General features: G+C 42.7%; 118 protein-coding genes, 1 tRNA gene, 1 other RNA gene and 3 pseudogenes (1 of these 123 running past the window's edge). 73 read left to right on the top strand and 50 right to left on the bottom strand.

Going from position 1 to position 115,343, the window contains the following annotated elements:
• The 3 genes from FTU72_RS01140 to FTU72_RS01150 all read left to right on the top strand — a co-directional run.
• Positions 1 to 275: IS30 family transposase (locus FTU72_RS01140; RefSeq protein WP_180031404.1), on the top strand; the 275-nt coding region annotated here is incomplete at its 5' end.
• Between the two features lie 551 nt (positions 276 to 826).
• Positions 827 to 1,222, top strand: coding sequence for a transposase family protein (locus FTU72_RS01145; RefSeq protein ID WP_071851480.1), 396 nt, complete (start codon positions 827 to 829; stop codon positions 1,220 to 1,222).
• Positions 1,170 to 1,640, top strand: coding sequence for a transposase family protein (locus tag FTU72_RS01150; protein ID WP_180012239.1), 471 nt, complete (start codon positions 1,170 to 1,172; stop codon positions 1,638 to 1,640). The genes FTU72_RS01145 and FTU72_RS01150 overlap by 53 nt, the downstream gene beginning before the upstream one ends.
• A gap of 176 nt (positions 1,641 to 1,816) precedes the next feature.
• On the opposite strand, the pseudogene FTU72_RS16500 reads toward FTU72_RS01150, so the two are convergent.
• Positions 1,817 to 2,161: pseudogene (locus tag FTU72_RS16500) on the bottom strand (site-specific integrase); the annotation flags it as partial.
• Between the two features lie 102 nt (positions 2,162 to 2,263).
• Between FTU72_RS16500 and dusB the strand changes: the two are divergent.
• Together dusB and FTU72_RS01160 are read left to right on the top strand one after the other, a co-directional pair.
• On the top strand, positions 2,264 to 3,310 hold the full coding sequence (dusB, locus tag FTU72_RS01155; protein ID WP_179993370.1) for a tRNA dihydrouridine synthase DusB: 1,047 nt from the start codon (positions 2,264 to 2,266) through the stop codon (positions 3,308 to 3,310).
• Between the two features lie 245 nt (positions 3,311 to 3,555).
• Entirely contained in the window at positions 3,556 to 4,233 is a 678-nt protein-coding gene (locus FTU72_RS01160; protein ID WP_125279326.1) for a hypothetical protein, read from the top strand.
• A gap of 65 nt (positions 4,234 to 4,298) precedes the next feature.
• On the opposite strand, the gene FTU72_RS01165 is transcribed toward FTU72_RS01160, so the two are convergent.
• On the bottom strand, positions 4,299 to 5,342 hold the full coding sequence (locus FTU72_RS01165) for a nitronate monooxygenase family protein (RefSeq protein ID WP_180012237.1): 1,044 nt from the start codon (positions 5,340 to 5,342) through the stop codon (positions 4,299 to 4,301).
• Positions 5,343 to 5,550: 208 nt separating this feature from the next.
• On the opposite strand from FTU72_RS01165, the gene FTU72_RS01170 reads away from it, so the two are divergent.
• The 3 genes from FTU72_RS01170 (at position 5,551) to FTU72_RS01180 (ending at position 8,161) form a co-directional block, all read left to right on the top strand.
• Positions 5,551 to 6,810, top strand: coding sequence for a putative DNA modification/repair radical SAM protein (locus FTU72_RS01170; protein ID WP_179993373.1), 1,260 nt, complete (start codon positions 5,551 to 5,553; stop codon positions 6,808 to 6,810).
• Positions 6,810 to 7,589 carry a TIGR03915 family putative DNA repair protein gene (locus FTU72_RS01175; protein WP_179993374.1) on the top strand — a complete coding sequence of 260 codons (780 nt, stop codon included), beginning with the start codon at positions 6,810 to 6,812 and terminating at the stop codon, positions 7,587 to 7,589. Before FTU72_RS01170 ends, FTU72_RS01175 begins: the two co-directional genes overlap by 1 nt.
• A 62-nt stretch (positions 7,590 to 7,651) precedes the next feature.
• Positions 7,652 to 8,161: a hypothetical protein gene (locus tag FTU72_RS01180; protein WP_179993375.1), complete on the top strand. Its 510-nt coding sequence runs from the start codon at positions 7,652 to 7,654 to the stop codon at positions 8,159 to 8,161.
• A 45-nt stretch (positions 8,162 to 8,206) separates the two neighbouring features.
• Here the strand turns inward: FTU72_RS01180 and FTU72_RS01185 are convergent, their stop codons facing one another.
• The 3 genes from FTU72_RS01185 to metK all read right to left on the bottom strand — a co-directional run bounded on the left by FTU72_RS01185 (position 8,207) and on the right by metK (position 11,516).
• Entirely contained in the window at positions 8,207 to 9,418 is a 1,212-nt protein-coding gene (locus tag FTU72_RS01185; RefSeq protein ID WP_034169960.1) for a YeeE/YedE family protein, read from the bottom strand.
• A 251-nt stretch (positions 9,419 to 9,669) separates the two neighbouring features.
• Positions 9,670 to 10,014, bottom strand: a complete 345-nt coding sequence (locus FTU72_RS01190) for a hypothetical protein (RefSeq protein ID WP_004786283.1) — start codon at positions 10,012 to 10,014, stop codon at positions 9,670 to 9,672.
• A gap of 335 nt (positions 10,015 to 10,349) precedes the next feature.
• Positions 10,350 to 11,516 (bottom strand): methionine adenosyltransferase, encoded by a 1,167-nt coding sequence (metK, locus tag FTU72_RS01195; RefSeq protein WP_004786281.1) that lies wholly within the window; start codon positions 11,514 to 11,516, stop codon positions 10,350 to 10,352.
• A 472-nt stretch (positions 11,517 to 11,988) separates the two neighbouring features.
• Here metK and FTU72_RS01200 point away from each other — a divergent pair, with 472 nt between their 5' ends.
• From FTU72_RS01200 to FTU72_RS01220, 5 genes are all read left to right on the top strand, one after another.
• On the top strand, positions 11,989 to 12,372 hold the full coding sequence (locus FTU72_RS01200; protein ID WP_179993376.1) for a prepilin-type N-terminal cleavage/methylation domain-containing protein: 384 nt from the start codon (positions 11,989 to 11,991) through the stop codon (positions 12,370 to 12,372).
• 442 nt (positions 12,373 to 12,814) lie between these two features.
• On the top strand, positions 12,815 to 14,803 hold the full coding sequence (gene tkt / locus FTU72_RS01205) for a transketolase (RefSeq protein ID WP_179993377.1): 1,989 nt from the start codon (positions 12,815 to 12,817) through the stop codon (positions 14,801 to 14,803).
• A gap of 135 nt (positions 14,804 to 14,938) precedes the next feature.
• A complete protein-coding gene (locus FTU72_RS01210; protein WP_004786275.1) occupies positions 14,939 to 15,154 on the top strand; it encodes a hypothetical protein in 216 nt (71 codons plus the stop codon).
• Between the two features lie 182 nt (positions 15,155 to 15,336).
• Positions 15,337 to 15,792, top strand: coding sequence for a GNAT family N-acetyltransferase (locus FTU72_RS01215; RefSeq protein ID WP_179993378.1), 456 nt, complete (start codon positions 15,337 to 15,339; stop codon positions 15,790 to 15,792).
• A gap of 127 nt (positions 15,793 to 15,919) precedes the next feature.
• A complete protein-coding gene (locus FTU72_RS01220) occupies positions 15,920 to 16,513 on the top strand; it encodes a YceI family protein (RefSeq protein WP_179993379.1) in 594 nt (197 codons plus the stop codon).
• A 179-nt stretch (positions 16,514 to 16,692) separates the two neighbouring features.
• Here the strand turns inward: FTU72_RS01220 and FTU72_RS01225 are convergent, their stop codons facing one another.
• A complete protein-coding gene (locus FTU72_RS01225) occupies positions 16,693 to 17,412 on the bottom strand; it encodes a glutamine amidotransferase (protein ID WP_179993380.1) in 720 nt (239 codons plus the stop codon).
• Positions 17,413 to 17,637: 225 nt separating this feature from the next.
• Here FTU72_RS01225 and yfcF point away from each other — a divergent pair, with 225 nt between their 5' ends.
• Both yfcF and FTU72_RS01235 read left to right on the top strand, forming a co-directional pair.
• Positions 17,638 to 18,285, top strand: coding sequence for a glutathione transferase (yfcF, locus tag FTU72_RS01230; RefSeq protein WP_179993381.1), 648 nt, complete (start codon positions 17,638 to 17,640; stop codon positions 18,283 to 18,285).
• Positions 18,286 to 18,482: 197 nt separating this feature from the next.
• Positions 18,483 to 19,439 carry a cation diffusion facilitator family transporter gene (locus FTU72_RS01235; protein WP_180012235.1) on the top strand — a complete coding sequence of 319 codons (957 nt, stop codon included), beginning with the start codon at positions 18,483 to 18,485 and terminating at the stop codon, positions 19,437 to 19,439.
• A 50-nt stretch (positions 19,440 to 19,489) separates the two neighbouring features.
• Here the strand turns inward: FTU72_RS01235 and FTU72_RS01240 are convergent, their stop codons facing one another.
• The 5 genes from FTU72_RS01240 to FTU72_RS01260 all read right to left on the bottom strand — a co-directional run bounded on the left by FTU72_RS01240 (position 19,490) and on the right by FTU72_RS01260 (position 26,012).
• Positions 19,490 to 20,467: a fatty acid desaturase family protein gene (locus FTU72_RS01240; protein ID WP_180012233.1), complete on the bottom strand. Its 978-nt coding sequence runs from the start codon at positions 20,465 to 20,467 to the stop codon at positions 19,490 to 19,492.
• Positions 20,468 to 20,561: 94 nt separating this feature from the next.
• On the bottom strand, positions 20,562 to 21,350 hold the full coding sequence (locus FTU72_RS01245) for a PaaX family transcriptional regulator C-terminal domain-containing protein (protein WP_005235191.1): 789 nt from the start codon (positions 21,348 to 21,350) through the stop codon (positions 20,562 to 20,564).
• A gap of 381 nt (positions 21,351 to 21,731) precedes the next feature.
• Complete coding sequence (locus tag FTU72_RS01250; RefSeq protein WP_180012231.1) at positions 21,732 to 23,444, bottom strand: electron transfer flavoprotein-ubiquinone oxidoreductase; 1,713 nt, start codon at positions 23,442 to 23,444, stop codon at positions 21,732 to 21,734.
• A 114-nt stretch (positions 23,445 to 23,558) separates the two neighbouring features.
• Positions 23,559 to 24,800, bottom strand: a complete 1,242-nt coding sequence (locus FTU72_RS01255) for an MFS transporter (protein WP_004786258.1) — start codon at positions 24,798 to 24,800, stop codon at positions 23,559 to 23,561.
• A 57-nt stretch (positions 24,801 to 24,857) separates the two neighbouring features.
• Positions 24,858 to 26,012, bottom strand: a complete 1,155-nt coding sequence (locus FTU72_RS01260) for an acyl-CoA dehydrogenase family protein (protein ID WP_166135179.1) — start codon at positions 26,010 to 26,012, stop codon at positions 24,858 to 24,860.
• A gap of 307 nt (positions 26,013 to 26,319) precedes the next feature.
• Between FTU72_RS01260 and FTU72_RS01265 the strand changes: the two genes are divergently transcribed.
• From FTU72_RS01265 to FTU72_RS01365, 21 genes and pseudogenes are all read left to right on the top strand, one after another.
• On the top strand, positions 26,320 to 27,099 hold the full coding sequence (locus FTU72_RS01265) for an enoyl-CoA hydratase (protein WP_004786253.1): 780 nt from the start codon (positions 26,320 to 26,322) through the stop codon (positions 27,097 to 27,099).
• A 3-nt stretch (positions 27,100 to 27,102) separates the two neighbouring features.
• Entirely contained in the window at positions 27,103 to 28,620 is a 1,518-nt protein-coding gene (locus FTU72_RS01270; RefSeq protein WP_179993441.1) for a 3-hydroxyacyl-CoA dehydrogenase, read from the top strand.
• 12 nt (positions 28,621 to 28,632) lie between these two features.
• Complete coding sequence (locus tag FTU72_RS01275; RefSeq protein WP_179993440.1) at positions 28,633 to 29,835, top strand: 3-oxoadipyl-CoA thiolase; 1,203 nt, start codon at positions 28,633 to 28,635, stop codon at positions 29,833 to 29,835.
• Between the two features lie 14 nt (positions 29,836 to 29,849).
• Entirely contained in the window at positions 29,850 to 31,067 is a 1,218-nt protein-coding gene (locus FTU72_RS01280) for a CaiB/BaiF CoA-transferase family protein (protein WP_179993439.1), read from the top strand.
• Between the two features lie 130 nt (positions 31,068 to 31,197).
• Positions 31,198 to 32,049 carry an IclR family transcriptional regulator gene (locus FTU72_RS01285; RefSeq protein ID WP_004786244.1) on the top strand — a complete coding sequence of 284 codons (852 nt, stop codon included), beginning with the start codon at positions 31,198 to 31,200 and terminating at the stop codon, positions 32,047 to 32,049.
• A 243-nt stretch (positions 32,050 to 32,292) separates the two neighbouring features.
• Positions 32,293 to 32,673: a hypothetical protein gene (locus tag FTU72_RS01290; RefSeq protein WP_125278366.1), complete on the top strand. Its 381-nt coding sequence runs from the start codon at positions 32,293 to 32,295 to the stop codon at positions 32,671 to 32,673.
• Entirely contained in the window at positions 32,643 to 32,915 is a 273-nt protein-coding gene (locus FTU72_RS01295) for an autotransporter outer membrane beta-barrel domain-containing protein (protein WP_180012229.1), read from the top strand. The genes FTU72_RS01290 and FTU72_RS01295 overlap by 31 nt, the downstream gene beginning before the upstream one ends.
• 40 nt (positions 32,916 to 32,955) lie before the next feature.
• Positions 32,956 to 34,031 (top strand): IS3 family transposase gene (locus tag FTU72_RS01300; RefSeq protein WP_180025437.1). Its coding sequence is split into 2 segments (ribosomal slippage): positions 32,956 to 33,208 and positions 33,208 to 34,031, totalling 1,077 coding nucleotides; the frame shifts between segments, so codons are not numbered across the junction.
• Positions 34,032 to 34,208: 177 nt separating this feature from the next.
• Positions 34,209 to 35,630 carry a cysteine--tRNA ligase gene (cysS, locus tag FTU72_RS01305; protein ID WP_179992291.1) on the top strand — a complete coding sequence of 474 codons (1,422 nt, stop codon included), beginning with the start codon at positions 34,209 to 34,211 and terminating at the stop codon, positions 35,628 to 35,630.
• Between the two features lie 65 nt (positions 35,631 to 35,695).
• A tRNA-Gly gene (locus FTU72_RS01310) sits at positions 35,696 to 35,771 on the top strand.
• Positions 35,772 to 36,044: 273 nt separating this feature from the next.
• Positions 36,045 to 37,022 carry a KpsF/GutQ family sugar-phosphate isomerase gene (locus tag FTU72_RS01315; RefSeq protein WP_004786235.1) on the top strand — a complete coding sequence of 326 codons (978 nt, stop codon included), beginning with the start codon at positions 36,045 to 36,047 and terminating at the stop codon, positions 37,020 to 37,022.
• A 3-nt stretch (positions 37,023 to 37,025) separates the two neighbouring features.
• The gene (locus tag FTU72_RS01320; protein WP_034170294.1) at positions 37,026 to 37,565 is read left to right on the top strand and encodes an HAD family hydrolase; all 540 of its coding nucleotides are present in this window, start codon (positions 37,026 to 37,028) and stop codon (positions 37,563 to 37,565) included.
• A gap of 33 nt (positions 37,566 to 37,598) precedes the next feature.
• Positions 37,599 to 38,147 (top strand): LPS export ABC transporter periplasmic protein LptC, encoded by a 549-nt coding sequence (lptC, locus tag FTU72_RS01325; RefSeq protein WP_034705852.1) that lies wholly within the window; start codon positions 37,599 to 37,601, stop codon positions 38,145 to 38,147.
• Entirely contained in the window at positions 38,131 to 38,697 is a 567-nt protein-coding gene (gene lptA / locus FTU72_RS01330; RefSeq protein ID WP_159122791.1) for a lipopolysaccharide transport periplasmic protein LptA, read from the top strand. The genes lptC and lptA overlap by 17 nt, the downstream gene beginning before the upstream one ends.
• The gene (lptB, locus tag FTU72_RS01335; RefSeq protein ID WP_004786227.1) at positions 38,697 to 39,440 is read left to right on the top strand and encodes an LPS export ABC transporter ATP-binding protein; all 744 of its coding nucleotides are present in this window, start codon (positions 38,697 to 38,699) and stop codon (positions 39,438 to 39,440) included. Before lptA ends, lptB begins: the two co-directional genes overlap by 1 nt.
• 140 nt (positions 39,441 to 39,580) lie before the next feature.
• A pseudogene (locus FTU72_RS01340) lies at positions 39,581 to 41,125 on the top strand (TolC family outer membrane protein).
• Positions 41,122 to 43,260 carry a type I secretion system permease/ATPase gene (locus FTU72_RS01345; RefSeq protein ID WP_180011849.1) on the top strand — a complete coding sequence of 713 codons (2,139 nt, stop codon included), beginning with the start codon at positions 41,122 to 41,124 and terminating at the stop codon, positions 43,258 to 43,260. The pseudogene FTU72_RS01340 and the gene FTU72_RS01345 overlap by 4 nt, the downstream one beginning before the upstream one ends.
• Positions 43,257 to 44,444, top strand: a complete 1,188-nt coding sequence (locus FTU72_RS01350) for an HlyD family efflux transporter periplasmic adaptor subunit (protein WP_004786223.1) — start codon at positions 43,257 to 43,259, stop codon at positions 44,442 to 44,444. The genes FTU72_RS01345 and FTU72_RS01350 overlap by 4 nt, the downstream gene beginning before the upstream one ends.
• Before the next feature lie 114 nt (positions 44,445 to 44,558).
• The gene (locus FTU72_RS01355; RefSeq protein ID WP_159122803.1) at positions 44,559 to 45,158 is read left to right on the top strand and encodes a YigZ family protein; all 600 of its coding nucleotides are present in this window, start codon (positions 44,559 to 44,561) and stop codon (positions 45,156 to 45,158) included.
• On the top strand, positions 45,151 to 45,768 hold the full coding sequence (locus tag FTU72_RS01360; protein WP_004786220.1) for a DapH/DapD/GlmU-related protein: 618 nt from the start codon (positions 45,151 to 45,153) through the stop codon (positions 45,766 to 45,768). Before FTU72_RS01355 ends, FTU72_RS01360 begins: the two co-directional genes overlap by 8 nt.
• Before the next feature lie 187 nt (positions 45,769 to 45,955).
• Positions 45,956 to 46,798, top strand: a complete 843-nt coding sequence (locus FTU72_RS01365; protein ID WP_034703837.1) for a universal stress protein — start codon at positions 45,956 to 45,958, stop codon at positions 46,796 to 46,798.
• A gap of 170 nt (positions 46,799 to 46,968) precedes the next feature.
• Here the strand turns inward: FTU72_RS01365 and FTU72_RS01370 are convergent, their stop codons facing one another.
• The 13 genes from FTU72_RS01370 to FTU72_RS01430 all read right to left on the bottom strand — a co-directional run bounded on the left by FTU72_RS01370 (position 46,969) and on the right by FTU72_RS01430 (position 64,872).
• Positions 46,969 to 47,634 carry an O-methyltransferase gene (locus FTU72_RS01370; RefSeq protein WP_179992294.1) on the bottom strand — a complete coding sequence of 222 codons (666 nt, stop codon included), beginning with the start codon at positions 47,632 to 47,634 and terminating at the stop codon, positions 46,969 to 46,971.
• A 132-nt stretch (positions 47,635 to 47,766) separates the two neighbouring features.
• Positions 47,767 to 48,480: a D-Ala-D-Ala carboxypeptidase family metallohydrolase gene (locus FTU72_RS01375; RefSeq protein WP_004786214.1), complete on the bottom strand. Its 714-nt coding sequence runs from the start codon at positions 48,478 to 48,480 to the stop codon at positions 47,767 to 47,769.
• 140 nt (positions 48,481 to 48,620) lie between these two features.
• Positions 48,621 to 48,944: a ferredoxin FdxA gene (gene fdxA, locus FTU72_RS01380; protein WP_004786212.1), complete on the bottom strand. Its 324-nt coding sequence runs from the start codon at positions 48,942 to 48,944 to the stop codon at positions 48,621 to 48,623.
• Between the two features lie 204 nt (positions 48,945 to 49,148).
• A complete protein-coding gene (mutS, locus tag FTU72_RS01385) occupies positions 49,149 to 51,773 on the bottom strand; it encodes a DNA mismatch repair protein MutS (protein WP_179992295.1) in 2,625 nt (874 codons plus the stop codon).
• A gap of 289 nt (positions 51,774 to 52,062) precedes the next feature.
• A complete protein-coding gene (locus tag FTU72_RS01390; protein ID WP_179992296.1) occupies positions 52,063 to 54,069 on the bottom strand; it encodes a triacylglycerol lipase in 2,007 nt (668 codons plus the stop codon).
• A gap of 124 nt (positions 54,070 to 54,193) precedes the next feature.
• The gene (locus FTU72_RS01395) at positions 54,194 to 55,144 is read right to left on the bottom strand and encodes an ABUW_2363 family tetratricopeptide repeat lipoprotein (RefSeq protein ID WP_004786208.1); all 951 of its coding nucleotides are present in this window, start codon (positions 55,142 to 55,144) and stop codon (positions 54,194 to 54,196) included.
• Positions 55,145 to 55,266: 122 nt separating this feature from the next.
• Entirely contained in the window at positions 55,267 to 56,076 is an 810-nt protein-coding gene (gene cysE / locus FTU72_RS01400; protein ID WP_179992297.1) for a serine O-acetyltransferase, read from the bottom strand.
• The gene (locus tag FTU72_RS01405; protein ID WP_179992298.1) at positions 56,076 to 56,924 is read right to left on the bottom strand and encodes an RNA methyltransferase; all 849 of its coding nucleotides are present in this window, start codon (positions 56,922 to 56,924) and stop codon (positions 56,076 to 56,078) included. Before FTU72_RS01405 ends, cysE begins: the two co-directional genes overlap by 1 nt.
• A 35-nt stretch (positions 56,925 to 56,959) precedes the next feature.
• Entirely contained in the window at positions 56,960 to 60,532 is a 3,573-nt protein-coding gene (dnaE, locus tag FTU72_RS01410) for a DNA polymerase III subunit alpha (RefSeq protein ID WP_179992299.1), read from the bottom strand.
• Between the two features lie 596 nt (positions 60,533 to 61,128).
• A complete protein-coding gene (locus FTU72_RS01415; RefSeq protein WP_004786199.1) occupies positions 61,129 to 61,824 on the bottom strand; it encodes a methionine ABC transporter permease in 696 nt (231 codons plus the stop codon).
• Positions 61,821 to 62,846 (bottom strand): methionine ABC transporter ATP-binding protein, encoded by a 1,026-nt coding sequence (locus FTU72_RS01420; protein ID WP_179992300.1) that lies wholly within the window; start codon positions 62,844 to 62,846, stop codon positions 61,821 to 61,823. The genes FTU72_RS01415 and FTU72_RS01420 overlap by 4 nt, the downstream gene beginning before the upstream one ends.
• A gap of 72 nt (positions 62,847 to 62,918) precedes the next feature.
• Positions 62,919 to 63,794: a MetQ/NlpA family ABC transporter substrate-binding protein gene (locus FTU72_RS01425; protein WP_179992301.1), complete on the bottom strand. Its 876-nt coding sequence runs from the start codon at positions 63,792 to 63,794 to the stop codon at positions 62,919 to 62,921.
• A 538-nt stretch (positions 63,795 to 64,332) separates the two neighbouring features.
• Positions 64,333 to 64,872: a GNAT family N-acetyltransferase gene (locus tag FTU72_RS01430; RefSeq protein WP_179992350.1), complete on the bottom strand. Its 540-nt coding sequence runs from the start codon at positions 64,870 to 64,872 to the stop codon at positions 64,333 to 64,335.
• A gap of 72 nt (positions 64,873 to 64,944) precedes the next feature.
• Here FTU72_RS01430 and FTU72_RS01435 point away from each other — a divergent pair, with 72 nt between their 5' ends.
• Positions 64,945 to 65,220, top strand: a complete 276-nt coding sequence (locus FTU72_RS01435; protein WP_159122780.1) for a hypothetical protein — start codon at positions 64,945 to 64,947, stop codon at positions 65,218 to 65,220.
• Between the two features lie 271 nt (positions 65,221 to 65,491).
• Here FTU72_RS01435 and purD read toward each other — a convergent pair whose 3' ends face one another.
• From purD to FTU72_RS01475, 8 genes are all read right to left on the bottom strand, one after another.
• Complete coding sequence (purD, locus tag FTU72_RS01440) at positions 65,492 to 66,775, bottom strand: phosphoribosylamine--glycine ligase (RefSeq protein ID WP_180011844.1); 1,284 nt, start codon at positions 66,773 to 66,775, stop codon at positions 65,492 to 65,494.
• 147 nt (positions 66,776 to 66,922) lie between these two features.
• Positions 66,923 to 68,497: a bifunctional phosphoribosylaminoimidazolecarboxamide formyltransferase/IMP cyclohydrolase gene (purH, locus tag FTU72_RS01445; protein ID WP_004786185.1), complete on the bottom strand. Its 1,575-nt coding sequence runs from the start codon at positions 68,495 to 68,497 to the stop codon at positions 66,923 to 66,925.
• Positions 68,498 to 68,591: 94 nt separating this feature from the next.
• Entirely contained in the window at positions 68,592 to 68,861 is a 270-nt protein-coding gene (gene fis / locus FTU72_RS01450; protein ID WP_001086304.1) for a DNA-binding transcriptional regulator Fis, read from the bottom strand.
• Between the two features lie 401 nt (positions 68,862 to 69,262).
• On the bottom strand, positions 69,263 to 70,123 hold the full coding sequence (locus tag FTU72_RS01455) for a DUF3426 domain-containing protein (RefSeq protein ID WP_104426212.1): 861 nt from the start codon (positions 70,121 to 70,123) through the stop codon (positions 69,263 to 69,265).
• A gap of 17 nt (positions 70,124 to 70,140) precedes the next feature.
• Positions 70,141 to 71,046 (bottom strand): 50S ribosomal protein L11 methyltransferase, encoded by a 906-nt coding sequence (gene prmA, locus FTU72_RS01460; protein ID WP_179992303.1) that lies wholly within the window; start codon positions 71,044 to 71,046, stop codon positions 70,141 to 70,143.
• A 123-nt stretch (positions 71,047 to 71,169) separates the two neighbouring features.
• Positions 71,170 to 72,069 carry a bile acid:sodium symporter family protein gene (locus FTU72_RS01465; protein ID WP_125278346.1) on the bottom strand — a complete coding sequence of 300 codons (900 nt, stop codon included), beginning with the start codon at positions 72,067 to 72,069 and terminating at the stop codon, positions 71,170 to 71,172.
• Between the two features lie 87 nt (positions 72,070 to 72,156).
• A complete protein-coding gene (locus tag FTU72_RS01470; RefSeq protein WP_179992304.1) occupies positions 72,157 to 73,044 on the bottom strand; it encodes a bile acid:sodium symporter family protein in 888 nt (295 codons plus the stop codon).
• A 146-nt stretch (positions 73,045 to 73,190) separates the two neighbouring features.
• On the bottom strand, positions 73,191 to 73,580 hold the full coding sequence (locus tag FTU72_RS01475; RefSeq protein ID WP_051065385.1) for a hypothetical protein: 390 nt from the start codon (positions 73,578 to 73,580) through the stop codon (positions 73,191 to 73,193).
• A gap of 249 nt (positions 73,581 to 73,829) precedes the next feature.
• Between FTU72_RS01475 and mnmG the strand changes: the two genes are divergently transcribed.
• The 3 genes from mnmG to FTU72_RS01490 all read left to right on the top strand — a co-directional run bounded on the left by mnmG (position 73,830) and on the right by FTU72_RS01490 (position 77,178).
• Complete coding sequence (gene mnmG, locus FTU72_RS01480) at positions 73,830 to 75,710, top strand: tRNA uridine-5-carboxymethylaminomethyl(34) synthesis enzyme MnmG (protein WP_179992351.1); 1,881 nt, start codon at positions 73,830 to 73,832, stop codon at positions 75,708 to 75,710.
• Positions 75,711 to 75,851: 141 nt separating this feature from the next.
• A complete protein-coding gene (locus FTU72_RS01485) occupies positions 75,852 to 76,775 on the top strand; it encodes an ADP-ribosylglycohydrolase family protein (protein ID WP_179992305.1) in 924 nt (307 codons plus the stop codon).
• Between the two features lie 76 nt (positions 76,776 to 76,851).
• Positions 76,852 to 77,178 carry a hypothetical protein gene (locus FTU72_RS01490; RefSeq protein WP_179992306.1) on the top strand — a complete coding sequence of 109 codons (327 nt, stop codon included), beginning with the start codon at positions 76,852 to 76,854 and terminating at the stop codon, positions 77,176 to 77,178.
• A gap of 56 nt (positions 77,179 to 77,234) precedes the next feature.
• Here FTU72_RS01490 and glnG read toward each other — a convergent pair whose 3' ends face one another.
• Positions 77,235 to 78,716, bottom strand: a complete 1,482-nt coding sequence (gene glnG, locus FTU72_RS01495; protein ID WP_034702648.1) for a nitrogen regulation protein NR(I) — start codon at positions 78,714 to 78,716, stop codon at positions 77,235 to 77,237.
• Positions 78,703 to 79,812 carry a nitrogen regulation protein NR(II) gene (gene glnL, locus FTU72_RS01500; RefSeq protein ID WP_125278343.1) on the bottom strand — a complete coding sequence of 370 codons (1,110 nt, stop codon included), beginning with the start codon at positions 79,810 to 79,812 and terminating at the stop codon, positions 78,703 to 78,705. The genes glnG and glnL overlap by 14 nt, the downstream gene beginning before the upstream one ends.
• 350 nt (positions 79,813 to 80,162) lie before the next feature.
• On the opposite strand from glnL, the gene rimO reads away from it, so the two are divergent.
• The 12 genes from rimO (at position 80,163) to lpxA (ending at position 92,525) form a co-directional block, all read left to right on the top strand.
• Positions 80,163 to 81,506: a 30S ribosomal protein S12 methylthiotransferase RimO gene (gene rimO / locus FTU72_RS01505; protein WP_004786172.1), complete on the top strand. Its 1,344-nt coding sequence runs from the start codon at positions 80,163 to 80,165 to the stop codon at positions 81,504 to 81,506.
• 45 nt (positions 81,507 to 81,551) lie between these two features.
• Positions 81,552 to 82,280: a UMP kinase gene (gene pyrH / locus FTU72_RS01510; protein ID WP_004786170.1), complete on the top strand. Its 729-nt coding sequence runs from the start codon at positions 81,552 to 81,554 to the stop codon at positions 82,278 to 82,280.
• A gap of 79 nt (positions 82,281 to 82,359) precedes the next feature.
• Positions 82,360 to 82,914 carry a ribosome recycling factor gene (gene frr / locus FTU72_RS01515; protein ID WP_005235283.1) on the top strand — a complete coding sequence of 185 codons (555 nt, stop codon included), beginning with the start codon at positions 82,360 to 82,362 and terminating at the stop codon, positions 82,912 to 82,914.
• A gap of 7 nt (positions 82,915 to 82,921) precedes the next feature.
• Positions 82,922 to 83,674 carry a polyprenyl diphosphate synthase gene (gene uppS / locus FTU72_RS01520; protein ID WP_179992307.1) on the top strand — a complete coding sequence of 251 codons (753 nt, stop codon included), beginning with the start codon at positions 82,922 to 82,924 and terminating at the stop codon, positions 83,672 to 83,674.
• Positions 83,675 to 83,679: 5 nt separating this feature from the next.
• Entirely contained in the window at positions 83,680 to 84,504 is an 825-nt protein-coding gene (locus FTU72_RS01525; protein ID WP_179992308.1) for a phosphatidate cytidylyltransferase, read from the top strand.
• A complete protein-coding gene (gene ispC, locus FTU72_RS01530) occupies positions 84,505 to 85,701 on the top strand; it encodes a 1-deoxy-D-xylulose-5-phosphate reductoisomerase (protein ID WP_179992309.1) in 1,197 nt (398 codons plus the stop codon). It begins immediately after the preceding gene.
• Positions 85,702 to 85,704: 3 nt separating this feature from the next.
• Positions 85,705 to 87,060: an RIP metalloprotease RseP gene (gene rseP / locus FTU72_RS01535; RefSeq protein ID WP_179992310.1), complete on the top strand. Its 1,356-nt coding sequence runs from the start codon at positions 85,705 to 85,707 to the stop codon at positions 87,058 to 87,060.
• Between the two features lie 83 nt (positions 87,061 to 87,143).
• Positions 87,144 to 89,603: an outer membrane protein assembly factor BamA gene (gene bamA / locus FTU72_RS01540; RefSeq protein ID WP_373683626.1), complete on the top strand. Its 2,460-nt coding sequence runs from the start codon at positions 87,144 to 87,146 to the stop codon at positions 89,601 to 89,603.
• Between the two features lie 80 nt (positions 89,604 to 89,683).
• Complete coding sequence (locus FTU72_RS01545) at positions 89,684 to 90,175, top strand: OmpH family outer membrane protein (protein WP_213064459.1); 492 nt, start codon at positions 89,684 to 89,686, stop codon at positions 90,173 to 90,175.
• A 3-nt stretch (positions 90,176 to 90,178) separates the two neighbouring features.
• Positions 90,179 to 91,249 (top strand): UDP-3-O-(3-hydroxymyristoyl)glucosamine N-acyltransferase, encoded by a 1,071-nt coding sequence (gene lpxD, locus FTU72_RS01550; protein WP_179992312.1) that lies wholly within the window; start codon positions 90,179 to 90,181, stop codon positions 91,247 to 91,249.
• A gap of 5 nt (positions 91,250 to 91,254) precedes the next feature.
• Positions 91,255 to 91,740, top strand: coding sequence for a 3-hydroxyacyl-ACP dehydratase FabZ (fabZ, locus tag FTU72_RS01555; protein WP_171064833.1), 486 nt, complete (start codon positions 91,255 to 91,257; stop codon positions 91,738 to 91,740).
• The gene (gene lpxA, locus FTU72_RS01560) at positions 91,737 to 92,525 is read left to right on the top strand and encodes an acyl-ACP--UDP-N-acetylglucosamine O-acyltransferase (RefSeq protein ID WP_004786156.1); all 789 of its coding nucleotides are present in this window, start codon (positions 91,737 to 91,739) and stop codon (positions 92,523 to 92,525) included. Before fabZ ends, lpxA begins: the two co-directional genes overlap by 4 nt.
• 66 nt (positions 92,526 to 92,591) lie before the next feature.
• Here the strand turns inward: lpxA and FTU72_RS01565 are convergent, their stop codons facing one another.
• Positions 92,592 to 93,395 carry a YbgF trimerization domain-containing protein gene (locus tag FTU72_RS01565; RefSeq protein ID WP_179992313.1) on the bottom strand — a complete coding sequence of 268 codons (804 nt, stop codon included), beginning with the start codon at positions 93,393 to 93,395 and terminating at the stop codon, positions 92,592 to 92,594.
• A gap of 295 nt (positions 93,396 to 93,690) precedes the next feature.
• Between FTU72_RS01565 and ffs the strand changes: the two genes are divergently transcribed.
• Positions 93,691 to 93,787: signal recognition particle sRNA small type (ffs, locus tag FTU72_RS01570), an RNA gene on the top strand.
• 307 nt (positions 93,788 to 94,094) lie between these two features.
• On the opposite strand, the gene FTU72_RS01575 is transcribed toward ffs, so the two are convergent.
• From FTU72_RS01575 to FTU72_RS01590, 4 genes are all read right to left on the bottom strand, one after another.
• On the bottom strand, positions 94,095 to 94,709 hold the full coding sequence (locus tag FTU72_RS01575) for a regulatory protein RecX (RefSeq protein WP_179992314.1): 615 nt from the start codon (positions 94,707 to 94,709) through the stop codon (positions 94,095 to 94,097).
• Between the two features lie 75 nt (positions 94,710 to 94,784).
• Complete coding sequence (gene recA, locus FTU72_RS01580; RefSeq protein WP_004786150.1) at positions 94,785 to 95,828, bottom strand: recombinase RecA; 1,044 nt, start codon at positions 95,826 to 95,828, stop codon at positions 94,785 to 94,787.
• A gap of 145 nt (positions 95,829 to 95,973) precedes the next feature.
• Positions 95,974 to 96,414, bottom strand: coding sequence for an RNA-binding S4 domain-containing protein (locus tag FTU72_RS01585; RefSeq protein WP_180052379.1), 441 nt, complete (start codon positions 96,412 to 96,414; stop codon positions 95,974 to 95,976).
• A complete protein-coding gene (locus FTU72_RS01590) occupies positions 96,407 to 97,081 on the bottom strand; it encodes an HAD-IA family hydrolase (protein WP_218947487.1) in 675 nt (224 codons plus the stop codon). The genes FTU72_RS01585 and FTU72_RS01590 overlap by 8 nt, the downstream gene beginning before the upstream one ends.
• Before the next feature lie 222 nt (positions 97,082 to 97,303).
• Here FTU72_RS01590 and FTU72_RS01595 point away from each other — a divergent pair, with 222 nt between their 5' ends.
• Positions 97,304 to 98,605, top strand: a complete 1,302-nt coding sequence (locus FTU72_RS01595; protein ID WP_180052378.1) for a site-specific integrase — start codon at positions 97,304 to 97,306, stop codon at positions 98,603 to 98,605.
• Here the strand turns inward: FTU72_RS01595 and FTU72_RS16315 are convergent.
• From FTU72_RS16315 to FTU72_RS01640, 11 genes are all read right to left on the bottom strand, one after another.
• The gene (locus FTU72_RS16315) at positions 98,515 to 98,736 is read right to left on the bottom strand and encodes a hypothetical protein (RefSeq protein WP_257220232.1); all 222 of its coding nucleotides are present in this window, start codon (positions 98,734 to 98,736) and stop codon (positions 98,515 to 98,517) included. The genes FTU72_RS01595 and FTU72_RS16315 overlap by 91 nt on opposite strands.
• Positions 98,737 to 98,871: 135 nt before the next feature.
• A complete protein-coding gene (locus FTU72_RS01600; protein ID WP_180052377.1) occupies positions 98,872 to 99,063 on the bottom strand; it encodes a hypothetical protein in 192 nt (63 codons plus the stop codon).
• Positions 99,056 to 99,619 (bottom strand): DUF551 domain-containing protein, encoded by a 564-nt coding sequence (locus FTU72_RS16320; RefSeq protein WP_257220231.1) that lies wholly within the window; start codon positions 99,617 to 99,619, stop codon positions 99,056 to 99,058. The genes FTU72_RS01600 and FTU72_RS16320 overlap by 8 nt, the downstream gene beginning before the upstream one ends.
• On the bottom strand, positions 99,619 to 99,963 hold the full coding sequence (locus FTU72_RS01610) for a hypothetical protein (protein WP_180052376.1): 345 nt from the start codon (positions 99,961 to 99,963) through the stop codon (positions 99,619 to 99,621). Before FTU72_RS01610 ends, FTU72_RS16320 begins: the two co-directional genes overlap by 1 nt.
• A complete protein-coding gene (locus FTU72_RS01615; protein ID WP_180052375.1) occupies positions 99,963 to 100,187 on the bottom strand; it encodes a hypothetical protein in 225 nt (74 codons plus the stop codon). The genes FTU72_RS01610 and FTU72_RS01615 overlap by 1 nt, the downstream gene beginning before the upstream one ends.
• Positions 100,188 to 100,313: a hypothetical protein gene (locus FTU72_RS16325; protein WP_257220230.1), complete on the bottom strand. Its 126-nt coding sequence runs from the start codon at positions 100,311 to 100,313 to the stop codon at positions 100,188 to 100,190.
• A gap of 7 nt (positions 100,314 to 100,320) precedes the next feature.
• Positions 100,321 to 101,844: a recombinase RecT gene (locus tag FTU72_RS01620; RefSeq protein WP_180052374.1), complete on the bottom strand. Its 1,524-nt coding sequence runs from the start codon at positions 101,842 to 101,844 to the stop codon at positions 100,321 to 100,323.
• A 29-nt stretch (positions 101,845 to 101,873) separates the two neighbouring features.
• Positions 101,874 to 102,692 (bottom strand): PD-(D/E)XK nuclease family protein, encoded by an 819-nt coding sequence (locus FTU72_RS01625; protein WP_180052373.1) that lies wholly within the window; start codon positions 102,690 to 102,692, stop codon positions 101,874 to 101,876.
• Positions 102,689 to 102,967, bottom strand: a complete 279-nt coding sequence (locus tag FTU72_RS01630) for a hypothetical protein (protein WP_180052372.1) — start codon at positions 102,965 to 102,967, stop codon at positions 102,689 to 102,691. Before FTU72_RS01630 ends, FTU72_RS01625 begins: the two co-directional genes overlap by 4 nt.
• Complete coding sequence (locus tag FTU72_RS01635) at positions 102,964 to 103,206, bottom strand: hypothetical protein (RefSeq protein ID WP_180052371.1); 243 nt, start codon at positions 103,204 to 103,206, stop codon at positions 102,964 to 102,966. Before FTU72_RS01635 ends, FTU72_RS01630 begins: the two co-directional genes overlap by 4 nt.
• Before the next feature lie 491 nt (positions 103,207 to 103,697).
• A complete protein-coding gene (locus FTU72_RS01640; protein WP_180052370.1) occupies positions 103,698 to 104,393 on the bottom strand; it encodes a S24 family peptidase in 696 nt (231 codons plus the stop codon).
• Between the two features lie 112 nt (positions 104,394 to 104,505).
• On the opposite strand from FTU72_RS01640, the gene FTU72_RS01645 reads away from it, so the two are divergent.
• From FTU72_RS01645 to FTU72_RS01735, 19 genes and pseudogenes are all read left to right on the top strand, one after another.
• A complete protein-coding gene (locus tag FTU72_RS01645; RefSeq protein ID WP_180052369.1) occupies positions 104,506 to 104,697 on the top strand; it encodes a Cro/CI family transcriptional regulator in 192 nt (63 codons plus the stop codon).
• Positions 104,698 to 104,709: 12 nt separating this feature from the next.
• Positions 104,710 to 105,027, top strand: coding sequence for a hypothetical protein (locus FTU72_RS01650; protein WP_180052368.1), 318 nt, complete (start codon positions 104,710 to 104,712; stop codon positions 105,025 to 105,027).
• 16 nt (positions 105,028 to 105,043) lie between these two features.
• Positions 105,044 to 106,021: a hypothetical protein gene (locus FTU72_RS01655; RefSeq protein ID WP_257220229.1), complete on the top strand. Its 978-nt coding sequence runs from the start codon at positions 105,044 to 105,046 to the stop codon at positions 106,019 to 106,021.
• Entirely contained in the window at positions 106,018 to 106,761 is a 744-nt protein-coding gene (locus FTU72_RS01660; protein ID WP_180052367.1) for an ATP-binding protein, read from the top strand. The genes FTU72_RS01655 and FTU72_RS01660 overlap by 4 nt, the downstream gene beginning before the upstream one ends.
• 26 nt (positions 106,762 to 106,787) lie before the next feature.
• A complete protein-coding gene (locus FTU72_RS01665) occupies positions 106,788 to 107,135 on the top strand; it encodes a hypothetical protein (protein WP_180052366.1) in 348 nt (115 codons plus the stop codon).
• Positions 107,132 to 107,644, top strand: coding sequence for a RusA family crossover junction endodeoxyribonuclease (locus tag FTU72_RS01670; RefSeq protein ID WP_180052365.1), 513 nt, complete (start codon positions 107,132 to 107,134; stop codon positions 107,642 to 107,644). Before FTU72_RS01665 ends, FTU72_RS01670 begins: the two co-directional genes overlap by 4 nt.
• Positions 107,645 to 107,673: 29 nt before the next feature.
• Positions 107,674 to 108,105: pseudogene (locus FTU72_RS01675) on the top strand (hypothetical protein); the annotation flags it as partial.
• Between the two features lie 330 nt (positions 108,106 to 108,435).
• The gene (locus FTU72_RS01680; RefSeq protein ID WP_180052364.1) at positions 108,436 to 108,642 is read left to right on the top strand and encodes a hypothetical protein; all 207 of its coding nucleotides are present in this window, start codon (positions 108,436 to 108,438) and stop codon (positions 108,640 to 108,642) included.
• 11 nt (positions 108,643 to 108,653) lie between these two features.
• Positions 108,654 to 109,160 (top strand): hypothetical protein, encoded by a 507-nt coding sequence (locus FTU72_RS01685; RefSeq protein ID WP_180052363.1) that lies wholly within the window; start codon positions 108,654 to 108,656, stop codon positions 109,158 to 109,160.
• A gap of 72 nt (positions 109,161 to 109,232) precedes the next feature.
• Positions 109,233 to 109,574: a hypothetical protein gene (locus FTU72_RS16330; protein ID WP_257220228.1), complete on the top strand. Its 342-nt coding sequence runs from the start codon at positions 109,233 to 109,235 to the stop codon at positions 109,572 to 109,574.
• 2 nt (positions 109,575 to 109,576) lie between these two features.
• Positions 109,577 to 109,810, top strand: coding sequence for a hypothetical protein (locus FTU72_RS01695; protein WP_180052362.1), 234 nt, complete (start codon positions 109,577 to 109,579; stop codon positions 109,808 to 109,810).
• Between the two features lies 1 nt (position 109,811).
• Entirely contained in the window at positions 109,812 to 110,033 is a 222-nt protein-coding gene (locus FTU72_RS01700; RefSeq protein ID WP_180050334.1) for a hypothetical protein, read from the top strand.
• Positions 110,034 to 110,036: 3 nt separating this feature from the next.
• Positions 110,037 to 111,704 carry a portal protein gene (locus FTU72_RS01705; protein WP_180052361.1) on the top strand — a complete coding sequence of 556 codons (1,668 nt, stop codon included), beginning with the start codon at positions 110,037 to 110,039 and terminating at the stop codon, positions 111,702 to 111,704.
• Positions 111,701 to 112,246, top strand: a complete 546-nt coding sequence (locus FTU72_RS01710) for a hypothetical protein (protein ID WP_180052360.1) — start codon at positions 111,701 to 111,703, stop codon at positions 112,244 to 112,246. Before FTU72_RS01705 ends, FTU72_RS01710 begins: the two co-directional genes overlap by 4 nt.
• Entirely contained in the window at positions 112,239 to 112,880 is a 642-nt protein-coding gene (locus FTU72_RS01715; RefSeq protein ID WP_180052359.1) for a hypothetical protein, read from the top strand. Before FTU72_RS01710 ends, FTU72_RS01715 begins: the two co-directional genes overlap by 8 nt.
• Positions 112,881 to 112,893: 13 nt before the next feature.
• Positions 112,894 to 113,793: a phage capsid protein gene (locus tag FTU72_RS01720; protein WP_180052358.1), complete on the top strand. Its 900-nt coding sequence runs from the start codon at positions 112,894 to 112,896 to the stop codon at positions 113,791 to 113,793.
• Between the two features lie 177 nt (positions 113,794 to 113,970).
• A complete protein-coding gene (locus tag FTU72_RS01725) occupies positions 113,971 to 114,210 on the top strand; it encodes a hypothetical protein (protein ID WP_180052357.1) in 240 nt (79 codons plus the stop codon).
• Between the two features lie 67 nt (positions 114,211 to 114,277).
• Positions 114,278 to 114,556: a hypothetical protein gene (locus tag FTU72_RS01730; RefSeq protein ID WP_180052356.1), complete on the top strand. Its 279-nt coding sequence runs from the start codon at positions 114,278 to 114,280 to the stop codon at positions 114,554 to 114,556.
• Positions 114,553 to 115,343, top strand: the 5' portion of a protein-coding gene (locus tag FTU72_RS01735) for a hypothetical protein (RefSeq protein ID WP_180052355.1). The gene runs 112 nt beyond the window's last position; only the first 791 of its 903 coding nucleotides appear in the window; its start codon is at positions 114,553 to 114,555; the stop codon falls past the right edge of the window. The genes FTU72_RS01730 and FTU72_RS01735 overlap by 4 nt, the downstream gene beginning before the upstream one ends.

Consider the following 115,343-nt stretch of genomic DNA (forward strand, 5'->3'; position numbering starts at 1 on the left):
ATGGCAAAGAATTTTCCGAACACAAAAGAATTACTGATGCTGGCATAGAGACGTATTTTGCTGATCCTTACAAGTCTATTCAGCGAGCTAGAAATGAAAATACGAATGGTTTAATCCGTCAATATCTACCAAAATCATCATCGTTTGATGGCGTGTCAAACGAACAAATAGAGCAGATAGAATTTGCACTCAACCATCGTCCTAGAAAAACACTAGGTTGGTATACACCGAGTGAAGTTATGGCTGGTTTTTATACTGTTGCACTTGCCGCTTGAATCCGCCATTTAATAAATAAATTTATTGTAAAAAAAAGCCCACTAAATATGGGCCTATCTCTAATTTTAATGTTACTCCCTGAAAGGGTCACTTTTCCATGACCTAATCTCAGCAAAAACTAGAAGGGTAATGATGGTAAATAAGACACCAATTCCCAGAAAAAAAACATCTTTAGCTAAACCAGCTAGACTAAACGTGATTAAACTAGTAATAGAAGATATAAATAGCAAAAAAAACATAAAAATACGTTTCATTTAACAATAACCTGTTAAAATGGATGATAAATCACATAAATATTATATGTTATAAATGCTGTGATAGATAATAATAAAATTCATTTAATTATTTTATGTGAACTATAAGTTTAAGTAATAATTTTTTAATCTAAATAATTTATATTTGTGATCTTTTATTTCAGTAAAAGTATATATTTATGCTTTTGAATTTATGTATTTAATTTCATTAGATCTCTTTCATAAATCAAAAAACGATCTTCTTTTTGGTTAATATTTGCACTCCGGATTTCTTAGCATTCGTGCATAATCTGCGGATGAAATACATCGATTCAAACAAGCTTTCTGATCCTCAGTTCAAGCGATACACAGGCATCTCATGGTCAACTTTCTATTTGATGGTTGAGCAATTGAAGAAACATGTCCCTGCCAAAGGCAGACCGCCCAAGTTAAGCCTGGAGGATCAGGTTCTGCTCTGTCTGAGCTATTGGCGGGAATACCGAACCTTATTTCACGTTGCGACGAGTTACGGGGTTTCAGAGCCCACAGCCTCAAGAATTGTCCGTCATGTTGAAGACTGCCTGATTCGGTCCAATCTGTTTAATTTACCCAAAGATTTACCCGAGGGCGAAGGCATCGACTGGAATGTTGTAATCGTGGATGCCACGGAAATTCCAATCCAAAGGCCTAAAAAAACAGAAGAAAAGCTATAGCGGCAAGAAAAAGACCCACACTTTCAAAGTACAGGCCATCATTCATTATCAAACTCAAAAAATCCTGAGTTTATGTACGAGTCGTGGTGCCGTACATGATTTCGAACTCTTCAAACGTAACTTGAATCAGATTCCTGCAGGTGCATTTATCCTTGCGGATAAGGGTTATCAGGGAATTTATACAGTGTATCCAAATAGCTTGTTGCCATTAAAAGCAAAGAAGCGCTGTAAACTGGATTCCGAACTAAAAATCTATAATCAGGAAATCAATAAAAGAAGAATTGGAATTGAGCATGTATTTGGCAGTTTGAAAACCTTCAAAATTCTTGCTGAGCGATATCGCAATCGAGGCAAAAGACTAGCATTAAGATTCAATCTAATTGCTGGAATTTATAACTTGGAGCTGAGTGAAAAATGACTTATGAAAGAAATCTAATGTAAACAAGTTTTCCATCATGTTAGGTTTTTTAAATTAATAAAAATATAATTTGTACTTTTGACATACTTATAATTACTGGTGGTGAATGAGTATTAGTAACTCCCTAAGAATAATCCTTTAATCCCATCATTTTTCTTTCAAAATCCCATCATTTAGAAGTACTCATAGGTTAAGGAATAGATATCCTTGTTAGAAATATCTAAACTAGCGATATGCTGTAGTGCTCCTGTTTTTGTCCTAGCAAAACTGTCCGCTTCATCCAAATACTGAAATATGAGTTCTCTAAGGGTTTTGTGCTTAAGTTGCATCTCAGGGTTCAATATTTTTTCAGGGTGCAATTCAATCTCGGCTTCCGTGCGTTTGATTCATTCCTCAGCCAATGATTTTTTGCTGAACGTTTTGGATTGCTTAAATTCAGGGTAGCCTTGACGTTATATACGGATCTGAGCTCTATACCGAGTTGTACCGTCTTTTGTTTGTCGCTTAGTGACCATGCCCATGAATTTGCACCATAAAAATGTAGTGGTGCAAATAGGTTGCAAATAAAGAGCGTTAAAAGTCAATACGGAGCGACTAAACGAAGTTAAATGAGGTTAAAGATTTTGAGTAAAAATAATGTAATTTCAGAATTGTTTGATAGGTCAATAGATAAGAAACTTTGGGTCGCTCCCATGGCAGGTGTCACCGATCGTCCATTTAGAACCTTATGCAAGTACTTCGGTGCGGGTCATGCAGTCAGTGAAATGATGACTTCTGACAAGACCTTGCGCATGAGTAAAAAAAGCTTATATCGGGCGAATTTTGATGGTGAGCTGGCACCAATTTCAGCGCAGATTGCCGGTTCTGATCCGCATGACTTAGCTGAGGCAGCGCGTTATCAGGTTGCAAATGGGGCACAAATTGTTGATATTAATATGGGTTGTCCAGCAAAGAAAGTCTGTAATAAGCTGGCCGGTTCTGCCTTGTTAAAGGATGAAGATCTGGTTGCACGTATTTTAGATGCAGTCATTGCTGCAGTTGATGTTCCTGTGACTTTAAAAACCCGTTTGGGCTATCTCAACGGTCATGAAAATATTCTGCGAGTTGCAAAACGTGCTGAAGACGCGGGGATTGCAGCGCTGGCATTACATGGCCGTACTCGTGAAGACATGTACCTCAATACGGCACGCTATTCTTTAATTAAGGAAGTGAAAGGAATGCTGAATATTCCCGTGATTGCGAACGGAGATATTGATAGCCCTGAGAAAGCTAAATATGTACTGGACTATACAGGTGCGGATGCCATTATGATCGGCCGTGCAGCACAAGGTCGCCCCTGGATTTTTCGTGAAATTGCACACTATTTAAAAACCGGAGAGCATCTGGCTGCGCCAAGTATTGCTGAAGTGAAAGATGTGCTACTAGGGCATTTATCCGAGCTTTATGAGTTTTATGGTGAATATTCAGGTTGCCGTATTTCGCGTAAGCATATTGCCTGGTATACCAAAGGTCTACGTTCCAGTAATGAATTCCGTCAAAATATGTATCAGGTAGAAAACACTGCCGATCAATATAAAGTGGTGGAAAACTATTTTAATGGATTACTGGAACATGGACATATCATGAGCGATGTACAGGTGAATCAGGTGAATCTGCTAGAAACCAAATAAAAAGAGAGATTTCCTAGTTCTTCTAAAAGGTACTGTAGTAAATACAGTACCTTTTTTATCTTATAGCTAAAATTTTATATGCTTCCGTTACATTAAAGACTGTAGTGAACATAGCCGCATATTAAGTTCACTGAAACTGGACAGGATATGGACATTGTTTACGTGAAATTGCTCTAAGCTGAATTTCTAGCATGGCAAGATGTTTATTCAATCTTGTTCATTCTCATGATCAAGGGAGATCTATAATGACAAATACCAATCGTCCAGTTACAGACTTTGGCAATAAAACCTCGACTGAATTACCAGAGGAACGTAGTGACGCATTAAATCAAGATGCAACAGATGCCAGTGCTCGACCAGATTTGAATTCACCTCAAAAAGATAATCCTCGTGTGCCAGATATGAATGAAGGTGAGGATAATGTACTTGCTACCAGTGCAGGTACTTTAGGCGGGGCAGCAGTTGGAGCGACTGCCGGTCTGGTAGGTGGTCCTCCAGGGGCAGTAGTAGGCGGTATCATTGGCGGTGTTGTAGGCGGTATTGCAGGGAATGATATTGCTTCACCTGATCATCCGAAACAGACGGATAACTACGAGCATCCAGAAAATCATCCAGAGGCAGATAATTATCAGCATCCGGACACGATTAAGCAGGAAGATGATTACTGGAGAACTGAGCATACCAACCGTCCGTATTATACGGAATCACGCACTACTTACAGCGATCTCGACTATGATCGTGACTATCGTGGTGCTTATCGGGTTGGTTATGAAAACCGTCCGCTATATGACCGTCAAACTGACTTCGAACATGCCGAACCTGAATTACGAACCAAATGGGAACAGGTAAAAGGTGAATCTCGTTTGAATTGGGAAGAAGCAAAATTTGCGATCAAAGATGCTTGGCATCGTATGACTCGTTAAAAGAACGATATAAAAAAAACCTCTCTTTGGAGAGGTTTTTTTATATTCTAAAATTAAATTTTGCTTTATTTTTGTTTCATTTCCAGCACTAACTGATTAATTAAATCAGAAGCTTCCATCTCACGAATTTGCGCCACATTTGAACCTGCCCAAAACGCGCCATAACCCTGATCACCATGTTTGGACGCTGCTGCATGTAACTGCTTGGCCAGATCATAAGTATATGGATAGGCAGGAACATCCAGACGATTAGGCGTGTCTACGTCTATGTGCCAGTGATTAATGATGCCACGCGCTGGGCGGCCGGAAATGCTGGCACTAACTTGAGTCAGCGGCTTGGACAGTAGCGCTTTACGATAGGCGTCATTGGCATTGGAAGATTTGCATTGAACAAATGCCGTGCCTAATTGTACTGCTTCAGCGCCAAAGTCCATCATCTGACGGGCTTGTTCACCATTCATAATTCCGCCTGCAGCAACCACTGGCAGTGAAAAATGCTGTTTTATTAACTTCACTAGATTAGAGGTTTTGACTGAGGCATCAAACTTGGTACTAAAGATACCCCGGTGACCTCCAGCCTCAATGCCTTGAGCAATGATGATATCAATCCCTGCCGCTTGAATGGCTTTGGCCTCAGCAAAATTGGTGGCAGATACCATCGTCAGAATACCGGCATCTTTTAAGGCCTGAACCTGATGCGGGAGAGGAATGCCAAAATGAAAGCTGACCGCACATGGTCTGGTTTCTAGAACCAGATTCAAGAAATCATCATTGTCTTTAAAACTTGGGTAAATACAGTTCAATTGAGTGGGTGGATTAATTCCGTATTCAGCAAATTTATCTTTAAACTGGTCAATCCAGGCTTGGGCTACGTTTTCATCAAGAGGCTGACTGTCATGACAGAAAAAGTTAACCTGAAACGGACAATCTGTAAGTTCCTGAGTTTTTAAAATCTGCTGGCGCGCAGACTCTACGCTGCTGGCTCCCAAGCCCAGCGAACCCAGACCACCCTGATTTGAAACTTCCGCTGCCAGTTCAGGTGTCGAAACGCCTGCCATAGGGGCCAAGAAAATAGGATGTTTTATTCCGAGTTTTTCTAATAAAGACATAGATTTGCTCCCTGTTACTCTATCTACTTTGCCTATAGCCGCAAAATTAAGCAAATCATATTGGTTATTTTATTTTGAAATAATGCTGTATGGATAACGGTTTAATTACATTTCTTACGACATGAGATGTCGCCACAAAGACTGGAAAGCTATAGTGTATAGCGGGGAAAATTTATAATAGGTTTTTAGCCAACAACTTGCTGAAATCATGTCTGAACGTATCCGAGAAAAACTACAAATTTTAGCTGATGCTGCCAAATATGATGTGTCCTGTTCATCGAGTGGCAGTAACCGTAAAAATAAAGACAAAGGCTTGGGCAATACCGGAAATGGAATCTGTCATAGCTATACCGAAGATGGTCGCTGTGTCTCATTACTGAAAATACTGTTTTCAAATGTCTGCATTTTTGACTGTGCCTATTGTGTCTCTCGTCGTTCCAATGACGTAAAACGTGCTGCATTTACCGTGCAGGAAGTGGTCGATCTGACCATGAATTTTTATCGCCGTAATTATATTGAAGGGCTGTTTTTAAGTTCGGGAATTTTTAAATCAGCAGATTACACCATGGAGCGGATGTTGCAGGTGGTGAAAAAGCTGCGTCTTGAAGAAAATTTTAATGGTTATATTCATCTCAAAACCATTCCCGGAGCATCGCAGGAGATCATTACTGAAGCGGGTTTATATGTCGACCGGATGAGTATCAACCTGGAAATGCCAACCGAAGCAGGCTTGCAAAAGTTTGCTCCAGAGAAAACCCATACAGAAGTGCAAAAAGATCTGGGAATTGTACGGGATCGCTTAATCCAGTTGAAAGATGAACGTAAGATCATCAAATCCGTTCCCAAATTTGTTCCCGCAGGACAGACCACGCAAATGGTGGTCGGTGCGCATAGTGAAACGGACAAAGATATTATTTTGATGGCTGATCGGCACTACAAGGAATTTAAGCTGAAACGCGTGTATTTTTCTGGCTATATTCCGATTAATCCCGAAGAAAAAGCCTTACCTGCAATCGGCTCAGCGCCACCCTTATTAAGAGAAAATCGTCTATATCAGTCTGACTGGCTGATGCGCTTTTATGGTTTTGAAGCAGATGAAATTGTGAATGACCAGCATCCAAATCTGGATCTGGATATTGATCCAAAACTGAGCTGGGCTTTACGCCATCCGGAGGCCTTCCCGGTTGATATTAACCGAGCCGACTACAAGATAATATTACGCGTGCCTGGCATTGGAGTACGTTCTGCCAAAAAGATTGTACAGGCACGCCGTTTTGGTCAGATTCATATCGATCAACTAAAACGGATGGGCGTGGCGTATAACCGGGCGCAGCATTTTATTCGCTGTGCAGATACACCGAAATTTAAAAAGGAGCAGCAATCCCAGCAGATTCGCCAGCAGATTTTACAAGCCGGTCAATCCAAATATCAGCAGCAACTGTCACCTCAACTGGGATTCGGTTTCTGATGGCACAGTACTGTTTTGATGGCACCATGACCGGTTTATTAAGCTGTGTATTTCGGGCTTTTGAGTTTAAAGAGTTTGATGTCAAAGTGACGGCCAATCCGCAGGCACAAAATGGCTTATTCGATGATTTTATTCATGTAGCTCCGAATGAAAGTCAGGGACAGCGGGTCTGGCAAGGCTTAAAACAGAAAGTATCATCCAGTAGTTTAAAAGCCTTTTATTATGCTTTTCTTTCTGAAAAAGAACAGGCATTTCAGAACCTGTTCGATTTTGCAGTTTATGTATTTCAAAATCAGCGGCCGGTTGATAAAGATTATGGCCATCATGCAGTCATCGGAATGTCACAATGGATGAAACAGGTCGGGCGTGAAAAGCATCGTATGGAAGCTTTTGTCCGCTTCAAAAAGGCCAAAGATGGATTGTTTCTCAGTCTGGTCAAACCGGATTTTAATGTACTGCCGATTATTTCCCGACATTTTAAGGAACGTTACCAAGACCAGCGTTGGCTAATTTATGATGAGCAGCGCCAGTACGGCATCTATTACGATTTAAATGATGTGCACCAGATAGAGATGAATGCAGAAATAGTTGATCCACAAATCCGGATTGGACATAGTCAGTCTTTTAGCATTGAACTGGATGATGAAGAAGTACTCTATGATCAGCTTTGGAAAGATTATTTTAAAAGCGTGAATATTCAGGCACGACAAAATATGAAGCTGCATATCCAGTATGTACCTAAACGCTACTGGCGTTATATGAATGAGAAAGTACTTTAAATAAAATCTTCGCCCAAGTTTAAGGCATAATGACAGCTAATATTTAGATCGAGTGTATAGATATGAAGGTATGGCTGGCATCATTAGCTATGGTAACTGGATTGGCTGCATGTTCAGCAGAGCAACAGAAAATAGCAGTAGATCCGGGTAAATATCAGGTTAAAAGTGCACAGGAATTACAGCAACGTTTTGATGATCTAAACAGTAAGTTGGCACAGGACTTTCAGCAATTTAAAAAAGTAGAAAGCATTGCCTTTTCTCATCAGTTGCCTTTGGATGTGAATAACCTGCAAACCTTGAATCAGCATCCTGTCAGCCGGACTGCGCTAAAATCCAGTAAAGTGGCCTATTGTGACATGATGAATGGTTATTTTGCTGAGATGTATCGCTTGGGGCATTATAATCTGAATCTGGTCGACGAAATTCAATTGCCTAAAGCCGAGAATGAAGACCTGAAATCCAATTTTGCATCTAGCGATCAGTTCTATACTTTTATTCTGGACCGTTATACGGCTTATCGTCAGGTTCAACAAACCATGAATTATGGTTGTAATCTAAAAGCTGCGTTGTAAGTATTAAGCTATAAAAAAGCCCATCGCAAAGATGGGCTTTTTTATTTAGCAACCAGTCAGTTTTTCTGGTTGAGGTTTCTCACCGGGGAAGAAAATTGGACGAAGTTTTACACCCAGACCATTTCCAAGGAATGCGAAGACCAGCCATAACCAGCCATGTACGCTGCCCGAAGCAATACCACTAAAATAGGCACCAATATTACAGCCATAAGCCAGACGAGCGCCGTAGCCAAGCATCAAACCGCCAATAACCGCAGCAACCAATGAACGTTTTGGAATATTGAAGTTCGGAGCAAATTTACCTGCCAGACTGGCAGCCAATAATGCACCAAGCATGATGCCAAAGTTCATCATAGACGTAATATCGAACCAGAGCGATTCAGATAAGGCTTTGGCATTGGCTGGTTGCTGCCAATACGCCCAAGAGGCTACATCAATTCCAACAAAACTTGCAGATTTCGCGGCCCAGACAGCAAGGGCAGAAGTAACTCCCCATGGACGACCAGCCAGCGCCAAAGTAGCAAAGTTAAGCAGGGTTAAAATGATTCCACCCCAGATTAATGGCCATGGACCACGCAAAAAGCGTTTCCAGCCCTGATGCTGGCTTTGAGGTTCAACTTCTAAATTGCCATGACGTTTCTTTTCAAAAAAGATAGTTGCAGTAGCAATAACAGCAAAAATGACAAAGCTCAAAACAAGTGCAGGAATGACACCAAAACTTTCTACAATGGAGATGGGTGCGAAATGGGGTAGGTTAAACCACCAGTCAATATGCGAAGTCGCAATCAGTGAGCCAGCACAGAAGAAGAACAGGGTTACCAGCATACGGGCACTACCACCACCAACGGTATAAAGTGTGCCTGATGCACAACCGCCACCGAGCTGCATGCCAATCCCGAAAATAAATGCCCCGATTACCACAGAAAGCGAAACTGGACTGACAAAGCCTTGAACTGGATTACCGAACAGTTCACCTGCGCCTAAAGCAGGAAAAAATAGCAAGACAGCAAGACCCAGCATGATCATTTGGGCACGTAAGCCACGACCACGACGTTCTTTAATAAAGACGCGCCAGCTGGAGGTGAAACCAAACGAGGCATGATACAAGGTCATACCCAGTGCACCACCCACCAGAAATAATAGAGCCTGGTTCAGGCCCACGATGTGATAGGCACCGACAGTTCCTAATACAAGTAAAATAAAAGCCACCCAGACCGAGAGATTCGATCGCTGGGAAGACGCAGCAATAACAAACATGGGAGATCAAGCTTTAAAAAATAAAGTCGCGTATATTACGCAATTTCTCACTAAAATGGGCTGATCTAGAATTTCTAAGAGCCAATTAAACATCCTGATAACTGATAATAATTATGAATTTAAATGATATAAGGTCGTGATTATTTCAAAAGATATCAGCTTAATTAGAACAATCACCTGCCTAATAGTGAAATGTATAAAAAGTTTAAAAGCCTGCAAAGCAGGCTTTTAAAGATCTAAAGCTTTAAAAATTAATTTTCAGCTTTCTCGCGTACTTTGCCTGCACCTTCTTCAATAGCACCGGCAGTTGCAGCAGTCGCGTTTTTAGCGGCTTCAGCAGTTGCATCTGCTGCTCGAGAAGTCGCAGCGGCGGCTTCATCAGCGGCACGGGAAGCATTTGCAGCCGCATTATCCATGGCTTGGTCAGTTTCCTGAGAAGCCTCATGAGTGGCATCTTCCATATCATGGCCTGCTTGAGTAGCAGCATTTTCTAAATGTTCGCCAGTTGTCGCACCTGTTTCAGGATTTTCTTTCTTATTACAACCCACTAAAGCAACGGTTGCAGCTAAACCCAAAGCAACAAGTAATTTATTCATCGTGTCATATCCTTTGTAGTTGTAAGGTCGAAAACAGTCTAGCGAGTATTTATTTGAATTTATGCTAATAATTAGATCAGAATTTGTTCGCTAAATGTAATTTTTATAAAGGCTTATACAATTTTTGCCAAATATAAATCGTCTGATTATTTGAATGTATTTTCTTACAACCCTTATATGGATTGCTTCTCACTGCTTATAAAGAATAAGTTTATCCGTTTTAATATGAGTTTTAGATGTAACAAAACACAACTATTTCCAGCTCAATTTTTGTCAGGCTAAAAGTAGAAGCCATAAAAAAGCCCGCATAAAGCGAGCTTTTAAAACTTGAAAACTTATAGACCAGCAGATGCTTTAAGTGCTTCGACTTTGTCAGTTTTTTCCCAAGTAAATGCAGTATCTGAACCTTCACGACCAAAGTGACCATAAGCCGCAGTCTGTTTATACATTGGCTGGATCAGGTTCAACATACGGGTAATACCATATGGACGCAGGTCAAAGTGCTCACGAACCAATTGAACGATCAATTCATCAGACACTTTGCCTGTATTGAAAGTATTGATTGAAATTGAAGTTGGCTCGGCAACACCAATTGCATAAGACACCTGAATTTCACATTTATCAGCAAGACCCGCAGCGACAATGTTTTTCGCAACATAACGGCCTGCATAAGCAGCAGAACGGTCAACTTTTGATGGATCTTTACCAGAGAATGCACCACCGCCGTGACGTGCCATACCGCCGTAAGTATCTACAATGATTTTACGGCCAGTCAGACCACAGTCACCTACAGGACCACCGATCACAAACATCCCGGTCGGATTGATGTGGAATTTGGTGTCTGCATGGAACATGTCGGCAGGAATGATTTTTTTCACGATTTCTTCAATCACAGCTTCTTTTAAATGAGCTTGTGAAATTTCAGGATCGTGTTGAGTTGAAAGCACAACAGCATCTAGACGAACAGGCACGCCATTTTCATAAGCGAAAGTCACCTGGCTTTTTGCGTCTGGACGTAACCAAGGCAATGTACCGTTACGGCGTAATTCAGCCTGTTTTTCCATTAAGCGGTGCGCATAAGAAATTGGCGCAGGCATGAGTACATCAGTTTCACGGCTGGCATAACCAAACATCAAGCCCTGGTCGCCAGCACCTTGATCTTCAGGTTTCTGACGGTCTACACCCTGAGCAATTTCAGGAGACTGCTTACCGATCATGTTGATGATCGCACAGGTCGAACCATCAAAACCTAGGTCAGAATGATGATAACCAATACTGTTAACGGTATGGCGGACAACCGCTTCAAAATCGATGTTCGCAGTTGTTGTGATTTCACCGGCAAGTACAACCGCACCTGTTTTTACAAGCGTTTCACAAGCAACCCGTGCGTATGGGTCTTCTTTTAAGATTGCATCCAAGATAGCATCACTGATTTGGTCAGCCATTTTATCTGGATGGCCTTCGCTTACAGATTCCGAAGTAAATACAGCGTACTCGCGCATAGTCCTATCACAGTTAAATTTAAAGACCCGATATGTTACATCGACTTGTGCTCTAGGACTAGCGCAACTCGACAAAATTGCACGAAATTGTTTCAAATTATTGTGCTTTTATTTGATTATTGGAATTAAAAAAACTGATATGCCTAATTAAACAGCAGGCTAGATTCATTTAATAAACTTAATAAATAGTCTGTGAATTGATAAGAGACGCTAATTAAGCAGTGATATTTCCAAACAAATTTGCAGAACTAAATACTAAGAAAAATATAAAAATTAGAGTGTTTAAAATATTAAGGAAAGTGATCATTCTATTAATAACTTAAGGCGGGTGTATTGATCATACGACAGACAGCCTTGCTGCAAATAGTACGACTCTGCATAGTAGCTTCAAGCCTTCAGAAACCGCCTGTCAGGAAGTGGCGAAATCTTTTGGTATGGACTTGTTTAAAAGACTGTACGGAGATGGAAAAGCATGTATCAAAAGGCGTTTACCTTGATTGAAGTCATGATTGTATTCACAATTATTGCCATTCTGGCGACAGTAGCAGGCATGAGTTATCACAGTTATGTCGTGCGAAGCCAACTAGCAGAGGTTTTTGAGCAGGCAGGTAGCTATCGAACTCAATTTATTGCCTCTGATGGTCACTGTGATGCAGGCCGTCAAATTGGCAGCGGAACCCAATATATTGAAAAAGTCGTGATCAATGCAGCTTGCCGGATTGAATTTAAGCTACGGCAGGATGGGATAGATACGGCAATCCGTGGCAAATCCATCGCCTTTGATGTCTATGGCGGCAGTTGTTCTTCGAGCGATATCAGTCAGCGTTATTTACCTAAAGATTGCCGAGGACAATGATTTTCGTGGTATCGACTAGCCTGATTGAACTTCAACCTTTATCTTTTCATGTCTGATGATCTTGGGCAGACATTAGATATTCACATATGCATTTTTATGGACTGGAAAAAGATCACTTATTTAAGTCTGGATCTTCTGTTTTGACTCCTAGCTGGAGGTATCCTGAAGAGGAATTCAACATATTGTAAAAGTTTAATTTATAAAAAATAGTTAAGAATAATCCCAGATTTATCATCTTATTAGAATTTAACTTAGACTCTAGTCAATCAATGCACCTTAAAAGTGCAGAATATTTATCCGATAGGTAAATACAAGATCAATAAATTGATAAATATTGTAGGCTAGTCTTTACCCCTCGCTGTTTTTTTAAGACAATAGACGGCAGTTTTGAAAGTCTTTTCATCATTTCCTATTTCTTCTGAATTTATTTGGACGCTGATTTATGACAACCCCGCTTAATGAACGTCGTATTGCAAACGCAATTCGTGTATTGGCAATGGATGCTGTGCAAAAAGCAAACTCAGGACATCCAGGTGCTCCAATGGGGATGGCAGATATCGCTGATGTGGTTTGGCGCGAATTCTTAAACCATAACCCAACAAATCCGAATTGGGCTAACCGTGACCGTTTCGTATTGTCGAATGGCCATGGCTCTATGCTTCAATACGCACTTCTTCATTTAACGGGCTATGATCTTTCAATTGAAGATCTTAAAGCATTCCGTCAACTTCATTCTAAAACTCCAGGTCACCCAGAATTGGGCTATGCACCGGGTATTGAAACAACCACTGGCCCATTAGGCCAAGGTATCGCAAATGCTGTTGGTTTTGCACTGGCTGAAAAAACTTTAGCAGCGCAATTCAACAAGGAAGATATCAAAGTTGTAGATCACTACACTTACTGCTTCCTGGGCGATGGCTGCTTGATGGAAGGTGTTTCTCACGAAGCATGTTCTTTGGCAGGTACTTTAGGTCTGGGTAAGCTGATTGCTTACTATGATGACAACGGTATTTCGATTGACGGTGAAGTTGAAGGCTGGTTCTCTGACGATACAGAACAACGCTTCAAGTCTTATGGCTGGCAAGTGATCAAAGTTGACGGTCATGATGCTGATGCAATCCGTCAAGCCACTGTTGAAGCAAAAGCTGAAGTGAATAAACCAACCATCATCATGTGTAAAACAGTGATCGGTTTAGGTTCACCAAACAAACAGGGTAAAGAAGACTGTCACGGTGCACCTTTGGGTAATGACGAAATCGTATTGACTCGTGAAGCTTTAGGCTGGTCAGACGAAGCATTTGTCATTCCTGAGGATGTATACGCAGCTTGGGATGCCAAAGATAAAGGTTCACAAGCTGAAGCAGCATGGAATGAAACTTTTGCCGCTTATGCAGCAAAATATCCAACAGAAGCAGCTGAATTAAAACGTCGTCTTTCTGGTGATCTTCCAGCTGACTTTGTTGCAAAAGCGGATGCTTATATCGCTGAAGTAAATGCAAAAGAAGAAACCATTGCTACACGTAAAGCGAGCCAAAATACGTTACAAGCTCTTGTGCCTTCACTACCAGAAGTACTAGGCGGTTCTGCTGACCTTGCAGGTTCTAACCTGACACTTTGGAAAGGTGCACAAGGCGTACAGGACAATCCAGCAGGTAACTATGTTCACTACGGTGTACGTGAATTTGGTATGACTGCGATTGCCAATGGTGTTGCTCTTCACGGAGGTTTCATTCCTTACGTAGCAACATTCCTGATGTTTATGGAATATGCACGTAATGCAGTACGTATGTCTGCACTGATGAAACAACGCGTGATTCATGTCTACACTCACGATTCAATCGGTCTGGGTGAAGATGGTCCTACACACCAGCCAATCGAACAAATCGCATCTTTACGTGGTACACCAAACCTGAATACATGGCGTCCATGCGACACTGTTGAAGCAGCGATTTCCTGGAAATCTGCTTTGATGCGTTCAGAAGGCCCAACAGCGTTAATCTTCTCTCGTCAAAACCTGCCATTCCAAACGCGTACTCAAGCACAAATTGAGAATGTAGCGAAAGGTGGTTATGTTCTGGCTGAAGAAAAAGGCGAATTGAAAGCGATCATCATTGCGACTGGTTCTGAAGTTTCTCTTGCAATGGAAGCTTATGCACAGCTTCAAGGTGTACGTGTGGTATCTATGCCATGTGCTGAAGAGTTCGTGAAACAGGATGCTGCGTATCGTGAAGCGGTTCTTCCTTCAAATATTCGTGCACGTGTAGCGGTTGAAGCTGCACATGTAGATTACTGGTGGAAATTTGTAGGTCTGGATGGTCGTGTGATCGGCATGACCACTTATGGCGAATCTGCACCTGCTAAAGACCTGTTTAAACACTTCGGCATTACAACTGAAGCTGTTGTAGCAGCTGTAAAAGAGATTACTGCTTAATCAACTGATTAAGTCGTTTTTTAAGGGCGCCCCAGTTTTGGGGCGTCTTTTGTTTTTCCGCTTTCTAGCCTTGTTTTCATGTGGCAACCGCTAAAAAGTGTTCTCCCATAATTGAAATGAAAGAGTGAGATAAACATGAGCTTGTATGAACAAATTAGTGATGAAATTACTTTAATGGATGCAGGCGAGCAGAAATGGATCGGGCAGGATCTACCCCTTGAAGCAATGGTTGCGGTTGAGCTATTACTTCAGGAAATGGCTGAAGAAAAAATCATTAAAGTACGTCGTAAGAACCATGAAAAGCATTCTGGTTTGAAACAGGTGGATCGTATTCTGGTTGAAAAACTTTAACAGAAAATACTAAAAGTCCCTGAATGGGGCTTTTTTTATGTCGGATGATTTCCTCTGACAGTTGCTTATGAACATTAGATGAGATAAATCTAAGTTCGTGCCATCATAAAAACCTAATGACTCATATCGTAAATAATTGACTTAAAGATAATTAAAGACATAAACCAAAGAAGTTACTCAATATGGAAATATCATCCCAGATCCAGATCAAATCTCTAGAGCAAATATCACAGCCGGAATGGCTGTTTTTATGGAAAGGCTATCAAACCTTTTATGAGGCGCAAATTTCAGAAAAAATCAGTGAAAATACCTGGGCCAAGCTCACTAGTCCTGGACAGGACAATATGTATGGTTTTGCTGCACTGATTGATGGAAAAGTAGTCGGGCTAGTTCATGTGGTTGAGCATGACAGTAGCTGGACCATGCGTCCTTATGCCTATTTGCAGGATTTATTTGTTCATCCGGATTATCGCGGGCAGGGCATAGCACGTGTACTGATTCAGCATATCTATGATGTAGCAAAGCAGCGTAATTGTGATCGGGTGTACTGGCTGACCCATGAATCGAACCATAAAGCCAGATTGCTCTATGATAAAGTGGCCAAAAAAACCGGATTTATCCAGTATCGTATGTCTTAAATGCTTAGATTTACACGAGAATTTACAATTTTATCGTTTCATAGTTGCAACAAAACGTTTTATCTTTAGGGATGTAAACGGTTCAAGATTCTATAAACTGAAGTTAATTCAGACGAGAGATAACAACATGAATTTGAAAACATTAACTTTAGGCTTGGTAGCCGCATCTATTGCAACTTTTAGCTTTGCAAAACCGGTGACTTATACAATTGATCCGAGTCATACTGCGACGGTATTTAGCTGGAACCATTTTGGGTTTTCTACGCCATCAGGCAATTTCTCTGATATTCAGGGTAAAATTGTGGTCGACAATGAACAGCCAGCAAAATCTTCTGTAGATGTGACCATTCCAGTTTCTAGTATTAATACCAACGTAACTGCACTGGATGACCATTTAAAGAAAGAAGATTTCTTTGATGCAGCCAAATATCCAAATATTACGTTCAAAAGTACTAAGGTAGAAACCAAGGACAAAAAGAACTTCAAGATTACCGGTAATTTAACCGTTAAAGGCGTGTCCAAACCAGTGGTATTGGATGCCGTGTTAAATAAACAGGGTGAACATCCAATGGCAAAAGTTCCGGCAATTGGTTTCAATGCCACAACATCATTTGACCGTTCTGCATTCGGCTTAGGCGCGAATGTTCCGCATGTGAGTGACAAGATTACTGTTCAGATCACCACTGAAGCGACCATTCCTACAGAACCTGCAAAGAAATAAGATTTATTTCCATTCTGCATAAAAATAAAAAAGCACCTTTATAAAGGTGCTTTTTTATTGGGCCAATAGATGAATTATGAAACAGAATCGGCATCTATCTAAACTAAAAAATCTTAGCTATGATTCCATTAATCTATTTTGCAAACTTTTAATTATAAATATTTATCCAGTACCTTTGCTCAAGATACTATTTTTAACTGAGTCAGATATTGCTCTAGGACAGCTTTAGAAGTGCCTTCCAGTACAGGTGCAAATTGAAGATTGGCTGCCCGAAGAACTGGGATATTAATTTTAGCTTGACGTAATTCAGAGGTATGACCAACTAGCCACTTTTCCAGGCTATCGCCAGCGACTTCAGGATGAAATTGCAGAGCCAGAATATTTGATCCTATCCGGAAAGCCTGATTTGGATAGAGATTGGAACTGGCTAATAATTCAGCCTGTTTAGGCAGATCAAAAGTATCGCCATGCCAATGTAGCACTTCAATATTTTCCAAGGCTTGTAGTGGATTATTCTCAGTGGCTGGAAGACTAAGTTTAGACCAGCCAATTTCTTTGCTATGTCCTGCATAGACTTTAGCACCGAGTGCATGAGCCATGAGTTGAGCACCCAGACAAATACCTAAAGTGGGTAAATTCTTTTCTAAACGCACTTTAAGTAAGTCTATTTCTTGTTGTAAGAAAGGGTAGTCCTCCGTTTCATAAACACCAATTGGACCCCCTAAAATAATTGTCAGACCTTTATATTCATACGCTTTACGCAGGTCATCAATACCGGCTTCAAAATAGCGAACACGTAATCCCAACTGATAAAATACATCTTCCCAGGCACCTAGGTCTTCAAAAGCCAGATGTTGAATGGCATATACGGTATCGGGGAAGTGATCAAGGTTCAGCATAGCAGTCAGGTCTAAATGGAAAATATTTATTTAACGTTATTCTGCAAAAAATTAGAAGTCTTTTTAATCCGGTGATTTAGCCTTAGGTAGGTGATTCATCCGAATCGGCAATCCTATGTAAGACTATAACTCCGCTTTGTATCAATATGCAGCGATATTTTCCTTTTCTATAAAAAAGGCGTTAGAGTAGAAAGCAGTGGATAATCATAAGAGGCAGGATAAAAAATGCACAATATCTGCTTATATGTCGATAAAAAACGTATCAGTCCTTATACCATGTCGGTTTATGTGGCTCTAAAAGAGAAAGGACTCAACTTTCAGGAAAAAATGATCGATCTGGATCTGCTGGAACAGCAATCTTTAGCTTATCGTAAAATTTGTCCGAGTGGCAAAGTCCCTTGTCTGATCATTGATGATTTTCATTTATTTGAATCGTGGGCGATTACTGAATACCTGGAAGATGCTTTTCCGGCACCGGATTATCGTGCTTTATATCCTGCAGAGATGAAAGCCAGAGCAAAATGTCGCGCCGTTCAGGCTTTGATTAAAACTGATTTTTCCTCTATCCGGCAGGATATGCTTTCAACTTCGATCTTTGTTCCACCTAAAAGGCCTTTAATCGCATCGGCTGAAACCATGCAGGATATTCAGCGCTTACTGGCAATCACAGAAATTTTAGTTGAAGAGTTGTGGCTCACCGAACAATGGTCAATTGCAGACTTTGATCTAGCCTTTATGCTGCATCGTCTGCTTAGTCATGATGTTGAGCTTCCCGAAAAGATTCAGGCCTATATCCAGCGTAATTTTCAGCGATCTTCAGTGCAGTCCTGGATTTTGGAAAATGAAAAATTGAGGACTCATGCTGAGTTTTGATTCTATGTCCGGTAGAGAGGTTAATTTAATAATTTAAGTACTAAGTTTGCTTAATGAATAGACATGGATATTTTAAAAGAGAGCCAAGTTATACAAAAAATTGCTTAAATATCAGCAGAGCAAGCGTAGTATAGAAAGTATAGGTAATAAGAAGTAGCTAAAACTTAGAATCAGATTCAAATGAAAAGGAGTATAAGGTGGGTGGATCACATCATCATGATCATAGTCATGTAGAAGTTAGTGCCAAGAATGCCAAAAAACTGTCCATCGCCTTAGCCCTAACGACAGCCTTTTTAATTGTAGAAGTTATTGCCGGTTTTATGACTCAGAGTCTGGCCTTGCTTTCTGATGCAGCACATATGTTTACCGATGCCGCTGCATTGGCGATTGCACTGGCTGCGATTAAGATCGGGCAAAAACCCGCAGATGATAAACGTACCTTTGGCTACCAGCGATTTGAAATTCTGGCAGCTTTGTTTAATGCGATTATGCTATTTCTGGTGGCGATGTATATCTTGTTCGAAGCTTACCAGCGCCTGAGCCATCCCCCTGAAATTGAAAGTCTGGGCATGTTGATTGTCGCCATACTTGGACTGGTCATTAACCTGATCTCCATGAAAATTCTGGTTTCTAGCAGTCAGGAAAGCTTGAATATTAAAGGGGCTTATCTGGAAGTACTGAGTGATGCACTAGGTTCGGTGGGTGTCATTATTGGCGCAATCATCATCTATTTCAGCGGTTGGATGTGGATTGACACCGTGATTGCGGTCATGATCGGATTCTGGGTCATTCCACGGACATGGATTTTATTGAAACAGAGCATCAATATTCTGCTGGAAGGAGTTCCCGATGAAATCGATATTGAAAAACTGCGCCATGACCTACTGGCGCTAGACGGTGTTAAAGATATTCATCAGCTAAAAGTCTGGGCGATTACTTCCAAGAAAGTCATGCTAACCGTGCATTTGGTTGCGCCAGACGTTGACTATAAAAAGTTGCATCAGGAGGCATTCGAGATGTTGCACCATGAACATCACATTACCGAGATGACATTACAAATTGAAGCAGAAGATTGTCCCCCGGAACAGCATCGGCAATCAGCCCACTCTCATGAGCATTCTAGGCATAAAGAAAGCCATCAACATAAAGTTTGAGGAATTTTGCTATCACCTATAATGTATTTTTAAACTTCGATCTTTTAATTTTAGCCTTTTAATAATGACACAATTACATCTTTATAACTGGGTGGCGCTTTCACGTAATCGCGCTCTCGCAGCATCTGATGCATTTTGGGCAGATTTTGATGTGGAACAGAGGCCATTAAATGATGTTCAATATGATAATTTACATGAATCGGTGCAACGAAAGCACGCGCTAGCCATCCTGCACGGGTGGTACGGGTATTAGTTAAAGCAGAATGGCTAGTTTCCAGACCAGCATGCTCAGCCATTGCCCGGATACGAATAAAGAGTGGGAAAGGAGTGATATAAGCTAACGGCCACAATAAATAAAGTTTCGGATGACCGCTGGCCCAAAGTGCAGAAAATAGGGCAGCATTAGAAATCAGCATGCCCGAGCTATTTTTTAACAGATTCTTTGCCAGTTCCAAGTTACTGCGATTACCACGAGGAATTGGTTTCGGATCATTGGAAACACTCCATTCCAGAAGTTCTAAATCCATCAAGACTCGGCCAGCCAGAAATTTTAGGCCGGATTGACCATTTAAATCTCTAAAGAATTTTCTAAATAATGATTGTTTAGTAATTGGAAAGTTTTTCACCAAACCTAAATCTGGATCATCAGGTTGAGAGGTGCGGGCATGATGTTTCAAATGATAAGGACGATATTTACCGACCTCATTCCAGATCGGACGGGCGCACAACCAGTCAGTGAAGTGTGTGTTTAGCCACTTGGTTTTAAACAGACTGTGGTGTGAGGCATCGTGCATTAAAATGGCCATAGCCAGCTGACGACCTGCCAGAATGGCTAATGCCAAGGCACATATCAATATTTTTCCCCAGACTGGTAAATATTCCCAGCTATAAGCGACTGTGCCAAAGGTCAAAACAATCACAGCCCAAGTTGAGCCTACTGCCAGAGCCCCCTGTAAGTCGGATGGGGTGGTCAGCTCTTTGATTTCTTCACGGCTAAATAGCTCTGTGACACTCACTTTACTGTTCATTATTCTGCCTTGATCTAGTTCTTGTATTTCTTGTCACTATATTTGAATTAAAATATTACAGTCAATTTATTTTTGTGATTGTATAGGAAATAAATTATACGCCTTGCTGCTGAAAATATTGCTGCCATAACTGCTGGCCTTGTTCTTCCATACGCCGTACAGCCAGTTCAAACTTTTGTCGGGCTGGAGCGTCTAGCCATTCTTCAGGCAATAGCGGATCTGCACGCAGACTAAATACAGCAGATTTTGCCAGATAAAAGGCAGTTTTAGCTGATTCAGCCAAGGATAACTGTTGATGGTTTTCAAACCATTGTTCAATTTCCTGACTGATATTCAAATAAGTTTGATGCAGGCCATGAATATCCCAAAGTGCAGATACATGAGTGTGCTGATCGATCTCGCTGACCTGAAAAAATCGTGCGCCTTGATCCAGACCAAACTTGACGGCTGCTGATTTAAGCTCATTCAAACCAAGTTGTAAATTATCCGGGCGGATAAACACATTCTGTTCCAGTTCCTGAAATCCATAATAACGCAGGGCTTTTTCCCGTTTAGATAAGGCCGTACGATCTACTCGCCCCAAAGCACCGGTATAAACCAGAATGTACTTACCATCCCAAGCCGTAGCGGTCTGCATATTGGGATGTTTGTTCAGGCTGATAAAAGAAGTATCAAATTTTTTTTCAATTAACTGATAAATGCCGCGTTCTACTGACTGAATGATCTGATCCTGATTGAGTCGTGCGACTGCAACCCGCAAGCTGTTGTCAGAGATTCCTAATAAATCTGCTGCACATAACATCTGTTTGATGCTAACAGTAGAGTTATGTGAGGCATAGAGCAGGTCTAGCACCAGATGTCGGGCATTCAGTTTATAAGTCATGAAACTAGATCGTGATTAGAAAATGAGAAATTGGAAACTTTTTGTACAATAGCATTTTGAATAGGAAGAACCAAAGAGGAATACGACTAAAGTGTTTGTATATTCAGGCAATTAATTTTAATTAAAGACAACGTATATGGATAAAAATGACTAGATAAGGTGTTGGTTTTCTACTGAGGCACAGTATTTCACAGTCAATAAGCTGGTCTAAGCAGCAAGTCAGCGAAAAAGACGTGAATCTGTTTTTATTCTTGATTATTTTTAATCCCAGCTCCCTAGGGAACTGGGATTACCTAAAAAATTAAAGTGAAGTGTTAGTTATAACTGCTTCAAAATTGGGTATATGAACAAGAAAAAGATTTCTTACTCACACAAATTACCCTACATATTCGGGTAATTCGGACCACCGCCACCTTCCGGTGTTACCCAGGTGATATTCTGAGATGGATCTTTGATGTCACAGGTCTTGCAGTGTACACAGTTCGCTGCATTGATCTGGAAGCGTTTTGAACCGTCATCATTTTCCATGATTTCGTAAACACCCGCCGGGCAGTAGCGCTGTGCAGGCTCATCCCATTTTGGTAAGTTGACATCTACTGGAATCGAAGCATCGGTCAGTTTTAAATGCGCAGGCTGGTTTTCTTCATGCACCGTGTTCGATACAAACACAGAAGACAGACGGTCAAACGTCAGCTTACCATCCGGTTTTGGATAGTTCGGCTTGAAGTTCACTGCATCAACCGTTTTTAGCGTGCTGAAGTCAGGAACCAGGTCATGCAGGGTGAATGGCACTTTGAATACGTTCTGGTCGATGAAGTTGAATGCACCACCCATCCATTGACCAAACTTGTGCATTGCCGGGCCAAAGTTACGCGCGCTGTACAGCTCTTCTTTTAACCAGCTGTTGTTGAACTTGTCTGTATAAGCAGTTAGCTCTTTTACGAAGAAGTCTTCGCCTTCAGTTACACGTGCAACGGCAAGGTCACCGCCTTTTTTTACACCGGCAGCAATCGCTTCAAATACCGCTTCACCACACAACATGCCGGATTTCATGGCAGTGTGTGAGCCTTTGATCTTGGCAAAGTTCAGGAAGCCGGCATCATCACCGATTAAAGAACCACCCGGGAAGGTGAATTTCGGCAGGGAGTTAAAACCACCTTTGGTTACGGCACGCGCACCATAAGAAATACGTTTACCGCCTTCCAGATACTGTTTGATCAGTGGATGGGTTTTCCAGCGCTGCATTTCCATGAATGGATACATGTGTGGATTTTCATAAGAAAGATCCACGATCATGCCTAATGTCACCTGGTTATTTTCAGCATGGTATAACCACCAGCCACCTGAAGAACCGGTTTCAGATAAAGGCCAGCCTGCACCATGCATTACCAGACCTGGTTTATGCTTGGCAGGATCAATTTCCCAAAGTTCTTTAATGCCGATCCCGTAGTGCTGTGGATCAGCATCTTTATCCAGATTGAATTTTTGGATCAGGCGTTTACCTAAATGACCGCGGCAGCCTTCAGCAAAGATGGTGTATTTGGCATGCAGCTCATAACCCGGCGCAAAGTTATGCGTCGGTTCGCCATCTTTACCAATACCCATGTCACCGGTTTGGATACCTTTCACCGTACCATCTTCATGATACAGAATTTCAGAAGCAGCAAAGCCCGGGAAGATCGATACTTCCAGCTCTTCGGCTTTCTGGCCTAACCAGCGCACCACGTTACCCAGTGAGATCACGTAGTTACCATCGTTATGCATAGTTTTAGGCACCATCCAGTGCGGTGCTTCTTGTGATTTTTCATCTGAAAGAAGGAAGAAAGTTTTGTCTTCTGTCACTGGTACATTTAAAGGTGCACCTTCTTCTTTCCAGTTCGGGAATAGTTCGTTCATGGCACGTGGTTCAAGCACAGCACCCGAAAGAATATGTGCACCGACTTCGGAGCCTTTTTCTACGACACAAACGGACAGATCATTTAAATTGTTTTCAATTGCAAGTTGACGGATCTTGATTGCAGCAGACAGGCCGGCAGGACCCGCACCTACGATCACAACGTCAAACTCCATCGATTCTCTAGAAATATCTTCCATAATAAGAAATCCTGTTTCGCTTAGCGGTATTTTACCACAGTGAAAAAGTTTTTAAATAGAAAGTTGGGAATTGATTATGAAAAAAGCCTCCTAGGAGGCTTTTTCTAAAACGGATTAAGATTTTTGAGGATCGTAGAGTTTTTCTTTGATGAACAGTGCAGGGAGCAGACCACAGATAAAGTATGCTGCACCCATGACCAGGAAGCCTAAACCGATCGAACCGCCAGTTGCCAGATAACCAATCGTAGCTGGCGCAATCGCTGCACCCAAGCGACCGACGTTATATGCACCACCAATTGCTGTACCACGTACATTGGTTGGGAAGCTTTCAGTCATATATGTTGCATTCACACCATATGGAATACCATATAGGAAACCGAAGATCACCAATAAGTATAGAATGTTGTCTGGTGAATTATAGAATACGATCAATGGCAGGAAGATCGCTGTACCAATTGCACCGAAGGCATAAGTAAAACGACGTCCGAATTTATCTGCCATTAAGCCTGCAAGGATTTTACCGAGAATCATCGCGGTATAAGTACCGACCATGTAGGCAGTCATTTCCTTGAACTTCATACCGAGTTCACTTTCAAGGTATGTCGGCATCCAGTTATTAACGCCATAGTAACCAAACTGAAGGAAACCAGCAGTTAAAGCCCATAAGATAAACATGTTGCGGTTTTTCTTATCCTGGAAAATCAGCTTCCAGGTCGACTCAGCAGGTTTGTCAGTCACTTCAACTTTTTTGAAGCGGTTTTCTTGCCATGCAGCTGGTTCTGGAACCATGATGTGCATCAGGATCGCCATTACGATTGGAATTGCAGCCACATAGAACAGCATGCGCCAGCCGTGATCTGGAATTAACCAGCCCGCAAGCAAGGTCGCAACGATATAGCCAACTGTCCAGCCAGCCTGTAATGTACCTAAAACAGTTGTACGATATTTAGTTGGTACGTACTCAGCCATTAAAGTATTCGATGCAATATACAAAGAACCCAATCCAAGAGAAGCGAAGAAACGTAATGCACCAAATTGAGCAAAGCTTTGGGTAAAACCAAGACCACAAGTCAATGCCGAAAATAAAAGGATTGAGACAACGACGGTACGTACACGACCGAATTTATCACAAGCCCACCCTCCGAATATACCTCCAACTGCCATACCTGCAAGGGTAAAGCTTCCGAGCATCCCAGCTTCCACAGAGGTTAGGCCAAATTCAGCTTTAATACTGTTTAAGCTGTAGGAAAGCAGCATTAAATCCGCACCATCGACCAGCAGGGCGAGGAATGCAAAGATAAATGCGATTTTCCAGGTATTTGGGCCAATTTTTGAAATTGTATTCGTTATAGCCATCATCCATTACCTATAAAAAAGGCCTGATCGCAAGGAGAGTTGATCAGGCCAAACTTGTTACTGAGTCGCCTCGCGAATCATATTGCGAGCAATAATGACTTGCTGGATCTGCGTGGTTCCTTCATAAAGACGGAATAAACGCACATCGCGGTAGAAGCGCTCAATTGCATATTCACTGATGTAGCCCGCGCCACCATGGATTTGCACACCACGGTCAGCGACACGGCCACACATTTCTGTTGCAAACATTTTTGCGCAAGATGCTTCAGTACTTACGTTCTGGCCGGCATCACGACGACGCGCTGCATCAAGCACCATACATTTCGCTGCATAAATTTCAGCTTTAGAATCTGCCAGCATGCCTTGGATCAACTGGAAGTTGGCAATCGCCTGACCGAACTGCTTACGTTCAACGGCATATTGCAATGAATCTTCCAGCATACGGGTTGCAGCACCCACGCTTAGTGCGGCAATGTGGATACGGCCTTTATCCAGAACCTTCATCGCAGTTTTAAAGCCAACGCCTTCTACACCGCCAATCAAAGCTGATGCAGGGATACGGCAGTTTTCAAAGATCACGTCACAGGTATGTGCGCCTTTTTGGCCCATTTTCTTGTCACGTTTACCCAGTGAAATACCTGGTAATTTGCTATCAACGATGAACGCTGAAATGGCAGCAGCGCCTTTCAATTCTGGGTTGGTACGAGCCATTACCGTGAACACACCCGCATGTGGGGCATTGGTAATAAAGCGCTTGGTACCATTCAGGATGTACTCATCGCCATCTTTCACAGCAGTGGTTTTCAAAGATGCTGCATCAGAACCTGAATCCGGTTCAGTCAAACAGAACGAGCCAATGATTTCACCGCTAGCCAGTTTTGGCAGGAAGTGCTGTTTTTGCTCTTCAGTACCGTCGATGATCAGGCCAGATGCGCCGATACCGTTATTCGTACCAATCAATGAGCGGAAAGCAGGGGAAGTACGGCCCAGTTCAAAAGCGATATAGACTTCTTCTTCCATGGTCAGGCCAAGACCGTCATATTCTTCAGGAATGGTTAAACCAAATAAGCCCAACTCTTTCATTTGTTGCACGATTTCTGCAGGAATTTCATCCGTTTCTGCAACAATTTCTTCATTTGGGATTAATACGCCTTCTACAAATTGGCGAATCATATCTACCAACTGGTCTAAGGTTTCCTGATCACGAATCATGTCCTAACTCCGTATCTAGGATTTCGTTCTGTCCACATCTTGTCCAATGTGAATAAAAACTCATCACTAAGCTAAATTTATGCGGATACTAATTAAAATTAAAACAAGGATCAATATATACGAAAGTATATTTCGCTGTGCGATATATATGTTTTGCTTTAAAATTAGATTTAAATAATTGATTTAGTTTGATTAATGCTATTTTTAAGGCGTTATAAAATATTTTTTGTTCAAATTTGAATAGTTTACTTTGAACGAAATTTATGTATATTGTTAATTAAATACCGCTGTGCGAAATGAGAAGATTATGGAAAGCACTGAAATTTTAAAATTGACTGTACAGGAAGATGGCGTCGCGATTGTTCAAATCCATCGCCCGGAAGCACGTAATGCCTTGAACCTGGAATTACGTCAGCAACTCTCTGAAGCATTTCAATACCTTTCAAAATTAGATGCTGTAAAAGCCATTGTTTTGACCGGCGGTGAAAAGGTTTTTGCTGCGGGAGCAGACATTAAAGATTTCACTACTGCAACCACAGCACAAATGTATTTACGCCATACTGAACAGTACTGGCAAAGTATTACTGACTGTCCGAAACCGATTATTGCGGCTGTGAATGGTTATGCACTCGGTGGTGGCTGTGAACTGGCCATGCATGCCGACATCATCATTGCCGGTGAAAATGCCAAATTTGGTCAGCCTGAAGTAAAACTGGGCTTGATGCCGGGTGCAGGTGGAACACAACGTTTACTGCGTGCGATTGGTAAATATCAAACCATGCTTTGGGTACTCACCGGTAAACTGGTGAAAGCTGCTGAAGCTGAGCGTATGGGCTTGGTTTCTGAAGTCGTGGAAGATGAAAACACTATTACGCATGCCATTGAAATTGCTCAAACCATTGCATCTTTCTCTCCAATTGCAGTGCAGCAAATTAAAGAAGTGACCAATCTTGGCCAAGATCAATCTTTACAAGGTGCTTTGGCATTGGAACGTAAAGCTTTCCAGATTTTATTTGATACCAAAGATCAGAAAGAAGGCGTGAATGCGTTCTTTGAAAAACGTCCTGCACAATACACTGGAGAATAAGACATGACCATTCAATCTATGGCGCTCATTGGTACTGGTGTAATGGGCATGGGTATCGCGCAAATCGCAGCCCAGGCAGGTCTGGAAGTGCGCTTATTCGATGCCAAAGCAGGTGCGGCAGAAGCAGGTTTGGCTAAACTTAAAGCTACGCTTGAAAAGCTGCAAGCCAAAGGTAAATTTACTGAAGAAGTTCTGAATGCAACTCTGGCACGTTTCAAAATCCTGAATAGCATTGAAGAAGTGGCTGGTGTTGATCTGGTGGTTGAAGCCATCATCGAAAATCTGGACATCAAGCAAGGTTTATTTAAACAGCTGGAAAGTATCGTATCTCCAGAAACCATTCTGGCAACCAATACCTCATCACTTTCAGTGACTGCTATTGCATCCAACCTTGAGCATCAAGGTCGCATGGCTGGATTCCATTTCTTTAATCCAGTGCCCTTGATGAAAATTGTCGAAGTGATTGCTGGCCTAGCAACAGATGAACAGGTCGTTGCAGATCTACTCGAACTGGCACAACGTATGGGGCACTTCGGTGTGCGTACCAAAGACACGCCTGGGTTTATTGTTAACCATGCCGGCCGTGCTTATGGTACTGAAGCACTAAAAATCCTGGGTGAAGGTGTAGCTTCTGTTTCTGAAATCGACCGTATTCTGCGTGAAGGTGCCGGTTTCCGTATGGGACCACTGGAATTGTTTGACCTGACTGCACTGGATGTTTCTCATCCAGTGATGGAATCGATTTTCAACCAGTATTATCAGGAAGATCGTTATCGTCCAAGCGCTTTAACCCGTCAAATGCTGGCTGGTAAAAAAGTCGGTCGTAAAGTCGGTGAAGGTTTCTATAAGTATCAGGATGGTCAAAAGACCAATGAAGCTCCGGCTCAGATTGCGCCTGAAGTAACTGAATTCAGCCCGGTCTGGATCAAAGCAGATCTTGAACAGGATGCCAGTATCTTGCGTGACTATATCCGTGAGCAAGGTCTGGTTATCGACAGTGCAGAAACTCCGGCAGCTGACAGTCTGATTCTATTGGCCACTTATGGTGAAGACACCACGACTGCAGCGCTTCGTTTTGATGTCGATGCGACTCGTGCAATCAGCATCGATATGCTGACTGATTTTGCCAAGCACCGTACCATCATGCCTTCGATTGCAACTCAAAAAGCCTATATCGACCAGGCACATGCATTGTTTGCTAAAAATGGTCATGGCGTATCGGTAATTGCTGAAAGTATTGGCTTTGTCGCACAGCGCGTATTGGCAATGGTCGTGAATCTGGCTTGTGATATTGCCCAACAACAAATCGCAACTGCAGCCGATATCGATAAAGCAGTAAAACTTGGTCTGGGCTACCCACATGGACCAATTTCATGGGGTGATGTTTTGGGCGCAGAACGTATCCTGTTGATCCTGGAACGTATCCTGACAAATACCGGTGACCAGCGTTACCGTCCAAGTCCATGGGTACAACGCCGTGCCCGTTTAAAACTTTCTCTTCTTCACACTGCAGCAGTTTAAGGAATCAAACTCATGTTAAATGCATATATTTATGATGGATTACGTACGCCATTTGGTCGTCATGCAGGTAGCCTGGCAAAGGTTCGTCCAGATGATCTTGCTGCACATGTGATTAAGGCACTGGTAGAGAAGCATAATTTAGCTGCTGATATTTTTGATGATGTAATTCTGGGTAATACCAATCAGGCGGGTGAAGACAGTCGTAACATTGCACGTCATGCAACGTTATTAGCGGGTCTGGATGTGAAAACGCCAGCACAAACTGTGAACCGTCTATGTGCTTCTGGCTTGGCTGCGGTGATTGATGCTGCTCGTGCAATTACTTGTAATGAAGGGGATATCTTCCTTGCAGGTGGTGTCGAGTCGATGTCTCGTGCACCGTTTGTCTTTGCCAAATCTGAAACACCATTTAGCCGTGATTTTAAAGTATTCGATTCAACCATCGGCGCACGTTTTCCGAACCCTGCCATTGAAAAACAGTTCGGCAATGACACCATGCCGCAAACTGGCGATAATGTAGCAGTAGAATACGGTGTAACCCGTGAAGATGCAGACCAGTTTGCTGCAGCATCACAAGCCAAATATGAAGCAGCTAAACAGGCAGGTTTCTTTGCTGACGAGATCGTGGGTGTTGAAGTGCCACAAGGCCGTAAATTGCCCCCAAAACTGGTCGATCAAGACGAACATCCACGTCCATCTTCTAACTTGGAAGCGCTACAGAAACTACGTCCACTGTTTGAAGGCGGTGTAGTGACTGCGGGTAATGCTTCTGGTGTCAATGATGGTGCAGCAGCGCTAATCATTGGTTCTGAAGCCGCTCAGGAAAAACTGGGCATCCAGCCAATGGCGAAAATCATCGCTTCAGCGGCTGCGGGTATTGAACCACGTATTATGGGCGCCGGTCCGGTTGATGCGATCAAACTAGCATTAAAACGTGCCAACCTGACTTTGGATGACATGGATATCATTGAAATCAATGAAGCATTTGCATCTCAAGTTTTAGCATGTCTAAAAGGTTTAGATGTGGCATTTGACGATGCACGTGTCAATCCAAATGGTGGTGCAATTGCAGTTGGTCATCCATTAGGTGCATCAGGTGCTCGTTTAGTGCTCAGCACTGCTCGTGAATTGCAGCGTAGCGGCAAAAAATATGCTGTGATTAGTCTGTGTATCGGTGTAGGTCAAGGCCTGGCACTGGTCATCGAACGCGTATAACAAAGGAAAAACACATGGGTGCATTAGAGGGTATTCGCGTACTGGATTTAAGTCGCGTACTTGCAGGTCCTTGGTGTGGTCAAATCCTCGCGGATTTAGGCGCTGAAGTGATTAAAGTTGAACGTCCTAAAACGGGTGATGATACCCGTATGTGGGGACCACCTTGGATGAAAAATGACCATGGTGAAAATACACGTGAAGCGGCGTACTACCAGTCAGCCAACCGTAATAAAATGTCAGTTGCGATTGATATTTCAACGCCTGAAGGTCAGGAACTGGTCAAAGCACTGGCTGTAGATTCTGACGTGGTCATTGAAAATTACAAAGCGGGTTCTTTGAAAAAATACGGTCTGGATTATGAAAGCCTGAGCGCGATTAATCCGAAACTGGTGTATTGCTCAATTACTGGCTTTGGTCAAACTGGCCCTCGTGCACCTGAACCAGGTTATGACTTCATTATCCAGGGGATGGGCGGTTTAATGTCTGTCACTGGTGAGAAAGATGACTTACCGGGGGGCGGACCACAAAAAGTCGGTGTGGCTTTTGCGGATTTGACCACGGGTTTGTACTCGACCATTGCCATTCAGGCGGCTTTGTTAAACCGCCATGTGACTGGTCTCGGTCAGCATATTGATATGGCATTGCTGGATGTACAAGTGGCGTTACTCGCAAACCAGGGTATGAATTACCTGGCTTCGGGAAAAATCCCGGGTCGTTATGGTAATGCACATGCCAATATTGTCCCTTACCAAGTATTCCGTGCTGCGGATCAGGATTTCATCATCGCCTGTGGTAATGACAAACAGTTTATAGCCTTGAGCGCTGCAATTGGTTTGCCAGATTTACCGCAAGATCCACGTTTTGTGACCAATGCACTGCGTATTCAGCATCGTGCAGAAATCACAGAGCTGCTAGCCAAACATTTCTTAAGCAATACTGCGAAGCATTGGGTAGAAGCAATTCATGCAGTGAAAGTTCCGGTAGGCCTGATTAATAACCTTGAACAAGCTTTCCAGGAACCACAAGTGCAAGCGCGTAATATGCTGGTTGAGATCCCCCATCCGTTAAAAGAAAAATTAACGGTGATTGGTTCACCAATTAAATTATCGCGTACACCAGTGGAATATCGTAAAGCACCACCAATGTTAGGTGAGCATACGAATGAAATTCTTTCACGTGTCGTGGATGAGGAAAAACTAGAGGCCCTAAAAGCTCAAGGTATTGTTGGTTAATCAAAAAGAAAACCCATAAGTCCAATAAAGAAGCAACTTAATCAAAGTTGCTTCTTTGCTATATACAAGATAATTATTTATAATTTCGCAATGCGAAACACTTATTATGAATTTGAAGGACGGTGAAGACATGTCTGATGATGTACCTGAAACCGATCAGTCGGAAGAAAAATTAATTGCGCCTTTGCGCCATGAGTTATTGCATCCGATCGAAGATATGCAGGATGAAAATGACCGTCAATTTATTACAGCTTTAGCACGTGGTCTGGAGTTACTGCGCTGCTTTAGTCCAAAACATCAGCATCTGGGCAATCAGGAACTGTCACAGATGACAGGTCTACCTAAACCGACGATTACCCGTTTAACCCATACCTTATCCCGTTTAGGATATTTAAAGCAGGTTCCGAATTCGAGCAAGTTTCAGCTCTCAGTCGGCGTACTGTCTTTTGGTTATTCGATGCTGTCGAATTTATCCTTACGTTCAGTTGCACATCCATTAATGAAAAATCTGGCGGACTATGCTGAGGCAGCTGTTGCGATGGCAACCCGTGACCGTCTGAATATGATTTATCTGGATGTGGTGCAGGGCAAAGGCAATGTCACCATGCGTCGTCAGGTAGGAACCCATTTGCCGATTCATTTAAGTTCAATGGGGCGTGCCTGTCTGGCTGCAATGCCAGAAGATGAGCGTGATTTTCTACTTGATGCGATTCGCCGTAAACATGCTAAAGAATGGCCACAGATCCAAAAAGATCTGGAGAAGTCATTTAAAGACTATCAGGAATATGGTTTCTGCTTTTCAATCGGTGAATGGCATAAGGATGTCAATTCGGTTGCAGTTCCTTTTGTCCATGAACAGCATGGTCTACTGGTGTTTAACTGCGGCGGTCCAAGTTTCCTCCTCAATGAAGAGAAAATCAAAAATGATATTGCACCACGTTTATTACATATGGTGAATAATATTAGAAATGAGTTGGGATAATACATTTCTCAATTGATTAATTTTAGAAAATAGTAGGTATTTCAATTAAATACCTGCTATAAAATATCTATAAAATTCATTGAAAATAATAATTCTTTTACCTGATAATAATTTATCATTATTTTACAAATACTTAATTAATTCCTCTATGGTAATTCATGAGTGTTTTTATCACTCATAAGACCTTAATTTAAATTAAAAATAGCTTGATAACTAAAGATGATAAGGGGTATGAAAACTAAGATGAAGACAATTACAACAGCTCTTTCTTTGGCGGTAGTTGTTATAATGGTGACTGCATGTGGTGGTGCAAAATCCTCTACAACAGTGAATACACCCCCGACTAATGGCGGTACTACACCGACTACGCTTGCTTATACCTATGACAAAGCTAAATTTAATGTTGTGGATAACGCTGCGCCTACTAAACAGGTAAGGATCGAGATTGCTGATCTTGATGTTCAAAAGAATGCATATCTGCAACATTCTGTCCAAAAGATATTTAAATACATTCAGGATTATCAGAATGGTACGATCACGGCTGAAGACCTGACCAATGCGGGGATCGCAATTCAAGATCCGTCACCAACATTTTGGCTGATGCTTCAACTGAAACTGATGTAACTGGTCTGGGCGCTTATGCAAAATGGCAATCTGACAAGGGTGTATATGTTTCAGGTAATGTGCAGCTTGGTTTCGGTGATGTTGAGTTTAACCGTACTGTGACTGATGGGCTTGATTCGGTGAAAGAATCCAATAAAGCTGATCTGTTTAAATACGGTGCTTATGCTGAACTGGGTTATGACTTCTTCGCTGACCGTCTGACTGTTTCACCGGTAATCCCCCCTAAAAATAATAGGATCTAAAAGTAGAATTTTCTCTTAAGATACGAGCAGGAGATTCTGCATGAAAACATCTAAATTTACTGACAGTCAGATCATGTCCATCTTGAAACAGGCAGAATCTGGCACACCTGTAGCGACCCTTTGCCGTGAACACGGCATGAGTAATGCTACCTTTTATAAATGGCGTGCCAAATATGGTGGTATGGATACATCATTAATGGCTCGACTGAAAGAGCTAGAAGCCGAAAATACCAGATTTAAAAAGATGTATGCGGAAGAGCGATTAAAGGCCGAAATCATCCAGGAAGCGATGGCAAAAAAGTGGTAAAGCCATCTTGCCGGCGTAAGATGGCACAACAGGCAGTTGCCCAGCATGCCATTAGTATTCGTTTGGCTTGTAAAGCATTTGGCATTAGTGAAACCTGCTACCGCTATCAAGCCAAACTCAGCGATGACAATGCACTCATTGCTGAACAGCTCATTGAACTCACTGAGGAAAATTCCGATTGGGGCTTTGGTTTGTGCTTCTCGTATTTACGGCATGTTGAGAGTTGCTGCTGGAATCACAAGCGGGTTTACCGCATTTACTGTGAGTTGGCACTGAATCTGCGTATTAAACCGAGAAGAAGACTAAAACGGCATGCGCCTGAACCATTGAAAGAACCAATCCGAGAAAATCAGGTTTGGTCATTAGATTTTATGCATGATCAGCTTTCCGATGGTCGCAAGTTTCGATTATTGAATGTGATTGATGATTACCGCCGCGAAGGCCTAGCCATTGAAGCAGGGTTCTCATTGCCCACAATCAGGGTTATTCGTACGTTGAATCAATTGCTGGAGTGGAGAGAAAAACCGTTAGTGATCCGATGCGATAATGGTCCCGAATTTATCAGTCACGAATTTGTGCGCTGGGCTACTGAGCACGGTATTCGTATTGAATATATTCAACCAGGTAAGCCACAGCAGAATGCGTATATTGAACGCTATAATCGGACCATACGTTATAGTTGGCTGAGCAAGCATTTATTTGATACTTTGGATGAAGTACAAGATTATGCAACAAGCTGGTTGTGGCATTACAACCATGAAAGACCACATCAAGCTAACAAAGGAAAGCCACCTCTAATGGCTGCTTAACCTCTACTTTTAACTTCGGTTATTTATGGGAGGATTACCTTACGTTCCATGCATGATCTGTCTATGTAATAAAAAATAACCGCAGAAAAAAACCTTGAAAACTTTTCTTAAAACTTTATGAAAAATAATGCTTAGGTTAAGATGAGCCATCATTTGTAAAAGCATTCTAGAAGACCTATGCAACCATTTGTTCTATATAACTCAGAGCAACGTAAAAAAGTAGAATTTGTGCCTCGTAAAGAAGGTCAGATTGATCTGTATGTCTGTGGGATGACGGTCTATGACTACTGTCATATCGGACATGCACGTACCGTGGTTGCATTTGACTATATTATCCGTTTTCTGCGCAGTCAGGGCTGGAAAGTAAAATATGTCCGTAATATCACTGACATTGACGACAAGATTATTAAACGTGCCAATGAAAATGGAGAAAGCATTTCATCACTGACCAGCCGTTTTATTGATGCCATGAATGAAGACTTTGCCAAGTTAGGCTGTCTTGCACCGGATGAAGCACCAAAAGCCACCGATTACATCAATCAAATGCAAAACATGATTGGTACGCTAGTGGAAAAAGGGACTGCATATCCGGCAAATAATGGCGATGTTTATTTCGAAGTTGAAAAATTTGCCAAATACGGCCGCCTTTCAGGCCGTAAACTGGAAGATATGCAGGCAGGCGCTTCTGAACGTGTAGACGTCGAAGTTGAGAAAAAACACCCATTTGACTTTGTACTTTGGAAACATGCCAAAGAAAATGAACCTTCTTGGGCTTCACCATGGGGCAATGGTCGTCCAGGATGGCATATTGAATGTTCTGCGATGTCAACCTGCTGCCTGGGCAATCATTTTGATATTCATGGTGGCGGTGCTGATTTAAGCTTCCCGCATCATGAAAACGAGATTGCACAATCTGAAGCAGCGACAGGTGAGCAGTATGTGAACTACTGGATGCATGCTGGCTTCATCAATGTCGATGGTGAAAAGATGTCGAAGTCTTTGGGTAACTTCTTCACTATCCGTGATGTGATTGAAAAATTCCATCCAGAAGTGGTGCGTTACTTTATCGTATCTTCACACTACCGCAGCCCGGTGAACTATTCAGATGTAGCTTTAAAAGAAGCGAAAAATACGCTGATGCGTTTCTATCATTCTTTTAAAGCTTATCAAGCGGTATATGGTGAGCAGGTTGTTGAAACTTTAGATCAAAGCTTTGTTGAGCGTTTCAATACAGCCATGCGTGATGACTTCAATACGCCAGAAGCCATTGCTGTGTTGTTTGAACTGAATAAAGAGCTGAACCGTGCAGTAAAAGACCAGAATCAGGAACAGGCTACAGTTTATTATTCTACTCTGCGCCATCTCACCAATATTCTGGGTCTGGTACAGCACAATGTCGATGAATTCTTGAAGTCTGATATTGGTCAGGAAGCTTTAGGCTTGTCTGAAGAGCAGATTGAAGATCTGATCCAGCAACGTAAAGATGCCAAAAAAGAGAAAAACTTTGCTCGTGCCGATGAAATCCGCCAGTCTTTATTAGACCAAGGAGTGGTGCTGGAAGATACCCGTCAAGGAACTGTATGGCGTCGTGCTGATTAATTCGACAGTTGAATCAATAGAGAGTTGACAGTTAGCAGAAACTCTCTATAATTCACTCCCATATTGCGGGAATAGCTCAGTTGGTAGAGCACAACCTTGCCAAGGTTGGGGTCGCGAGTTCGAGTCTCGTTTCCCGCTCCAAAATTCAAAAAACCCTGATCGAAAGATTGGGGTTTTTTATTGCCTACGCAAAATAAAAAGGACAATGAGGGCTGATTAACATAATGAAATTCTGAATATGGAAGAGCTTTCAGTCAGGGAAATTTTAAAACATTCTGTTTAAGTTTTATGAAAAGCTCTACATTTTGAAACCTGCTATTTGCATAGATATGATAAAATTGCGAAAATTATTTTTTGCTAGAATGAGTCAACTCTGTATAGAGTTAAGGTAAACCTACTTTGAACCCACCAAATATGCCAAATCAAATAGACTTCCAGAAAGTTGCACTTGAAACCTTGCGTATCGAAGAACAAGCATTACAGATTTTAGCCACGCAGATCGATGAGCGTTTTAGTCAGGCATGTGAAATTATCCTGCAGTGCAAAGGTCGTCTGGTGATTACCGGGATGGGGAAATCCGGGCATATTGGCCGTAAGATGGCGGCAACTTTTGCGTCTACGGGTACGCCTTCATTCTTCATGCACCCGGGCGAGGCAGGGCATGGGGATCTCGGTATGCTGGTACCGGGTGATGTACTGATTGCCATTTCAAACTCAGGCAAAAGCGATGAAATCATGATGCTGATGCCTCTGATCAAGCGTCTGGAAATTCCCTTAATTACCATTAGTGGGGATGCCAAAGGCCCAATGCCACAAAATGCTGATGTGGCTTTAACTCTAGGTCATCTTCAGGAAGCCTGTCCACTTGGCCTGGCACCGACTTCGAGTACAACAGCAACTTTAGCGCTGGGTGATGCACTGGCTGTCGCTCTTTTAGATGCACGAGGTTTTACTGCTGACGATTTTGCCTTGTCACATCCAGCGGGTGCCTTGGGTAAACGCTTATTGCTGCATGTAAAACACTTAATGCACACTGGTTCGGAATTGCCAAAAGTGTCACCAGATACACCAATGAATCAAGTTTTATACGAGATTTCAAATAAACGCCTAGGTTTAACCACAATTGTGGATCAAAATGACCTTCTGCTGGGTATTTTCACTGATGGTGACTTACGCCGCCTGATCGACAAACAGCAAGGTTTTGATGTCAATTTACCGATTCAGGAAGTAATGACCAAAAATCCGCTGACAATTTCTCAGGAAGCACGTGCTGTCGTTGCACTGGAAAAAATGAACGAACGTAAAATTAATCAATTTGTAGTGGTTGATGATGCCAATAAAGTCATTGGTGTAATTAGTATGCATGACCTGATTCAGGCTGGGGTAAATTAATAAATGGCATCTTATGTATTATTAGAGCAGGCACGTCATATTGAGGCACTGGTACTTGATGTAGATGGTATTTTAAGCGACGGTTTTGTCACATTGACCAACACGGGCGATGAGATCAAGTCTTTTGATATCCGTGATGGTCTGGGTATGAAACTGGTACAGCAAGCCGGAATCAAAGTGATCATTATCACTGGGCGTCAAAGCAATATCGTACAGAAACGTATGTCGGATTTAGGTGTAGATCTGGTTTATCAGGGCCGCGAAGATAAAGGGACTGCTTTGCGTGAAGCGTGTACTCAGCTCAATATCGATCCTGAAGACTGTTTATACATGGGTGATGACTGGCCTGATCTGTCTGCCTTCGCGATTGCAGGCATGAAAGTGACTGTTCCAAACGGCCATGTTGAAGTGCGTCGTCGTGCTGATCTGGTAACGCAAGCCTATGGTGGTCGTGGTGCGGTACGCGAGATTTGTGACATGTTACTGATGTCCAAAGGTAAGTACCAAGAGTTACTTGAAAAATATACTCGTGCGCCTTATTAATAAGTCATACATCCTGGATTAAGTACACCGCTTATGGACACTAGAGTTTTATATCTTACGGCTATTATCATTGCCGCAATAAGTGGTGGTTATTACTATTACAGCGGTAAAGGCAACAAGTTGCAGACTGATTCTGCACGTAGCATGACCTATTCTGCGAATAATATTAACTTAACCCAAACTGATGAAAAGGGCATGTTGTCTGTTCGTGCCCAGGTCGACCAGCTTGAACAAAACCTGCAGCTAGAGACTTCAAGTCTCAAAAATCTGCAGGCAACGACCTATAAAGACGGTCAGATTGATGCGACATTCTTTGCCAAACAGGGCAACGGTTATGATGACAATACAAAAGTTGTACTTTCTCAAGAAGTGCTGGCGACCAAGATCATGCAAAATGGAAAAATGCAGTTCCGTACCGAGGAGCTGACCGCTTTTCCGAAAACACGTGAAATTGAAACCGATAAAACTGTCATTGTTGAATCTCCACAGGCTGAATTTATCAGTCAGGGCCTAAAAGCCAATCTTAATGATGGTCAATACGAATTCTTTAATATTCGAGGAAAGTATGAACCAAATTCCTAGAGCTAAAATGATGAAAACTTTCCTTAAGCGCGCTGCGTTGTTAAGTCTGGTTGCATTGGGTTCAGCCACTGCGTTTGCATTGCCATCTGATCGTAATCAGCCGATTACCTTATTAGCTGACCGTGCGACTTTTAATGAGCGTACTGGAGTCACGACTTATTCAGGTAATGTCATTATTGAACAGGGCACCATGAAATTGCAGGCCAATTCGATTGTGGCGAATCTGAATAATAAAAAACAGATCAGCCTGATTACGGCAACAGGTAGCCCGGCTCAATTTCAGCAGAAAGTTGATCCTGCCAAAGGTTTGGCCAAAGGTCAGGCACAGAAAATTGTCTATAATGCGGAAACCGGGATTATTACCCTATCTGGAAATGCCTACTTGCAGCAAGATGGCGCTAGTATCCGTGGTAATACACTGAAATACAGCATGAATAAAGGCGATATTGAAGCAACAGGTACACCAAATAAAACCGGTTCAGCAGCAGGTCGTGTACAAATCGTGATTCCGCCTTCATCTTCGAAATCCTTTCCGGGAGCACGTGATTAATGGCACAGACGCATCAGGTTCAAACTTTAACCATTAAGCATCTGGCGAAAAATTATAGTAAACGCTGGGTAGTCAAGGACGTTTCCTTCAGTATGGAAAGTGGGCAGATTGTTGGGCTTTTAGGGCCTAATGGTGCAGGTAAAACTACCAGTTTCTATATGGTGGTGGGTCTGGTGCGTATGGACAAGGGTGAAATCCATCTGGATGATCTCGATTTGTCTGACTTGGCAATGCATGAACGTGCGCGAAAAGGGATTGGCTATTTACCTCAGGAAGCTTCTATTTTTAGAAAACTAACCATTTCTGAAAATATTATGGCGATTCTGGAAACCCGTAAGGATTTAAGCAAAGCTCAGCGTCAACAACGTTTAGCCGAATTACTAGCAGACTTTAAAATTACCCATATTAAAGATTCATTGGGTATGAGTGTTTCGGGTGGTGAACGTCGTCGTGCTGAAATTGCCCGTGCGTTGGCAGCTGACCCTAAATTCATGTTATTGGATGAACCTTTTGCCGGGGTTGACCCGATTTCAGTGGGTGATATTAAAGATATTATTACGACGCTGAAAGATCGTGGAATTGGGGTATTGATTACCGATCATAACGTTCGTGAAACTTTGGCCATCTGTGAACATGCCTATATTGTCAGCGAAGGTTCAGTCATTGCTGAAGGCACGGCACAAGAAATTCTGGCCAATGAAACGGTACGTAAAGTTTATCTGGGTGATGACTTTACTGTATAGAAAATTTTCATTATCAGAAAAACCCGCATTAAGACTTTAGTCGTCAAATGCGGGTTTTTTTTACTTAAATTAAGACGAAAAAGCTATCTTTTTGTATGATTTGATATATTGTTAGGCTAAAACACGAAACATTCATTATTATGCAATTTAGGGTGCAGCACTTAAAAAATGTTCAGGGGATAATAGATAAAAATAAGGGAATATGGATCATTCTTCTTTTGCCTTTATCTGTGCCATTCGTACATGCAGAAAATTCACAGAATTATTTTAATAATATTAAAAGTGGATTAGGAAAACTGATTGCACCAGAGCCAACGCGATCAGCGCAGACGATTGATATTAGCTCAGTTAGTCAGTACTCACTGGATACCTCAAAGGTGGCTGAACTGCCGCAGATTAGTCGGCCGTAGCAGGGACAATCTTCAATTCGACCTATAAATGCTGGTATTCCTGCAAAAATGAGTCTGATTGAGGCGGTTCATACAGCAGTTCAGCGTCGTCCGGAAATTGCCCAGAGTATTTCGTCTTTATCTGCACAGGCAGCCAATATTGATGTGGCCAAAGCAGCCTATTATCCGCAGTTATCTGGCGGTGTGGGTACCGGAGATTTGACCTCAGGTGAACGTGGACGTCAGGTGGTTTCTCTGAATGCAACCCAGATGCTATATGACTTTGGCAAGATTAGAACCAATGTGAGTGTTGAAGAAGCGAGACTGGCAGAAGATCAGGCAAGGGTACTGGTGAGTCTGGATCAGGTTGCACTGGAAGTAGCGGATGCCATCGTCAATATTAAGCGCTATCAGGAAATTACCAAGATTGCCGAACAACAGATTCAGGGCATTGCACGAATTGCAGAAATTGCCAATTTACGTGCCCGCGCCGGAATTAGCACACAGGCTGATCCGGTTCAGGCGCAGTCCAATCTGGAAGCTGCGCAATCTAACCTGATCGTGCAACAGACCCAGTTAAGACAATATCAGCAACGTCTACGAACTTTATTGGGATTTGATGCCTCTGCAATCCAATGGGAAATTCCAGATCGTATCGTGACCCAGGCTGATCTTTATCAGGATCCTGAATTTACCCAGATTCCAAGCATGATCTTGGCACATTCAGGGGGGGTAGATGTAGCTCGATTGCAAAAAGATCAGGCACGTTTAAGCCGTTATCCGACCATTAATCTGAAAAGTAGCTTAAGTCAGGCAGTCAATGGTCGAAATCCAAATAATAATGAAGATGATGGCTTTTATAATTCAATTATGATTGAAGCTAGCAGTAATTTTTATCAGGGGGGCGCTGTTCGGTCTCAGGCACGTGCTGCCAGTTATGCCGAAGAAGCTGCACGCGCACAGGTCAATACTGTCTATCTGGATGTGCTGGATCAGGTTCGTTTAATCCGGGAACAGATCGAAAATAAACAAAGACAAATGGATGTCCTGGCTCAGCGCCGTGAAACCACGGTACGAACCAAAGAGCTATATCAAGAACAATATAAATTGGGCACTCGGACTGTAGTGGATTTATTGAATGCAGAACAGGCGATTCACAGCGCAGCACAGGAAATTGAATCAGCGCGCTATGACATCTATTCGGCGATTGTGCAATACATTCAGGTGACAGGTCGTACACGGGATATTTACGCGCTTAACCGTATTTCTATTCAGGGGTTTGAAGTTCAGCCATGAGTACTACAATAAATTATCAACCGTGGCTTCAGGCAGTTTTAAATATTGCCAAGCATTATCGGATCGAACCATCTGAGGAGCGCATTCGTCTGCAACTGGACTGGAACCAGCATCATGACATTGATGAAATGCTCAAGATTGTCAGCCGTCAGATGGGATTGAATGTCCGTAAAAATAAATTTGATAGCAGTCTGCTGAATCCCTGGCGTTTGCCCTTATTGGTTGAATTTGATAGCGGAGATGTCGGTGTTATTGAACGTATCGACACACAAGGCAATGTCAGTGTACAACTGAGTGGAGATGCCGGTTTATCGCAAAGTTTTACCATCGAGCAGTTAGAGGCTGGTGCGAAGCATGTTTATATCCTGCGACCAGAGTCTTCTGTACCGGATGCGCGTGTCGACGAATATATCAAGCCCTTTGAGAAAAACTGGTTCTGGTCAATTGTATTGAAAGACTGGAAACGCTATATCGATGTGATGTTTGCCTCTTTAATCGCCAATATTCTGGCTTTGGCAACGATTGTCTTCTCGATGAACGTTTATGACCGTGTCATTCCTTCACAATCGATTCCTACTTTATGGGTGTTGGCCGGTGGTGTACTGATTGCGGCGATTTTCGAGTTTGTATTGCGGGTATCCCGTATTTATCTTTCAGACATTATTGGTAAACGGGCTGACCTGAAAATATCTGACCGGGTATTTGGGCATTCCTTAAGAATTAAAAACAGTGAGCGTTCCAAATCGACCGGAACGTTTATTTCGCAGATTCGTGAACTCGAAGGTGTGCGTGAACTGGTCACTTCAACTACCGTGACGGCTATTGCAGATCTGCCATTCTTCTTCCTGTTCCTGGGGATCTTCTGGATTATTGGCGGCAACCTGTTCTGGGTCATGCTACTGGTAGTACCACTCATGATTCTTCCAGGGATTCTGGCGCAGAAAAAACTGGCTAAGTTGGCACAGTTAGGAATGCGTGAATCTGCGATCCGTAATGCTTTATTAGTGGAAGCCGTACAAGGGATTGAAGATATCAAGCTGTTAAGAGCTGAAACCCGCTTCCAGAACCAATGGAATCACATGAATGAAGTCTCTGCTGATGTCAGCATGCAACAACGTAAAATTGTTGGCTTAATGACAGCATGGACCCAAAAAATTCAGGGACTCACCTTTGCCATTGTGGTCTTGGTCGGTGCATTTGCGGTGATGGATGGTGAGATGACCACGGGTGCTTTAGTTGCCTGTTCGATTTTATCATCACGGATGCTGGCACCTATTTCACAAATTACCGGTGTCTTGGGCCGTTTACAGCAAGCCAAAGTTGCTAAAGGCGGTCTGGATGAGTTAATGAAAAAACCGGTGGATCAGCCGGATTATTCACATCTGATTCACCGTCCTGTATTGGATGGTCATTATGAGCTGAGTGGCGTGGTATTCAAATACGGCGATGATGATCCCAAACCGAGTCTGGTCATTCCAAAACTGGAAATTAAGCCAGGTGAAAAAATTGCAATTCTGGGCCGTAACGGTGCAGGTAAATCGACGCTGTTACAACTGTTGTCGGGCATGCAAACCCCAGCACAGGGTAAGGTCAAACTGGATGGTATTGATCTGACTCTGATCGATCCTTCAGATGTACGCCGTGATATGGGCCTGCTCAATCAGAATTCACAACTCTTTTACGGCAGTATCCGTGAAAACCTGACTTTGGGTGCACCGCTCGCTACAGATCAACAGATTCTGGAAGCCTTGCAAATCACTGGTGCACTTAACTTTGTTCAGGAGAAAAAAGAAGGTCTGGATCATATCATTCTGGAAGGTGGAGTGGGCTTCTCGGGTGGACAGCGTCAAGCCTTGTTACTGGCACGGCTCCTGATCCGCCAGCCTAAAATTTTGTTGCTAGATGAACCAACCGCAGCGATTGATGACGTTTCAGAAAAGCAGTTAATTGATCATCTGAAAGGGTATCTGTCCCATCGTACACTGGTAGTGGCAACGCATCGTCGCGCCGTACTGGAGTTAGTTGACCGTATTCTCGTGGTCAATGATGGCAAAATTGTCATGGATGGTCCACGAGACCAAATATTAAATCAGTCACAGGTAGGAACTAAACGGGTCGTGGGAGCAAGCGCATGAGTGAACCACAAACATTAACGCGTTCAAACAAAGTGAGCTTTCAGGAACCGCCATTACCTAAATCTAGTCTGATTATCTGGATTGTGGGCATTGGCTTGTTAATTCTATTGACATGGGCCTGGCTATTTAAACTGGAAGAGGTCTCGACCGGTACGGGTAAAGTCATTCCATCTTCCAAAGAACAGGTGATTCAGTCTCTGGAGGGCGGCATTCTAACCAAGTTAAATGTTAAAGAAGGCGAGATTGTAGAACGTGGCCAAGTCTTGGCTCAGCTTGATCCAACCCGCTTTGAATCAAATGTCGGTGAATCAGAATCCTTACTAATCGCTTCACGTGCGACTTCCGCCCGTTTACGTGCAGAAGTGAGTGGTACGCCATTGTCTTTCCCTGAAGAAGTGCTGAAATATCCGAAACTGGTTAAAGAAGAAACCGCACTGTATCAGTCACGTCGTGCCAATCTGGAAGAATCTCTTGCCGGCTTGCAACAGGCATTGGTACTGGTACAACAGGAACTGGAAATGACCGCGCCATTGGTGGCTAAAGGGGCAGCCAGTGAAGTTGAAGTTTTACGGTTGAAGCGAGAAGCCAATGACCTGCGTAACCAGATGAATGATATTCGTAACCAGTACTATGTTAAAGCACGGGAAGAACTTTCCAAAGCCAATACTGATGTGGAAACTCAGCAACAGGTGGTACGCGGCAAGTCAGATACCTTGAACCGGACCATTTTTAAATCCCCAGTTCGTGGCGTGGTCAAAGAAATTGATGTCATGACTTTGGGTGGCGTGGTACCACAAAATGGCAAGCTGATGACCATCGTGCCTCTGGATGAAAAATTACTGGTTGAAGCTCGGATTTCACCACGTGATATTGCTTTTATCCGTCCTGATCAGGAAGCACTGGTTAAGATTACTGCCTATGATTACTCGATTTATGGCGGTCTAAAAGGCAAAGTGACTGTGATTTCGCCAGATACCTTGCGGGATGAAGTCAAACAGGATCAGTTCTACTATCGTGTGTATATCCGTACCGATAGTGACAAATTGAGAAATGCCGCCGGGCAGGAGTTTAATATCACACCAGGTATGGTGGCCTCTGTTGACATTCGTACCGGCGCAAAAACGGTAATGGACTATCTGATCAAGCCATTCAACAAGGCTAAAGAAGCATTGCGTGAACGTTAAATTTAAAAGTAATTAATAAAATTAAATTGAATCAAGCCTCTCGTTTAGAGAGGCTTTTTCTTTGCCCCATCAAAACAGGTATACTGCACAGGTGAAATTTGAATGCCTGAAGTTATGCCATTTACCATTGCCAGCCTTGTCAGTTTTGAGGAAGACATCAAAAAAAGCCGATTTCAGGCCTTTGCCACACCTGTAGAAAATGAGCAGGATGTGAAGGATTTTCTGGAGGTCTATCGTGATCCGACCACCACTCATCAATGCTGGGCCTGGAAAATCGGTCATCATGTACGCTTTAATGATGATGGTGAGCCATCGGGTACCGCCGGCCGGCCGATCCTCGCGACTATTGAAGGCAATGAGCTAACCAATGTACTGGTACTGGTGAATCGCTGGTATGGCGGTATTAAATTAGGCACCGGCGGACTGGTCCGTGCCTATGGCGGCTGTGCTGGACAATGTTTGTTATTAGCTGAAAAAATTGAGCTGATTGAAAAGAAAAAGGTCGAATTTGCTTGCCAGTTTAATGAGTGGGCGATTTTTCAGTATGAGTTGAATCAGCAGCAGATTGACTATCAGGAAGAATATTCGGCTGAAGGCGTACAGGTTCAGGCACAATTTCAGAAACATCAGATTGAACCTTTTGCTCTGAAGATTCAGGATGTTACTCGCGGACGTGAACAATTAAAAATCATAGAAGAAGCCACAGATGACTGAACCAGATCCATTACTGAAATATCGTGAGCAGCATAAACACCGCCTGAATTATATGCCTTGGCTATATTGGTCCTTAAAACCCAAGAATCGTGGTTGGGCTGAAGCTTGGCAGAAAGAATATCAGACCTATCTGATGGAGATGGAAACAGTCGAAATTGGCGAAAACTGTTTTATTTCGCCGTTGGCGCATATCTTTGCTGAGCCGGGTCGTAAAATTAGTATCGGAGATAATACCTTTATTGCGGCAGATTGTACGCTACATGGTCCTTTGGAGATAGGGAGCGAAGTTGCAATCAATCATCACTGTATTCTGGATGGTGGTCGGGTTGGGATTAAACTGCATGATCAGGTACGCATCGCAGCCTATTGTCATCTTTATGCCTTTGATCATGGGATGGAACTGGAGCAGCCGATTTATCAGCAGCCAGTCAGGTCCAAAGGGATTGAGATTGGTCGGGATGTTTGGCTAGGTGCCCACGTCGGCATAAAAGATGGGGTGAAAATTGCCGATCAGGCGATTATAGGGATGAATAGCATGGTCACGAAAGATATTGAAGCGCGTGCAATTGTCGCCGGAAATCCGGCAAAATTGATTCGATATCGGGATTAAAATAGTGAAAGAAGTTCTTGGAAAAAGGATTTATATCAGGTGCTTAATATTCGGTAAAGGTCTTATCACATCACATAAAAGTTAACATATTTCAATTCAAGCCTTACAGATTTCAGTGCACATTTACTAATGCTTGTGCTAAGTTAAAAATAACTAAGAAATTTTTATTATAAAAGAGAGGCTGAACATGAAACGTGTCATTGCCTGCATAGACTCCTCACCATGCACGAACGCACTTGCAGATGCGGCTGCATGGATTGCCAAACAGACCGGCCGTGAACTGGTTTTATTACAGGTTCTGGATTATTACCCGGCCAGTTATCATCTTGGGGAAATTAGCGGTGTGATTGGCTTTGAAAGCAATGCCATGTTGCTTAAAGAGCTGGCTGAGCTGGAGCAAAAGCAAAGTGAAATTGCGCTTAGTTATAGCAATAATCTGCTCCAGCATATTTCGGACCGTATCTTTAAAGATTATGGCATCCGCACCACCCATATTCAGGAAAAGGGTGATTTTCTGGAACAAAGTTTTCAGATTCTAAAACCTGATGATATTGCAGTCATTGGACTACTCGGTGAGCGTTCTGCCGAGAAAAATAAGCCAATCGGCACCAATGTAGAAAACTTTATCCGTGGTGCTAACTGTACAGTGATGACTGTAGGGGAACACTTCAGACCACCGACACGTTTTATCTTTGCTTATGAATATTCACCAACCTGTGTGAAGATGATGAAACGTATTGCAGAAAGTGATTTATTAAGACAATTACAATGTCATCTGCTTTATATCGGGGATCATGTGGAAATCCTGAATGAGCCTCTGCAATATTTGACAGAAGCAGGACTAGAGGTCGTTCCAGAATACCGCTACGGAGAAGTGGCTGAAAATATCCTGTCTTATCAGCAGGAACATGGGATTCAGTTAATTGTCTTGGGGGCATTCAGTCACAGCAAGATCCACCAGTTCTTCTTGGGCAGTATTGCGACAACGATTTTCCGAAATTCTAAAGTGCCATTATTGGTAGCGAAGTAGAAAGAGGGTGATAAAACCTACAGAAATGTATTTTTTGATAAATTGTTACAGCTTGAATTAAAAATAACCAGAGTTATCCTCATATATTGTGGATAACTCTGTGGTTACATTCTGTAAGATGATGTTATTTATCGAGAATACTTTATTGGCTGATTTTTGTTCTAGTTGTATTATTTGACAATTGCGAGTGCAAAACCATCATGTCCTTTACTGCCAACGGTCTGTAAAGCAGTACATGATAAGATACGTGGATGATTTTCCAGCGCTTTAAACATGTCACGAATGCCTTCAATACTTGGTTTTTTATTATCCGGATTGATGATATCACCGGCACGAATCACATTGTCCAGGAAGATAATGGTACCGGAGTGAGAAAAGTTTAAGCTCAGCTCCAGATATTCAGGATAGCTTTGCTTATCGGCATCAATAAAAATAAAGTCGAAAGCTTCAGTATCTTCAGGCAGGGCACGAAGCACATCTGCAGCACGGCCACATTTCAGCTCAACTTTCTGTTTTAACTGTGCACGATCAATATTTTCCTGTCCCATCGCAGCATGTGTATCACGGCCTTCGATTGTCAGGATATAACCGTCTTCAGGGAGGGCACGAGCCAGCCACATGGTGCTATATGCAGCAAAGGTTCCTAGTTCCAGTACGCGCTTGCACTTATTCATCTGGATCAGCATTTGCAGCAGCATGCCCTGATTCGGCGCAACAGCCAGATGATCTGGAAAACCATGTGCAGCAGTATTTTCAAGAGTCTGATTCAGGATAGGATCTTCAGGAATTAAATGTGAATCAATGTAGCGGTCAATATCTGTCCACATTTGTTGCATAGTACTCGCACCTTTGTTGTGATGCGTGCATTTTAAACTTTTCCGGGCACAGCGCAATTTATTGTTCTATATTCGCTGATTTTTTAGGCTATACAAAGCCAAAAGCTGGCTTTGTATAGAAAATGAAATGACTTAGTAATTACACATTGATGAGCGACGACTTAAATCCGGGCCCCAAGTGCGATAACCTTGAGTATCAATATGGATTTGGCCAGAGGCATATAAACCGAGCCCCATATTCAGGCTTTGTCCATGCTGTAACCAAAACTGGCACAGTTTGAACTTGGTATTTTCAATTGCTGCATAATCCTGAGCCTGTGGGTACTCAGGTCCGATCCGAAAATCAATTGCCGAGTTAAACAGGTGACGTGAAGAATTGGCTCCACCGGCACACTGATTTAAAGGCAGGTCACGATAAACCGAAGTGACTTCAAAATCAGTCAGTACATTGGCAGCAACCAGATATTTGAAGACACGTAAAGTAGGCACCTGATTTGACCAGAGCTCACGGCTTGGAATCATATATTGCGATCGACCACATTTAGCCCAATCCCGTGCAGTACGCATCAGCTCAAAACTTGGAATAATATTTCCGACCCCTTGCTGGGCCAAAAAGTTTTCATATTCACGTACAAGAGACAGGTTATTTAGTGCCGATACCCAGTGAGTATAGACATAAGGAACCGGTTTAGGCTGTGGTTTATGGTTGTACTGGACTCGTTCTTCTGGGATGTAAATCCTTTTATCTGGAGTTACTTTACCAGACTGTTTTGTGGTGGTAGCACATCCTACAAAGACAAGCGGGATTATACAAACACTCAATAACCCCTTTATTAAATGCTTCATTGATAGCAATTCAGATATTTTAAAATAGCGCTATTTTAGTCCACTTTTACGGAGAAAATCAGGATAAATTGCAATGAAATGTGTGGATGGGGTATAAAAAAAGACCAGTCTATGCTGGTCTTTTTTTAAGATTTGAAAAATTATTTTTCAAGATATTGTAATTTATCAGTTTTACCATTCCACTCTTCACGGTCAGCAGGTTGCTCACCAATTTGTGTGATGTTCGGCCATTTTTGAGACAGTTCAGCATTTAGCTCGATAAAGACTTCTTGGCCTTCCGGTAATTCATCTTCAGAGAAAATTGCATTCGCAGGACATTCAGGCTCACATAACGCGCAGTCGATACACTCGTCCGGGTTAATCACAAGGAAGTTAGGACCTTCATAGAAACAGTCTACTGGGCAAACTTCAACACAGTCTTGATATTTACATTTAATACAATTTTCAGTGACAACGAAGGTCATGGCGACAGCTACCTAAAAAATATGGTTCTAATGACGAATACCGTATTTTAGGCAAAAATAGAGGGAACAAACAATTCCTTTTATTGATATTTGTTATATATAGGGCTGTTAAATTTGAAAAAACTGCGATGATTGGATGAAAGGTTTAGGGAATGAGAATCATCATCAGCTAAGCCCTATGCGGGATAGGGCTTAGAAGAGATTTTAACTTGGCTGTTTCATGAGATCTTTAAGAGCATAAAGTTGCTGTAATGCTTCACGTGGGCTCAGATTGTCGACATCAATGTCTTCTAATAATTCAAGCGCTGCTGAAGGCTTTTCAATCTCGATGACTTTTTCGATGATTTCAGGCATCGCAAACAGATCATGCTGCGGACTCTGTGGTTTGGCCTGATGCTGCTTTTCCAGAATCTTCAAGCGATGCTGAGCTTCTTTAATTACAGCCGCAGGAATACCTGCCAGTTTAGCCACTTGTAAACCATGACTCTGGCTAGCTGGGCCATGTTGGACTTTATGCAGCAGAATAAGGTTGCCATTTAGTTCTTTGGCTGTGACATGATAGTTATCAATTCCTGCTTCTTTGTCCAGTTCGGTTAGCTCAAAATAATGCGTTGCGAACAGACATAGACATTGAATCCGTTTAGTCAGATCCAGCACACAAGCCCAAGCCAGGGACAGCCCGTCATAAGTACTGGTTCCACGACCCACTTCATCCATCAGAACCAGAGATTGACTGGTAGCATGATGCAGAATTTGCGAAGTTTCCGTCATTTCCACCATAAAGGTTGATTTGCCAGTCGACAAATCATCTGCAGAGCCAATCCGGGTAAAGATTCGGTCAATTGGACCCAGTGTTGTCGATTGCGCTGGCACATAACTACCGCAATAAGCCAGTAGGGCAATCAGGGCAGTCTGGCGCATAAAGGTGGATTTACCACCCATATTTGGACCGGTGATAATGGCCATACGGTGCTGATAATCCAGCTGGGTATCATTTGGAGTAAAGGCTGCCTTGCTTAAGGCTTCAACCACAGGATGACGGCCGGCAACGATTTTCACACCAATTTCAGGGCTGAATTTTGGTCGTGCCCAATTGCGTAAACGTGCCTGATGGGCAAAGTTTGCCAACAGATCGATCTGGGCAATCGCACTGCTCATCATCTGTAGATTGCCAATATCCTGACGCAGTTCATCCAGCAACATTTCGAATAGCATTTTCTCGCGAGCAAGTGCACGGGATTCGCTAGACAATACTTTATCTTCAAAAGCTTTTAGTTCAGGCGTGATATAACGCTCAGCATTTTTCAGCGTTTGGCGACGGATATAATGTTCAGGTGCCTGTTCAGCTTGTGCACGAGTCAGTTCGATATAATAACCACTGACACGGTTATAGCCGATTTTCAGGGTAGGAATGCCGCTTTGCTCACGTTCCTTAATCTCCAGATCAATCAGGAACTGTCCGGCATGATCACGGATTTTACGCAGCTCATCCAGCTCGCTATCGAAACCTTCTGCAATGACATTGCCATCACGTAGCAATACCGGTGGATTTTCAACAATGGCGGACATCAGGCGCTGATGCAGGCCATGAAAATCGCCCAGTTCTTCATTCAGCTGTTGCAATAATTTCGAATTCTGCTGACTTAACAGCGGTTGTAACGCATGGCGTAAAAATGGAATCTGTGCACAGGCTTGACGTAATTGAACCAGATCGCGTGGACGAGCACTACCTAAAGCGATACGGCTGAGTACACGTTCAATATCACTGATTTCTTTTAAGACCAGACGGACTGGCGATTCATGGAAACCTTCAAGCAATGCCTGTGTCGCATCCAGTCGCTCATCCAGTATCGCAGTATCACGAAGCGGTTGCATCAGGGTGCGGCTAAGCAGACGGCCACCCATAGCGGTCTGACAGTCATTGATCAGCTGAAACAATGAAGTGCCATGTTCAAATAAAGGCTCAATCAATTCGAGGTTGCGACGGGTGACTGGATCCAGTGCAATAAAGTCTGAACTTTGTTCCAGTTGAATGGTTCGGATATGCGGTAAAGCCGTTTTCTGGGTTTCTTTGGCATAGTGAATCAATGCAGCCGCAGCAGCTTTGGCCAAAGGCAGATGATCAATTCCGAAACCTGAAAGTGTACTTACTGCAAACTGGTCGCATAAGGTCTTCTGGGCATTGTTCTGGTTGAAGTCGACATTCGGACGTTTACTGATTGGAACATCTAGCTGTTGTTTTAAGTGTTCTACCAGTGCTTGATCTTGCAGATTTTCATCAATCACAATTTCGCTAGGCATGAGGCGTGCCAATTCAATGGCTAACTGACTTAAGTCATAATCGATTTGCTGGACTTTAAATAAACCCGCACTCAGGTCGAGAAGTGCAATTCCGATTTGTTGCTGGTGAACACACAGAGCCACCAGGTTGGAGGTTTGATGCGCACCTAATAAGGCATCATCAGTTAAAGTCCCGGGAGTGATAATCCGGACGACCCCACGTTCAACTGGACCTTTACCAGTCACTTCACCGATCTGCTCGCAGATCACCACCGTTTCGCCTTTTTTCACCAGACGAGCCAGATAGCCTTCAGCAGCATGGAAAGGTACACCGGCCATGGGAATTGGCTGGCCATTGGCTTTACCGCGATGGGTCAGGGTAATGCCTAAAATTTTGGCGGCCTTATGGGCATCTTCAAAGAACAGTTCATAGAAATCACCCATGCGATAAAACATCAATGAGTGTGGATGCTGCATTTTGACCGACATGTACTGCTGCATCATGGGCGTTAAGCTAGAGAGATCAGCCACAAGTTCTGAACTGGTCATTAAGAAAAAATCCTTTAAATATATAAAGCAAAACCTGAATCTTTTTCCGAAACACTATCCTCGGAAAACCTGGAAAATAGCCTAAGCTAAAATCCTGTAAAGACTGGTTTGAATGTCAAAAATAATTGTCTCAAGTCTAACAAATTTAATTTTTAGAAAGAAACATAAATCCGCAGGAATCTGTATTTGGACGGACTTAGTCGATATAAAGCATAAAAGGGTATTGATACATGGGTTGCCCATAAAAAAAGCCACCCAGAGGCAGCTTTTTTATATCTTTCATCAAAATTTAATCAGGGTCATACAATCCCAGGTCGACCAGATGTAATCTGAGAAGGCGGCGGAGTTCCAGTACAGCCTCAGGCGTTTCCTGAACGGAATGTCCACCTTTGATAATTTTATTGGAAGCCGCTCCTTCAAGATATGCACTCTGATAAGCAACGACATCATCAGTCATGATGTTTTCATCATCACTATCTGTATTATTGCCAATAATCGAGTGAAATTTGAAACCTGGTGCCGGATTAATATCTTTAGTCAGTGCCGTGAATTTTGATTTCTTACTAAGATCACTCGGCCCATTCTGAATCAGATCATGACCAACTTCATGCAGAAAATCACTTAAGCCAATTTCACCTTGGACAGTGTCAGCAAATGCACCCAAAAAGGCACTTGGCACACGAATAATTTTACGTGCCAGTTTGGTATGCCAGCGATCTGCATAATCGGTCCCTTTATGCGGTGCTGCCAGGAAAATAGCACGACTGAAATTCGGAACAGGCTGCATTTTGAAACGCGCTTTAAAGAGTGGATTGTCCCGGAACTTGGTCAGCTTTGAATCTTTTACAATATTAAAAGCGGGCTCGGTAATATCTGCATCACTCACCAATAGACGGGCAATGACACCACCCATACTGTGTCCGACCAGTACAGCTTCTTTTTTGGCTGGTGCATTATTGCTAATACGCGCGAAACCTTGTTGAAGCAGCGCATTAATCTGGAAACGGCTTTCCAGAATAGGCATGTTGGTTGAGTAGAAGACCTGCCACACCTGGAAATTTTCTCTTAAGACCGGATCACCCATAATATCATTCGTTAAACGAATCCAGGCTTCCGGGCTGCTGGCCAAACCATGAATCAGCAATAAAACCTTCTTATTTGGATTGTAAGGTTCCAGCATAAACAGATGCGGCATGACCAGATTATCGTCACGATTGATCAGTGTCAGATAAGCTGCGCGTCCCAGATTGTTTTCTGCCAGCCATAGCCCATAAGGCGCTGAAAAGTTTGCCGCTAAAGCATATTCCTTATTGGCAACTTTAATCTTGTCATATTTATACGGGTCATAAAGTTTTAAATGGAAGTTGCTGTTATTCAGGATCTGTTCTACAGAGTTTGCTGATTCTGGAATGGCGGTAATCGTGGTTGCCAGATAACGTGCTGAATGAATAAAAGGATTTATGCCATTTTGATATTGGTGATTTAGTGGATCGACCAGATATTTTTTATCTTTTTTGGAAATTTCTTCTTCTGGCAAGACCACCAGAAACTCAGAGCCGAAACCGTCACGACGGGTAATCGAGCGCAGACCAGAGAAGTTCATGTTATAGGTCGACATTAACTGTTCAATTGGCTGATTCTTGAGCTGGGGGAAATTGTCCAGATTAATGGTATAGATACTGTTTCCAACCTGCAGACGTTGACCGGCTTCTTTGGTTTTATAACGTTCTGCGTAGATCTGGATTAAATGAGCAATTGCCAGGTTATAAAAGTCACGAATCTGAACTTGTCGGTTGTCGAAGATCCGGTCCTGTGGTGCACGTTCAGTCTGAAACAGATAGGCATAACTGTAGCGGATACTTTTATCCAGCATTTGTAACTGCTGTTCCTGACATTTTTGCAGGTTCTGGGTTTGCAGTTGCTGTTTTTCTTCAGATCGGGTCTTAGCCAGAGCACTGGTTTTACATTCAGCCGATTTACCAAGCTGGAGTGATTTAGCTAGATATAATTCACTCGATGTTGAAAGTAATTGCTCATCCAGAATCTGTGGAATTTCTTGTAGCTCTTTCACACATTCTTCTGGATTATTTTCACAGACTTGTGCTTCACGTCCGGTCATGGATAGGACATTCAGACTGGCTTCACTCAACTTATCGCGTGTAAGAATGCTATCGCGTTCATTATTGATGGTGACATTAATAGCCTGCTCTTTAACACTCACCACCTGACAGCCACTCAGTACAGCTGTCATGAGTACAGTGCAAAGTAATGCTATCTTATTTATTTTCTCGTGCATAAAGACTTTGAACACTCATTTAAAATTATAAAGCTTGATAATGCTTTGTATTTTACTAATTTTTTCCCATAAAAATAGACCGCCGGAGCGGTCTATTTGTAATATTATGAATCTGAAATATAGCTTATTGTGCTGGTGTAGGTGCAGGGGTTGTTGGTGCAGGAGCGGCTGTTTGCATGACTTGCCATACGTTCCAGCGACCCTGTTTTTCAATTTCCTGAATCAGACGATCAGCGACTTCAGCTTCTTGCGGATATTTAATTTTGTAATTATTCAGAACCTGAACAGCGTTCTTTTTATTCTCCATGGCAATGTAGTTATTTGCCGCAGATAAATAAGCTTCTTGAACACCTGCCTGCATTGCCTTGTCCAGATACTGAATTGCTTCGCGGTGACCACCACCTTCAGACAGACCAAAACCGAACCAGAAGTTTGCTTCAGCATCATCCTGGTTAATACGAAGAATGCGCTGTGCATAGGTCATTGATTTGGTGGTATAGATAGAACCCAAATCAAGATTACGTGCCATCACGCTGGCCTTAAATGCACGCATTAAGACATCAAATGAAGCATTCGGACGTGAAGCCAAGGTATCCAGCTGTTGAGAAACTTCGCGAAGTTTTGCTTCAAAACCACGGCGTTCCTGACGGTCGCTAAAGCGGGGTGGATAATGACGCGCTTTACCTTCTACCATCTGCAAGAAATCATCGATTTCGGTAATGTCGATTTCATTTTCATTGGCAAGTGCTGCATAACGCATACTGCGTGTATTGCTATCCACCATCGGGATGATCAGCTTGTTCACATCTAGGGTTAACTGTTTAGACGGATCTTTAGGATCAGTGACCACCATTTTCGTCACTGGCTGCGCAGCGGCTTTTTGCAAATGAACTTCAAATGGAGGTGGTTCGTTATAGTTAAATGGATTTAAAGCATAAAATGGCGGAGTAAGTTCAGGTTCAACAAAAACTACCTGATCAGCTGGTTTCTGTTCTTGTTTGCTTGAGGTCGGTGCCATAGAGCACGCCGTCATGGTAAAAGCTAAGCAAGCAATTGCTAAGGGCTTCAAGGTCATAATATCCGTCCATTCATGTTATTTTTTAAAACATCTATTCAAAAAATGCATGATCGTCAGTCTATGAAAAGTGCTGCGATCATGCAAGCAAATGCGTGTTACAAAAGAATTACGATTTATAGTCAGGCCTTGGACTGACTGGTTTGTGCTTCGCACTCACGGCGCGCATCTTCCAGAATTTTAAGTTCTTCCTTGCTAAACGGCTGTTCATTTAACTGGTTTTTCTTAAAAGTCGGGTCAAGCAGAGACAGGCGGTTGCACAGTGTATTCATGCGTTTTTCATTTTGTTGAATACGGTCAAGTAGAACACGCATACCTTCCAGAATCGGGTCGGTCTGATCCTGTGTAGTTGCATAAGGCTGGAAACCAATGCTTTCCGCATAATCACGACGACGTGCTTCAGCATCCTCTTTTGGCTGGTCTTTGGTAATAAATCGGGCAGGATTGCCGACCGCTGTGGTATTCGGCGGAACTGCTTTGGTAACCACAGCATTGGAACCAACCTTGGCATTCTTACCTACAGTAAATGGGCCCAGAATTTTGGCACCTGCACCAACAACAACACCATCTTCCAGAGTCGGGTGACGCTTGCCTTTATTCCAGGTGGTACCACCTAAAGTGACGCCATGATACAGGGTGACATCATCGCCAATTTCCGCAGTTTCGCCAATCACAACGCCCATGCCATGATCAATGAAAAAACGTTTACCAATCTTGGCGCCCGGATGAATTTCGATACCTGTTGCAAAACGGCTAAAAGAGGACAAAACACGCGCTGAACCTTTACAGTCTTTTTTCCATAGCTCATGTGCCATGCGATGCATAATCAGTGCATGGATGCCAGGGTAGGTGGTTAAGACTTCTAAGGTATTGCGTGCTGCAGGATCGCGCGCAAAGACAGCTTGGATATCTTCTTTGAGCTGTTTTAGCATTAGTTTTGATCCTCATCCTGTTGTGATGTATGGGAAGATTTTTTCCAGGTGCCGTTATTCAGTGCCTGAACACGAGTGAAAATACCACGAAGTAAGTGATATTCCATACGATCTAATTGTATACGTCCGAAAAGGCGACGCAAGCGTAAAGGAAGTAATCGTGGGTTTTTTGGATCCATAAATTCAATTTCTGCCAGCATTTTTTCCAGATGCGGGTAGAACTGTTCCATCTGTTCATGGGTCACCAGCGGTTCATCCCACTCCATTTCAATGCCATCAATGACTTGCATGTTGGCTTTGGGATCACGTGGGTGTTCAACCTGATCCAGTGCTGCCATACGCAGTTCATAGCAGATCACCTGAATGGCTTGAGCAACATTGAGTACGCCATAGTCAGTATTCACAGGAATGGTTAAGTGATAATTCGCCATCGCCAGTTCTTCATTGGTCAGACCGCGGTCTTCACGGCCAAACAGAATCGCAATTTCCTGTTTATCTTCAACTACAGCTGAAAGTGCTTTTTCAGCAGCAGGGCGAACATCTAGTAAAGGCCATGGAATAGTGCGGCTACGTGCGCTGGTACCAAAGACGATCTGGCAATCTTTAATGGCTTCTTCTAGCGTTTCTACGATTTCAATCTGCTCGATCAGATCGGTTGCACCTGCAGCAAGTGCATCAATATCCGGATGAGGATAGGTTTTAGGCGCAACCAGAACCAGCTTGCACAGGCCCATGGTTTTCATGGCACGTAAGGCACTACCAATATTGGCAGGCAGGGTAGTATTAACCATGATAATACGCACATGGGAGAGATGTGCTGAAACAGCAGCATTGTCAATTTGACTCATGATGATTCCAGTTTGGATATATTAAAATGGGAGATTTATGAATACTGCGGCTGAGATTCAGCTTCATATTGTGCCAGCGCATCGTCCATACTCATGTCAGCAGGTGGAGGTGGAACCTCAACTGGCTTAGCTTCTTCATAAGATACGGCACGTGCAGCTTTAGACTTCACCTGATACTCGATATAGAGCGCAGTCTTGCCAAAATAATCACGTAGCTTGGCGAGAAGATCATCCAGCGGCGCAACTTTCCAGCTTAAACCCAGATGCAGTTCGGCCGTGGCATAGCCATAATCCAGATATAGAATCACTGGAATATGCGTGCTCATGTCCACATTGGTATATGGCACTAGAATCTGCTGCAAGTCACGGCTGAGGGTTTTGCTGTAATGTTCAGCTTGCAAGGTAATCTTGATGCTGTTAGCACGTTTCTGACGGATTTCATTCAGGCTAAAGGCCTTAGTTAAACGACCGAGTGGACGGTCAAAACCTTCACGTTCGTAGATTTCACCTTCAATCACTACCACTTTATCGACCTGAACGATGTCTTTAAAGCGCTGGAAGCGTTCATGGTTGGTGGAAATTTCGATACGTGCCGTACCATCATCTAATGTCACCATCATCCGGTTCGGGAAGTTAGCGACATCGACTACCAGACCGGCAAACACAGTCGTTACACCACGACGGGTTGGGGTTAATTCATTGATCTGACAAGGTACAAAAGCTTTTAGTTCATTACGATATACATCAATTGGGTGACCAGTCAGGTATAGACCTAAGGTATCTTTTTCACCTTTCAGACGAACTTCATCTGACCAAGGTTTCACCGGTTTGGCAGGTTTACGTTGGACTTCTTCAACTTCCCCGAACAGATCCATGATCCCGGTTTCACGGTTCTGACGCGCCTGATCCGCAGCTTGTACCGCTTCAGGCAATTGTGCCATTAGGTCAGCACGTTCAATGCCTAGACAATCTAGTGCACCCGCACGGATCAAGGCTTCGAGCGTACGTTTATTGATTTTTTTCAGGTCGATACGGTGACAGAAGTCAAACAGGTCTTTATAAGGACCTTCTTTCTGACGTGATTCAATCACGGACTGCATTGCCGCTTCACCCACGCCTTTAATCGCACCTAAACCATAAACAATGGTTTTTGGATCACTGGCATGGAACTGGTAAATCGACATATTCACCGATGGTGGTAATACTTCCAGTCCGTTATGACGGCAATCATCAATCAGGAACACCACGTTATCAGTGTTCTGCATTTCCGAGGTCATCACCGCTGACATGAATTCAGCAGGATAATGCGCTTTCAACCAAGCTGTTTGATAGGCGACAAGTGCATAGGCTGCAGCATGCGATTTGTTAAAGCCATAGCCTGCGAATTTTTCCATATAGTCGAAGATATGGTTCGCCGTTGCTTCATCGATATCTTTTTTCGCAGCACCTTCAATGAAGATCTTACGCTGCTTGACCATTTCTTCAGGTTTTTTCTTACCCATCGCACGACGAAGTAAGTCCGCACCACCCAAGCTATAGCCGGCACAGAACTGTGCCGACTGCATTACCTGTTCTTGGTATACCATGATCCCGTAAGTCGGCTCTAATACCTTTTCCAGTAATGGATGCAGGTATTCAAACTCGCCACCATGCATACGATGGATAAAGTCAGGAATCAGGTCCATTGGACCCGGACGGTATAGCGATACGAAGGCGATAATTTCTTCGAACTTGCTTGGACGTGCTTCCTTGAGCATTTTCTTCATGCCGACGGATTCAAACTGGAATACCGCGGTGGTATTCGCCGTCGCGAAGATGTTATAGGCTGGCTTGTCATCCAGCGGAATATAGGAAATATTCACCGGTTCGGTCACGTCTGGGCGGGCATTGATATGCTTGATCGCATCTTCAATCACGGTCAGGTTACGTAGACCCAAGAAGTCGAATTTGACCAAGCCAGCAGCTTCGACATCATCCTTATCGAATTGAGCAACACGTGCAGTACCATCCGCATCACACATCACGGCTGAATAGTCGGTCAGTTTGGTCGGTGCAATCACTACACCACCGGCATGTTTACCGGTATTACGGGTAATGCCTTCAAGCTTGAGTGCCATTTCCCAGATTTCTGAGGCATCGTCATAATCGGGATTTGATGGATTGGTGACGATATCTTTCAGTTGAGGTTCAGCTTCCAATGATTCTTCAAGGCTTAAACCCAGAGGCTTGGTTGGAATCAGTTTGGAAATACGATCAGCCAGACCATAAGATTTACCCAAGACACGGGCTACATCTCGAATCGCACCTTTCGCTGCCATGGTACCGAAAGTCGCAATTTGCGATACCGCATCACGACCATAAGTCCGTGCCACATAGTCAATTACGCGGTCACGACCAGCGATACAGAAATCGACGTCAAAGTCGGGCATCGAAACACGTTCCGGGTTCAAGAAACGTTCGAACAGCAGGTCATAGCGCAGAGGATCAAGATCGGTAATTTTCAAACTATAGGCTACGAGGGAACCCGCACCTGAACCACGGCCCGGACCTACCGGTACGCCATTTCCTTTGGACCATTGAATGAAGTCCATGACGATCAAGAAGTACCCTGGGAAGCCCATATCCAGAATAATCTTGATCTCAAAGGCCAGACGTTCATCATAAGGCTGACGGATTATAGGCCAGTCTTCTTCACGTTTTTCTGGTGGATACAGGAAGTTCAGGCGTTCTTCTAAACCTTCTTCACATAAATGTGCGAAGTAGGTGTCAATAGTATGGCCTTCAGGAATTGGATAATCTGGTAGATCGTTGAAACCTAAACGTAGGGTGACATTACAACGTTTTGCGATATGGAAGGTGTTTTCAATCGCGGTTGGAATATCGCTAAACAGTTCCGCCATTTCTGTTGAGCTTTTAAAATATTGCTCAGGGCTATAGGTTTTAGGACGGCGATTATCACCAAGCACATAACCATCTGCGATACAGACACGCGCTTCATGTGCTTCAAAGTCTTCGCGTGCAATAAAATGCACATCATTATGTGCAACTACACCAATATTATATTTCTTTGCGAGCTTTACCGCTTCTTCAATGAAAGTATCTTCATTAGCACGGCCAGTGCGGGTGAGGGCGAGATAAACACGATTTCCAAATTTCTCTACCCATTCTTGCAGTAGCGGTTCAGCTTTATCGGGATTTGAAGTAATCAGCATTTTGCCGACATCGGACTGCATACCGAGCAATACGATCATGTCATCGTGCTGATTCAAGATCCAATCTTTTTGTACGCAAGGAATATCCAGTTGCTGGCCGCTGATATAACCTTCAGACACCAGTTCGGTCAGGTTGCGCCAGCCTTTGTTGGTCATGGAAAGCAGGGTAACCCGATGCTCAGCATCATTCAGACGAATTTCAGAGCCAAGAATCGGTTTGATGCCTTTATCCAAACATTTTTTATAGAATTTAACAGCAGCATGTAGATTGGATAAATCAGTCAGCGCGAGTGCTGGCATCTCGTCATTCGCAGCAGCTTTGACCAAGTCAGGTATACGTACGATGGATTCAGTAATCGAAAATTCTGTATGAATACCAAGATGAACAAAGTGCATAAATGAGTCCCTGCAAAAACCACTCGATAGTTTAGCACGGGATTTATTGTTTCAGTTTGAAATTGAGGGGAAATGCTGAACTTTTAGATTGTGAATTAGAATTGACTTAAAGTCATGTTTATCATTTTATCGGAATAGAACTACGTATCCAAATTGAATTTGTATTAGGCGACATGGATGTCGCCGTTGGCTTGTGATACAGGGACGTATCATCAAGCTAACAGAAGATTTTTGTTACCTTGCATAGCAGTGCTATTCATCTTTCAAAAGTAAAAGAAGAATTTCAAGTGTCAGTAAGTTTATTCATAAAGTTATTTGAAAATTAGAATTTCATTATTTTTACTTTAATTTAAATTTTGAGTAGTTATGCCTTACTTTTGACGGGCCAAAAGTAACAAAACCCCTCGTTGATCTGATGGCACTTCCTGAGCAAGCTTTAAGCATTGCTTTAAAGCTTGTGTAAGACAGATCAACGGCAGCATCCATGCTGCTAAGTCATGTATCAAATGTTCGCTTCGATGTTTAAGATGCAGATATTTTTATGGGTAGAAAATAAAACCCTCAAAAAGAGGGCTTTATTTACTTAGGAATTTAGCTTAACGAAGTCGCGATAACCAGTCACCGACACTTTGTACAATCTGTACCAGGATCAATAAAACAATCACAGTCATGATCACCACAGAGGTATCAAAACGCTGATAACCATAAGAAATTGCCAGATCACCAATGCCGCCGGCACCAACTGCTCCAGCCATCGCCGTTGCACCAATTAGACTGATGGTTGCAGTCGTCAGGTTAAGAATGAGTGAGCTACGCGCTTCCGGCAGAATAAACTTAAAGATGATCTGCATTGGTGTTGCACCCATGGCTTGTGCAGATTCGATAATCCCCTCATTCACTTCTAGCAGAGAAGTCTCGACTAGACGACCAATATAAGGACCGACATAAATAGTCAGAGGCACAATCGCTGCCCAAGTACCAATTGATGTTCCGACCAAAAACTTGGTTAGTGGAATCACTGCAATCAGCAGAATAATAAAGGGTAGGGAACGCAGTGCATTCACAATCGGGTTTAGAGCATGATAAATCACACGGTTTGGCAGAATCCCGTTTGGGCGAGTGACAAGTAAAATGATCGCCTGAATAAAGCCCCAGATACAGCCAAACAGCATTGCGAAGAACACCATGTGAAAGGTTTCTTGCAGTGCAGTAACAAACTGATCCATCGATAGTGAACTTTTCCAGAATGGCGCAGTAATGGTGGTCAACCACTGTACAATTAAGTCTCTCATTCTTGTACTCCTGCTTGATCTACTTGTACGCCGTTATCTCTCAGATATTGCATTGCCGCTGTGATTTGCGCTGGATCGCCTAAAAGTTGGATAAACATCTGGCCAATCACTGAACCATTAATTTCTGTCATATTGGCAAACAGGATATTTAAACTGACATCAAACTGTTTGATCACACCTTGAATCACGGTTTCCTGCGCTGAGCTGCCCAGGAATTTTAAACAATAAATACTGTGATGATTCTGGTTTTCCAGATTCGCCAGAATATTCACTGGCAAGTTTTGCTGGAGTACAGTTTGAATGAAATTCTTGGTTGTTGGATGCTGAGGTTGACTAAAGATCTGCAGGGTAGAACCGGTTTCAATCACATCACCTTTTTCCATGACAGCCACATAATCACATACGGTCTCAATGACATCCATTTCATGGGTGACCATAACAATGGTAATGCCTTGTTCCTGATTAATGCGTTTCAGCAATTGCAGTACAGATTTGGTGGTTTGCGGATCTAAAGCAGAAGTTGCTTCATCACACAGCAGAATTTTGGGATGATTCGCGAGGGCACGCGCAATACCGACACGCTGCTTTTGACCGCCTGATAACTCGTCCGGAAAAGCATGACGCTTATGTTTTAGGTCAATAAAATCCAGCAGTTCTCCGAGACGTTTTTCCCGTTCAGCCTTACTCCAGCCAAGCAACTTCATTGGCATTTCAATATTGGCAGCCACTGTTTTAGTCTGCATCAAGTTAAAATGCTGAAAAATCATGCCGATCTGGGTACGTTCCTGACGCAATGATTTGGCATCCAAAGCAGTAAAGTTCGTGCCATTGATAATCACCTGACCAGACGTTGGGCGTTCAAGCAGATTAATCAGGCGGATCAGGGTACTTTTACCAGCACCACTATAGCCAATAATGCCAAAGATACTGCCGGTTGGAATCTGTAAATTGATCCGATTCAAGGCACGTAAGGTTTGACCCTTGAGCTCATACTGTTTGGAGATGTCTTTAAATTCAATCATAGTGTCAAATACTGCATCACGAATAAAAAAACAGGCAAGAAATCTTGCCTGTTCTGAATATTGATTATTGTATTACTTTTCTTCGGTTAAATAAGTCACTGGTTTATTGACAGCAACTTTAGTACCACCGAAGTGTTCATCAACATAGGCTTTCACAGCAGGAGTATGATACAACTGGCCAACTTTTTGAAGTACAGGATCATTTTGACGGTCAGCAGCGACAGCTAAAATGTTAACATTCATTTTAGTACTTTGATCAATCGCTTCGTAATAGATCGCATCTTTCAATACGTTCAGACCACCTTCCATTGCCAAAGTATTACCTAGAACAATCGCATCAACTTCATCTTTCACACGAACTGCAGTCGCCATTTGAATTGGCTTAATCACAATCTTTTTCGCATTTTCAGTAATGTCAGCAGGCGTACCTTTTACTAGGTCAAAGTTTGGTTTAAGTTTTACCAGACCTGCAGATTGTAATAATAACAATGCACGTGATTCATTTGCGCCGTCGTTCGGAATCGCAATTGTAGCGCCTGTTTTAAACTCTTCTACTTTTTTTACTTTGCTTGAGTAGATCCCCATTGGCTCAAGATAAGTCGTAGAAAGCGGAGCGATCTTTTGAGTATTGGCGTCGTTATAAGCCACCATATAGGCATAAGACTGGAATGCGTTGACATCAATTTCTTTGTTGGCAACAGCAGTATTCATCGCCACATAGTCAGTGAAGTTTTTCACATCAAGTTTGATGCCGGCTTGTTTAGTTTCAGGCAAAGTTGAAATGTAGCGCCATACGTCAGCATCTGAACCAGTCGATGCCATAGTAACAGTTTGCAGTTCACCTGAGTCTTTGTTTTGTGCTGCATCCGTTGCAGGCGCTTCTTGTTTTCCGCATGCAGTTAAAGTCAGTACAGATGCACTGAGTAAAACGCCAAGTAGCTTTTTCATAAAGATGTCCTAATTTTCGTGTTGCCTAAAGTATATGCATTTTAAGGTCATGTTAAAGTGGAGTTTTATTACACTTTCAGCTGACCTTAGATCGAGTCGCATGTGGCTCCGGCAGGGAAAATGCAAATGTACTGCAACAGTTCACGTTAATTCGATCGGGTCAGAGTTCACCAAACCACTATAGAGATTCCCTATTTGGAGAGAGTAAATAGAGGTTTTATAAAAGATATAGTCAAATTTGGTGCTCTGAATGGGCGCAATCATAGCAATTATTATTTATTCAATATAGTGGATAAAAACTATTTACTTATCTTTTTAATAGAATATAAATTGAATGAAAATGATCAAAATATCAATGAATACAATATATTATTTTTATTGAAGATAAGGCGGAATTTCATATCGTTTAAAGATTGATCTTTATAAGATTTTATCCAATAGAAATCATAAAAATGAATAAACATGATAAATACATCAGCTCATTAAGCTACTGAAAGATCTTTTTTAATAAATGTTTAGGGAGGATTTGAGCCGTGTCTTATTTGGCTGAGTAATTAATTTGATTGATTTCATACAATACATGCCAACATAAAGGGTGATCTTCCGGCAGCTTTGGATGCTGAAATTCTTGAGTCTTTATCATGCCTATCTTTTTCATCACAGCCTCAGATGGGGTATTTGATTTGGCAGTAAACGACACAACTTTATCTAGGTTTAAAGTATTAAAGGCATAATCTAGGACTGCACGTGCACCTTCAGTCGCATAACCTCGATGCCAATACTTTTTCGCCAGACGCCAGCCAATTTCAACACAGGGCGAAAACTCAAACAGATCAGGTTGTGGTTGCAGACCAATGAAGCCAATAAATTCTTTAGTCTCTTTTAGCTCAACTGCCCATAAACCCCAACCATGCTGATCAATCTGTCGAGTCACTTTTTCAATAAACTGTAGGCTTTGTTTAGATGTCAGTGGAGCGGGAAAATAACGCATGACCTCATTATCTGCACACATTTGGATAAATGGGGCAGTGTCAGCGTCTTGCCATTGGCGGAGGATGAGGCGAGGGGTTTTTATAATTGCAATCATGTTTATCTTGAAATTTGTAAATTTGAAGTAATAATTGTATGAGATCAAATTAAGAGTAGAAAAATGGATCTATTAGAAAAAACATTAGAAAATATAAAGGATTTAGCACAAGAAAAAAATTTATATGCTTATATTTTTGGCAAGAAAAGTAAAATATTTTTAGAAAATTCTAGTCATCGTTATTGTATCGATGATGGAAGACTTCTGAAATTATCACGTATGAATGATAAAAAGTGTGTGCTGTTGGAGATTGAATTAAATAATGGCTTAAAATTATATAAGCATAGAACTGAAGTTTTAACTAGAAAATATAAAGGACGTTCTGTTAGTCTGGAATAGATTAAGGGATTTATAAATGCAAACAAAGATACATCAATTTTATTAGATACAAAAAATCCTAACCAATTAGAAGAAAAAGATTTAAGAGATATTTACAAACAAACATTTAATACTGTAGATACAATTTTTTGTAAACAATGTGGTGGTGATGGGGCTGAATGGTAGATGTCCAAGATGCTCTGGCAATGGATTAGAGCCTATTGTTTAAAATGAGAGCATTTAAAAACCCCGCACTCAGCGGGGTTTTTACTTAATTTTTTATGAGAAAGAATTAAGCATTTTCACGTGCAATCGCGCGGTAACCAATATCTTTACGATATTGAACGCCGTCAAAAGTCACTTTCTCACAAAGTTCTAATGCTTTCGCTTGTGCTTCACCAATGGTATTACCCAATGCAGTCACACAAAGTACACGACCACCCGCAGTCACGATGTCACCATTTTCATTGGCTTTCGTACCCGCATGGAATACTTTCACATCAGTCATTTCTGTATCTAAACCTGAAATCACATCACCATTGCTAGACGTTTCAGGATAGCCTTTAGATGCCAGTACGATCCCGACAGTTTTACGCTCATCCCATTCAGCTTCTGCAGGTAAATTACCTTCAAGACCTGCTTGGACTAAATCAACCAAAGATGATTTTAAACGCATCATGATTGGTTGAGTTTCTGGATCGCCAAAACGACAGTTGAACTCAATCACTTTTGGTTGGCCTTTGTCGTCAATCATCAAGCCTGCGTATAAGAAACCTGTGTATACGTGACCATCTTTTTTCATGCCTTCAACAGTCGGACGCATCACTTCATTCATGGCTTTTTCGAATACGTCAGCAGTCACAACAGGAGCAGGAGAGTATGCTCCCATACCGCCAGTGTTCGGACCTTGGTCGCCTTCAAAAATACGTTTATGATCTTGAGAAGTCGCCATTGGCAGGATGTTGTCACCATCGATCATGCAAATGAAAGATGCTTCTTCACCAGCAAGGAATTCTTCAATCACCACACGAGAGCCGGCATCACCAAACTTGTTGCCAGCCAGCATGTCATCAATGGCATCGAATGCTTCCTGATTGGTCATGGCAACAATTACACCTTTACCCGCAGCAAGACCATCAGCCTTGATCACGATTGGTGCGCCATTTTTCTCTACAAAGGCTTTCGCTGCATCTACTTCGGTAAATACATCGTAGAAAGCTGTTGGAATGTTATGGCGTTTTAAGAAGTGCTTCGCGAATGCTTTAGAGCCTTCCAGCTGAGCAGCAAATTGAGTTGGACCCCAAACTTTCACGCCTGCTTCGCGGCAAGCATCAACTACACCATTTACTAATGGTGCTTCAGGACCCACAATAATCATTTCAACTGCATTGTTTTTTGCAAAATCAATGATGGCAGGGTTATTGAGAATGTCCAAAGCGACATTTTCACATTTATTTTCAGTTGCGGTGCCTGCATTGCCCGGTGCAACAAATACTTTTGCCACTTGATCGTCTTGTGCGATTTTCCATGCAAGCGCATGTTCACGGCCGCCACTACCTAAAACTAAAATGTTCATCTTTAGAAAATTCCCTCGAAAATGAAATTCCACAAACCCAATGAGGTTTAAAAATCTTTTAACATCTTATAGCAAGATATTAAATAATCTACTGATGTAACAAACCCTCCTTACGAAAAGGAGGGTTTGGAATTTAATACTTAAAAATTAGTGGCGGAAATGACGCATGCCAGTGAATACCATTGCAATACCAGCTTCGTCAGCTGCTGCAATTGTTTCTTCGTCACGCATTGAACCACCTGGCTGGATGATGCATTTGATGCCGGCTTTAGCCGCATTGTCGATGCCATCACGGAATGGGAAGAATGCATCAGATGCCATAACTGCACCTTCAACCACGAGTCCTGCATGTTCAGCTTTGATCGCGGCAATACGAGCAGAGTTTACACGGCTCATTTGACCTGCGCCAACACCAATGGTCTGACGGTTTTTCGCATAAACAATTGCGTTCGATTTTACGTATTTCGCAACTTTCCAAGCAAAGATCATATCGTCAATTTCTTGTTCAGTTGGTGCGCGTTTAGTCACAACTTTCAGGTCATCTTTAGTGATCATGCCCAAGTCTTGATCTTGAACCAGTAAACCACCATTTACACGTTTGTAGTCAAGTTGTGGAGCACGTTCGTTAATTGCTGGAAGTTCACCACATACGAGTACACGTACGTTTTTCTTCGCGCCAGTCACTTCAAGTACGCCGTCAGCGATGCTTGGTGCAATGATCACTTCAACGAATTGACGATCCACAATTGCTTGTGCAGTTGCAACGTCTAATTCACGGTTGAATGCAATGATGCCACCGAATGCAGATTCAGGGTCAGTTGCATAAGCAAGATCATAAGCAGCTTTGATGCCGTCTAGAGAAACTGCAACACCACATGGGTTCGCATGTTTTACGATCACACAAGCAGGTTTCGCAAATGATTTCACACATTCAAGTGCAGCATCAGTATCCGCGATGTTGTTATAAGAAAGTTCTTTACCTTGTAGCTGCTTAGCAGTCGCAACAGAAGCTTCTTTCGCAGCAGGATCTACATAGAAAGCAGCAGACTGATGCGGGTTTTCACCGTAACGTAAGTCTTGAGCTTTGTTTAATTGAGTATTGAAAGTACGCGCAAATTTGTCTGCCTGACCTTCTTCTTTACCTACGCGAGCGCCTAAGTAAGATGCGATCATACCGTCATATTGAGCAGTATGTTCGAATGCTTTAACCGCAAGGTCAAAACGGGTTGCATAAGATAAAGCACCATCAGCTTTAAGCTCAGCAATTACAGTTGCATAGTCAGCAGCATTTACTACGATACCAACAGACGCGTGGTTTTTCGCAGCAGCACGAACCATTGTTGGACCACCGATGTCGATGTTTTCAATTGCATCAGCTAGTGAACAGTTTGGTTTCGCTACAGTTGCAGCAAATGGATACAGGTTAACAACGACAAGATCGATCGCATCGATGTTGTGTTCAGCCATCACAGCTTCGTCTAGACCACGACGAGCCAGGATGCCACCATGAATTTTCGGATGTAGCGTTTTTACACGGCCGTCCATCATCTCTGGGAAACCAGTGTGCTCCGAAACTTCTACTACAGCAACATTATTGTCTTTCAACAATTTGTATGTACCACCTGTAGATAAAATTTCTACCCCAAGAGCAGCAAGGTCTTGTGCAAATTCCACAATACCGGTTTTATCGGAAACAGAGATTAAAGCGCGTTTAATAGTCATGATCTTCGTCACAGTTAGCAAGGAACAGATTAAATCTAAATAGCTAATTAACAGTCAAAAAAAATGCCTGCGGTAGCCGCAAGCATTTTATCATTTATTCACTCATTAAACCGTGAGCTTTTAACTTTTTACGTAAAGTACCGCGGTTTAGTCCGAGAATCTCGGCAGCGCGTGTCTGATTACCACGCGTATATTCTAGAACGACAGATAATAAAGGCTTCTCCATTTCTGCCAGCACCATGTCGTACACCTGAGAAGGTTGCTCGCCTTGCAGTTGTGCAAAGTAGTGGCGAACTGCGCGATCTACGTGAATACGAAGAGCGACATCAGATTGTGCAGTAAAAATAGGAGATTTGCTATTCATGCGAATTAATCCGAAAAATCAAATATCACTTGGGTAAAGCGATATATAAAAGTGGTCTAGAAATTGAAATGAACTCCATTTTAGATCCTAAAACTGGAGTTCTAAAACTTGGTCATTACATTGAGCTTGTAGCTTGCCACATCTCGACGATTTGGTCGAAAAATAAGCGTAACAATAGTTAAAGTTTTGTTACTGACCAAAATCAAAACAAAAAAATCTGCTCGATACGCAATAAGTTTTATAGCGCATTAGGCAAGACTGTATTTGTTGTGAAAAAGTAGCGAGGAGTTTGCAGCACATAGCTTTCGTGGCGCGTATAATACCATTGTCTCGGGAAAAGTGAGCAAGAAAACTGCATTTTTTTTAACTTTTTTTTCGTTTTTTAATAGTTTTTATCAATATTAAGGTCGAATTATTTCCAAACTGTAATTATCGAAGTCTTTACGGTCGACAGGAAGCACAAATTCAAATTTAAATGGGCTGTTTTGGGGAATACGTTGAATCTTAACCAGGCTTTCGATCAGGTATTCCTGAGGTTTTAAATTATAAGTCGCCAAGACTACACCCTGATCTTTAAGGTGAACTCTTAAGTTTGGCATTTCCAGACTGCGCTTGTGGAAATTGATTAGCTCACCACTAAACTGGGTTTTATCTGTGGCAATCGCTTTGGCTTTGACCTTATTGGTATTGATCAGATTGTAATGTTCTTCCAGATTGGAACAGTTGAACACTTCACAGATATTGTTAAAAGCCACACTCATCACATGACTATTCTTAATATAGTGTGGATTGAACCAGAAGAATTGAAATAAAAGTAAGCCAAATAAGAACAGGTTTAGGCTGGTCCAGCCTAAATAATAAAGCGGGCCTTTATTGTGCTGTTTATCAGCCTGATCATCCCAGTTCATGCTAGGCAGTACTGCAATCGGTTCAGTACTGAAATAATTCAGGTTGTTCAGATAGGTTTTCAGATCAATATTGGAGTTTTCAACTTTTTCATCAAAAATGTTCAGTAAATAGTGCTGATCTGAAGAATTAGCTGAAGAAGTAGATTCGGTGAGGTTTCTATTAATATAAGAAACATGACTTGGCGTATGGGTAAGGGCGACCGAATTCTGTGCTTCGGTCACCAGATGCGATAAAGCATTAAAGGTCGTACTACATTTTGGGCAGCAAACCATGCCTTGGGCAATGGTTAATTGCGCAACCGTAACTTTATAGGTTGTAGAGCAGGTCGGGCAGTGGGTTCGCTTGTCACTCATAAATGTTTATAGACTCTTTAATTCTTATGGCGTTTCCCCGAGATACGGCACCAGTGTTCATCGCGTTTTTCTACTTCTAATATATCAAAATGTTTTGAGTAAATGCTAGTAACATCAGCAACTTGCTCTTCGATAACACCTGCGAGTGCGAACTCTGCCTCAGGTTTGACCAATTCTGCGAACTCAGGCTCAAGCATCATGAGTGGGCCAGCCAGAATATTGGCAACAAACACATCTGCTTTCTGCTCGCCAAGCTCTGTGTTGAACTCTTCCGGTAAACCAACATAAAGTCGATCCAATACGCCATTCAGTTCAGCATTCTGTTTGGTGGCTAAAACAGCTTGTGGGTCAATATCAGTTGCATAGGCATATTTGGCACCGAGTAACAGGGCCGCGACAGCCAGAATACCTGAACCACAGCCATAATCGATCACGATCTTGTCTTTTACATCGGTTTTGCCTAGCCATTGCAGGCAAAGGAAAGTAGATGCATGGTTACCTGTACCAAAAGCCAAACCTGGATCAAGCTTGATATTCACTGCATCTGCTTCAGGCGCTTCCATCCACTCTGGAACAATCCAGAATTTTTCAGAAATCTGGATTGGCTCGTAGGCATCCATCCAGGTGCGTTCCCAAGCTTGATCTTCCAGGAATTCATGGCGGATCGGTGCTTCAGGTAGTTGTGCGTGAATAAAGGTTTCCAATGCAGCTACATCGATTTCTTCTTCGTCATCTTCCTGAGCATAGATGCCAGTCACGATCACTTTATTCCAGAGCGGTGTTTCTCCTGGAAGTGGTTCCAGCAAATCCTGGTTTTCAGCATCATCCAGAGTGACACTTACGGCGCCCAGTGAGCTAAGTAATGTTTCAGTAAAATCTACCTGAGCTTGATCAACTGTAATATGAATTTGTAACCACTTCACAGAAATAACCTTTATACATTTTTTCAAAAAGCTATTGTAACGGAAGTTCGGCTTGAAGGTGTGATCTTCTTGAGACGGAGTCAAATAAAAAGGATGCTTTCGCATCCTTTTTATGAAAACCGGTTAAAACGCATTTTCCTGAGTGGGAGAAATGCTAGGACGTGCAGTTACTGGAGCAAAGCGATTCAGTAATAATCCAAAAATAGCCGCGAAGATATACATGAAGATGGAATAGACCGCAGCAGGCATGGCAACCACAGTGCTGGACATGACAGTAAGTGCAATGGTCATGGCGAGTGTACTGTTATGAATACCGATCTCGAAAGCGCTGGCACGTGCCTGAGCAGAATTGATGTTCATTAGTCGTGGAACAAAATAGCCAATCATTAAGCTGAAGAGACAGAACAGGGCGGTTGCTAAACCTACCTGAGTCAGATATTCGGCAATATTGGCGCGTTCACTATAAATTGCTCCGGCAATAATCAGCACCAGAAAGAGGACTGCAAAAATGCGAAGAGGCTTATTCAGCTTTACAGTGAGTGCTGGGGCATAATGACGAATCAACATACCAATCGCGACCGGTATAATAATGATACCAAACACTTGTAGGATCTTTCCGAACTGCAAGCTGATCTGCTGACTGTCCTGCATAAAATGCATGATCGAGAAATTCATGATTAAAGGCAAGGTAAATGCAGCAACCACCGAATTGATCGCAGTCAAGGTAATATTGAGGGCTAGATCGCCTTTAAACAGATAGCTGAACAGATTTGCGGTACTGCCACCTGGCGATGCGGCCAGCAACATCAGACCAACAGCTAGTAAAGGTGGTAAAGTCAGAACTTTACATAGAATGAAAGCAATGCTTACCAGTAGAATTAATTGACAAAACAAGGCAACCAGCACTGCTTTAGGGTGCTGGCTTACCCGGGCAAAATCTTTGAGCGTGAGTTCGAGTCCTAATCCCACCATGATGATGGCGAGTGCGAGGGGGAGGAATATTGTTATGATGCCAGAGTCCATCTGCATGCTCCTTATAGAAATTTATTTTAATAGTTTTAAATTTTCTATAAAAAGCATACAGCTTAAGCAGGCATTTGACTTAGGAAGTTACAAATCTGATAAACGACTCTTGCCACTATAGCTAAGCTTTTGCTGACTAATCATAAAACCAAAAATACCGGCAAAAACGTACATGACAATTGAATAAATACCCGCAGGGATGGCAATGGTGACATTATTGAGGACAGAAATCGCAATCGTCATTGATACAGTTGTGTTGTGAATGCCGACTTCAAAGGTACAGGCGCGTGCCATCTTGTCTGGGATATCCATTAATAAAGGCAGGCAATAACCGAGAAACAGGCTGGAAAAACATAATATGGAAGTAGCAATCCCGATACTGGCAAAATATTCGATGATGTTAAAGCGCTCTTGGAAAATGGCATAAATCAAGAGCATGCTTAAAAAAGCGATAGATAGAAACCGCATTGGCATATGTACAATATCTGAAAGCTTTGGAAATTTTGCCCGAATCAGCATGCCGATCACAACCGGAATAATTGTAATCAGAAAAACCTGAGCCATTTTTTCAAGCGGTAAGCCGATGCCGGTATCCTGTCCTATAAAATAGTACAGGGACAGGTTCATAATAAAAGGTAAGGTGAAAATAGAAATAATCGTATTGATGGCGGTTAACGTGATATTAAGCGCCACATCACCTTTATAAAGATAGCTCAGCAGATTGGCAGTGGCACCTCCTGGAGAGGCAGCTAGCAGCATCATGCCTACAGCAAGCAATGGTGGCAGATCCAGTACCAGACAGATTAAAAAGGTTAAACCGGTTAAAATGACCAGTTGTGAGAATAAGACAATAAAAATCACCTTGGGATAACGACTAACATGCAGAAAATCCTTGACTGTTAACTGTAGTCCTAACCCCATCATCGTAATTGCCAAAGTAATCGGCAAAAACAAACTAAAAAACCCCGAATCCATGAAGTTTCCTTTTTATTATTCATTTTTTAGGTATGTTTTGAGTTTAGCGTAGATGAATAAATAAGCAATATAAAAACGGGTAAAATTTATGCATTTTACCCGTTAAGTTTCTGATTAAAAATATATTTAATCAGCTATATAGTGATTTACATCCCTGATTGAGATGGGGTTTGAGGCTGAGTTTGCATTTGTGACTGTGGACGTGGAGGGGTAAAGCCTAATGCACATTTACCATTGACCTGAGTGCCATTAATGGTTGCTGAAGTTTTGCCGCCTGAACTACAAGATGTATAAAGTTCAGGTTCATCGCCTTTGATATTGGTTGATGATGAAGGGAAGAACTGTTGCTGACAGGTACCATTCCAGATAATGCCGCGGTAAGCAAAACTTACAGGAGCACCCTCTGATTTACCTTTACAAACTTGCTGGTATTTTTGGGCATTATAAACCTTCTCGACTTTATCATTTGCTGAGGCTGCAAATGGAGCGAAACATAGACCGCAGAGCGCTGTTGCTAGGAAAATATTCTTATTCATCATGTATACCTTTGTTTGTAATGTGACCACTTTATAGATTAAAAACTAATCAATATTAAACAATATGAGTCGGGTAACTTTTTGAGTTTAGATGTTTAATTTATATAGTAAGTATGCAAAGTTTAATTACATTGCTTTATTGGCTGGCAGAGTAAATTCCGAAGGATAAATTCAAGTGATTTTGTCAACTTTGGAAGGAAGTTTGCTATAATGTTCAGCTATCCTTTTTCTATCTCTCTATTTACCACTATGCACTATCCTAAAGTATACGATGTCATTGTTATCGGTGGCGGTCACGCAGGTACGGAAGCAGCACTGGCTGCAGCACGTATGGGTCGACAGACATTACTCTTAACTCATAACATTGAGACTTTAGGGCAGATGAGCTGTAACCCGGCCATTGGCGGGATCGGTAAATCACATTTAGTGCGTGAAATTGATGCCTTGGGCGGTGCGATGGCGCTGGCTGCCGATAAAGGCGGTATTCAATTCCGTATTCTGAATTCACGTAAAGGTGCAGCAGTACGTGCAACTCGTGCGCAGGCTGACCGTGTTCGTTATAAAGCAGCGATTCGTGAGACTTTAGAAAATCAAGCGAATCTGGATATCTTTCAGCAAGCAGCAGATGACCTGATTGTTGAAGGCGATACTGTTAAAGGTGTCGTGACCCAAATGGGTATTCGCTTTGATGCGAAAACTGTGGTGCTAACTGCAGGTACATTCTTAGGTGGTGTGATTCACATTGGCTTAAACAATGCTTCAGGCGGTCGTGCTGGCGATCCTCCTTCAATTTCATTGGCACATCGTTTACGTGAGTTAAACTTACCTGTAGGTCGTTTAAAAACAGGTACACCGCCACGTATTGATGCACGTTCAGTCGACTTCTCTGTCATGACACCGCAGCCGGGTGATTTCCCGTCTCCAACCATGTCATTTATGGGTGATGCATCGATGCATCCAGAGCAAGTGAACTGCTACATCACGCATACCAATGAACGTACCCATGAGATCATTCGTGGCGGTTTAGACCGTTCACCGATGTACACTGGTGTGATTGAAGGTGTAGGTCCACGTTACTGTCCATCAATTGAAGATAAAATTCATAAATTTGCTGATAAAGACTCCCATCAGGTCTTCCTTGAACCAGAAGGCCTGGATACACATGAGCTTTATCCAAATGGTATTTCGACTTCATTGCCATTTGACGTACAGTTTGAACTGGTACGCTCAATCCGTGGTATGGAAAATGCGCACATTCTTCGTCCGGGTTATGCAATTGAATACGATTATTTCAACCCTCAAGCGTTGAAGTTCACTTTGGAAACCAAAGCGATCAATAACCTGTACTTTGCTGGTCAGATTAACGGTACAACCGGTTATGAAGAAGCGGGTGCTCAAGGCTTGCTTGCAGGCTTGAACGCTGCACGTCGTGCATGGGATCAAGAACAATGGACACCAAAACGTGATGAAGCATACATGGGCGTACTGGTTGATGACCTAATTACTTTAGGTACTAAAGAACCGTATCGTATGTTCACTTCACGTGCGGAATACCGTTTGATGTTGCGTGAAGATAATGCGGATCAGCGTTTAACACCAATCGGTCGTGAAATGGGTCTGGTAGATGATGAACGTTGGGCAGCTTACTGTGAAAAAATGGAAGCTGTAGAGAAAGAAACAGGTCGTTTGCAACACCTTTGGGCTGCACCAAACAATCCAATGGGTAAAAAATTCGTAGAAATGACGGGTGCGGATCTTTCTAAAGAATGTTCTGCAATTGATTTGTTAAAACGTCCAAACATCACCTTTGCTCAAATTGCAGAGCTCACAGGTTCTGAAGTTTCACCACAAGTGGGTGATCAAATTGAGATTGCGGTGAAATACGAAGGTTATATCAACCGTCAGCATCAAGACGTTGCACAAATGAAACGTTTAGAGGAAACCAAGATTCCTGCTGATTTTGACTATGATGTTGTTTCAGGTCTTTCTCGTGAAATTACATTGAAGTTAAAAGATATTCGTCCTGAAACACTGGCTCAAGCAAGCCGTATTCCGGGTGTAACCCCTGCAGCAGTTCAATTGGTGATGATTACGATTCGTAAGAATGCCCAAGCGAAAAAATCTGCTTAAGATTTGGAAGTAAAAAACCCGCGTAATGCGGGTTTTTTATGTTTAATAAGTTTGAAAAAAATTAAAGATCAATTATTTCAAGATAGATTCAGTAATTTTGCTATGTTAATTATGGGAAATGTACAACAATGAATCTAAAACATGGATAGAGAAAAATACATACGTGGCGCGATTTACGGTTTACTTGTTGGTGATGCGGTAGGTGTGCCTTATGAGTTTAAAGTGCCGAGCCAGCTGCCTGATATTGAACAAATTGATATGATTCCCCCAAAAGGATTTGCGCGGACTTATGCCAGTCTTCCAATTGGAACGTGGTCAGATGATGGTGCACAAGCATTATGTTTGTTGGCCTCATTGTTAGATCAAAAGAAACTCAATCCTGAAGATTTTATGCAACGGATTTGCGATTGGTACCAATCAGGTTATATGGCTGTCGATGGTCAGGTATTTGATGTGGGAATTCAAACGGTTGATGCGATACATCGTTATCAATCGGGTATCGAGTTAAATCAAGTTGCGAAAAATGATGAATATGCCAATGGTAATGGTGCGCTGATGCGTGTATTGCCTTTAGCGCTCTGGCATCAAGGCTCTAATCGTGAATTAATAGAGGCGGCATTTATACAATCACATCTGACTCATGCGCATATCCGTTCTAAATTATGTTGTGCATTATATTGTTTATGGGTACGTAAAATTTTAGATGGTTGTTCTATTCAAGATTCATGGATAGAAGCAATTGAAATACTCAAGCGTGAATTGAGTGATCAGAATGGTGCGTTAGATGAGCTTGAGCACCATATTTTAAGTGATGACTGGGATCGACCGACAGGTACTGGCTATGTCGTAGATTGTTTAAAGTCGGCATATTACGCACTACAAGCTAGCGATTATGAAAAGGTGATTAAGACAGCAATTGCGCTGGGTAATGATACAGATACGACTGCATGTGTGGCGGGTGGTATAGCTGGTTTATATTATGGTGTAGATGCAATTCCATCATCTTGGATGAATCATTTACGAGGTAAAGAAATGGTGGAAGAATTGCTTGTGCAATGGTTGTAGAAATTTTCTAAAGAATGACTGCGATGATGTTGGGATTTGCTAAAATATTCAAAAGTTCCACATCTAGATCATTCCAATGCCATACCAACTCGTTGAACTCGATATCCAAGCCACAGACAACATCGCTTGCCCTCATTGCCATCAAGACATCATTAATTGGCAAGAAGAGCAGTATGTTCAACCCTGTGAACATACCTTATTTATTGCCATGGATATCGGCTTTGAATACATCACCGATGAATTTGAGCAAACTATGCGAAAAACAGTGGATGAACTGCATGCCAATGATGACATCGTCAACATGTTCGAAGAAATCACCACAAGTACTTATCCGAATTATCTGATTTTAAAGTCAGATTTAGGTGCAGCAGGTTATTCGCGTTATATCGGTTTAACAGTGTAGGAATCTCATTACTATACATAAGCAATAAAAAAGCACCCAAGGGTGCTTTTTTAATTTCAGGCTTGGCCTTCGACTTCTTCGACTTCATCATCCTCCGCACTGTCCATGCCGAGTTCTTTCAACTTACGGGTGAGGGTATTACGCCCCCAACCTAATAGTTCGGCTGCATGACGCTTACGACCACGGGTTTGTTGTAGTGCAGCATTAATGAGTGTGCGTTCAAACATTGGTGTAGCCACATCTAACAGCTTCATTTCGCCGTTTTTCAGTTTCTGGATTGCCCATTGACCCAGTAATTCATCCCAGTGATGCGGCGCAATCTGATTCGGGTTTGGAATTGGAGCACCCGGGTCTTGCTGCTGAATTGGAATCTGTTTTAATTCAGGTGGCAGATCTTCTGGATAAACTTCACGGCCTGTGATCATCACTGTGAGCCAGCGACAGGTATTTTCAAGCTGACGAACGTTCCCTTGCCAAGGCAGCTTCTGCATATATTCCTGAGTTTCAGGACGTAAGATTTTAGGATTAACGCCTAATTCTTTACCTGCACGCGCCAGGAAGTGCTGCGCCAACATCGGAATATCTTCAGAGCGATGTGCCAGTTTAGGTATATGAATACGAATCACGTTTAGACGGTGATACAAGTCTTCACGGAAGCGACCATCATGTACCAGCTTTTCCAGGTCCTGATGCGTTGCAGCCACAATACGTACATCAACTTTAACCGGAATGTGACCACCAACACGATAGAATTCCCCATCAGCTAGGACACGTAATAAACGCGTTTGTGTTTCAAATGGCATGTCACCAATTTCATCCAGGAACAGCGTACCGCCGTTGGCCTGTTCAAAACGGCCCTGACGTTGCGTATTTGCACCGGTAAAAGCGCCTTTTTCATGACCAAACAATTCAGTCTCAATCAGGTCTTTCGGAATCGCGGCCATGTTTAGTGCAATAAACGGTTTATTGCTACGTGGTGAATGGCGATGCAAGGCATGCGCAACCAGTTCTTTACCTGTACCAGATTCACCATTAATCAATACGGTAATATGTGATTGAGACAAACGACCAATCGCACGGAACACTTCCTGCATTGCTGGCGATTCACCAATGATCTCAGTCGATTGAATGGTTGGTGCAGATTTGGCAGATTCTTGCTGCTGTAATTTAGTGATATGTAAAATTGCACGATTGACCAGTGCCAATGCTTCATCAATATCAAATGGTTTTGGCAGGTATTCAAAAGCACCCGTTTGATAACTGGATACCGCAGATTCCAGATCTGAATGCGCCGTCATAATAATAACCGGCAAATCAGGATTGGTATTTTTCACCTTGCCTAAAAAGGTCAAACCGTCAATACCCGGCATACGGATATCGGTCAGGATCACATCAGGTGCATCGACACCCAACTGATCAAGTGCTGACTGGGCTTCTTCAAAACTAGTAACGTCGAAACCTTCTTCTTTAAATGTTTTTTCTAGTACCCAACGCATGGCACGATCGTCATCAATCACCCATATTTTATTTCGCGACATGATCTGACTCCCAAGGTAAAAATAAGCTAAATACGGTTTTTCCTGGAACTGACTGGCATTCAATCATTCCGTTATGTTGATGCATAATATTTTGAGCAATGCTGAGACCTAGTCCGGTACCTTTGGCACGGCTGGTCACCAGTGGATAGAACACGGCTTCGATAATATCGTCTGGAACACCAGGGCCATTATCTTCAATGTCGATTCGAACCACAGATCGGTGAATCACACCACTAATGGTATAAAGCCGCTGAATTCGGGTTCTTAAAATAAGTTCCGGTTGATGCTCGACAAAGAAATCCTTGTTTTCTGTCATCGCCTGAACGGCATTTACGCAGATATTTAGCATGACCTGAATGAGCTGATCGCGATCTGCCAGAACTTCCGGTAGGGACAGATCATAGTCCCGAGTAATTTTTATTTTCTTTTTAGTCTGATTCACAATCAGTGAGCGGACGCGTTCTAATGGTTCATGTACATTGACCATTTCATAGCTTGGTAACTGGCGTGAACCGAGCATGCTATCTGCCAGATTTCTCAGGCGATCCACTTCACTAATAATAATGTCAGTGAACTCTTTATATTTTGGATCTTCAAGGCTACGTGCCAGAAGCTGGGTTGCACCACGAATACCACCAAGTGGATTTTTAATTTCATGTGCCACGCCACGAATTAATTGGCGCGCAACCTGGTGCTGCTGGATATAGTTTTCTTCACGTGAGATTTTCAGCATACGATCACGCTGATTCAGCTCGATTAACAATAAAGGATGATTTGGCTTGCCCGCATTGAGCAGGGAAACCGTATAGTCCACATGAATGTCTTTAAAATTGACAATGATCGTCGCCTCACGGCGAGTATAAGGTTGGCCTGTGTGCAGCGTGTTATATAGAGATTCTTCAGTGTTGAATTCATCTGTCGGTGCTTGCAGTATATTTAATACCGGCGTGCCTGATGCGCGTAACAGGCTGACATCAAACATGGCCTCGCAGGCCGTATTTAAGTAATAAATATTCAGGTGGCTATCAACCAGCATAATGGCAGTGGTCAGATTGTCCACCAAAAGGCGATAGTCGATGGAAAGAGGCTGATCCATTAGCGGTGGTTTTCCTGTATTAAAATGGCGCAATGGCATCTTCATAAAGCAAAATAACAATTTCAAAGTTCAGATTTGAGGCAAATTAAGCAAGATGCACGCCAACTTTAGAACTCTTGTTAAAATTTTGCTGAAAAATGCACGAAATCTGACGGGGATGCCCAATCAAACTCAGGTATAACGGATTAAATTGAGGCTGTAAACCTAAAATGATTCATTTTGGTGCATAAGCTTTTATATTGAATATTTTATGGCGTTATTTTAGTGCGTGATGCAAAGAGTGGCCATTTCAACTATTTTTATGATGCGAAAAGACATACAATACGCGCATTCTAGTGGAGCGCAGATTCATGAAGTCCCCCAAAGTCGGTTTTGTATCTTTAGGTTGTCCTAAGGCATTGGTAGATTCTGAACGAATTTTAACTCAGTTAAAGACTGAAGGTTATGATGTCGCATCGGATTATGACGGTGCTGATTTAGTAGTAGTAAATACCTGTGGTTTTATTGAATCTGCAGTACAAGAGTCTTTAGATGCCATCGGTGAAGCGATGAGCGCGAATGGTCGTGTCATCGTAACAGGTTGTCTAGGAAAAGACGAAGATAAAATTCGCCAAATGCACCCGAATGTCCTAAAAGTGACAGGTGCAGCAGCATATGAAGAAGTGATGGATGCGGTACATGAGTATGTTCCTGAACCGCCAAAACACAATCCATTTATTGATCTGGTGCCTGAGCAGGGTATCCGTTTAACCCCTAAACATTATGCATACCTGAAAATATCAGAAGGCTGTAACCACCGTTGTACCTTCTGCATCATTCCAAGCATGCGTGGTGATCTGGTTTCCCGTCCAGTCGGTTCTGTGCTTGAAGAAGCTGCAGCACTGAAACGTTCAGGTGTCAAAGAAGTACTCGTGATCTCCCAAGATACTTCTGCTTATGGCGTTGACACCAAATACAAACTGGATTTCTGGAACGGCCAGCCAGTTAAAACTAAATTCTATGACATGTGTGAAGCATTGGGTCAATTGGGCATCTGGGTGCGTCTGCACTATGTTTATCCATATCCACACGTAGATGCCGTAATCGATTTGATGGCGCAAGGCAAAATCCTGCCTTATCTGGATATTCCATTCCAGCATGCCAGCCCAAGAATCCTGAAGCTGATGAAACGACCTGCTCACAGTGAAAATACACTGGAGCGTTTAAAAGTTTGGCGTGAGAAATGTCCTGACCTAGTCATCCGTTCTACATTTGTGGTGGGTTTCCCGGGCGAAACGGAAGAAGATTTCCAGATGCTTCTGGACTGGCTGAAAGAAGCACAACTGGATCGCGTGGGCTGTTTTACTTATTCACCAGTTGAAGGTGCGACAGCGAACGATCTTCCAGATCATGTGCCTGAAGAGATCAAGCAAGAACGTTATGAACGTTTCATGCAGGTTCAGCAGGAAATTTCAGCAGCGAAGCTACAAAAACGTATTGGCCAGAAAATGACGGTGCTAGTCGATGACCTGGAAGAAGAATTCCCGGTTGCTGTAGCACGCTCATATGCGGATGCGCCTGAAATTGATGGTAATGTTTTTGTTGAAGATATCGACAAAAGTGTGATTAAGGCAGGGGATTTGCTTGAAGTCGAAATCACTGATGCAGATGAATATGATTTATTTGCCAAGCTGATCTCAATCAAGTCTGCTTAAGATTTTGAATTAAAAGAATTTATATTAAATAATTTGGAGTTTGAGATGTTGGATTCTAAAAAGCCACGATTTGGTCGCATCCTGCTAAAGCTATCTGGTGAAGCACTGGCAGGAAACAAGGACATGGGTATCGATGCACAAGTGCTCGATCAGATGTCACTTTCTATTGCGCATCTCGTGGGTTTGGGTGTACAAGTCGGTATCGTAGTTGGCGGTGGTAACCTGTACCGTGGTAGCCAGTTGCAAAAAGACGGTCTTGTTGGTCGTGTAACCGGTGACCAGATGGGTATGCTGGCAACTGTCATGAACGGTCTGGCATTACGCGATGCTTTGGTGCGCCGTAATATCAAAACCCGTTTGATGTCTGCATTGCCGATTGGTGCAGTGGTTGAATCTTATTCTAGTCGCGATGCCATCCGTCATCTGACTCAAGGTGAAGTGTGCGTATTTGTTGCGGGTACAGGTAATCCGTTCTTTACTACGGATACAGCAGCTTGTTTGCGTGGTATCGAGATTGAATCTGACCTGATCCTGAAAGCTACTAAGGTGGATGGGGTTTACAATAAAGATCCAAGCAAATACGAAGATGCCGTGAAATACGATACTTTGACATTTGATCAGGTGCTGGACGAGAAGTTGGGCGTCATGGATTTAACCGCGATCTGCTTATGTCGTGACCACAATGTGCCACTTCAAGTATTTGACATGAACAAATCTGGCGCATTGCTTTCAGTGGTGATGGGTGAAAAAGAAGGAACTCACGTCACCAATTAATGACGTGAGCTACAAAGCCCTTTATACTACCTCCTAATTTAGTAAATACATCTTTTAAGAATTAAGTAAGGAAGATCATATGATTAACGATCTTAAAAAAGACGCAGAAGAGCGTATGAACAAGTCTCTTGACTCGTTAGAACATGGTTTCGCAAAAGTTCGTACCGGACGTGCGCATCCATCGATTTTGAACGGTGTCATGGTTCCTTACTACGGCTCTGATGTGCCATTGAACCAGGTTGCCAACGTAGGCGTGGAAGATTCACGTACATTGCTGGTTCAACCGTTTGAACGTTCAATGGTTGCTGCAATTGATAAGGCGATCCGTGAGTCTGATCTTGGCTTGAACCCGATTACTGCTGACGCGATCCGTGTACCAATGGCAGCGTTGACTGAAGAAACTCGTCGTGACATGCAGAAAGTTGCACGTAACGAAGCTGAAAATGCCAAAGTTGCGATCCGTAACATCCGTCGTGATGTTTTAGGTGACATCAAAGCATTGTTGAAAGAAAAAGAAATTTCTGAAGATGATGAACGTCGTGCATCTGACGAAATTCAGAAAATCACAGACAAATTTGTTGCTGAAGTAGACAAACGCTTGGCTGCGAAAGAAGCTGAATTGATGAAGGTCTAATTCATCAATGACCGCTTCTGAAGAAAATTCCCGTCTTCCAAAACATGTTGCCATCATCATGGATGGCAACAATCGTTTTGCCAAAAAAAATCAGATGCAGAAAGGCGATGGACACCGTGAAGGAAAAACGGTTCTAGACCCGATTGTTGAACATTGTAGAAAAAGAAATATCCAGGCTTTAACGGTCTTTGCATTCTCCAGCGAAAACTGGAACCGTCCCCAATATGAGGTCGACTTGCTCATGAAGTTGTTGGAAGACACGATTCATGAACAGTTGCCACGTATGCAAAAATTTAATATTGCTTTACGTTTTATTGGTGATCGGTCGCGTTTATCTCCTGAACTGCAAGCATTGATGTTGCAAGCAGAACAAAGGACTGCTAATTTCGATAGTATGACGCTTACTATTGCAATCAGCTATGGTGGAATGTGGGACATGGCACAAGCTGCAAAGCAGATTGCTGCGGATGTTTTAACAAATAAATTAGATCTTGAAGCAATTGATACTGATGTGTTCGGTCAATATGTCAGTTTGAGTGACTTGCCGCCTGTTGATCTGCTGATTCGTACCGGTGGAGATTTCCGCCTGTCCAATTTCCTGCTCTGGCAGGCAGCATATGCAGAGCTGTATTTTACTGAGACCTTATGGCCAGAATTTACCGTAGAGGAATTCGATGACGCACTTGCTGTATTTGGCGGGCGCGAACGTCGTTTCGGTAAAACATCAGAGCAGATTCTTCAAGAAAGACTTGAGAATTAATACACATGTTTGAGCGGATTATAACCGCATTGGTGCTGGTTGCAGTCGTACTGAGCTGTATGTTTGCGACCAAATCACAATATCCAATGTTCGCATTGATGGTTGTGGCTGCCGGGGTGGCAGGCTATGAGTGGTTTAAACTCATGCCGCGAAAATGTAAAAATGTAATCAAGCCAGTGGCGTGGGGCTATGGTCTACTGACTGCAGCCTTATCTGCACTGGCTTTATACTATTGGGATGTGGCCTTATTATTGTGGTCAGCATCTATCCTGACCTGGTTGCTGAGTATTTACTGGGTTAAAACCTATCCTGATTATGATGGCTGGTACAATGTCAGCTTGCATGGCATCGGGATTGTGCTGGTTTCTGCTGCTGTTACAGCAATCTTCTCGGTTTGGCTAAACTCTCCATGGTGGTTAATGTACCTGTTCCTGCTGGTTTGGGGTGCAGACAGTGGCGCTTACTTTGTTGGACGCAAATTCGGCAAGAAAAAACTCGCACCAAATGTCAGCCCAAACAAGTCGCTAGAAGGTCTATACGGCGGTATTCTTACCTCCATGCTCATCGTGGTTGTCGTCGCTTCACTTTATCTGGATATGACCTGGCCAGAGCTATGTCTGTTCCTGATCCTTTCTGTTATTACTGTGTTTAGTTCAGTGCTAGGTGACCTGTTTGAATCCATGATTAAGCGTCGTGCTGGAATCAAGGATTCGGGCCGTATTTTGCCGGGTCATGGTGGTGTACTAGATCGTATTGATTCTTTGCTTGCTGCAGCTCCTATCTTTGCAACAGGCATATATGTTTTAAAACTTATTGGCGTAGATTTATAAATGTCACAAGCTGTTTGTATACTGGGTGCTACAGGTTCAATTGGTCAAAGTACTTTAAAAATTTTGCAGCAACATCCTGAAGCTTACTCGGTTTTCGCTGTGACAGCGCAAAGTCGTATTACTGAGCTGGCGGAAATCTGTCGGCAGTACCGTCCTAAAGTGGCTGTAGTGCCTGCAAATAAGGTCGATGAGCTTTCTCAGTTGCTACAAGTGCAGGGCTTATCAGATATCGAAATTCTTCAGGATGAAGCGGGCTTAATTTCAGTCGCAGAGCATGCTGATGTTGATATTGTGATGGCAGCAATAGTCGGGGCGGCAGGCCTGCTTCCTACATTGGCTGCAGTCAAAGCGGGTAAGCGTGTCCTGTTGGCCAATAAAGAAGCCTTGGTCATGTCCGGCGACATCATGATGCAAGCCGCGCGAGATTATGGTGCATTATTATTGCCTGTCGACTCTGAACATAATGCAATTTTCCAGTGCCTGCCTCAAAACTACTTTGATGCCGAACGTAATGGTCAACCTAAGCTCGGTGTTCATCAGATTTTACTGACTGCTTCTGGCGGTCCATTCCTGAACCATTCGCTTGAACAATTGCATGATGTGACACCTGCTCAAGCCTGCAAACATCCTAACTGGTCAATGGGGCAAAAGATTTCCGTAGATTCCGCTACTTTAATGAATAAGGGACTGGAACTTATCGAAGCGTGTCATTTGTTTGCAGTTCAAGAACAATTTGTTACAGTTGTTGTGCATCCACAGAGTATTATTCATTCCATGGTGCAATATGTGGACGGGTCAACATTGGCACAAATGGGCAACCCGGATATGGGCACGCCAATTGCACATGCTTTGGCATGGCCACAACGGATCAGTACCCATATCCCGGCTCTGGATTTGGTTAAGCATTCACAACTGAATTTCCAGGAACCGGATGTGGTTCGTTTTCCGGCACTGAAATTAGCGCGTCAAGCCATGAAGAGTGGTGGAATTGCGCCTACAATTTTGAATGCGGCCAATGAAATTGCAGTTGCTGCATTTTTAAATCAGCAAATCAGATTTACCCAAATTCCTCAGGTGGTTGAAACTGTCCTGAACCAGATGGACAATCAACCAGCACACGATCTGGATACTATCCTGCATGCAGATCACACAGCACGAGGTTTATCACAGCAATATGTTGTGAATAAAGGAAGTTAAGACATGAACGCCTTGTTTATTATTGCAGCCGCAATCCTATTACTCGGTCCCTTAATTGCGATTCACGAGTTTGGTCACTACATTGTGGCACGTAAACTGGGCGTTAAAGTACTGGTCTATTCCATTGGTTTTGGACCAACCCTTCTAAAGTGGACTTCCAAAAAATCCGGTATCCAATATCAGCTTTCAGCTTTGCCTTTGGGTGGTTATGTCAAAATGCTGGACGAGCGTGAAGGCAGTGTGGCAGAAGAAGACTTGCCTAAAGCCTTTAACCGTCAGCATCCCTGGAAACGTATTGCCATCGTTGCTGCGGGTCCTCTCATTAACCTGCTTTTAGCTGTTGTCCTGTTTTGGGTACTTTTTTTACCTGCACAGGAACAGCTGAATACTCGTGTAGGTAAGGTTTTACCAAACACACCTGCAGCCGAGGTACAGATGCAGCCGGGCGACAAGATTGTTGCTGTAGATGGTACACAAGTCGAAACTTGGGAAAAACTGAGTTATGCCTTGGTGGATCGTGTGGGTGAAACTGGTGTGGTCTCGATTCAGGCAGACCGTGCGGGTGAAAACAAGATATTCCAGTTACCAATTCAAGACTTTCTTAAAGATCAAAGTCAGTCACCCCTTGATACATTAGGTTTCTTGCCATATCGTCCGGAAATTCCGGCTGTGGTGAGCAAACTGAGTGAAGATGGTGCAGCCATTCGTCAGGGTCTTAAAGAAGGTGACAAGATTCTGGCGATTGATGGTGTACAGATGAAAGACTGGTTCGATGTGGTACAAGTGGTACAGGCATCACCAGAAAAATTACTTAAGATAGATGTATTACGTGGTAATCAGGTCGTGCATCTTCAGGTCATGCCGCAAGGCAAACGTGACAATATGGGGAATGTAACCGGTATGCTCGGAGTTCAAAGCGATCCGGGCAAGGTGACAATTCCTGCTGAATATAAACAGACGATTCACTATACGCCTGTTGAGGCGATGGTGATGGCCTTTGACAAGACAGCACATCTGTCTTCAATGATTCTGAACTCGATCGTCAAAATGGTACGTGGTCTGATTGGTCTGGATAATCTTTCTGGCCCGATTACCATTGCCAAAGTGGCAGGACAAAGCGCGGAAATGGGTTGGGAAACTTTTATTTCCTTTATGGCGCTAATGAGTGTAAGTTTAGGGATATTAAACTTATTGCCAATCCCAATGCTTGATGGCGGACACCTGGTTTATTATTTTATCGAATTAATTCGTGGTAAACCTGTTTCTGAACAAATACAATTGATTGGATTAAAAATTGGTATGGTACTGCTCGGCAGTATGATGCTTTTGGCATTATTTAATGACTTTATGCGTTTATAATAACGTAAATGGAATAATTAACAGCGGAAAAGACTGGCATGCAGCACACACATTTATTTATGCCTTTGGCACTCGTTAGTGCAATGGCAGTAGCACAACAAGTATATGCGGCAGAAGACTTCATTGTACAAGATATAAAATTTGATGGATTGGTACGTTTAACTCCAGAAAATGTGTACGGCTTGGTGCCAATCAACAGTGGTGACCGGGTGAATGATCCGATTATTGCCAATGCGATTCGTAGTTTGTATGCATCTGGACTATTTGATGACATTAAAGCCGTTCAACAGGGCAATACTTTGGTATTCCAGGTCGTAGAACGTCCGGTAATTTCGAAAATTGAGTTGAAAGGCAATAAGCTGATTCCAAAGGAAGCACTGGAAGAAGGCCTGAAAAAAATGGGTCTGGCTGAAGGTGAGGTGCTGAAGAAATCTGCACTGCAAACAGTCGAAACCGAGCTGGAACAGCAATATATGCAGCAAGGTCGTTATGATGCCGATATTACGGTAACAACGACACCGCGACCAAATAACCGCGTTGAAGTGCTGATTGATTTTGTTGAAGGTAAAGCCGCTAAAGTTTTTGATATCAATATTATCGGTAATACTGTTTTTAAAGAATCAGATATCAAACAGGCATTCGCTGTTAAAGAAAGTGGCTGGAGCTCGGTCATTTCGCGTAATGACCGTTATGCACGTGAAAAAATGGCTGCGAGCCTGGAAGCTTTACGTGCGATGTATCTGAACCGTGGTTACATCAACTTCAATATTACCAATTCAAGTCTGAACCTGAGTGAAGATAAAAAGAATGTCTTTATTGAAGTTTCAGTGAATGAAGGCGAACAGTTTAAGTTTGGACAAACCAAATTCCTGGGCGATGCGCTTTATAAACCTGAAGAGCTACAAGCTTTGCAGTTGTATAAAGAAGGTGATACCTACTCTCAGGAACGAGTGAATGCGGTCAAGCAGCTATTGCTACGTAAATATGGTAATGCTGGTTATTACTATGCTGAAGTAAATGTTGTACCTCAAATCAATAACGAAACTAAACAGGTTGACCTGAACTACTATATTAATCCGGGTCAGCAAGTGACTGTACGTCGGATCAACTTCACAGGTAACTCTAAAACTGCCGATGAAGTATTGCGTCGTGAAATGCGCCAGATGGAAAGTGCGCTGGCAAGCAATGAGAAGATTGACCTGTCTAAAGTGCGTTTAGAACGTACTGGTTTCTTTAAAACAGTCGATATCAAACCTGTTCGTATTCCAGGATCACCGGATCAAATTGATTTGAATGTGGCAGTTGAAGAACAGCATTCAGGTACAAGTACTCTAGCTGTTGGTTTCTCTCAAAGTGGTGGTGTAACGTTCCAGGCTGGATTAAGTCAGACTAACTTCCTGGGTACAGGGAACAGCGTTTCGATTGATCTGTCACGTTCTGAAACTCAAGATTATTATAACTTGAGTGTAATGGACCCGTACTTCACGATTGATGGTGTACGTCGCGGTTATAATCTTTACTACCGTAAAACAAAGCTGGATGATGACTATAACGTAAATAACTATGTTACAGACAGCTTGGGTGGTGGTATTAACTTTGGTTATCCAATTGATGAGAACCAGAGTGTAAGCCTGGGTCTGAATATAGACCAGACTGAAGTGACCACAGGGCCATATGTATCTACATATGTGGCTGACTATTTGGAACGTAATGGTGGTAAAGAAACCAAGCGTGGTGACTTCTGTCCAGGTCAGGTTGAATCTGCAACAGGCAACTGTGTAGATGCAAATGGTGCTCCACTTGATACTATTTCATATGGTCAAGAGTTTAAAGGCGATTTCTTGACCTATAACCTGAATCTGGGCTGGTCTTATAATACCTTGAACCGTCCAATGTTCCCGACTACAGGTATGTCACATCGTGTCAATGCAGAAATTGCCTTGCCAGGTAGTGATGTGGAATATCAAAAGCTCACCTATGACGCACAGGCTTTCTTCCCATTAGGCAAAGACTTTGTTCTGCGTGGTTATGGCCGTTTAGGCTATGGTAATGATCTGCCTTTCTATAAGAACTTCTATGCCGGTGGTTATGGTTCGGTACGTGGTTATGAAAACAGTACCTTAGGTCCTAAATATCCAGGCGTATATTTCTCTGACATCGGCCGAACTGATCCATCCCCAGAAGAAGTGGGCGGTAATGCTTTAGTTCAGTTTGGTACTGAGTTAGTTCTGCCTGTTCCATTTAAGGGAGATTGGGCGCGTCAGGTTCGTCCGGTACTTTTTGCTGAAGGTGCTCAAGTATTTGATACTCAGTGTGATGTATCTAATGATAATATTTTCGTGAATGGCAGCTCGATTAGTGGTAAACAGTACTGTAAAGATAACTTTGGTTTCGATGCAGGCAATATGCGTTATAGCGTAGGTGCTGGTTTCACCTGGATTACCATGATTGGTCCATTATCACTGAGCTATGCATACCCGTTGAATGATAAAGACGGTGATGAAACTCAAAATGTTCAGTTTGAAATTGGACGTACTTTCTAAGAAAACTTTGATCTTAAATATAAATTTTGCTCATGAAGCCATCAGGTTTTGTGAGCAAAATTTTTTGAATGGGTAAAAACATGAAAAAAATGATGATGGCAATGGGTATTGCTTTAGCGGGATTAACTTCATTGTCACATGCGGATGATTACGGAATTGTTGATCTGGAAAAAGTGGTACAAAACAGTACCTATTTAAAGCAGCAAAATGCCACTCTGGAAAATGAAATCAAGCCGCAAACCGCACAGATTGCACAGTTTCAAAAAGACCTTGCTGCAATCAAGCAAAAAGGTCAGGCTGCAAAAACACCAGCAGAACGTGAAAAAATAGCCAAAGAATTTGAAGGCAAAGCGACTCAACTGGCAGGGGTGCAGCAACAGGTACAGGCAACCGTGCAAACGCGTATGCAAAGTGTAAATAAGGCTTTTGAAGGAAATTTGAAGCGTGCTGCTGAACAATTACGCCAAGAAAACAAGCTAGATGTGGTTTTAAATAAAAATTCCGTACTTGCTTATGACGCGAAGTATGATTTAACTGATAAAATGATTCAAAAGGTTAATGCAATTAAATAATCGATGAATCATCAAAAACTTCAGTTAGCTGACCTCGCTCGTCTTGTCCAAGGTGAGTATGTAGGTCAGGCAGATTTATGTTTGAGAGGTTTGGCAAGTCTTGAAAATGCAACCTCTCATGACCTTGCATTTGTCAATGCAGATAAATATCTGGAACAGGCAACTCAGAGTAAGGCGGGCGCTTTAATTGTGACTGCTGAATTAAAAGAGCAGCTAACTTCCCAGCAGAACTTCATTGTCGTAGCCAATCCTTATCTGGCTTTTGCAATTCTGACTCACGTTTTTGAGAAAAAACATACGATTCAGGGAATTGAAAGTACCGCACAAATTCATCCATCTGCCATCATTGCTGACAGTGCCTATATTGGCCACTATGCCGTTATTGGTGAGAATTGTGTGGTGGGTGAAAATACGATTATCCAGTCACACGTTCAGATCGATGACCAGGTTGAAATTGGTCGGGACTGTTTTATTGATGCACATGTGACTTTAACAGGTGCTACAAAAATCGGTAATCGTGTTCGGATCCATGCCAATACCGTAATTGGTAGTGAAGGTTTTGGGTTTGCACCTTATCAAGGGAAATGGCATCGAATTGTCCAGTTGGGTTCAGTCCGTATTGCAGATGATGTCCGGATCGGCTCAAACTGTAGTATTGACCGGGGTGCACTGGATGACACAATTCTGGAACAAGGTGTCATTATTGATAATCTTGTGCAAATCGCCCATAACGTCAAGATTGGTGAAAACACTGCGATCGCAGCCAAATGCGGGATTGCCGGTAGTACCACAATTGGCAAAAACTGTATTCTCGCAGGGGCCTGTGGGGTAGCAGGACACCTACATATCACCGATAATGTGACCTTGACAGGAATGTCAATGGTGACAAATAACATTACTGAAGAAGGTACTTATTCTTCAGGCATGGGATTGTTGCCAAATCAGCAATGGAAACGCACAGTGGTTCGCTTAAGACAATTAGCAGATGTGCCATTGACCCAGTTGGTGAAACGATTGGATCATATGCAATCTCAAATTGAGTCCATTGAATCAACATTTAAGTTGCGTAAATAATTATGATGACAGAGTCGAATTTGCCTACATTCACGAAGCCTGAATTGCCAATGAATATTCAAAAGATTCGTGAATATTTGCCCCATCGCTATCCATTTCTGCTGGTTGATCGCGTTGTCGATATTACCGAAAATGGCATTGTTGGTTATAAGAACGTCTCAATTAATGAAGAGTTTCTACAGGGGCATTTTCCGAACTATCCAATCATGCCAGGTGTATTGATCGTAGAGGCATTAGCACAGATCTCAGGTATTCTTGGTTTTGTCATGAATAATGAAACTCCAAAAGAAGGTTCATTATTCCTTTTTGCTGGCGCTGAAAAGGTTCGATTTAAAAAACAAGTGGTTGCTGGCGACCAATTAGTACTTAAATCTGAATTAGTGATGCAAAAACGTGGCATTTATAAATATAATTGTATTGCCACAGTAGATGGCATTGTCGCAACAACCGCGGAAATTATGGTTTCCCATCTGAAAGTCGAGCAGGCATGAGCAATAATCCCCTAATTCATCCAACTGCCATCATTGACGCATCTGCAGTAATTGCTGCAGATGTACAGATTGGCCCTTACTGTATTATTGGGCCAAATGTCACGATTGGTGCTGGTACCAAACTGCATTCACATGTCGTGGTAGGTGGTTTCACACGTATTGGTGAACATAATGAAATTTTTCAGTTCGCCAGCGTCGGTGAAGTCTGCCAGGATCTGAAATATGCAGGTGAGGAAACCTGGCTGGAAATTGGTGATTATAACAAGATTCGTGAACACTGCAGTCTGCACCGCGGTACGGTTCAGGATAAAGGTATTACCAAGATTGGCAGTCATAACCTGTTAATGGTAAATACCCATATTGCACATGACTGTATGGTTGGTGATCATAATATTTTCGCAAATAATGTTGGTGTGGCGGGTCACGTACACGTAGGCGATTATGTCGTGATTGGTGGTAACTCAGGTATTCACCAGTTCTGTAAAATTGACTCTTACAGCATGATTGGGGGCGCTTCACTGATTCTGAAAGATGTTCCTGCCTATGTGATGGTATCGGGTAATCCGGCACATGCATTTGCCATGAATGTTGAAGGCATGCGTCGTAAAGGCTGGTCGAAAGACGTAATTAACGGTTTACGTGAGTCCTTTAAGTTGATTTACAAATCTGGTTTAACGACTCAGGAAGCTATTGAGAAAATCCGTAACGAGATTCTTCCAGAAGTTTCTGAAGCACAACGTCTGATTGATTCACTCGAACAATCCAAGCGTGGCATTGTGCGTTAAGTTATAGAAATGAAAGTAAAATTAAAAAAGACACCTTCGTGGTGTCTTTTTTATGGGACTTTTTATTTACTTCAAAAATTTAACTTCTTCAGCTTTCGGATAATTCTTGAGTAGTTTCGCTTTATATTGTGAAGCAAGAGTAGCGTTCTTTTCTACATCCTTACTAATATTATAAAGCTGATAAAGGGCAGTAGAGGCTTTTGCAGAATTCGGATAGCGGTCAACCACGATCAGATAATTCTTCTTTGCTTCATTAAAATTCGGTGGGTCAATGGACAGGTTAAACTCAGCTAACCAGAAGTGAGCATTGCTGATATAGACACTATTCGGATTATTCTTGATAAAATTCTGCATGGGTGCAATGGCTTTAGCTGCACCACCATTTTTATAGGCATCCAGTGCAATGGTATAAGCCGCTTTTTCCTGCTCACTCGGCTGTTGCGTTGTAGATGCCTGATTAGTGGCTACTGGAGCATTAGAGCTTAAACTGGGAGAAATATCCTGTTGGTTATCCTCCGCGGAGGTATCTTCAGCAGGTTCAATTTTTTGCTGCAATAGTTCCAGACGTTGATCCAGATCGGCATAGCGGTTGGTTAATTCGCTCTTTAATCTCTCGATCTCATTTTCTTGTTCTTCGATTTTTCCACGTAAACTGCGTAGATCATTTTCAAGCTGCTGGTTTTTTTGCATAAGCTGCCAGCTGGTATTGGTCTGAGGTGCATCTGCGCCTGTCGCAATGGCAGATTGAGTGCTGATATTATTTGATTGAGCACCTTGGCTGAGTCCACGTGATTCGATAGGAATCGCAGCAAAAAGAGAGGTTGTACAGAGTGCAGTGAGGGCACACAATACCTGTTTCTTAAACATCATATAAGTTCCATGATTCTTGGCGAGATTATGTATCCGCAGCTCATTTATTCTAAAAGAGATAACCCGTTTATAGCTTCACATTTAAAACGGCATTTTTAGAAATTGCAACAAGGTTTTACAAAGATCATGTGAATTTCGATATTCATGAATTAATTGTGAAGAATATTAAAAAATCAGCATCTTGGGGCATATTGTTTTTAAAATAATCAAACGGATAGCTTATGCCGAAAATTTGAAATACAGCCCTTGCAACTTCAATAAAAATCTCTATACTCTGTTCCTGTAATGGTAGCCCTGCCGGTTACTTCGCAATTGTACTCTATGAACCCCGCCAGGACCGGAAGGTAGCAACGGTAGTAGATCTATGATGTGCCGGAGCTTTGCTGGTAGGGTTGCCACCAGATTTATAATTATAAAATTTCTCTATTCTCTCTTTATTTTTCAATCTTAATCTTCATTGTTTTCCCTTTCTTTAATGTTTACTTTTAAATTTCTATCTAATGCCGCTTCCTTGGATACTTGAATTGTTTGGAACATTGAAATTCAATCATGAAAATAGATTATCTTAATTTGAGCTTTTGAAAGCTTTTTGTTGTTCGGGATTAATTGTAAATTAAGGGAAACTATTTAAGTTAAGCAGGATGGCAAAGAGGAAAATAAAAAAATAGCCTAAGCATATTTTTCACAAATACAAAAGAATTAATCTTCGGCTTTGCGGCTAATCGCTTTCATGATCGCATCCATTTCAAAACCACGATACATTAGAAAACGGATCTGTTTGGCTTTAAGTTTTGGGTCTTTCGTCACTTCTGGACCATATTTTCTAAGCTTCAGTTCATAAGCCTGTTGTACCCAGTCCGTTTCTTTTAGTTCTTCACTGATCAGGGCAGTATCAATTTTTTTGCTTTTCAGCTTCATTTTAATCTGATTGGGACCTTTGCCTTTACGCTTTTGGCTCGACAACATGATTTCAGCAACACGCTGGTCACTTTGATAGTTTTCTCTAGATAGCTCTTCAACCAAAGTGACCACATCATTACGATCTTCTGCATAAAGCGCCAGTTTTTCAATGAGTTCAGCCTTGGAGTATTCCTTGCGAGTCAGTACAGCAAAGGCGTAAGAACGCAAACGCGAGCCGGTTAGACCGGGTTTCTTTTGCTCTTTATCGGAGTTACCAAATAAGCTGTCTTCCGGATCAAATTCTGGCAAAGCCTGTGACTCAACAGGTGAAGAAGTGGCTGAATCTTCAGCATCACCAAACTGCTGTTTAATCGCGTCATAGTCCAAAAGTTTGCTGAATTTTGCGTCTGACATATTGATCTCGATAAAAATATCTATTCCATAATAACAAAAACGCCCCGTAGGGCGCTCTGCTATGACGTTCAAGGATTATGCATCCAGAAAGTCTGCTGGTTCTTCTTCGTCTTTATCTTCGACTACTTTGCCTGTAGTAAGCAGTTGCTCACGGATTAGTTTTTCAATAGTATCCGCCAGCTCTTTGTGTTCTTCAAGATAACGGATGGTATTGTTTTTACCTTGGCCAATCTTGTCGCCTTGATATGAATACCATGCACCCGCTTTTTGAACGATTTCTTGCTGTACTGCAAGGTCAATCAGTTCACCAAGATGGTTAACACCTTTGCCATACAGAATCTGGAACAGAGCTTCTCTGAATGGTGGCGCCATTTTGTTTTTCACAACTTTGACTTTGGTTTCAGAACCTACAATCTCGTCGCCTTCTTTCACCTGACCGATACGGCGGATATCCAGACGTACAGAAGCGTAGAATTTCAGTGCATTACCACCAGTAGTTGTTTCTGGGCTACCGAACATTACACCAATCTTCATACGGATCTGGTTAATGAAAATCACCATACAGTTTGAACGCTTGGCATTACCGGTAATTTTACGCAGTGCCTGGCTCATCAAACGTGCTTGCAGACCCATATGTGAGTCACCCATTTCGCCTTCAATCTCGGCGCGAGGCGTCAATGCAGCAACAGAGTCGACTACAATCAGGTCAATTGCGCCAGAACGTACCAGCATGTCAGCGATTTCAAGTGCCTGTTCACCGTTGTCTGGCTGAGAAACCAGCAGGTTATCAATATCTACACCGAGTTTACGGGCATATTGAGGATCAAGCGCGTGCTCGGCATCGATGAATGCACATGTACCGCCAGCTTTTTGACATTCAGCAATCGCTTGCAATGTCATTGTGGTCTTACCTGAAGATTCAGGACCATAAATCTCGATAATACGGCCTTTCGGTAAACCACCAATACCCAGTGCGATATCAAGCGTTAAAGAACCTGTAGATACAGCTTCAACTGCTTGCACGGTATTGTCACCAAGACGCATCACTGTGTTTTTACCAAACTGTTTTTCAATCTGGCTTAAGGCAGCATTGAGCGCCTTGTTTTTATTCTCATCCATCTTACAACCTCAATACGATGTCACAAACTTAGTACTCAAGTGGATGTCTTACATTAGAGCTTCGTTCCACAGGAATATAGTGACAGAAATTTCCCTTGTGTTCTATAAAATCCAGCAGTGTTACGACACATGCTGACGCTTGAATTTAATCATCATTATATGACCAATGTTGATCAAAGTTCTGACTATTTTCATTCTTGAATCGACTGATGTCTCGACGATCTTTTTTGCTTGGCCGATGATCGGGACGCGCTAGATTATGCAACTTTCTTTGTGAAGCAATCAATTCCCGGCGAGCGATACTGACTTCAGTTTCTTCATACAGTTTCTGTGCCACAGGTGCAGGACCACGAACATCAGAAAGTTCTTTTACAACTACGGTTTTTTTGTCGATACCTTGCTGAATCGACAACTCCATACCCACACGGACTTCGCGAGATCCTTTTACACGCTCACCATTATGATGGACTTTACCGCCCTCAATAGCATTCTTGGCAATGGAACGGGTTTTAAAAAAACGTGCCGCCCACAGCCATTTATCTATACGCATGCCTACCGCATCTTCGGGTAAAGACGATTTACGCATATTGCTTGTTTACCTCAGACTGATTTAAATGAGTGATTAAATCTGTTAATTGGTGCAGCATCGGGTAATTACAAGTCTGGCGTGCAACTTTACTGGAAGATGGTTGCTGGATACAGAACAGGTTCTGGATGCCATAAGCCTTGGCACCATTCAGGACTTTTTCGGTATCATCAATAAAATAGACCTGCTCAGGATCAAAGGGGTGCAAAGCATTCAGACCTTGCCAGAATTCTACAAATTCCTTGGCATGTCCAATGCTTTCCGAGCTGACAATCACATCAAAATAATCTTTGAGATTCAGATGATCCAGTTTGAAGGCGAGTCCTGCACAGTCGGCATTGGTGGCAAGCCAGATGGGATAGCCATTATTTTTAAGATAATCGAGTAATTCGAGGCAATAAGGGCGTAAGCTAACCTTATCTTTATGCTCGATTTGCATGGCCAGAACGTCGACTTCGACTTTAGCCGTCCAGAAGCGAGAAGAGTACCAGTTTAGGGTATGATTATGTTGCTGATAGAATGCATAAAGCGTTTCGCGGCTCTGTTCCAGACTACAGCCATGTGTTTCAGCATAACGGACCGGTAATAACTCGTTCCAGATGAAATCATCGTAGGCAAGATCAAGTAAAGTTCCGTCCATATCAAAAATTATAGTCGGCTTTTGCATTCAAGATTCTCCAAAGTTTTTCAAAGTTCAACAAAGCATATAGAAAAGCTTTAGATTCAATAGAATTACTCAACTTTCGCGTTTATTAACGACAATCAAATAATTTTAAAGTCCAACAAAGTCATTTACCTTTCAAGAAAAATTGTGTACACATCTGTGTACATAATTCTGCTCTGTTTGATTATGTACAGAGTATAAGGCATTTGGACTGGAAAAAATTAAATGGCTTTAAGTGATAGTTGGCTCAAATCCAACAATGGGAAACCGCGTGAAAAAGTTGAGGTAGTGACAGATCGGGATGCATTGTCTGTCCGGATTTCGCCAAAGGGGAAGATCGTTTTCCAATACCGGTATCGTTTTAACGGCAAGGCAAAACGGCTGGACATTGGCACATATCCCATGATGGGGCTAAAAGAAGCCAGATTACTGGTGCATAAATACAAGACTGAGCTCGACCAGGGCAAAGACCCGATGCAGCTAAAATTAAAAGGGGAGTCAGACTATTTAAAACAGCCGACTGTCAAAGAGATCTGTGAACTCTGGTTTAATACCATCGCCGTCCATAAAGTTTCAAGCAAGGATGATTCACGTGCTTTCGAAATTCATGTCTACCCACGTATAGGCCGGCGGATCTGTGATGATGTTTCATTGCAGGAATGGTCAGAGCTGTTATTTGAAATCGCAGCCAATGCCAGAACTGTATCCGTAAAGGTGCTTGGTAATCTTAGAATGATCATGCGCTGGGGATGCATTCACGGAAAATTAAAGTATCAACCGATTCAGCACTTGAGAGCTGCCGATCTGAACGTGAAAAAGGTGAAGCGGTCACGCTATCTTTCCGAACAGGAAATCTTCTGGGTGGTGCATGCTGCACTCAGATCCAATGCGATATCTGCCAAAAATAAAGCCATCATCATCATGCTGTTATTTTTCGGCTGCCGTGTTTCAGAATTAAGGCTGGCCAAGAAATCTGATTTCGACTTTCAGGAAATGATCTGGTACATCCCACCGGAGAATCACAAGATGGGGGCTCGTACGCACAAGCCGATTATCCGGCCTGTCATTCCACAGATTGTGCCATTCCTTAAATATGTATTTTCACTATCACCGGATAGCTGTGAATACGCTTTCCCGAACTTGAAAGCCAAGGCTTATACCAAACTTGAAAAGAGCTTTCAGACAACCATACCGCCGTTTGTGAATGACAATGTGCGCAAGCGTTTTGGTGTGGAAATGCAGCACTGGACCATGCATGATTTACGTAGAACGATGAGGACGCATATTTCTGAACTGGCTCCACCGCATATCTGTGAAATTATGCTAGGACATGGATTGCCGGCTATATGGGGAACGTATGATTTACATGAATACTTGGGGGAACAGGCACAGGCTTATGAAAAGTGGCTCCATAAACTCTGCGCCATACTGAACAATCATGAGCGTTTTGATATTAAAGGCTGTATTTCTAGTGATTCAAGCAATCCTTTGCTTCTTTCCCAGGCATCTACAGCCTTGATGCCGTAACGACTGCTTGAACGACCATGTGCTTTGATCAACGGTTCAGGGAAATCCTGTTTATTACGCCAGTTGATCAAAGTGCCTTTGGTTATCCCGTAACGCTTCAACAGGTCAGGCGTTGAGATATATAAAGCCATCAATTCACCTCCTTCGTAACCTTTAAATATTCTGCTTTTGCATCAGCCCAGTTTTGTGCATCGTATGGGCTTAAACCTTTTTCTTCACACCATTTGGTGCACCAGAGAAACTGAGCGTCATCAAAAGGAGTGGGCTTAACTATTTGTGTCGGCATTGGCTGGCTCCTTTGGATCTTCACCTTGAATTGCTGCAACCAAAGCTTCGCCTACGTTATTAACTAAAGTTCCAGTGCATTGCTCACAGTGAAAAATACCTTTCTGGCCTTTTGGATTTTGGCGTGTCAGCAACAAAAAATTCTCGCTTCCACAGTTATCACATTTAGTCATTGGCTGGCTCCTGTGCTTCAGTTAGGGCTTTTTGCTTTGCATCATTCTCATAATAAAAATGGTACGGTTCAGGCAATTCAATACTCTTTGGCATCCAGTGGGATATATAGGAACTAACAGACTCCCAGCCATAGCAATTTCTTTGTTTAAATCCACCTGAATATTTTTTATCTCTGGTTGCTTGAGATATTTGCCCATAGTAGTGAACAAAGACTTCTTCACCTTCATTCGGCATGCGCTCGGAAGTTGAAATCCATTCCGGCACCGCTTGGGCTTTCCAACTATCAAATCCGCTGATCTCCTTAACCACATCATCCATATCTACAATCATGTGGCCATGTTCATCATGGTAATACTGATGTCCTGCAATCCTTTCTTGCAGCTCACCCAGGTCCGGCACTGCTTGGGCTTTGGCTGCTGCAAAACCCATGAACATGTGATCTAGAATTTGAGTTGCATAAACATCACCAAGTTCAGCATTTTCAACCACTCTTGGATTTTCAACCTTTGCCCAGTTCCAAAATTCCTGTTTAATTTTTTCTTTCTGAATATCCATCACGCCACCTCGCTTTCACGTTTTTCACGAGCGAAAATTGCATAAGCATCATCTTCACTAAAATTGATATCAATTAAGAAAAAGCCGTTTGGTGCAATCGGGTCCCACTTGGTGATATCACAATCATCCATCATTGCTTCCCAGTCATCTTCACTAACCGAGCCTTCCATCCAAAATTTCACAGTGTCAATGTTGAAGTGTTTTTTCAATTGATCCCAATCTTCTTGATTGATCCACTCAGCACCTTGAAATTCTTTATCTAAATATTTTGCATATTCAGGATGCGTCCACGTACCAATTTCACTGCGGATTATTTCAGCAGGTTCTAATTGCTTTATTTTCATCACGCCAATTCCTCTAAAAATTCTTTCCCATGTTCCAGATACTGAGTAAGGAAAGATTTAAATACTTGCTGACAAGGCTTGTTCATTTGCAAGCCGATAATCTCAACTTGTTTGTGTTTCGGCTTCCAGGCGGTCATGTGGTCGCCACGATTCACACCACGATAGCCATTTTTAACCAACCAGTTTTTAAATGGTGTACGAAGGGTAAAAGGGATATTTCTCATTTAACCACCAGTCACCAGAGCTACTATTACTAGGATGCCAATCACGCCTAGCACCGTTAATCCAATAATTAATTCTTTCAATCCCATATCATCATCCTTATGGACCACACCTTTCAGTGTGGCCATATCCTGTTTAGTTGCCTGGGAACATATCCATCTGATCTTCGATCAATTTCTTTTTTTGCTGGTAGGCTTGCAGTAATTCCTGTTGATGCTCACTGGTCAAATTCGGCTTGGCTGCATTCATTTGCTGGGCAACTTGTCGAAGATCTTCACCGTTCTTGGCATCAGAGATCAGTAGGATAAGACCGCTTTTAACTGAGCCACTTTTGAGAGGATCTACAGTTGGGGCTTGTTGTTGTTCAAACTTGCCGCGTACTTGCTCAATGTTTGCTTGAAGGTACTGAAAGTCTGCCTGAACTAAAGCACTGTCATTCTCAATCTGTTCTTCGATATCCAGAACATCGGCCAGTGATTTCGCCGTATTTAAGGCTTTGGCATATTCCTTTTTCATTTCTGCTGAGCTTGGTTGTTTCTTTTGCTGTACTACAGCTTCGGCTTCCTGCTGCAAACGCTTCAATTCATCAACGCTCAGGTTGTTATCAGTCGACTCATTTTCTGAAGCCAAATATTCTTGAGCTCGTTCATTGATCTGTCTCATAAGATCTTCTTGCTGGTCGATATTCAAACCATCTTCATTGATGACTTGAATGCGTAAATCAGCAAATTCCGAATCTTTGGTGCAGTTTTTTAAGTTCTCAGTAAATTTTTCGATAAGCTTCGCGTCTTTGGATTTAGTCACACGCTTTGGCTTTTCTTCAGCAGCAACTTCTTTCACAACATTCTGCTTAATGCTGTCCAAGGTTTGCGGAGCTGTATTCACTGGCTCAGGTGTTACATCAATGATTGCATCCATTTCTTCTTCATAGGTTTTGATACCCATAAGAAGTTCAGGAGCATAAATACGGCCAAAGAATGAAGCAGCACGATAGCGCAACATTTGCTCAGGCATAGTCTGCCATTTAGATCCGTTCTTCTGGTACCAACCTTCTTTAACAGCCATCTCCATAGAGATTTCAGCAGATTCCAAACGTTCGCCTGTACCAGTTTCAATTGCCCAGGCTTTGCACACCATATTGCGCAATTTAACTGTATGCGTTTTTTCTTCTGGCAGGCTCTTACGTTGCTGAGGATTCCACTTCCATTCTTTAGTGGTATAGGTCACTTCAACTTCACCACGATCTTCTACATCAAAGCGAAGTGGGGAGTATTTTCCAGAAGTATTAATAGCTGCAATGACGAACTGTGAAGACCATGAAGGGCGACCTTCAATAGGGAACAGGTTCTGCATGATCATTAGAGGATCTGCATTTAAGCGACTCGCCATATTTACTGCGATAATGCAGTTAGCAACGCCGTTCGGATTTGGTTCATCACGATAGATCCAGTTGCCGTTCTGGTCTTTACCGTCTTTGACTTTTAATGTGTCGCGATACGCTTCTGGTACCATGCTTGAAGCCGCCAACATTTTTGCAATACGTTGTGCCAGTTCAAAGCCTTCCAGTGAAGTAAGGCCCACTTCAACCGGTTTAGGTGCCACATGAGCAGCCTGGCGAGAAGTACGAAGTTGTTCAGTTGTCATTACTTGAGAAGTCATTGTGTTATTCCTTATTTTTAAAAAATTAATTACTTACGAAATTTGCAGGTAGCGTACGCAGGGCAGAACTTTTCATTGCAGAGCATTGATTTAGAGTTCCCGTAAAACGTACCGTGTTTAATAATTTTGGCCGCATGGTGCAGTAGTCCAGGATCTTCTTCAGTACCTAGGAGTACTTCTGCAGGTGATTCAATTTCACCGATACCCACATGCTGACCTTTATCTGTTTTGCCAGTCGTCAGGCCATAAATACGGGCAGGGGCTGTTACTGGTTCCTGTAGAGCATGTGCAGCAAGTACGGTATAAATCCCCATTTGTGGTGCATGGCCAACGGTCTTCACAACGCCGTCACTGCCTGCTGAACTTTTACCGGTTTTAATGTCACCAATGCCTAATTCACCTTCCTTATTTTCATAAATGCGGTCGATGGTGCCAGTAAGTTCAATGCCCAGATCGGCAAGGATTAGTGATTCGCAACGTACTTCCACACCGATAAACTTTTGAGTAGGTGCAATCTGAGTGATGTACTTGTGCATCAGTGACTGGCCAATTGATTCAGCATCGTTCTGATTCAGATCAGACCAATCAACTTCTTCATTCGGCTGCCAGATCTGGTGATGCAGAATTTCTTCGCATTCTTCCAGGCTAACTTCTTCACCGATCAGATTCAGATGATCCCATTGAGTTACAGCCTCATGAATTGCGGTACCCAAACGAGTGCGTGCACCAGCCGGATTGCGTTTATTTAAAAGATTCTTTGCTTCCCAACGTGCAGGGCAATCGAACAGATCGCCTAACGATGAAGCGCGGATTGGAATAATCCGGGTAGGATTGACATAGGCATTCATGACTCCACCTCGTTGATCACATCTTCAATTTCAGTTGCGATTTGGGCGATTGCTTCGCCTTCCATCTTTCCTGTGCCAACCATGCAGATGATTGCTCTAAGTTCCAGCTTTCCCCAATCACTATTAGGTTTTGAGTCCCAATAAAGCTTGATTAGACGGTTATCATTTTTGTCTACACCAAACTGTGAATGTGTGTTGAAGCGCTGAGATTTTAGGAACTTCTTAAGCTTTTCCTTGTCGCCTTTATAAGCGAAGAAATCAGGTTTAAGTCTCACTTTGCACCCCCAACAGACGTGCTAATGGCTTCCACCTGACGCTCAGATTCTTTGTCTGCCTGGTGAATGAACATTGCGGATAAGCCCACAAGAATTGAAAAGACCACAGACCATGCAGCGACATTAGAAACGATTTCTTTCGCTACAGATTTAGGCTCGGGATGCTGGTAAAGCTTTTCAGAAACCATGCTCGACGTGTTGAAGGCAGGCAACTTGCTTTGAATAGGGTTTTGTTCCATACTTACCTCGTTGTGTGAAAAGCCCGATTTGATTCCAGTCCAGTCGGGCTTTTTGCTGTTTATGAGGTAAAGCATACTTTACTATTTTGGTGTTGTAAAGATCACTTAACTAAAATAATTTAAGATCACTTAACTTTTATTTTTTATAGGCAAAAGAAAACCCGCTCAAGGCGGGTAGTTGGCTATTCCCAGAATATATATTTATTCTTTCGATGGTATTCGTACATATATTTAAGAAAGATAAAGCAGAGATAAAATAATCCTGCCTGAATCAATCCGCATAATATAAAACTAACCCATCTTTCATTTTCATAGTGAAGATACATTACGAATGGCACTGGAACGGTCAGCAACAAGACAAGCAATAAAGCCAAAATATCCTTAACTATGTCTGTCTTGTATGCCAAGGAGCCTACAACTAGAAAAGTTATAATTCCCAAAATATTTGAATATTGGTAATTGAAATAAGCATCCAGCATAGTTTCTCCTTATTATTTAAAATCCCTTACGTGTCGTACTACCACACCAATGACACTAATATTGTGTTGTTGCGAACTCAATACAGGGAAATCTGGGTTAAGTGGTACTAGCTCGAATTCTTCACGCCCATGTTCATCATAGCCAGTTACACGGTATTTTTTAAAAGTCACTTCATGATCACCATTCTGAGCGATCACATAGCTGCCCGGTTTAGGTGCCTTGGCAGCATCAACAATCAGTTTGTCACCTGGTTCAAAGTCCGGAAACATACTAAGTCCATCAACTAGAACACTGAATATCGCATCCGGATCTGAACCGCTATAATCAGTATACGTATAGTTTAAAGGCACCACACCGTCATAGACGACTTCACGCCACTGACCTGCCTGTACAATATCTAACACTGGTATTTTTCTTAATCTCGTATCAATTATTTGAATGTTGTTAAAACCGTCCTTGTCTTCTGAGCTCTTGCTCAGCATAGGTGCACTTTCACCTGCTAACCATTTGTGATTCACCCCCAAAAATTCTGCAGCCAATGCCAGATTAGCACCTTCTAAATTCTGAGTAGGGCCTTTAAACCACTGTCCAATACTGACCTTACTTACTTTGCAATATTCGGCCATTTCTGTGTTTTTTAATTTTTTTTGTTGAACACGCTCGTAATGCTGCTTAGCCAAAGCCATACGATCTTGAAGAGTAGCCATTTTTTCCAGTCCTAAATGAGTAAAGCTAGCTTAACTATTTATAAGTTAAGTGTGCTTGCGTTTATTAAGTAAAGTATGCTTTACTATTGCTTGACGATTAGAGGAAAAAGTCATGCAAATTGTAATGAATACAGCAGATGCCATTAAGGCTTTTAAGTCCAAAGCCGGAGTTGCCGACGCAATTGGTATTTCAAAACAAGCAGTTAGCCAATGGGGAGAAAAAGTACCAGAGGCTTCTGCATTAAAACTGTTGCTTGTTGCGCCAAAAATTAAGCACAAAAAAATACAGCACAAAGTGAATTAAGAGGCACGTGAAATGTCCGAAAAACTCACCGAGAGCATCACTTTTAAGTGTACGTATGAAGAAAAACGTGATTTGGAAGCAATTTCTAAATCAGAAGGAAAGACTTTATCTGAACACATTAGAGGTTTAGGCATAGCGAATATTACTGAAGTTCGGGAACGTTTAAATAATCTCGCATCTCTACTGGGTCTGACCACAGATACCGTGGATACCAGCTTTGAGCTGACACCACCGCCAAGATTGATCGATGTCACACCAAAACCACAGGCACAAAAAAAGCCCAACTGTTGCGACCAGTTGAGCCTTATTGCCGTTCACTCAAATCAGTAAACGAAGGTAGTAAAACATGTCGAATTTAGCACAGAACATGTACCAAATAAAAGACAAAAGTGGGGGGAGTGCTCAAGTTATTGCTTTCCCAAAGCCTTCATTAATTCAAGAGGCGATCGTGGATACTCGTAAAACTGAAGATGGCTTCACGCCGTTGCCTAATTTTATTTGTGATGAGGGCTATTTATCTGTTCTTGACGGGGATGCTATCAAGTGTCTGATGTTTTTAAACCGCTACATTCGCGGCTTTCATCTAAATAGCAAAGGAATGTCTGAGACTTTGATCAAGAAGATCACTGGCATTAAAGACGGGCGTACTGTTCAAAAATATATGTCTCAGTTGGCCAAGTACCAGCTGATCAAGATCCAAAAAGAGAAGGGTAAAAGCAACGTCTATTTTCTTACTTTCGAAGACCGACTACCTACACAGCATGTAGGTACTTTTCACGTACCTACACAAGAAGTACCTACATCTGATGTGGGTGGTGTACCTACACAACATGCGGGTAGTAGTACCTACATGGCATGTGGGTCTGATAAAGAAAAAGATTTAAAAGAAAATATTAAAGAAAATAATAAGAATAAAGCGCCGTCCGATTTTGTTGCTCAGGATCGTGGTGCTTTGAATTTTATTGAATACCATCTCGAAGACAGAAAGCTGTACACGCTGAAAGATCTTTTCGGCACCTATCCAGTCAAAAAAGATTTCATGGCTCAAGCAGCTGTGAGCTCTCCAAAGCTGTCACAAGAAATCGTTTTGGGTCAGCTATACGAACTGTGCGAATGGTCATCTGGTAAACCTGAACGTACTTCTCAAGCCTGGATGGTTACCTGGTTGAAGTGGTTACGCAATTACCAGCCAGAAAAACATCAAGCACCAAAAACAAGCAAGAAATCTAATTCAAATCTGAACGTGAATGATGCATGGAAAAATCAGCCAACTCATCACGCGCCAGCAACTGGAACAGTTGAAATTCCGGAGGACTTTGTATGAACGCAATGACATCGTTTTCGTTTGGACTGAAGAAAGTTCAGGAGATCTGCACCAAGCACAATGTGGCCATGATTCAAGCTGGTCCATATCACAAATGCCCACAGTGCGCAGTTGAGTACCACGAACAGCAGCTGGCACAAGCACAAGCTGAAGTGGATCACATGGTACGTCAGAAACATTTTGACGGCGCAATGCTTCCAGAACGCCATGCTCATTCAGGTTTTAAAAACTACCTGGTGAATAACGCAGGACAGCAAAACGCGCTGAATCACATCGTTTCATACGCCAAAGGCATGCTGAACGGTGAGAAAAATAATCTTTTGATGGTTGGCCCTACTGGTACAGGGAAAACTCATCTGAGCTGCGCAATGGCTAAAACACTGCTCAAAAAGGGCAAGCATGCACGCTACATCACCAGTGAGGATCTGGCACAAAGAATCATGAACGCATGGGAACAGCCGGATGCTACAGAGAAATCTGTGATTTATGCCTTCACCCAGTATGACTTGCTGATTCTGGATGAATACGGACTGCATGACCGGGATAAGCGCAGAGAGATGGTGCACAAGGTTCTGTATGCACGCTATGACCGTATGAAGCCGACCATGTTGATTTCAAATATGACACTTGAAGAACTTCAAAAAGATTTAGGTGATCGTCTTTGGTCACGTTTCCAACAAGGCGGTTTAACCATCGTTGAATGTAATTGGGCTGATCAGCGTTTAGGGGGTGGGGTGTGAGTTTACGTAAGGAAAAACGCAAAGAATTGAATCAACCGACAAAGCGTTATTTACGTAATGGTGGAAAAATCACGGTTTTGAAAGGTACTGAATTTAAGCCACGTCCAAAACGTTCAACGGTTGAATCGAATGGAACACCTTATGTGGCTCACTATCTAGTTCTTCGCCTAGTGGATTGGTGCAATAAGGGATCACCAAAGAATCCGAGACGGCGATTGTTATCTGAAATTACTGGTATTCCTATGAAGCGCATTCGATACACCATCACACCGCGTACGAATGCCAGACTGCCACATAGCGAATATCGAAAATACAAAGCAGCCATGCCGAAAGTCGAAGCTATGGAACAAGGAATGGAGAAATTTGCTGCATGACCTTTCGTATGAGTGAAAAGCAGTTAGAAGTTCATTTGAATAAGCACAATTTGCGCAAGGAATGCGCGTCAGTGCAATTTAAAAACAAAATTGAAGCAAAGGTACATCAAGCAGAACAAAACGCCGTAGAAGCGAATTTAGAGCGAAATAACGAAGGGGCTGAAAAGGTCATTTTAGATTTTAAGTTGCCGGCTATTCCTCCAAGCGTGAACCACTACTGGAAGAAATCTGGTCGCGGTTTCAAGTTGAGTGATGAGGCAAGAGATTTTCATGATCTGGTGAGCATGTTGGTACCAAGAATCAAAACAGCAGCACGGTTAAAACTGGAGGTGACGTTTCATTTTCCAAATCGGTTAAGACGGGATATCGATAATTACTTGAAAGCAACGATTGATAGCCTGGTGAAGTGTGAATTTTGCGTAGATGACGAACAGTTTGATGAGCTGATAGTACGCCGGGGCAATGTGGTTAAAGGCGGATTACTCAAAATAAAAGTGATGGAAATCTAATGAATATAGGGGTTGCTATGGGAAGTTCTATGGGGCTGCAACTAGTCGGTGGTGAGTGTGGAGAGGGGGTATATACGAACTCCCCTCGCGCGCGCGCGCGTTTTATCAATCTGCATACCAAAAAGAAGGTCAAAGAGTTCAAGTTAAAACTTCGAAATTACAAACGTCCAGACTTCAATCGAATGATTCTGGACTTAGGCAAATGCGGCTGGACACACGAAAAGATTGCAGACGTTCTGCCGGTGTCTGGTGCTTCTACAGTGTCTGAATGGGCGCGCGGTGGCGTTCCTAATTACGACAACGGCCATGCTTTCATCATGCTCTGGCAAACAGAGACTGGCATTAAACGGTTTCCACTGGAAGGCGAGTGGACCACATACAAGTACAAGATTGGTCAGATGGATATTTTTGAAGACGGCGGCCTGTGTGATCAGGTTATTGACGAGTTGGATCGGACTTTATTAGATGACATCAAGCCAATGATTGATCATAGCCAATATGAGAATGGCGATCTTATTGTTTATACAGATGGCCAGCCGGTGCTTCTTATGGTTCGTATTCACTTCGGGAAAGTTCTGGTTTCTAAATTTGGCTCGGTATCTGCGCCCAACAAGCCTTTAGCTCCTATTCGGAAAGCTACTAAAGAAGAAATTGAGCGCTATGCAGTTAAGCAATGGAAGGAAGAAGGTAGAAAAGGAAAACCAATTTTCATGCGTAATATGGTGGCTGAATAATGCCCCCTGACTACACCCATATCGAGCATGACGGCACGCCGTGGAAGAACGTCGAAGGTGACTGGTTCTTTTGGCGTGAAGTCTGGGGCTGGTGTCCGTATGTCGGGCCGAAGAATAGTAATTTTTTTAATAAGTTTAGGTGATGAAATGAATGAGCTGGAATTGTTCTTGGCATATGAAAGAACCAAGGGTATGCAGCGTTTTATTTTTATGGCTCGTTGGCAATCAATAAAATATAAGTACAATCAATCCTTAAAACTTTAAAGGATAATTAAATGGATTTGTGTGTTGTTGATTGGGGAGCAATTTCAACTATTGCTGCAGCCGTAATAGCGTCACTTGTTGCGCTTTATATATCTGACCAATGGAGATATCAGAAAGGGACTGAAGTTATAGCAAATGAGGCAAAAAGATTACTGGCAGAACTAGCAGAATTAAGATTGCTGATAAAAAAAATTAATAGTGGAACTCTTAGGGGTGAAGATTTAGAACAGGCTATAAAATCTTTCGATTATCAGAAAAACACTGTTAGTGTAATCATGGATTTCCTTGGTAAGGAAATTACTGATAAGCGTAAAAATAGTCTAATAGATATGAAAGCCGATCTAGACAGCCTGTATCAAAAGTTACGCAATTATGCTCACAAGGATAAAAGTCAAACCTTTTCCCATTTTATGTCCTTGGACAAGCAGGGAGATACAAGTATTTTTGATGATATTCACGGTAGCATCGATAGGTCAGAGAGCTTATTAAGAGAATTAGCACTGTATAAGTCGAGATAATCACCCAACAAACCGCAACACCCATACCCCCACAGTAACCCTATTCAATCAACCACTGAATAGGGTTTTTTTATGGCAGCTCGCAAAGTAAATACACCAGGTGCAACAGAGAAAGCACCAGCAGCAGACACTACGGCGCAACAAACCACAGCAGAACAGGCAGAACAGGCAGAAGCCGCGTTAGAGCATATCACTGGCAACGATCCAGCACCTGAAGCACCACAAGACCAGTCTACTAATGAAACTAGTTCACTAGGTGCACTAGTTGAAGATGATCGTCTTGATCAAATCCTTGAAGGCCAAAAGCGTATCGAAAAGAAACTTGATGCTTTGTTGAAGGCTGGAAAGGTTGAAGCGCCTAAGAAACTGCGCTGGCAGCAAGGCAAACACGGACTTGAACTGAAGGAAGCCTAAATATGTGCGGTGGATTCGTAGGGAAAGCAATTAGCACTGTGACTGATGCCATTGGCCTGACTGATACCAAAGCAGCATCCAAAGGCTATGACGCACAGAAAGCTGATGCCGAAGCGAAAGCTAAGGCACAAGCAGCGGAAAACGAACAGATTGCCACACGTAAAAAGCGCAAGGCATCTGAGGTGCTATCTTCTGGGTCTTCTCAGGACGAGAAGAAAAATACATTAGGAGGTTGATATGTGCGGAGGATCAATCGGCAAGTTGTTTCAAAACAGTGGGAAGATTTTTGGACTCGACATCGTTGGTACGAAAGAGCGTGCAGCGAATAAAGCAGCTGAAAACTCACCAGAAGCCCAGCAATCTAAACAGGACAATGCACAGGCTGCGATGAAAAAGCGTCGAGCATCGGAAGTCCTGAGTGCTGGTGATAGCAATAAGAAATCAACACTAGGCGGTTAAAGCATGAGTGATCGAGCAAATCAAATTTGCAAACGGTTGGGTCAGCTTCGGGCAGAACGTGCCAAATACGAATCTCACTGGACTGAATGCTACAAGTACGGAGCACCTGAGCGCCAGCAATGCTTCAATGGTGGCTCACTGGATGGCACACGGGAGAAACAGCGTGCGGATCTGCTCGATTCAACTGCGGCAGAATCCATTCTGATCTTTGTATCTAACCTGATTGCAGGTACCACACCTGCAAACGCGATCTGGTTTAAGGCTGTGCCGGATGGCATGGATGATCAGGCTGAACTCACACCAGGTGAACACTGGCTTGAACAGGTTGCACAATTCTTATTTCGTAATATCCACGGCGCAAACTTTGATTCTGAAATCTACGACATGATCATTGATTTCGCCGTGGCGGGTTGGGGTGTGATCTATCAGGATATTGACCGTGTGAAAGGTGGTGGCTTCACGTATCAGTGCTGGCCAATCGGTGAATGCTTTATTGCGTCGACTCGTCCAGATGGTCAGGTGGATACGATCTATCGTGAGTACACCAAAACCGCTGCACAGCTTGTGTCGGAGTTTGGAGAGCACAAGGTTAGCAATGCAGTTAGAGATTCTTACAAACAGCGACCAGATGACCGCTTCAAGATCGTGCATGTGATCGAACCACGTAACGTCAAAGCACCATTAAACCAGCGTGTACTGCTACCAAAACAGATGCCATTCGCTTCATATCATGTGGAAGTAGAAAGCAAAACCATGCTGAAGGAATCCGGCTATAACGAATTCCCTTGTGCGGTACCACGTTTCAGAAAGATTCCAGGCAGCGTCTATGGCATCGGCATCATGTCCACGGCGTTACCAGATGCCAAGACTGCAAACGCCTTGATGCGTGACACCTTACGTTCGGCTGAAATCGATGTGCTCGGTATGTGGATTATTAAGGATGATGGTGTTTTAAATCCTCGCACCGTACGTATCGGTGGCGGCAAAATCGTCACAGCTAATGAAGTGGACTCTATGAAGCGTCTCGATAGTGGAAAAGGCTTTGTTGTGGGTGAAGCACTGCTAGAAAAGATTCAGGCTGGTATCCGTAGAAAGCTTATGGCTGACTCACTTACTCCACCTTACAACCAGCCAATGACAGCCGCTGAAACCTATATGCGAGTCGATATGATCCGGCAGATGCTTGGCCCGTTATATGGCCGTGCACAGGCTGAATTATTGGTCCCTATTCTGGACCGTGCTTTTAGCCTGGCATATCGGGCAGAAGTTTTGGGAGAAGCACCAGAGGATCTGCAAGGCCGTAATCTTTCATTCAAGTTTATTTCACCACTGGCACGCGCTCAGAAACTTGAGGAAGTGGCCAGCATTGAACGTCTTATGGGATCAATGGGTGGCTTGGCTCAATTAAGCCCAGAAGCATTCCAGGAAGCTATGGATAACATCAACACCGATGCAGTACCGCAAGTGTTAGCGGCTGGTCTAGGTGCACCGACTGCAATCATGCGTACTACGGATGAAGTGCAAGCCTACCGTGAACGCAAAGCACAGGCACAGCAGCAAGCAGCGGCACAGGAACAGGAAGCAGTTATGGCACAGCAAGTCACAGGAGCTGTAGCAAACGCAGCAAGTAAAGGTCTGGAAGCACAAATGGTCAGTGAGGTGATGCAATGATTTTAGGTTTTGCAGTAATGGCCATTCTTGCGCTGATTGCCTGTGCTTCGCTTTATGCAGCAGAAAAAAAAGTAAAAAAATTAAGCAATGAGCTGTTTGACGAGAGAGCAGTATCTAGCACCTTGCGTAATGAAAAACACCATGAATGGGAACGTGCAGAAGTGCTGCAAGAGCAGGTTTTTGCACTGAAGCAGGAAATTGCAGACCTTCAGGCTGAACCAGAGCAAGACTTCAAAGAACTGATCCAGGAACAAGAGGAAGAACTCGGCTTCGGTCATCATTTCAAGTGGCGACACCACAAAAAGCCGACTTCCAAAACCTACCAGATTCATTTCGACATTGAGCCGAACGGACAGCGAATCCTTGAGGAACTGACCGCACGATTCAAGCGCAATCCATTTACCAATGATGAACGCGAAACCTGTCGCCGTTTGGGTCGTGCAGAGGTCGTGGATTACATCATCAACCGAATTAGTACAGCGAATGATCCTCGCTATGACGAAAACTTAGAACTAGCCCAAATGGAGCAAAACAATGGATGAACAACAAACAACTGACACATCAAACGTTCAAACAACTGAACAAACTCAAACTACAGCACCAGTTGCAGGAACAGAAACGCAAACGGTGCCAGGTACTGAGACAACACAGCAGAACGCTGGTGAGCAAGAAACGAAAACAACTGAAGCAGATCCAGCAACAACAGTGCCGGAATCTGCCGATGCCTATAGCGTGTCTATTGATGGCTTCGATTTTGATGCGTTTAAAGCAGATAACGCTGAAGTTCTTAAATCCTTCCATGCTGAAGGTATGACCAATAAGCAGGTTGAAGCAGTCGTTAAAGCCTATGAGCAGCACCAGTCTGTCCAGATGGAAGCACTGCAACAAGAATGGGGTGAGCAGTTCAATTCGAATATTGGCCTGGCTAAAAACGCGCTGGAAGCTTTGGGCTTTGATGCAAAAGAACTGGATTCACCTATCGGTGCACTCAAGCTGGCTGCGGCAATTGGCAAGCATATTCAGGAAGATTTACCGCCTTCTAACACACAACAAAGCGGTAGCGAAACCATTCAACAATTAATGATGTCGGAAGCGTTCAGCAATGCAAGTCATCCAGACCATAAATCAGTGACTCAGCGTGTAGATGCTTGGTATGCAAAACAATACACAGATTAAGGGGTAGTACAACATGGCTCAAGACATGGCTACAAATGGCGGGATGATTACCGCCGCATTCAAGCGTCAATTTCACGATGCGTTTGAAATTCAATGTCAACAAACAAAGTCAGTGCTTCAGGTACTGGCGCATGACCGCGGCCAGATTCAAGGTTCATCTTTCACAGTCAATGATCTTGGCGCAGTGGAAATGGAGAAGATGACCACTCGATTTGCTGATACTAAGTGGTCCGTGCCTGAGGCTGGTACACGTTTAGCAGTAATGGAAGATTACGGCCTATTCGTACCAATCGATCCGCGTGATGAAGCGAAGCTTTCAGCAAATCCGACTTCACCATACATGCAGGCGTGTCTGGCTGCTGAACATCGTCAGCGTGACCGTGTGATTTATAAATCACTTGGTGCATCGGTACAGCGTAAAACTGCAGACGGCGAAAGTTACACAGCTACACCAGTTCCAGCAGGTCAAACCATTGCAGCATCTGCCACACCAATGAATAAGGCCAAGATTGCCAAAGCACGTGCCTTGTTCCGTAAAAACCAGTGTGACAACTTGCCGCTGTACATGATCTACAACTCAGAAATCCTTGAACAGATTCTGGTTGATGATGAGCTGACTAAATGGGACCGCGACACGATCCAGCAGATCCAGGATGGTGATGTGGCTAAAAAATGGGGTGGCTTTATCTGGTTACCTTATGAAGAACTGGCAGATGGTGCAGGCGGTGTGACTGAAGGTCGTACCTTTGCAGTGGCAAAAGGTGCAACACACTATGGCCGTAATACAATCTCTAACTTTGACATTGTTACTCGCGCTGACAAGTCAAATGTGAAACAGATTGGTGGTATTGCATCTTACGGTGCAGCACGTGCCAACGAACAGAAGATTATCTTAATCGACTTCCTTCGTTAAGTAGGGGCTTTGGCTCGGCATTCTTGAGCAGGGGTGCCGGGTCTTTTTTTAAGGAGCAGCCAAAATGATTCAATTCCTGATGTGTCTTTTTGGTTTTCATGGTGCGACTGAGATTGGATCTGATGCCAAGCCAGAGTGCCGAAATTGTTTGAAAGAAATTAAATAAGAGATATAAATATGAAAATTTCCACTTGGATCGCCTCAACTGGCATAGCCGTTACACTTATCGCAGCTCTTTTATCTTTAACTATCGTTAGCTTTAAACTGGCTAACTTTCTTGAAATTCAGGCTAATTTTAGTTTCAACTTAGCATTACAAGGCTGGATGTTCGTCGTACTGGTTGCTGTTATTTATGTTGTTATTCGCTACGTTTTTAAAACGGATTTCGTACTTCAGAAAAGATCTAGTACAAAGTAATACCCAACAAACTGCACTAGAAAACCGCCTACCTTACAAGTAAGCGGTTTTTTAATGAGTAGAGATTATGAATAAATACATTAGATCCGGCATCAGCGAAGTCATCAAAGATAAAACAGCATTCACCAGTGAACCGTACGTTATGTCCTCAAACGATCCGATCTGGATAGGAGTTACGGGTGCAGGTCCAGTCTATATCGAAGTGAAAGGAGAGGATGGTGTGTGGCGCACATATCCTGAGCTTACTTTTTCCGGTACGACTGCTCAACTTGTGACTCTTAAAAAGGGCCTTGTGCGTTTTCGTTTCGCTGCTTCTGCCGCAACCACTTTGGAGTTTTCAGTATGAGGCAGTCAATTCGACGGTCAGTATCAACGGCGGTGAATGGCGCAAAACTCAGCTTTGAAATTGTCATGAAAAAGCTATTTGCGAATGGCGAGCATGGTTTTTATCAAGATCCTTATGATCTAGGTGTGATGTTTCAGGATGCTGCGGGGACTACTGCGGTAAATGCTTCGGGGCAGCCGTTGGGGTTGGTGCTGGATAAGAGTAAAGGGCTGATGCTTGGTAGTAATCTTGTGCGAAATGGTGATTTTAGCGATGGTGCAACATCATGGGTGGCAAGAGCAAATACTCAACTATCTATTGTAGATGGGAGTTTACGGGTCAGTGCTATAGCTTCTGGGATTGGCTATGGTGTTGAATCGACATTAGTTAGCGCAACAGTAGCTTCAAAAATGTATCGCTTTTCAGCAGAAGTTTATCGCACAAACACTTCAAATCCAGTTTATGTAAGAGGTGCGTCAAATACAGCTTTAGGTAGAAATACAAGTTTCAATGTTATTGAACTTGGTGGATCTTCTTCTTTAGCTTTTGTGGCATCTCAAGCTGGTGTTGTTGCAGGTGAGTATTTTGAAATCGACAATGTGTCAATTAAAGAGATTGCTGGGAGTCACGCATACCAAACTACATCAGCAGCAAGACCTATTTTACAAGATGCCCCTAAACGTATTGATTTTGATGCAGTAGACGACAAGCTCATCACAACATTACCGACACAATTAACAGGCTGTACAGTGATTCGCTCTGTCCCAAATGTCGGTACTCAGATTCTGACAGGTCAAACAATCCCTGC

Origin of the sequence: Acinetobacter sp. YH12137, from assembly GCF_013418535.1 — a bacterium.
Taxonomy (GTDB): Bacteria; Pseudomonadota; Gammaproteobacteria; order Pseudomonadales; family Moraxellaceae; genus Acinetobacter.

Excerpts from the sequence above, each read along its gene's own strand:
- lptC (WP_034705852.1), top strand. The coding sequence starts at position 37,599 with ATGGACACTAGAGTTTTATATCTTACGGCTATTATCATTGCCGCAATA.
- FTU72_RS01425 (WP_179992301.1), bottom strand. The coding sequence starts at position 63,794 with ATGAAAAAGCTACTTGGCGTTTTACTCAGTGCATCTGTACTGACTTTA.
- FTU72_RS01615 (WP_180052375.1), bottom strand. The coding sequence starts at position 100,187 with ATGAGAAATATCCCTTTTACCCTTCGTACACCATTTAAAAACTGGTTG.
- FTU72_RS01405 (WP_179992298.1), bottom strand. The coding sequence starts at position 56,924 with ATGAGTCAAATTGACAATGCTGCTGTTTCAGCACATCTCTCCCATGTG.
- glnL (WP_125278343.1), bottom strand. The coding sequence starts at position 79,812 with ATGGATCAGCCTCTTTCCATCGACTATCGCCTTTTGGTGGACAATCTG.
- uppS (WP_179992307.1), top strand. The coding sequence starts at position 82,922 with ATGACCGCTTCTGAAGAAAATTCCCGTCTTCCAAAACATGTTGCCATC.
- FTU72_RS01345 (WP_180011849.1), top strand. The coding sequence starts at position 41,122 with ATGAGTACTACAATAAATTATCAACCGTGGCTTCAGGCAGTTTTAAAT.
- FTU72_RS01620 (WP_180052374.1), bottom strand. The coding sequence starts at position 101,844 with ATGACTTCTCAAGTAATGACAACTGAACAACTTCGTACTTCTCGCCAG.
- lptB (WP_004786227.1), top strand. The coding sequence starts at position 38,697 with ATGGCACAGACGCATCAGGTTCAAACTTTAACCATTAAGCATCTGGCG.
- FTU72_RS01350 (WP_004786223.1), top strand. The coding sequence starts at position 43,257 with ATGAGTGAACCACAAACATTAACGCGTTCAAACAAAGTGAGCTTTCAG.
- FTU72_RS01585 (WP_180052379.1), bottom strand. The coding sequence starts at position 96,414 with ATGCGTAAATCGTCTTTACCCGAAGATGCGGTAGGCATGCGTATAGAT.
- FTU72_RS01390 (WP_179992296.1), bottom strand. The coding sequence starts at position 54,069 with ATGCACGAGAAAATAAATAAGATAGCATTACTTTGCACTGTACTCATG.
- FTU72_RS01240 (WP_180012233.1), bottom strand. The coding sequence starts at position 20,467 with ATGAACAGTAAAGTGAGTGTCACAGAGCTATTTAGCCGTGAAGAAATC.
- FTU72_RS01600 (WP_180052377.1), bottom strand. The coding sequence starts at position 99,063 with ATGACTAAATGTGATAACTGTGGAAGCGAGAATTTTTTGTTGCTGACA.
- FTU72_RS01285 (WP_004786244.1), top strand. The coding sequence starts at position 31,198 with ATGTCTGATGATGTACCTGAAACCGATCAGTCGGAAGAAAAATTAATT.
- fdxA (WP_004786212.1), bottom strand. The coding sequence starts at position 48,944 with ATGACCTTCGTTGTCACTGAAAATTGTATTAAATGTAAATATCAAGAC.
- FTU72_RS16330 (WP_257220228.1), top strand. The coding sequence starts at position 109,233 with ATGGCAGCTCGCAAAGTAAATACACCAGGTGCAACAGAGAAAGCACCA.
- FTU72_RS01315 (WP_004786235.1), top strand. The coding sequence starts at position 36,045 with ATGCCAAATCAAATAGACTTCCAGAAAGTTGCACTTGAAACCTTGCGT.
- FTU72_RS01175 (WP_179993374.1), top strand. The coding sequence starts at position 6,810 with ATGGCACAGTACTGTTTTGATGGCACCATGACCGGTTTATTAAGCTGT.
- FTU72_RS01545 (WP_213064459.1), top strand. The coding sequence starts at position 89,684 with ATGAAAAAAATGATGATGGCAATGGGTATTGCTTTAGCGGGATTAACT.
- FTU72_RS01470 (WP_179992304.1), bottom strand. The coding sequence starts at position 73,044 with ATGGATTCGGGGTTTTTTAGTTTGTTTTTGCCGATTACTTTGGCAATT.
- FTU72_RS01525 (WP_179992308.1), top strand. The coding sequence starts at position 83,680 with ATGTTTGAGCGGATTATAACCGCATTGGTGCTGGTTGCAGTCGTACTG.
- FTU72_RS01215 (WP_179993378.1), top strand. The coding sequence starts at position 15,337 with ATGGAAATATCATCCCAGATCCAGATCAAATCTCTAGAGCAAATATCA.
- FTU72_RS01595 (WP_180052378.1), top strand. The coding sequence starts at position 97,304 with ATGGCTTTAAGTGATAGTTGGCTCAAATCCAACAATGGGAAACCGCGT.
- frr (WP_005235283.1), top strand. The coding sequence starts at position 82,360 with ATGATTAACGATCTTAAAAAAGACGCAGAAGAGCGTATGAACAAGTCT.
- pyrH (WP_004786170.1), top strand. The coding sequence starts at position 81,552 with ATGTTGGATTCTAAAAAGCCACGATTTGGTCGCATCCTGCTAAAGCTA.
- FTU72_RS01280 (WP_179993439.1), top strand. The coding sequence starts at position 29,850 with ATGGGTGCATTAGAGGGTATTCGCGTACTGGATTTAAGTCGCGTACTT.
- FTU72_RS01645 (WP_180052369.1), top strand. The coding sequence starts at position 104,506 with ATGCAAATTGTAATGAATACAGCAGATGCCATTAAGGCTTTTAAGTCC.
- FTU72_RS01260 (WP_166135179.1), bottom strand. The coding sequence starts at position 26,012 with ATGATTCGTGATCAGGAAACCTTAGACCAGTTGGTAGATATGATTCGC.
- FTU72_RS01475 (WP_051065385.1), bottom strand. The coding sequence starts at position 73,580 with ATGAATAAGAATATTTTCCTAGCAACAGCGCTCTGCGGTCTATGTTTC.
- FTU72_RS01635 (WP_180052371.1), bottom strand. The coding sequence starts at position 103,206 with ATGGAACAAAACCCTATTCAAAGCAAGTTGCCTGCCTTCAACACGTCG.
- FTU72_RS01420 (WP_179992300.1), bottom strand. The coding sequence starts at position 62,846 with ATGATTGAATTTAAAGACATCTCCAAACAGTATGAGCTCAAGGGTCAA.
- lpxD (WP_179992312.1), top strand. The coding sequence starts at position 90,179 with ATGAATCATCAAAAACTTCAGTTAGCTGACCTCGCTCGTCTTGTCCAA.
- FTU72_RS01375 (WP_004786214.1), bottom strand. The coding sequence starts at position 48,480 with ATGAAGCATTTAATAAAGGGGTTATTGAGTGTTTGTATAATCCCGCTT.
- FTU72_RS01625 (WP_180052373.1), bottom strand. The coding sequence starts at position 102,692 with ATGAATGCCTATGTCAATCCTACCCGGATTATTCCAATCCGCGCTTCA.
- FTU72_RS01655 (WP_257220229.1), top strand. The coding sequence starts at position 105,044 with ATGTCGAATTTAGCACAGAACATGTACCAAATAAAAGACAAAAGTGGG.
- FTU72_RS01185 (WP_034169960.1), bottom strand. The coding sequence starts at position 9,418 with ATGTTTGTTATTGCTGCGTCTTCCCAGCGATCGAATCTCTCGGTCTGG.
- FTU72_RS01660 (WP_180052367.1), top strand. The coding sequence starts at position 106,018 with ATGAACGCAATGACATCGTTTTCGTTTGGACTGAAGAAAGTTCAGGAG.
- rimO (WP_004786172.1), top strand. The coding sequence starts at position 80,163 with ATGAAGTCCCCCAAAGTCGGTTTTGTATCTTTAGGTTGTCCTAAGGCA.
- FTU72_RS01225 (WP_179993380.1), bottom strand. The coding sequence starts at position 17,412 with ATGCTGAACCTTGATCACTTCCCCGATACCGTATATGCCATTCAACAT.
- FTU72_RS01575 (WP_179992314.1), bottom strand. The coding sequence starts at position 94,709 with ATGTCAGACGCAAAATTCAGCAAACTTTTGGACTATGACGCGATTAAA.
- FTU72_RS01490 (WP_179992306.1), top strand. The coding sequence starts at position 76,852 with ATGCCATACCAACTCGTTGAACTCGATATCCAAGCCACAGACAACATC.
- fis (WP_001086304.1), bottom strand. The coding sequence starts at position 68,861 with ATGAATAGCAAATCTCCTATTTTTACTGCACAATCTGATGTCGCTCTT.
- FTU72_RS01610 (WP_180052376.1), bottom strand. The coding sequence starts at position 99,963 with ATGAAAATAAAGCAATTAGAACCTGCTGAAATAATCCGCAGTGAAATT.
- FTU72_RS01160 (WP_125279326.1), top strand. The coding sequence starts at position 3,556 with ATGACAAATACCAATCGTCCAGTTACAGACTTTGGCAATAAAACCTCG.
- FTU72_RS01320 (WP_034170294.1), top strand. The coding sequence starts at position 37,026 with ATGGCATCTTATGTATTATTAGAGCAGGCACGTCATATTGAGGCACTG.
- FTU72_RS16325 (WP_257220230.1), bottom strand. The coding sequence starts at position 100,313 with ATGGCCACACTGAAAGGTGTGGTCCATAAGGATGATGATATGGGATTG.
- FTU72_RS01695 (WP_180052362.1), top strand. The coding sequence starts at position 109,577 with ATGTGCGGTGGATTCGTAGGGAAAGCAATTAGCACTGTGACTGATGCC.
- FTU72_RS01670 (WP_180052365.1), top strand. The coding sequence starts at position 107,132 with ATGACCTTTCGTATGAGTGAAAAGCAGTTAGAAGTTCATTTGAATAAG.
- FTU72_RS01465 (WP_125278346.1), bottom strand. The coding sequence starts at position 72,069 with ATGGACTCTGGCATCATAACAATATTCCTCCCCCTCGCACTCGCCATC.
- FTU72_RS01590 (WP_218947487.1), bottom strand. The coding sequence starts at position 97,081 with ATGCAAAAGCCGACTATAATTTTTGATATGGACGGAACTTTACTTGAT.
- dnaE (WP_179992299.1), bottom strand. The coding sequence starts at position 60,532 with ATGCACTTTGTTCATCTTGGTATTCATACAGAATTTTCGATTACTGAA.
- FTU72_RS01725 (WP_180052357.1), top strand. The coding sequence starts at position 113,971 with ATGAAAATTTCCACTTGGATCGCCTCAACTGGCATAGCCGTTACACTT.
- FTU72_RS01210 (WP_004786275.1), top strand. The coding sequence starts at position 14,939 with ATGAGCTTGTATGAACAAATTAGTGATGAAATTACTTTAATGGATGCA.
- FTU72_RS01290 (WP_125278366.1), top strand. The coding sequence starts at position 32,293 with ATGAAGACAATTACAACAGCTCTTTCTTTGGCGGTAGTTGTTATAATG.
- FTU72_RS01710 (WP_180052360.1), top strand. The coding sequence starts at position 111,701 with ATGATTTTAGGTTTTGCAGTAATGGCCATTCTTGCGCTGATTGCCTGT.
- FTU72_RS01685 (WP_180052363.1), top strand. The coding sequence starts at position 108,654 with ATGGATTTGTGTGTTGTTGATTGGGGAGCAATTTCAACTATTGCTGCA.
- FTU72_RS01250 (WP_180012231.1), bottom strand. The coding sequence starts at position 23,444 with ATGGAAGATATTTCTAGAGAATCGATGGAGTTTGACGTTGTGATCGTA.
- FTU72_RS16315 (WP_257220232.1), bottom strand. The coding sequence starts at position 98,736 with ATGGCTTTATATATCTCAACGCCTGACCTGTTGAAGCGTTACGGGATA.
- FTU72_RS01150 (WP_180012239.1), top strand. The coding sequence starts at position 1,170 with ATGCCACGGAAATTCCAATCCAAAGGCCTAAAAAAACAGAAGAAAAGC.
- FTU72_RS01275 (WP_179993440.1), top strand. The coding sequence starts at position 28,633 with ATGTTAAATGCATATATTTATGATGGATTACGTACGCCATTTGGTCGT.
- purD (WP_180011844.1), bottom strand. The coding sequence starts at position 66,775 with ATGAACATTTTAGTTTTAGGTAGTGGCGGCCGTGAACATGCGCTTGCA.
- FTU72_RS01270 (WP_179993441.1), top strand. The coding sequence starts at position 27,103 with ATGACCATTCAATCTATGGCGCTCATTGGTACTGGTGTAATGGGCATG.
- FTU72_RS01370 (WP_179992294.1), bottom strand. The coding sequence starts at position 47,634 with ATGCAACAAATGTGGACAGATATTGACCGCTACATTGATTCACATTTA.
- FTU72_RS01145 (WP_071851480.1), top strand. The coding sequence starts at position 827 with ATGAAATACATCGATTCAAACAAGCTTTCTGATCCTCAGTTCAAGCGA.
- FTU72_RS01355 (WP_159122803.1), top strand. The coding sequence starts at position 44,559 with ATGCCATTTACCATTGCCAGCCTTGTCAGTTTTGAGGAAGACATCAAA.
- FTU72_RS01220 (WP_179993379.1), top strand. The coding sequence starts at position 15,920 with ATGAATTTGAAAACATTAACTTTAGGCTTGGTAGCCGCATCTATTGCA.
- purH (WP_004786185.1), bottom strand. The coding sequence starts at position 68,497 with ATGACTATTAAACGCGCTTTAATCTCTGTTTCCGATAAAACCGGTATT.
- tkt (WP_179993377.1), top strand. The coding sequence starts at position 12,815 with ATGACAACCCCGCTTAATGAACGTCGTATTGCAAACGCAATTCGTGTA.
- FTU72_RS01265 (WP_004786253.1), top strand. The coding sequence starts at position 26,320 with ATGGAAAGCACTGAAATTTTAAAATTGACTGTACAGGAAGATGGCGTC.
- ispC (WP_179992309.1), top strand. The coding sequence starts at position 84,505 with ATGTCACAAGCTGTTTGTATACTGGGTGCTACAGGTTCAATTGGTCAA.
- FTU72_RS01705 (WP_180052361.1), top strand. The coding sequence starts at position 110,037 with ATGAGTGATCGAGCAAATCAAATTTGCAAACGGTTGGGTCAGCTTCGG.
- FTU72_RS01650 (WP_180052368.1), top strand. The coding sequence starts at position 104,710 with ATGTCCGAAAAACTCACCGAGAGCATCACTTTTAAGTGTACGTATGAA.
- FTU72_RS01180 (WP_179993375.1), top strand. The coding sequence starts at position 7,652 with ATGAAGGTATGGCTGGCATCATTAGCTATGGTAACTGGATTGGCTGCA.
- FTU72_RS01245 (WP_005235191.1), bottom strand. The coding sequence starts at position 21,350 with ATGACTTATAAACTGAATGCCCGACATCTGGTGCTAGACCTGCTCTAT.
- FTU72_RS01415 (WP_004786199.1), bottom strand. The coding sequence starts at position 61,824 with ATGAGAGACTTAATTGTACAGTGGTTGACCACCATTACTGCGCCATTC.
- lpxA (WP_004786156.1), top strand. The coding sequence starts at position 91,737 with ATGAGCAATAATCCCCTAATTCATCCAACTGCCATCATTGACGCATCT.
- lptA (WP_159122791.1), top strand. The coding sequence starts at position 38,131 with ATGAACCAAATTCCTAGAGCTAAAATGATGAAAACTTTCCTTAAGCGC.
- FTU72_RS01395 (WP_004786208.1), bottom strand. The coding sequence starts at position 55,144 with ATGACCTTGAAGCCCTTAGCAATTGCTTGCTTAGCTTTTACCATGACG.
- FTU72_RS01485 (WP_179992305.1), top strand. The coding sequence starts at position 75,852 with ATGGATAGAGAAAAATACATACGTGGCGCGATTTACGGTTTACTTGTT.
- FTU72_RS01190 (WP_004786283.1), bottom strand. The coding sequence starts at position 10,014 with ATGAATAAATTACTTGTTGCTTTGGGTTTAGCTGCAACCGTTGCTTTA.
- FTU72_RS01255 (WP_004786258.1), bottom strand. The coding sequence starts at position 24,800 with ATGGCTATAACGAATACAATTTCAAAAATTGGCCCAAATACCTGGAAA.
- metK (WP_004786281.1), bottom strand. The coding sequence starts at position 11,516 with ATGCGCGAGTACGCTGTATTTACTTCGGAATCTGTAAGCGAAGGCCAT.
- fabZ (WP_171064833.1), top strand. The coding sequence starts at position 91,255 with ATGACAGAGTCGAATTTGCCTACATTCACGAAGCCTGAATTGCCAATG.
- FTU72_RS01730 (WP_180052356.1), top strand. The coding sequence starts at position 114,278 with ATGAATAAATACATTAGATCCGGCATCAGCGAAGTCATCAAAGATAAA.
- yfcF (WP_179993381.1), top strand. The coding sequence starts at position 17,638 with ATGCACAATATCTGCTTATATGTCGATAAAAAACGTATCAGTCCTTAT.
- glnG (WP_034702648.1), bottom strand. The coding sequence starts at position 78,716 with ATGTCGCGAAATAAAATATGGGTGATTGATGACGATCGTGCCATGCGT.
- FTU72_RS01360 (WP_004786220.1), top strand. The coding sequence starts at position 45,151 with ATGACTGAACCAGATCCATTACTGAAATATCGTGAGCAGCATAAACAC.
- FTU72_RS01365 (WP_034703837.1), top strand. The coding sequence starts at position 45,956 with ATGAAACGTGTCATTGCCTGCATAGACTCCTCACCATGCACGAACGCA.
- recA (WP_004786150.1), bottom strand. The coding sequence starts at position 95,828 with ATGGATGAGAATAAAAACAAGGCGCTCAATGCTGCCTTAAGCCAGATT.
- FTU72_RS16320 (WP_257220231.1), bottom strand. The coding sequence starts at position 99,619 with ATGGATATTCAGAAAGAAAAAATTAAACAGGAATTTTGGAACTGGGCA.
- cysS (WP_179992291.1), top strand. The coding sequence starts at position 34,209 with ATGCAACCATTTGTTCTATATAACTCAGAGCAACGTAAAAAAGTAGAA.
- FTU72_RS01640 (WP_180052370.1), bottom strand. The coding sequence starts at position 104,393 with ATGGCTACTCTTCAAGATCGTATGGCTTTGGCTAAGCAGCATTACGAG.
- rseP (WP_179992310.1), top strand. The coding sequence starts at position 85,705 with ATGAACGCCTTGTTTATTATTGCAGCCGCAATCCTATTACTCGGTCCC.
- FTU72_RS01200 (WP_179993376.1), top strand. The coding sequence starts at position 11,989 with ATGTATCAAAAGGCGTTTACCTTGATTGAAGTCATGATTGTATTCACA.
- FTU72_RS01170 (WP_179993373.1), top strand. The coding sequence starts at position 5,551 with ATGTCTGAACGTATCCGAGAAAAACTACAAATTTTAGCTGATGCTGCC.
- FTU72_RS01435 (WP_159122780.1), top strand. The coding sequence starts at position 64,945 with ATGGATCTATTAGAAAAAACATTAGAAAATATAAAGGATTTAGCACAA.
- FTU72_RS01455 (WP_104426212.1), bottom strand. The coding sequence starts at position 70,123 with ATGAGTGACAAGCGAACCCACTGCCCGACCTGCTCTACAACCTATAAA.
- FTU72_RS01700 (WP_180050334.1), top strand. The coding sequence starts at position 109,812 with ATGTGCGGAGGATCAATCGGCAAGTTGTTTCAAAACAGTGGGAAGATT.
- bamA (WP_373683626.1), top strand. The coding sequence starts at position 87,144 with ATGGCAGTAGCACAACAAGTATATGCGGCAGAAGACTTCATTGTACAA.
- mutS (WP_179992295.1), bottom strand. The coding sequence starts at position 51,773 with ATGACCAGTTCAGAACTTGTGGCTGATCTCTCTAGCTTAACGCCCATG.
- FTU72_RS01165 (WP_180012237.1), bottom strand. The coding sequence starts at position 5,342 with ATGTCTTTATTAGAAAAACTCGGAATAAAACATCCTATTTTCTTGGCC.
- mnmG (WP_179992351.1), top strand. The coding sequence starts at position 73,830 with ATGCACTATCCTAAAGTATACGATGTCATTGTTATCGGTGGCGGTCAC.
- FTU72_RS01720 (WP_180052358.1), top strand. The coding sequence starts at position 112,894 with ATGGCTCAAGACATGGCTACAAATGGCGGGATGATTACCGCCGCATTC.
- FTU72_RS01715 (WP_180052359.1), top strand. The coding sequence starts at position 112,239 with ATGGATGAACAACAAACAACTGACACATCAAACGTTCAAACAACTGAA.
- cysE (WP_179992297.1), bottom strand. The coding sequence starts at position 56,076 with ATGCTAAAACAGCTCAAAGAAGATATCCAAGCTGTCTTTGCGCGCGAT.
- FTU72_RS01565 (WP_179992313.1), bottom strand. The coding sequence starts at position 93,395 with ATGATGTTTAAGAAACAGGTATTGTGTGCCCTCACTGCACTCTGTACA.